Below are 115,343 nucleotides of genomic sequence, written 5' to 3'. Positions count from 1 at the left end.
GTTTCTCGCCTGTCTTGCTTATTGTCAGCGGCGTGGGAAATTGAAACAGTTCCAGTATTTTAAAGAGGGCTACCTGGCTCCCATTGATGGAACACAAACCTTTACGTCAAAGTCCATCAGCTGTAAAAACTGTTGCACAAAAAACGCTGACAACCCTAAAAAAACAACCATTTACTATCATCAGTTATCAACAATCTGTCTTGTAAAGCCAGGATTGAAAACGGTTATTCCATTAATGCCTGAACCGATTACCCAACAAAAAGATGCTTCCAAAAATGACTGCGAAGTGCGTGCCCTTGAACGCATCCTGGAAGACCTTGCCAGGGAACACTATCACCTTAAACTGGTGCTGGGTTTAGATGGTCTCTATTCCAAGGGACCAACCCTTAAACTCATCCGGTCTTATGGTCACCATTTTATCGCTGTTGCCAAGGACACGGATCATAAGGCATTGCTGGAAAGCATTGATGATCTGGACCGGAAAGGCCAAGTTCGGCGATTCACTTATACGGACAAACGGGGGCATCGGCACTCGTTTCGCTACGTAAATGGTGCTCCACTAAATAAGTCACACCCTGACTTTATAGTCAATTACGTGGACTATGTGGAAACGGATCCGGATGGGAAAGTAAAATACTTCAATAGCTGGGTAACCAATCTGCCAATTCACAACCATATGTGTTGCATGAAAATCATGCGAGGAGGACGCGCAAGGTGGTTAATTGAAAATGAAACGTTTAATACACTGAAGAATTTGGGTTACAGTCTGGAACACAACTTTGGTCATGGTGAAGATAATCTGTCAAGCAATCTTGCCTGTCTGATGTTTCTTGCCTTTCTGATTGATCAAATTGTCGAACTTTCCTGCCCCTTGTTTAATGAAGCGCTGACGGCTAACAAACGGAAAAAGACGCTTTGGGAGAAACAGAGAAATTTCTTTGAGATTTTCGTGGTTAGTTCTTGGGCGTTATTCATGAAGGGGCTGATATTGCAGGGAGCACCTGAACCAAAAGCAAAAGGCAAGCAAGTTAAACCTGGTGAACAGCCAAAACGAAAAATGATAAGCATCCGGAGTTTATTCCCTGATACGGCATAATTACCAATAAAAAACCATTTTCTTCAGTGTATTTAAATTAACCTATTGATCAGTTTTTTTCTGATGGTTCTGGTTGTGTCTAAAAAATCAATAAAACAATTAAGGGAAAATCTTCATTTTTCTATTTTTTGCGGGAATTGCTGGGATTTTTCCTTACAAGGCGCAGTCGATATCAACCAAATTTTCAGAGCGAACCAAGGCGCTGGGATTCCCGGAGTTGCGGTTTCACTCTTTCCGCCATGAGGGCATTTCCCGCTTCTTTGAACAGAAAATGAGTATTCCGGAGGTGGCCATTCGTAGTGGTCATAAGACCTGGGATAACCTGCGCCGTTATACCCACCTGATCCATCGGAATCCACCGGATTACTGGGCTGTTTGTAAGGCAATGGAAGAGAATTATTGGGCCAGAAATGAGTGTCTGAATTCTCGCTGGCAGCAGGGAATTGTAAAAGGGGCTGAGCACAGCGCAGATATTATTGTGCTGTATCGCTAATAGCCCTATCGTTATGGACAATAATACTCCTCCCGCTTTTCGCAAGATCAGCGCACCGGTTACTCATACGTTTTAAATGGCCAATCTTGCGACAAAGCAAGCGTTAATGCCGGGTTCAGCCTATACCAGCCTGAGTTCCAATCGTTTTCCCATCACTTCGGCCGCGTGGGACAATGTTCTGAGATTCAGACTTGTATTGTCTGGATCAAGCAGCCGATCCAGTTGTGAGCGACTGGTTCCAAGCAGTTTGGCAAAAGCGGATTTGTTCACACCTTCTTTCTTCAGGTACTCATCAATCTGCCAGGCAATAACCCGTTTCATGGCTTCAGCCTGACATTCGGCCAATAGGCCATCTTCTGCCAGGAAGTCATCAAAGTTGCTTCCGATGTGAGGATTGCTCATTGTTGCCTCCTTTTATTTTCTCAATACGTCGTTGCGCCGTAACTTCGCCAACTCAAGATCACTGGCCGGGGTCTTTTGGCTTTTCTTAATGAAGGCGTGCAGTAACACCATTTCACCGTCAGCGACAGTAAACAGTACACGGGCAATTCTGCCGCCTGTCAGGTCACTGCGCACTTCCCAAAGCCCCTTATCCAGCTTTCGAACTACCGGCATGCCAATAGGCCAGCCGATTTCAACAGTCTTGATATCTTGCCCCACAGTCCGGCGATCTTCGCGGGTTAGAGCCTTTAGCCAGTCAAGCACTGGTTCATGGCCCGATTGTGTGGCGTAGAATCGAACAGAAATCACTTTCATTGGTTTGTACTATTTTAGGTACATTCTAGCTGAAAAAAACTTCAGGTCAAATTTATATAGGAAGGATCATAAATATAGCCGGGTTTTGCCGGTAAGATGATCTACCGGCAGTAATGTTGCATGTCATGAACCTGTTCCCACCTTTCGCTTTCATTCCTGAGACATCTGGCCAATGGTCACATTTGTGCTAATCTGGTGTAATATTGCACCACAATGGATAGGCAGGAGATGACCCATGGCCAGGCAAAGTATTACCCTCACCTCACCCAATGACCAATGGTTGCAGGCTCAGGTTGAGAGCGACGAGTATGGCAGTAAAAGTGAAGTGGTGAATGACTTGATTCGTCAGGCCAGGCGGCGTCAGGAGGCGACAGAATCGCTTCGGAGTGCGCTTATTGCCGGTGAAAACAGCGGGATCAGCAACGATACAGTAGATGATATCCGGGATCGTGTATTAGCCCGGAGAGTCAAGCATGACTAGGTACCATCTATCGGTGGAGGCCGGACAGGATATTGAGCGAATATTTGAGTTTGGTCTTGATTGCTTCGGGTATGAGCAAGCCAGTCGTTATCTGGATGGCCTGGAAACGCATCTGAACTCACTCGCGCGTCACCCAAATCATTATCCTGCTATCCGTCATATTCGTGAAGGTTATCGGCGTAGTGTGTATGGAGTGCATGCTGTCTATTACTCTGAGCTTGACGATGGGGTTTTGATTGTTCGTATTTTGGGAAGGCAGGATTTTGTCGAAGCTTTGAATGTATAGAGCTTGGCAGCTAAAGAGAGCAAGGGCTGGTTTTGTTCAAGGATTGAGCGATGCCGGGAAAATAATATTGAGGTGGTTGTGATTCCAGAGCGGGAAAAGTAATGCCGGTATTACTGACCGGCAACACCCTTAAATAACACCTTGGACCTTTTCCCACGTCTTCCGGTATCGCTCATGCCGGGCGTCAATATAAACTGCCAGGTCTGAAATTTTCACCATCCACGGCGATTTCTGGCTGTTCATGGTACGCACCACCGGAACCGGCAGCTTTTGAGAGGCTGCAGCCAGCTTCGCCCGTTTTTCACACATGCCAAAGAACTCCTGGCAAACGTCTTCCAGTGGCACGTAGGGCTTTTCATACTTGGCGAAGAGCATCAGTTCGGTATTCATGGTTTTCTCCTGTTTAAAAATTGATATCCGTATCAAAAACGTCAATGCCAGCAGGCATGGTTTGAGTTGGTTTTGGTCTTTCTGCAGGGTTATGATTCCAGGCGCTGGGTGTATCGGGTTTTACGGTGAAATCGAAGCTTTTTATGCGATGCCACCGGCCCTCCTTAAGCACCTCAATACGACAGGGCTCTTTCATATCATTCTGTTCAGTCAGGTGCTGGTAAGCATCTACCGTCAGCTCTGGCACCGGAGCCTGCTCAACCCGCTTTACCCACCACATGACCGCTTTCTGCCGGGCGTAACCACCATGCTGGAAACAGACCCATTCCCGAATAGTCTCAAAACCGCAGCGATATGTGACTTGCAGAGAAGGGGGCTTGCCAAACTTTTCATGGATGCTGTAAAAAACCTCGTCCACCTTCAGCCATTCCGGTTCAATCTGGTTGGCCAACAGTGCGGCGCTGGAAGCTTCTGCTTCATGCTTCTCCCGTTCCGGAAATTCATAGTGGCAGGCAGGGCAAATCCGCAGGCCTGCAAGGATCAGTTCAAAACATTCCGGGCATTCCTTAACCGGCGGTTCTCCGGAGCCTTTGCCTGCTTTTATATGGTCAACGGTGATCCGGTCGATAGGGCCATGGCGTTCTACATTGCCGCCATAATCCAGTACCAGGCAGTCAGTCTTACCAGTGTCTGGGCTGATACGAAGGCCGCGGCCTAATATCTGCACGTAAAGTCCGGGTGATTTGGTGGCGCGGAGTAGGGCAATCATATCGGTTAAAGGTGCGTCAAATCCGGTGGTCAGGACGCCTTGACTGGTGAGTACTTTTATCTTTCCTGCTTTATAGTCCGCCAGTATCCGAGCCCGGTCATCTTTTGGGGTTTCTCCGGTGATACATTCGGCACCGATGCCTTCAGCTGTCAGAAGTTCCTTAACCTGTTCAGCATGGGCGACACTGACGCAGAAGATCAGCCACGCTTTCCGCTCCTGACCGTACTGGATGATTTCTGCCACGGCCTTTTCGGTGACATCGTTTTTGTTGACTGCTTCCTCCATATCGCTCGCCAGATAGTCACCCTGTCTAGTTCTGACGCCAGCAAGATCAATTTTCTCTTTTCCTGCTTTGGAACGCAGAGGCGATAGAAAACCATCGTCAATTAATCGCTGAATGTCGGTCTCGTAGACAATCTCATCAAACAGTGGGTTTTTGCCTTCTGTGAGCAAGCCCTGTTTCATCCGGTAAGGAGTGGCTGTAAAACCAATAATTTTCAGTGCAGGATTAATGTCCCGAAGACCAGCAATCAGTCGAGAGTACATCGTTTCTGAGCTTTCACTATTGAGCAGATGGCATTCATCAATAATGAGTAAATCACAATGGCCTAACTGCTCTGCTCGTTTATGAACACTCTGGATGCTGGCAAACAGTATCTGAGCATCAGTATTGCGGGAATTCATAGAGGCCGAGTAAATGCCCGTCGGGGCTTCTGGCCACTGGGCAATAATCTTTTCATGGTTCTGCTCAATGATCTCTTTCACATGGGAGAGAATCAGGAAGCGCTGGTCTGGCCAGTGCTGTAAAACCCCATGGATAAAGTCAGCGATGATCACTGACTTGCCGCCGCCGGTACTGACGCAGACCAAGGGGTTACCCTGAGAAGCACTGAAATATTGATAGATCGCATCAATGGCCTCCTGCTGGTACCAGCGGAGTTCAAAAGCCATTGTCGAAGCCCTTCATCTGGTTGATGATCTTATTGGCCACTCGTTCTGTTGCTTTACGGTCGACGGATGTTGGTTTTCTGTCGTCAGCTTCCCTGGCCATCAGCATTTTGTCCGCAATGGTGTAAGCAAAATTCACCGCCGGTTCAATGGCGCTGCCACGGTTACAGGTAAACTCAGCCATCAGGGCGGCAATGGCGAACAAGTCCCGGAGTTGGATGGTTTGGTTCTGAAACTGTTCTAACTGTTTTTCCAGGTCGTTGATGGTTTCATCGCAAGCGGCTTGAGCATATTGCTCAAACGGTGCTGTATCTTCGATCAGGTAGTGGGTAACCCGGGGGTAGAAATTACCTTGCTGATAATCCGTGATACAGAGTCCACTTTCTGAATTGAGGCCGATCAGGTCAATTTGATCTGCCGCAGGCGGTGTGCTGGCTGGTATGAAGCGATAGCGTTTTGAATGATCCATAGCTCATTTTCCTTCTCATTGATTATTTTCAATCGTTCCATCGAACTGGGTTTTCAGTCCTGCCAGCTTTTCATCCGTCAGCAGGCGCTTGTCTTCTACTGCCTGAATTTCCTGAGAGGAGAGCTGGCCTTTATCTGTGCCAGTTATGAATTCCTCTCTCGTTGATTTCAGGCGATAACGTATCCAAAACTCATCGCTATCAATGGGCTCAGCAAATTGCTCTAAGAGGTAAGGGTTATAGAGGTGGAGTTCACAACCTGACATCTGAACCGATTCCGGGATTTCCATATCATGACGGGCGCAGTGCCACTGGCCATCTTCAACGGGTGTGCTGTGCAGGCAGGTACGACAATTAACCGCAGGGGCTTTTTGTCCGTGGCAGATGGCCTGATGGTCGCAAAATTTGCAGAGGTACCAGCTGGGGTCTTCACTGATTTTGCTCAGAGGACGGTCGCTGGCAATAATGCATTCCGCTTTCTCAATGGCTGCTTTGCCAATAACAGGATCAAGCCGAACCCGCTCACCATACAGCTCATCCGTATTTTTGTTCACGGCGATATAGAAGGCTCGGGTCAGCTGAGGGTTTGCCAGGTACATATACACCTGCATCTGTATAAAGTGTTCTGGCTTGGCTTCCTCTACACCTTTTTTAACCAGGTTATTGAAGGACTTCTCATTGTGGGTTTTCATCTCAATCAGGTGCCAGGTCCTGGGGGCTTCGATAAAGCCCTGGCCCACACCATCAAATGAACCACCAAAATGCCCGTTGCAGGCCGAGATTCTGAACTGTTTACCAGTGGCTGGATCGGTTTCAAAGACTTTGATGCCCACATTACGCAGATCAGCAACAAACCGTTCTTCTGCCAGATGACCCGTTTGGAACAGTCGCAGCAGTTGGCCTCCATGCTTCACATCAGTACACCAGCGAAAGGTATACCAGAGCGCCCGGTCACAGGGGCGACCAATAATTGAACCGCCCAGATGCGCCCGGAATGCACCACCCTGGTTGTCCTCATAATGCCGGATAATCGCTTTGATGGTCGTTTTGTTGGGTTCGGGGATTTTCACAATGCTTCACCTTCCCTGGCTCTGAGCCTATTTCTGCTTTTTGTTTAACCGTCGGGCCATTCGCTGGGCTTTGCGTTTTCGCTTTCTCTCTGTTTTGGAAGGTCGTCGTTTGGTAAATCTTGCTCTATCGAGCTTCCGGGCGGAGGTGCCCGTAGAATTAAAAAACATAAATTTCATTCCCTGAATGAAGGGGGCAAGCCCCCTTGGTACTAATGACGAGTTACTTCTGCCCCCAGGGCGGTGCTGCGTACTGAGTTGCCGGATGGGGTGGTTGTTGGGCAGACGCCGGATTGTGGACAGGTGTCTGTTGCTGAGGTGCAGGTGCGCTCTGCATGGGTTGACCACCGGCACTGATCCACTTCTTGACTTCATTCTTTGGACCAAAGCCCGGGTCTTGTTTCAGCACAACGACGATTCGGATCACCTGCTGTAACAGCTGTTCAGTGTCGTTTATTCGGGGCTGGCCAACCGCATGGGCAATACGGCTGATCTCTTTCCTGCCAATCTCTTCCGCTTTCGGACTGCTGTTGACGATGTTGTGCTGAGACCAGAGTTTACGGCCTTCAAACTGGCCTTCCATCACCGTGTAGGTGAGCTTCACCATCTGGCCACCGGACTTGGTATTATCCAGGGAGGCCTCAGTGATCATGGTCAGGTATTCACCGGGCGGCAGGGGCTCAAACTCATCCGTTGGATCGTAGTCGTCTGCATTAAAACCTAACTGTGCCATTTCAATCTCCTTATTCAGTGGCTTGAGGTCATAGCGTCGCTGAAAGCCTGCCAGTCCAGGGGGAGTTCTGCTGGCAGTCCATAGCGATTCTTGGCGATAAAGCCGGGTTTGGCTTCGGTATAGAGGTAGCGCTGGCCGGTGCTTATGCCCCGGGTTTTGGTTTTATTGAAACCGGCTTCTTCTTTTTCGATGACGGTCTTGTAATCAGCGAACAAGATGCAATCCACGGATTCCTGCACCAGTTCGGAAGCCCGTTTGTGCAGCTTGATCTGGTACCGGTCATAACTGTCGGTGGTCGGGCTCTCAAACCGTTTGATCTCGGAATGGGCGATCAGAATAAAGGCCATACCTTTTCGTTACGCAGGGCTTCCAGTCCATCCAGCAGTTGGCGCCAGAGATTCAGCGCCTCCAGAAAGCCTCGTCCATAACCAAAGTCTTCAATGGCCTGGTACCGTTCGCCCTTTGAGCCAACATACGTATCGCACAGGTGCTGCCAGATCATCGGTTCCAGATGATCCAGACTGTCGATCACCAGCGTCTGATAGTGATGGTCGGATGAGTAAAGAACCGTGATGGCATCCAGAACATCCTGGAATGACTGCATCATGGGGAAGGCGTCGACTTCCAGTTTGCCCAAACCATCTTCGGTACAGATAAAGATCGGGTTCGGTGCACCGGCGGCCAGGGTGGTTTTACCAAGCCCTGGGCCACCATGAACCACAATCCGGGGAGCCTTGATGCCGGTAGAGCGGCTGATGGATTCAAGTGAAATAGCCATTACTGAACCTCCAGCCGTTCAAACTTGACGCTGACTTTCTTTGGTTTGGTGGTAATGGCCTGGGAGACCAGTTGGTAATGGGCGAGATTCAGTTGTTGCAGGCTTTTCAGTTGCCGGGTGTTGACTTCCAGTTTGCTGCGGATCACCGACTGGGCGATATCCGCAGGCAGTTGTTGTCGAACGGCCGCCCATTTTTCTGAATCCACTACACGACTCATTCCGGCGACGGTGGTCACCTTGTAGTAATCGCCTTTGACCGAAAAACTGCCTTCTTCTTTTGTGCCGACCAGCTTGCAGAGCTGCTGCTCAATAGCCATGCGTTGTTCTCTGGCCTGGTTTTCTGCCTGTTTGGCAACTTCCAGTTCATGAGCCAGTTGGTCCAGTGGATGGGGCGAGGCAGTGGAGGGGGTTTCTTTCATAGAGTGTCATCCTTTTTGTTATTGGCTTTCTTCAGGGCGAACGAACCCGGCAGGCATCAGTGGCCTGTTTTTCAGTGTCAGGGTGAGTTCGTCTGTTTGAATCGATGGCGTACATCCGTTCAGCCATCTGCTATAAAATATGTTCCTTAAGTGATCTGCATGTCAATACCAAAAAGATACATATTATAAAAATAATGAAAATGCGAAATAAGATCAGTGAGTTGGGAAAGGTATTTTTTGATACAAAACCCCCTTCTGGCTAAGAGGGGGGGGGAAGATAAATTGAGAAATGTATCAACTGAGCTTGGTATTGATGCTGACCACGACACCGCAAATATGACCGTCTTCCGGGAATGGCATGGTCGTGTATTGCGGGTTCAGTGGTTTGAGGAACAGTTGGCCATTATCCCGCACCAATTGTTTTAAGGTGACATCATCGGTTCCCGGCAGGCGAACGACCACGTACTGCCCGGGTTGTGGTTCCAGGGCGGGATCAATCACCACCCGGCTGCCCGGAAGAAAACTCATTTGCCCAGGATATGGGCTGACCATCGAGTCACCCTGAACAATCAAAGCATAGGCACCATTGCTGATCCGGCCGTGATAGGCGGTGTATTCGGTGGTGTCATCCACTGGGGCGTACAGTCTGCCATTGTCGTTAAAGTCACCCGCCTGTACCCAGGAAATGACCGGAATGCTCCGGGTGCCTTCAATGTCATAGCCCGAGACTAGCAGGTTGCCATGGGTTTTCAGTTGGCGGGAGTCGTTGGCGGTCTCGTGGTAGATATCCAGCCAGCCGTGGGGCTTATTGAAGCCGTATTCAATTTCCCGGGCAATTTTGGAGCCGATGCTGCGTGTCGGGTTCTTGCCCATAAACCGGCTGACCTGAGTGGCGGGGCGTCCGATCACTTCCGCAAAGTTGGCCAGTGTTTTTCCTTTCTCGGCCAGCAAGCGGGCGTTGTGGCGTCTTATTTCTTGTATGTCCATGACTCTATTAAACCGTACAACACCAAAAAGATACACCATCAAAATAATACAATTGTACTTGTTATTAAAGTATCATGGTGGTACATATTTAGGGCGTTATTCGTCTGAATCGCAGGAGGCGACCATGAAACGACGATAATGGACTACCCGCCGCAACGCTCTACCCATTTTAAAAAACTAACCCGATCACGGGCAGGGACGCTTTTGTCTCTGAAAAATGGACATCGCCACAAGGACAATAATATGGATGTGACTCTTCCCAATACCACCACAGAAGCTTGGAAACTCAATGAAGCCGGTCTCTCTATTGTGCCACTCGGTTCCCCATTTGAAGAACCGCCTGCATGGTTTGTAGACGGTCGCTGTTCAGGAGATAAAGAGAAAGCAAACGTCGAATGGCCAAAAGCTCCCCGGTTTCGCTGGAAGCAGTATCAGGATAAAGCACCGGACGACAGCACCATTGAGAACTGGACCAACCTCTACCCACATACCAATTGGGCCATCATTACCGGATACGGTGTGGTGGTCGTGGATGCGGACAGTAAAGAAGCGGTGCAGTTTATTGAAGAAGGTGCCATTACCCGGACGCCATTGCGAGCAACCACCAGTAAAGGCAAGCACTACTACTTTCGGGTCAACCCGGACTATCCCGTTCATAACTCAGTCAGAAAAAACAAGATCGATCTGCGCGGCATTGGTGGTTATGTAGTAGCGCCCGGCAGTACCCATGCAGACGGTACACTCTATCAATGGGAAACGGACGGGTATATGGATATCAGTGATCTGCACGATCTGCCCATGCTGATGCCTGAGGATATTGCCACCATCAATGGCTTCAATGGGCAGGCTGCAGAAGATAAGCCAACGGGTGACCTGGGGTTCTCCACAGATCAATACCCATTGCCACATGACGGAAGTAATCTGGCAGAAGGGCAGGGGAGAAATAACGCTGCAGCGAGTATGGCAGGTCAGTTGCTCCGGCAGAATTCTTCACTCAGAGAAGTCAAAGCCATTCTGGATCAATGGAACCAGTCCAATAATCCACCATTGTCTGATGCTGAGCTGAATACCACCATTGCCAGCATTTCCCGCACCCATAACAACAATAACCCTGGTTCCTCCATTTTTATTGAGCCATTGCCCAGCAGTAAGCCAGAGTTCGCCTTCAGTCATATAGAGGAACTGGTTAAAGGCGTGAAACCAATTAACTGGCTGATCAAGGGCTTTCTGGAAATGGACAGCCTTTCCCTGATGTTTGGAGAGCCAGGTTGTGGGAAATCCTTCTCAGCCATTGATCTTGCTTGCTGTGTGGCGACAGGCAAGGACTGGCATGGCAAACCTGTCAAGCAATCGGGGCCTGTCTTTTACATTGCCGGGGAAGGCTTCAATGGCCTCTCCCGTCGCTTTATGGCCTGGCAGAGCTTTTATGGCTACAACCTGCGCAATGTGCCGCTGTATATCAGTCAGTGTTCCGCTGCGTTGACCAGTCTGGCCAGTGCCCGGGCGGTCAGTGACAGCATTGAAAAAATAGTCAGTGATACTGGAGGTGTTACGCCTTCCATGATTGTCATTGATACCCTGGCAAGAAACTTCGGGCCTGCGGATGAAAATTCAACTCGGGAAATGAGCACCTTTATTGGTCACATTGATGAGTATCTGCGTTCAAAATATCGCTGCAATGTACTGATCGTCCATCATACCGGCGTGGGCTCGAAAGATCGCGCCCGGGGTAACAGTGCGCTCAAAGGTGCGCTGTATGCCGAGTATGCGGTGGTTAAAGCAGACGATGAAATCAAGATTACCCCCAAAAAAATGAAGGACGCTGATGAGCCGGATGAAATGAACTTTCAGTTTGGCTCTGTGCGTCTGCCCTTCAATGACGAAGAAGGCGAGCCGCAATACAGCTGTGTTCTGCAATACCTGGATAAAGCCAATGCACTGAAGATCAAGCAGCAAGAGAACCGCGAACATATTCGAGAGCAAGGCCGGTTACAGGCAGAAATTCGGATCGGGGAAAAGCAAAAGCGGGTCATCCAAACACTGGAAAGATTGATTGGTGAAGCAAAAGCGACACTGGTTAGAGCCGACAGAAGTCCCGGCCTTGCCAGGATCGAAACAAGGAATTTGCGTGATGCCTGTTTTCGGGAGGGTTTCATATCCAGCAAGAACTGGTCTCGCACATTTGATGCCTTGGTAGAGTGTGAGTTTTTGATGATGGATGCGCCGTTTATCTCTATTTCTGAAAAAGGTCAGTCTGTGATTTCAGAGAAAAAATAAAGGGCTCGGGTGAGGTAATGTACTGTTTAAAAAACAGTCAATTGCCTCCTTTCTTAATAACTTATGAGGATTCTTTATATTGAGGCTCCTCTCTTTTCCTCAAAACTTCTTATTTTTCAGGTGATTAACCGTAGCGGATGCCTTTAGCCGCCACCTCACCTTCCCCACACTGGATATATATATATCCAGTGGGAGAATGAGGCAGGGAAGCATGAAGGTCAGACACAGTAATACGGAAAGATTCTCCGGGAGAAAAAGATTAAAAGACAGAGAAAGCAAAGTAATGAAAATAATAATAGGAATAGATCCGGGGCTGACGGGAGGTATTGCGGTTCTGGATTGCAAAAACAAGGAATTAATCAGACTGGAAGATATGCCCACCTCTCCGGAAGGAAGCAAGCGGAAAGTCAACGGCTTTGGCCTAATGAAAATATTTGGTGGCTATTCACGGCATCAGGTAGAGATGGTTTATCTGGAAAAGGTAGGAGCAAGGCCAGGGCAGGGAGTAGTCTCCATGTTTAACTTTGGCCGTTCGTATGGTGCTGTAGAAGCCGCTGTCAGTTTAATGGGTTTTCCCCTGACGTATGTGACTCCCCAACGCTGGAAACGCTCTGCTGGACTTATGGGAGCTCACAAGGATGCATCCCGGGGAAAAGTGTTAGACCTCTATCCAGAGGCTGACGTTCATCGAAAAAAAGACAATGGTCGTGCTGATGCTGTGCTCATTGCCCGATATGGAGAATCGGTATGAAATTCTACTCAGCACGACAGGCTATTCATGACGCCTATGCAATTCATCTGACCAGCAGGGGTTTTGAAGTTAATCCCTTAGCATTTCGAGCAGGTAGTCAATCGAGCAAACTCGACAACAACCTGTTGATCTGCAATGCCGTGGAAGCTGGCAAGGTGATAGCCGCAGTGGAAAAGCTTGATGAGCCATTTCGCTCCTGGGCAAAGTGGGCTTATGCACCCAGAACTGAGCATTTCATGCCTGAACAGGGTAGGTTCTTTCAGTGGTTAGAGCAGGACGTTACCGAGCAGTTGGCGAAAAGTGGGCGAGATTACCGCGAGGCTACCAAACAAAGGATCAGGGATGTGGTGGCCTATACCGTTCTGGATTATCGCAGTTATGTGACTAATGGCCAGCACCTCTATCCAACAAGCCTGATCATCAAAAAATGCCGGATTCACAGGCAGAATTGGAAGCGAGATTTTCAGCAGTGGCAGGCCGGTTATTGGCGGATTTGTGACGAATACTTGGATAGAAATTCACTTATTTCTATCTTGGTGAAGAGTGGACACAACGAGTAATTACTCTGTCGTTTAGTGGAGAGTTGACAAAATCTATGGCACTATTTTGATGGATACTGAGAATAAGAATTTATCATAGGGAATAAGAATGAGAAGCTGGAAAGTACTTATTTTCGCTGCATTAAGTGTTTCAATATCAGGGTGTTTAAGCAACCCAACTAAGCAGTCCGTTGCTAAAGAACAGTCTACCGAGAAACTGGATGTTTATGGCTCGTTTTCCTACAAGGACGGTAAGTATCAGTTATCACCATTCTTTTATAGTTCGAGATATGCATTGTCCTATGAATTAACGGAAGGTGTTTGGCAGTTCAAAATTCCGAGTTTGGAGCCTGCTTTTGATAGCAAAAGATTTTCGTGTCAGAAAACATTGACAAAAAGCAAGTGTGATAGTTGGGAGAATAAAAATGAACTTTTTCTGCATGTAAATTTCCTCCAAAGTGATTACGGTGATACTCCTAAAGAGGTTAAAGCAGCACAGAAAAAAGAAGCGGAGAAGAAACCGATAACCGCAAAGGATGTGGCAAATACTGCTATTGCGGCCCCCTTTGGAGTGGCTGCTGGTGCGTTTGTTGGGTATAGTTTCCTATTTGCAGGTGCTGTCGCTGCTCCTTTTATTGCTGCAGATGCAATCATAAATCCTGATGATGCATTAGAAAGAAATAATTGGGTAGAATTTAATCATGAAAAGTTCAACAACGTGTTAGTTGGGCTTATAAACTCTGAATATGGAAGTCTTGATAACTTTCATCAAAAAGCCCGTGAAACACATGAGTATGTGCAAGTAATGCATCGCAAAGCAGCTTCTTATGAAGCTGAAATCAAAAAAAAGACCAAGCAGAACATAGGGTTTTTAGCTCAATATACGGATGTTCAATCGATTCCAGAGTTTAAGTTTTCATCTGCAGAGGCGACTTTGGGCTTTGGTATACCCAACTCAGATTTGGAAGCATTTCAAATCAGACAGCTTGATCGTCTCAAAAAGGAATACGAAGGCATTTTGAAAGATCAGAAGTCTTTCTATGAACAGCATGAGGACAGGATTGTATCTGCGTATAAAAAACAGCAAAGAAAAGAGTACGACCTCGCATCCACCTCTGTTCAGATCGATAGATTCATCAAGAAATATCAGACGTTGGATGAGTTGGACCTTGTACCAAAAGCCAGGTTAAGGCTGAAAAATACATTAGCAGCTGAAGAAAAACAGCGGCAAATTGCTGCTGAAAAACGGCGATTACAACAGCAAAAAGAGCAGAAGCAACTAGCTCTCTGGAGGTCAAATATCCAAATTGGTGATGAAACCTTCTGCGGGCCTGTTATCGACATAAATCAGTCAATGGTCAAGATCGCGGTCCGAGCTCAACTTCAAGGATACAGCAATGAAGCGTGGCTCAGAAGGACAGAGCTGTTCCCATCCTCTTTGGGCTGCCTGAACAGGAATGGAACACTGACCCCAAGAGGCTGATTCTAGATTGCTTGCCAATGATTACTGAATCAGGCACAATTTTCCAAGATGTAAAACCTCACCCCGCTCTTCATAAATAGCGGCGTGGGGTTTTTTATTGCCCTAATTTTCTCCCTGTGCAGGACGCACCATGACTGACCTCTCCGACCGTCTGGATCGCATTGATGTGAAGCTGGACAAACTGAGCGAGGCAGTATCCCAACTCGCCAGAATTGAAGAACGCATCTCACACCAGAACGACAACATGAATCAGCTGGATTCCAGGCTGAGTGAGATGGAAGCCCGGATCAGGGCCTTGGAGCTTCAGGGTAGTTCTCGTGGTGTTCTGCTGGCCGGTATTGAACGACTTGGCTGGTTGGTCGTGTCTGCACTGATTGGCCTGGTTGCCTTCTTCTTCAGGAAATGAAGCGATGATTCCAAGGACGGAAACCAATTACATCGTGATCCATTGTTCAGCTACCCGGGCAGATCAGGAAGTCACTGCAGACGATATCCGACGCTGGCATCTGGAAGACAATGGTTGGTCAGATATCGGGTATCACTGGATTATTGAGCGAAGTGGCAAGATTCAGCATGGCAGAGATGCTCAGGTTCAGGGGGCTCATGTTCGAGGTCATAACCATGAGTCCATTGGTATCTGTCTGGTCGGAGGTATTGATCGACAGGGAAAACCAGAAGATAACTTCACTTCTCAACAATGGCTGATGCTGGAAATGCTGGTTGAATCCCTGCAGCTGCGTTATCCAAAGGCTCAAGTGGTTGGTCATTACTATTTCACTCCCTACAAAACCTGCCCAAACTTTGTGGTTGAGCACTGGTTGGAGACCATCGAATGAGCTGGACTGCTGCAATTCCTCTACTGGGTAAGGTGATTGAGCGCATCATTCCTGACCCTGAAAAAGCTGCCCAGGCGAAAAACCAACTGGTGGATATGGCGGTCAAAGGTGAGCTGGATGAACTGGCTCAACGTGCCGGTGTTATCAAGGCAGAAGCTCAGGGTGATGGTTGGTTACAGCGGTCATGGCGTCCCATTGTAATGCTGGTATTTACTGCCCTGATTGTTGCTCGCTGGCTTGGCTGGTCAGCACCGGATTTATCAGAAGCGGTGGAGCTTAAACTCTTCTCCATCGTTCAGATTGGCCTTGGTGGTTACATTACCAGCCGGGGCATTGAGAAGGTGGCAGACAAGATAAGGCGCTAAGGATGGCAGCAAAGAAATACAAAATGGTGGATCGTAAAGTCAGCGACCTGATCCCTTATGTGAACAATTCCAGGGTTCACGATGAAGAGCAGATTATCCAGATTTGTTCGTCTATCAAAGAGTTTGGCTTTACCAATCCTGTGTTGATTGACGAAGAAAACGGGATTATTGCTGGCCATGGACGTTTGATGGCAGCAAAGAAATTGAACCTGAAAACCGTTCCCTGCATTGTCTTGGCCGGACTGTCGGAAGCCCAGAAGAAGGCCTACGTCATAGCGGATAATTCCATAGCCCTGAATAGCTCATGGGATATGGACGTACTATCCCGGGAAGTGGAAGCCCTGCAAGCTGAAGACTTTGATCTGAATCTGCTCGGCTTCAAAGACGATTTCATGGTAACGCTCTTTGATGATCTTGCCCCTGAACCCGAACAGAAACCCAATGGCGAGGAATACACCGAAATTTTCAATATCCTGGTGGAGTGTGACAACGAAGCCCATCAGCAGGAAATCTACGACGAACTGACACAAAAGGGACTGAAATGCCGCGTTCAAAGTTTGTAGTGGAGTCCGCTATCAAGCCTTCCTTTCGCACTGAGAAGGTCAAGGGGATGTTTGATATTGATATGCAGTCGGTGAAGAAAGAGTTCGACGTAGATATTCCCATTGAGGACAAGCCCTGGAATATTGGCCTGATTGTTGGTGCCAGTGGTTCTGGCAAGACGACCATTGCCAGAGAAGTATTCAAGGACTTTGAACTATTCTCCGGTTACCAGTGGTCAGACCGCTCCGTAGTGGACGATTTCAGCGAAGACCTGAGTGCCAAGCAGATTACGGAATCATTGAGCAAGGTAGGGTTTTCTTCTCCGCCTGACTGGTTGAAGCCGTTTTCTGTGCTCTCCAATGGCCAGAAGATGCGGGCAGAACTTGCCAGGCTGATCCTGGAATCCGATAAGCCGGTAATCTACGACGAATTTACCTCTGTCGTGGATCGGCAGGTGGCCAAGATCGGCAGTGCCGCTATCCAGAAGTTTATCCGCAAGGAGGATAAGCAGTTTATTGCGGTCAGCTGCCATTACGATATTGTCGAATGGCTACAACCGGATTGGGTTTACGACTGCAACAAGCATACCTTCAAACGGAGGCGTCTTCGACGACCGGAAATCCGTATCGATGTCCGCAGAGCCGACCAGTCAGAGTGGCCGCTATTTAGGCCATTTCACTATCTGAGCAGTGTTCACAACCGATCAGCCCATAAGTACATTGCCGAGATCAATGGGGAACCGGTGGGTTGGTGCAGCGTCTTGCACTTCCCTCATCCGAGTAATAAGAAGCTGAAACGACTGCACAGAACGGTGGTATTGCCCGATTATCAGGGGCTGGGGATTGGCTTTCAGTTGCGCTGCTATATCTGCGAGTTGTACCGGAAACAGGGCTACAAGGTGAATACCGTTACCACGTCGCCTGCCTTGATTCATGCCATGAATAAATCGGATGAATGGATCATGACCCGCAAACCTGGACGGGTCGGCATGCCTGCTCAGTCGATCCTGAGTAAGCATTCATTTGATCGGTTGACCTGTTCATTCCAATATGTGGGTACGGATTGAGCATCATACAGGATCGGTTCTACGTCGATCTGGCGGGTCATTTGATCATTGCAATAGGTTACAGATCAATATTGGAAACGTCGCATGGTGACGATTTACCGGTGCCTGGTGATGTTCCGATAGTGCATGAATAATCATCAAACTCAAAAAAAGCAGGCATCGTTGCCTGCTTTGTGAGGGGTTGAATCCGGGATTAAATGCGGAATGTCTCCTCTTCCTTTTTGCCTCCGTTTTTAAAGCATTCGGACAGGTCATCAACAGCGGATTTCAATGCGCTGATAATGGCAGTTGATTGAGCATCGGTGTACTCATATTTGTCATCGTTGGCCAATGATGAGATGGACTTCAATACCCGCAGGGCTTTGGGTACACGGATGTTTGCCAGTTCAGCAAATTTTTCAGAATCGGACTTTTTGCTTTTCTTGTCAGTGTTTTTATTAGCCATGGTTTTATCTCCTTTTGCATTGTTTTTAGCTGTGGTTTTTGCAGTGTTTTTATTAGTAGTCATGATGTATCTCCTTTGCGTTGTTTATTGATGTCACACTTTAACTATGGGTGAACTGCCGTATATCTCAACTGTTTTTCTGGTTTAATACTCCTTTATAGTTGATTGATTTAATGATGATTTTTCCAGTAGGTAATGGCTTTCAAACTGTCAAATTACAAACAACGTGGGTCCCTGCAATGTTTAGTTTTTTGCGGGTGCGAGGGGGCGCGGATTTGCGTTAGTGACAGGTCTGAAAACGAGGTATACCCTTGGTATACTTTTTGGCATTAACCAGCTGAAAACTAATAAGAAAATTCAGTTTCAAAAATGGTGCAGCAGGTATACTTTTTATTCAAACCAGTGCCGTCCTTGGCGGTTGAGTTATTGTCGCTTTTCAAGCCATTGCTGAATCGTTAATTCTCTGGGAAAGCGCTGCTGAAGCCAGTCATCAATCAGCTGCTCTACCAGTTTTCTGAACTGTTTTTCATCCGGGAAATCCCAGGGCTCAAATTCCGGGTTCTGCTCACACAAGGCAATCCAGAGTTGAGCCGCCAGCGTTTCAGAGATTTCATAATCAAATACTCCGGGAAAGCCTTCCTCATCATTTTTGAAATGTTCGATCTCGCTGATGATCTGGCTATAACGGCAAAGGTTATGAATCAGCTCCAGTTCTCCATCACCAAATAATTCTGCTGGTGTGCGGGTTTGGTCGCTTAATCGGTCAATAACGCCAGTACAGAAATAGTAATGAGTGATCAATTGCGTTTCATTATTCATGGTTGTTTTTCTCCGTTATTAATAATCGATGGCCAGCATAATGGTCAGAACCCGGATGGTTTTGGTTAAATCCGAGGCATCTTCCGAACCGTGTTCCATATCCGGGGCGTAATAATCAAACATGGCAATGATCCATTCATCTTCAAACTTGAAGCGGAAACAGTCGTGTTCACCATACGGATCATTCTGCTCATTGAAGTGGTTAAACTCGGCAACGGCTTTCAACAAACCGACTTTGTTCTCAATGGTGTTTTGCAGGTTGGCGGTCATCACTATTTCAAACCGGCAGTTGATGAGGGAAAGACTGTTCTTCACTTCCAGATTCACCAGTGACTTTCGCACCGCATCATTTAACGTGGCAATTTCATTCATAACTACATCCTTTATTGATTCATTTTTTGTTGTCGCAGTAGCTCTATAGGGGATGGCCACGATAATTCGAGAAAATTTAAGACAAATGTCCATATTGAATGAGATGGCTGTAGGTATGACTTCCCATGGCGCTGATTTCACAAGCGGAATTTGCCAGACAGCAGGGCTTTACCAAGAGCTATGTCACCAAACTGATCAAAAAGGGCATTGTGAAACTGAAAAATGGCAAGGTGGATTTGGTGCAGGCTGAGCAGGCCATGAAAGCCAATAGTGACCCGGTGACGTTGATCCGTTCCGATCAATCCACCGATCTTGCACCGACACAACCGGGAGCCGTTGACTTTGTCACTGCCTGCACTATGCGGGAGGCGTTCAAAGCAAAGATGGCCAAGCTGGAGTATGAGGAAAAAAGCGGCACCCTGACCGATGCCGCCAAGGTAAAGCAGGATGCGTTCAAAGCGGGGCGGATTGTTCGGGATGAACTGCTGGCTATTCCTGATCGAATGGCGGATGTGCTGGCGGCGGAGGATGACACAAGAAAAGTGGGGGAGCTACTTCAAGAGGAGTTGGAAGCGATACTTAATGCTATGGCTTTACCGTAGTCGTTTTTGAGCGGCTTTATAGGCTTCGCTTCGCTCTCGTTTACCGACACTGATCACAAATACTACAACAACGTCGTCCAAGACCTGATAAACCAACCGATAGCCCGAATTTCGCAGTTTGATTTTGTAGCAGTCTTTCTGGCCGGACAGTTTATCTTTGGAAACTTTAGGGTTCTCCAAGCGTTTACGCAACTTGGCCTTGAACTGCTCTCTGACCGTGGAGTTAAGCTTCTGCCATTCTTTCCACGCCAGTGCAGAAAAATCCAACTTATAGGTCATCGATATTTACCCGAATCCGCTCATCATTTTTGCGTTCTTCGACGATGGCTGCGAGTTCCAGGTCATCCAGAGCATCGAGCATAGCTTCATAAACATGGGCTGGCACTGCATAAAACACGGGCTGATTGCGATTCAGGATGGCCACGGTTTCACCATTGGCTTCTTTCAGAACGGCCATCGGGTTTTTTTTGAGTTCGGATATCCCGGCACTGACATCAGCGAGAATAGGATGGACTGAGGCCATAACTAGCTCCTTTTACGGTTGATTAATAGATCAAATAATAGACCTATTATTAGGTTTCTTCAAAGGTTGCTTAAATGGTTGATAGCGTGTCAGTCAAAAGCCCATATTTTGAAGGCTTCTTCAAAGGGCTGAGGCCGGACACCCGCCTGACCGTTTCCGAGTGGGCTGACCAGAAGCGGATTCTTCCGGCAAAAGCCACCAAAGAAGCTGGCCGTTGGCGAACTTCCCGCACACCGTATCTGAAAGAGATCATGGATTGTCTGTCACCATCGTCGCCTGTCGAGCAAGTGGTGTTTATGAAAGGTGCCCAGGTGGGCGGCACCGAATGCGGCAATAACTGGCTTGGTTATGTGATTGACCATACGCCGGGTCCGATGATGTATGTGCTGCCCACGCTGGATATGGCCAAGCGAACCTCCAAGCAACGGATCGCTCCGATGATCGATGAAATGCCGGATCTGCGGGAGAAAGTAAAAGATCCAAGAAGTCGGGATAGCGGAAATACCCTGCTGACCAAGGAGTTTCCCAATGGTGTGCTGATCTTCACCGGAGCCAATTCAGCAGCAGGCCTGCGCTCGATGCCTGCCCGATTTTTATTTATGGATGAAGTGGATGCCTACGACGATGATGTGGATGGCGAAGGCAGCCCGATCAATCTGGCCATTAAACGAACAGCCACTTTTAGCCGTAACCGCAAAATCCTGATGGTCAGCACACCCAATATTGCAGAAACCAGCAAGATTGAAGCGGCTTATGAGAGCAGTGATAAACGACGCTATCTGGTCCCCTGCAATAGCTGTGGACACTACCAACCAATCGTCTGGGCTCAGATCATTTTTGATAACCATGACCCAGCAACCACCCGGTTTGAGTGTGTGCAGTGTGGTCATAAGCATTATGAAAAAGACAAACCGAAACTGCTCACTAATGGCCATTGGCAGGCTGAAACTGAAAAGAGTAATAAGGTCGCTGGATTCCACCTGAGTTCGCTTTATAGCCCTAATGGCTGGTACAGCTGGCAAAATGCAGTGGAGGACTTTCTCGCCGCCAAAAGTAACCCGGTACAGTTCAAGGACTGGACCAATACCGTTCTTGGCGAGACTTGGACGGAACAAGGTGAGACTGTTGAACATAGTTTGCTTTACCATCGGCGGGAACATTACCCGGCAGAGGTGCCTTGGTGGGTAGAGATACTGACCGTTGGCTGTGATGTCCAGGATGATCGCTTTGAGTTTGAAGTAACCGGCTGGGGTTCTGGTGAGGAAAGCTGGTCAATTGATTATGTCCGTTTATACGGTGACTTATCCCGACAAGGTATCTGGGATGCTCTGGCCGATATGCTCCATAAAACCTACACCCGTCAGGATGGCACCAAAATAAATGTGGCTCAGGTCTGCATAGACTCTGGTGGCCACTACACCGATGAAGTGTATGCCTTCTGTCGTAAGCAAGGAGCCGATTGGGCGATTCCGGTTAAGGGTTCCTCTCAGGCTGGCAAACCTATCGCCACCTTCCCCAAAACCAAAAACAAGAAAGGGATCTATTTGACGCTGGTTGGCACCGATACCGCCAAGGAGTTGGTCTATCAACGCTACCGGGTATTGGAGCCTGGACAAGGCTACTGCCACTGGCCGATCAAGGACTGCTTTGATGAAGATTATTTCAAGCAGGCCACCGCAGAAGAAAAGATCAAGAAATACCGGCTCGGTGTCCCTTACTTTACCTGGGATGCCAAGAACCGCCGGAACGAAGCACTGGATTGCCGGGTATACTCACTGGCCGCGATCCGTATTCTTCAGCAGCACCGGGGCATTAATCTGGAGCTACTCGCCAAAGGCCGACCAGCACCAGAAGATACGCCTGATCCTGAATTAGAAGAAACCAGCAACAAGCCAAAAACACTCCGTCGTTCATCCCGCAGTTCTTACCTTCAGAGATAACTTCCATGATTACCGAGACAGAATACCAGGTTCTGAAACGGGCAGTGCTGCTGCGTGAGACCCGTACTGTGGAATTTGAAGGCCGCCGGGTGGAATACAGCAGCTTTGCTGAGATGGAAAGGCGGCTGCAGGCCATTGAGCGGGAACTGGTCAAGCAGCAAAAACGTCCGAAGCAGTATGGTATTTATTCATCGAAGGGAGTTTGAGCATGGGATTGCTCACCAACCTGTTTCGTCGTTTCAAAAACTCAGCCTATACCGCTGCCGGTATAGGGCGACGAACCAAAAGCTGGTATGCACCAGGGCTTTCCCCAAATACCGCGCTCACTGCTGATCTGTCCAAACTGATTAACCGCTCCCGGGCAGCCATCCGCAATGATCCCTGGGCCAGCAGTGGTTTGGAAAAGCTGGTGAGCAATGTGATTGGCCGTGGCATTACGCCCAAGTCACTGGTGGACGACGATGGTTTACGGGAGCAGCTACAAAACCTGTTTCTGCAATGGTCGGATGAATCGGATACTGATGGTCTGCTGAGTTTCACCGGTCAACAATCGCTGATTACCCGCGCCATGTTTGAAGGTGGCGAGTGCTTTGTCAGGCTTCGTCCCCGCAGGCCGGAAGATGGTTTATCCGTTCCCCTGCAACTGCAGGTGCTGGAATCTGAGTTTGTCCCCATCAGCTATAACGAAACACTGGATAATGGCCATGTGATTAAGGCCGGGATTGAGTTTAACAAGCTGGGTAAGCGAGTTGCCTATTACTTTCACCGGGAGCATCCCGCCGAGTTTGCTTTTGACAGCACCAGACTGGTGCGGGTGAAGGCCGAGAATGTTCTGCATATATTTGAATCCCTGCGTCCGGGACAACTGAGAGGCCAGCCATTACTGACTCAGGTATTAGTCAGACTCTATCATCTGGATAAATTTGATGATGCCACTCTATTACGGCAGGAGATCGCTAACCTGTTTACCGGCTTTATCAAGAAGCCCTCTCCCGAACAAGACCCTATTGATCCTTTGACCGGCAAGCCGCTGGTGTTTGGCGACAGTGGTTTACCGATGGTGGCCATGGAACCAGGAACCATGCAAGAACTGGCACCGGGTGAAGAGGTCGAGTTCAATAATCCACCGGGTACTACCGCAGACTATCCCAATTTTATGAAACAGCAGCTGATGGCCATTGCTGCCGGGATTGGCCTGCCTTATGAACTACTGTCGGGTGATATGGCGGGAGTCAGTGACCGGGCACTGCGCCTGATCATCAATGAGTTCCGTCGTCGCATTCAACAAATTCAGCACAACCAGATCATCTTTCAGTTCTGTCGGCCGGTCTGGAACCGCTGGCTGGATATGGCGGTGCTCAATGGTTCGGTAGCCATCCCTGACTACGCCAATAACCCAAGAGCCTATCGCCGGGTGAAGTGGATCGCCCACGGCTGGCCCTATATGCATCCGGTTCAGGATATGCAGGCGCAGAAAATGGCCGTGCGCTCAGGCTTCAAGTCCCGCTCAGAGGTGGTCAGCGAATTGGGTTATGACAGCGAGCAGATGGATGGTGAAATCGCCGCCGATAATCGCCGGGCAGATAGCCACTCACTGAGGTACGACAGCGATGGCCGTGATCCGGAAAACAGCAAATCTACCAATCAACCAGAAAAGGATGACAGGGATGAGTCATAACCGACAGTGGTACACCTTTAAAAATGAAGCCAACCAGACACCAGAGCTGTTTATCTTTGATGATATTGATGACTGGTACGGCGTTTCGGCACAAAGTGTAGTGGATCAAATTCGTAATCTGGATGCCTCAGAGATCAATGTCCGCCTGAACAGCCGGGGTGGCATGGTGTTTGAAGGCATTGCCATCTATAACGCCCTGCGTCTGCATAAAGCCAATATCCACGTCACCATCGAAGGGCTGGCGGCCAGCATTGCCAGTGTCATTGCCATGGCTGGCGATACGGTCACCATCGCTGAAAATGCCATGATGATGATCCATAACCCCTATGGCTGGGCACAGGGCGATGCCGAAGCCATGCGCAAAACCGCCGATATTATGGATAAGATCGCGGACAGTATTGCTGTGTCGTACACGGGCAGAACCGGCAAGAGCCTTGAGGATATGAAGGCTCTGATGGAGTCTGAATCCTGGTTCACCGCCAAAGAAGCGCTGGACATGGGCCTGGTGGATCAAATTGATGAACCGGTGAAGGCCGCTGCCCGCTTTGATCTCTCCATGTTCCGTAATACACCAGATGGCTATGGACGTATCAAGCAAGCTAAAAAACCGGCAGAGCCAACTCCGCCACAGAATCAGACGATGGAGCCGCAACCTCAAATTGATTCTGTGGCTATTGCTGATCTTTGTCGTCAGGCTGGTTATGCGGAAAAAACCGCTGCAATTCTTAAAGCGGCACTGTCGGAAGATGAGGTCAAGGCTCGGCTCGCCAGCTATGGCCAGATTAAGAACCTCTGCCACCCACCACTTCTGCCATAGATACGCAGGCAATTTACAGTCGGCGTAATCGCGCTTAACCCCTGTCTAATAATATCCCCCAACCAAAAGGACTTTACCCATGAGTGTAAAAACGGAATCGGTCTTACCGGTGAATTTCTGGTGTCTGAAGGCAATAACAGCATCAGCCGTGAGCAGGTGCCATTCGCTGCGAACCTGACGATGGAGCCTGGTACTGTGGTCGCCAGAGCTTCTGATAATGGTATCTACAGCCCTCTTGACCCTGCCGCCGCAGATGGCACTGAAACCGCAGCAGGCATTCTCTACGCAGGCAAGGTGACCGATGCCTCTGGTGGTGACGGTGTGATTATCGCCCGTCTGGCAGAAGTGGTGAACAGTTTGCTGATCTGGCCTGCCGGGATCACCGATGAGCAAAAGGCGACTGCTGTAGATCAACTGGCCGGGCTGGATATTATCCTGCGCAGTGAATAACCCTTCCTGATTTTTACCTCTGTAACTCACTCTTAACAAACTTCCGTTATCAAGGAGCGATAACATGCTGGATATTTTTAATGACGATGCGTTCAGCCTTACCAGTCTGACCGCCACCATCAATGAGATGGACTACAAGCCTGGTCGTCTTGGGCAACTGGGACTCTTTCAGGAGAGCGGCATCAATACAACAACCGTCGTGGTAGAGAGCATTAACGGAGAACTTCGCTTGCTGCCCTCTACCGAGCGTGGCGCACCCGCCACTCAGGCCATTGGCGATAAACGTCAGTTGCTCAGCTTTGTGGTGCCCCATATTCCCCATGACAGCACCATTCTGGCGGCAGAAGTGCAGAATGTCCGTCAGTTTGGCAGTGAGGATGCCATGCAAGGAGTGCAGGCCGTAGTGAACCAGCGGTTGCAAAAGATGAATGCTAACCATGAGGTGACGCTGGAATTTCTGCGCATGGGTGCCCTCAAGGGTGAAATTCTGGATGGCGATGGCAGCACCATACTCTACAACCTGTTTGATGAGTTCGGTGTCACCCAGCAAACCCATGACTTCAAGTTCAGCAGCACGACCACTGACGTTCGTGCCCAGGGCGTCAAAGCCCGTCGCCTGGTGGATGATGCGTTGGGAGCACTGCCCTACAGTGGCCTCCATGCGTTTTGTGGCTCCGACTTCTTTGATGGGCTGGTTGGCCACAAGTCAGTAAAAGAAGCCTACCAGCGTTGGCAGGACGGTGAAGCCTTGCGTACCGATCCCAAGGGCCGGTTCCGTTTTGCGGATATTGATTGGGAAGAGTACCGGGGCTCAGTGGGGGGCAATGACTTTGTTGCCGCCAATGAAGCTTATCTCTACCCAACCGGTGCGGATATCTTCAGGACCTGGTTTGCACCGGCAGATTTTGTGGAAACGGTGAACACCATCGGCCTGCCACGCTATGCCAAGCAGAAGGTGATGGATTTTGAGAAGGGTGTGATTGTTCACACCCAGTCGAATCCACTGCCAATCAACTTACGACCACGGGCAGTGATCAAACTGACCATGAGCTAACCCACAAGCAAGGAGACTGCTCAAATGGATGAAGCTTTCAAAGTGATGGATCACACCATACTTTCAACCTTTGGGCAGTCGGTTTTACTGACGTTTTCGGATCATTCATCGCTGGAAACCCGGGGAATCATCAATAAAGAACTGGTGGAACTTGGCAAATATGAGGCTGTTCAGGGTGAAGTCACCGTTCTCTCTGTGGATAGTGCCATCCTGCTGAAGCGTGGCGATACCGTGTTGGCCAATGGTCAGGTTTATGAGGTCGACCGAAAACTGAAAGACGATGGCTATTTAGCCAAATGGAATATCCATGCTCATTGAACAGGAAGTCAGCGGCGATATTGAAGAACTCACCGCCCTGTTCAAACAGTCCCCGGAAAAAACAGAACAAGCCATTCAAAGAACCCTGTCCAAACTGAGCCGCTGGGCTGAACGACAAGTGCTGCGTGATATGTCCCGACGCATAAAAGTATCACAAAAACGGCTGAAGGAGCTGAACCGGATCAAGGTAAGGCTCAATAAAAGCTACGGCAAAAAAGAGCGTTACCTGACCATCTGGATTGGCATTAATGAAGTAGGTGCCCATCGCCTGGGTAACCCAAAACAAACCCGGCGAGGTGTCCGGGTAGGCAGTCACAGTTTTTGGGAAAACAGTTTTTTGATGCAGCCGGTCAATGCTTCCCGGGAACTGATCTTTGAGCGAAAGGATAACTGGCAACACCGTTACCAACAGTCCAAACGCTCAGGCCGGTGGATGTGGATGGGTTTGCCGCTGGAAAAGAAAACCGTCCGGATCGATAGGGAAGCTGAAACCTCACTGGCAAAAATCAGCCCTCTACTGGTAAACCGGTTTACTGAACTGCTCCATCAAGAACTCAACTATGCTTTCAAGATCGCCTTCAACATCGAACCCTGAACGACAGATTATTGAGAGCCTGCTGGAACAGCTGAAACAGGTTTCTGAACATACTCTGCTGGGTTATTCAGCCACCGGCCAGGAACAGGATTTAGACCTTCCGGCCATCCTGGTGCAGCTGGAATCCATTAATGAAGAACAGCGTCAGGGACAACGGGCAAAATACCGGATGGCGTTCAATATCAGTGCCGTGGCCAAAACCAACAAAGACACTACATACACGCTGCTGGATTTAACCCGTTCCATTCGTGAGCTATTCACTACCGGCCAACGCTTCACTCCAGAAGCCCGAAATATCCAATTCAGTGAAACCCAGTTTGATATTGCGCCAAGCAATGCCCATCTGTCGTTTGCAGACCTGCAAGTGAGCATCGAGGTCGTACTTTAAGGCTCATCAGCAGCCAACTGTTTTAGCGTTGCCAGCTCAACGATTTCCAGTGCCGCCCTATTGGTTGCATTCAGATAAACGGGCGGGGCGACACCTGCCTCATGAGCCTCTGCCCAACGGGCTGCACACAGGCACCAGCGATCACCGGCTTTCAGACCAGGAAAGCCAAGCTCCGGATTAGGTGTAATGAGATCATTGCCTTTGGACAGGGAAAATTGCAGGAACTCATCGGTCATTCGGGCGCAGACCGTATGACTGCCGGAATCTTCCAGACAGGTATGGCAAAACCCATCCCGAAAGAAGCCCGTCACCGGACTCTGGCAGCAGGCTTCTAACTCAGTACCGAGCACATTGGGCTGTTCAAACACCAGTTCTACCATGTGAAACCCTCCCATGATTAACCCATGACCTACAGGATAGGAGAAAAGCCATGTCTACGATGGACCGTAGCTTTATCGGTGCCGGAAGCATCTACATCAAACCTGCTGATGATTCCGCTCCCCTGCTGCCGGTTGGCAATGTCAGCCAGTTTCAATTCAGTTTCGAGGAAGATAAAAAAGAGCTGAAAAACTATCTCGGCGGCGGTGGTAACCGCAATACCATCAGTCGGATATCCTCTATCTCGGCCAGCCTGATCGCACACGACTTTACCGCTGCCAACCTGTCAATGGCCTTGCGTGGTTCTGTGGCTGCCGGTTCAACGACGGTGGTCACAGATGAACTTCATACCAGCTTTGGCGTTGCTGACGAGCTTATCCCGTTTGACAAGCTTCCCGATCTGTCGCAGTCGGTTACGGTTAAAGACAGTCTGGATACCGTCCTGACTGGCGGGGATGATTATGAATTGACCAAATCCGGTATCAAGGTCATTGGCGGTGGTGGCATTGATAACCTGGGGGTGAAAGTGAGCTATACCCCACTGGCCACCAATATGGTTCAGGCCCTGATTGAATCGGGCAAAGAGTTTGTCCTGTTTATGGAAGGCCTCAACGATGCACAGGATGGCAAGCCGTTTAATATCCGGGTGCACCGGGTGAAGTTCTCGCCAGTCCAGAACCTTGATTTTATTTCAGACGATTTTGCCGCTATCGCACTTGAAGTGGATGTACTGGCAGACAGTACCATTGAGGGCTCCGGTCTGAGTACCTTTATGCAGATTGATCTGGCGCAGTAACCCACCGTTTGCTTCCTTCCATTCAGCCCCTGACTCCTAAAAAGAGCAGGGGCTTTTTTTGATAAAAGACTATGGCCAATATCAAACAATCCGCTATTCGCTTAATCCTGAAAGCCAAGGATTTGCTATCCAAGGACGTGAATAAATCCTCGGCTTCCCTGGATGCCTTCCGGCAAGAGGCGAATAAGCTAAAAGGCCAATTAGAGGAACTGGAAAACCAGAATAAGCTTCTTTCGTCTTTTAAAAAGCAGGCCAAGACTACCCACGATGCCAGTCGTGCATTCCGTGAGGCTGAAGATAAGGTCGCCAGGCTTGGCCGGGAAATGGGCAAGATCGACAAGCCCACCAAGGCCATGCAAACGGCCATGGCAAAAGCCCGCAAAGACGTTAAGAAGGCCAATACCGAATACAACCGCCAACGGGAGGCGCTGGCCAAGCTTCGGGGCTCAATGTCCTCTGCTGGGTTATCGACCAAAAACCTGAAGCAGCAGCAGGCCAAGCTCGAACAGCAGCTGAACGAGACCCGGACAGCATTTAAGCGGGCGGATGAAAGTGCCCGGCAGACAGCGAGAACGCTACGCAATAGCAACCTGAAAAGAACGGCCAAGGATGCCGAATCGGCCAGCACATCCGTCGGCAAGCTTACCCGGCGTTTTCTTGGGCTGGCAGCGGCGACTACCGGGCTTTATGCGTTAAAGCGAAGTATTGAGGGTGTGCTAAAGGCAGGTGACCAATTTGAGCGGCTGAGCGTTCAGATGGAAGCGATTACTGGATCTGCAGAAGGTGCTCAGGAAGCGACCCAGTGGATTAAGGATTTTACCCGGAACACACCTTATCAGCTGAATGAAGTATCGGAGGCCTTCGTTCGGCTGAAAGCCTTCGGCCTTGATCCTATGGATGGCACCATGCAGGCGCTGGTGGATCAGGCATCCAAACTTGGCGGCGGCATGGATCGCTTAAACGGCATCTCCTTAGCAGTCGGTCAGGCATGGGCGAAGCAAAAGCTGCAGGGCGAAGAGATCCTGCAGATGGTTGAGCGGGGCATCCCGGTGTGGGATTTGCTCCAGAAGGTAACCGGAAAAAACGTTCAGGAACTGCAAAAACTATCCTCGGCAGGCCAGATTGGCCGGGATGTTATGCGGGAGCTGATTCTCGAAATCGGACGATCTTCCGAGGGCGCTGCGGCCAAGAACATGAGTCTGCTGTCGGGTTATGTCAGTAACCTGAAGGACAGCTGGCAGCAGTTTGCGGTGGAGGTAGCCAAGAGCGGGGCACTGGATTACGCCAAGGATACCTTGGCTGGTATCGCTGCCGAAATTGAGCGGATGAATGGCAATGGTCAGCTGACTGAGCTGGCCAAACGGATCAGTGATGCCTTCGTTGCCATGGGGGAAACCATCAAGCATGCCTTTGCTGGTGCCTCCATCGATGGCTTTGTTACCAGTATTAAATCTGGCTTTGCCACCATTACGGAAGCGATGGCGGCGCTGCGGACTGCTTTCGATTTCACCAGCTCTACGGTAAAGGGCTTTTTCAATGCCTTCACTGCAACTGTTAAGGGCTTTACCACAGTCTATACCGGGTTAATGTACGGCATTGTCAGGGTATGGCAGGAAGTAGCGGATGCCTTGGGCTTTGATGGCATTGCTGAAAAGCTGAAGGGCACCACAGACTTTCTCGGCGGCTTGACCAAGGAGTTTGCCAAGCAGACGGTTGAGGATGCCAAGGATGTCCGGGATGCGCTGAGCGGCGTATACAACGGCTTTGCCGATGAAAGTAAAGCGGCGGCAAAGGCTGCGGAGGATTCGGCCAAGACCATGACCAAGAGCCAGAAATTGCTCTGGCAAAATTTTGCAGATGAATTGCTCCAAGGTCAGAAGAAAGTTAAGCAAGCCACAGCCGAAACAGCCCAAACCGTCAAAAGCCATTTTGAGAATGCAGCGGTTGCTCTCAGCCAGGTAAACGCAGCCGAAACTCGGACAGAACTCGCCAGTCTAGGGGTAGCGTTGGCCGAAGCTTTTTCATTGGGTACGTTGTCTGCACAGGAATATTACGAGGCCACCGAGGCCAGCCGGAAAAAACTTCAGCAGTTTAACAAAGAGGCAAATAAAACCAGGGAGTCCCTGAAAGATGTTGGCGACGAAGCAGAGGAAGCCGGGGATAAGCAAGAACAATCTTTTGAAAACGCCCAGTCTATTTCCGCTGCTTTAGCCGGTCACTATAACGCCATAACCGCCGAATTGATGAGCATGAGCAGTGCCGCTCACGACGCTTTTGTAGCCATACAACAAGGCGGCTCTGTAGATACCACCGCAGCCAAAGGAAGCATTGAAGACCTGAAAAATGAGCTAAAGGCAACCTCCGCAGAAATTAGCCGGTTGCAAAACAATCAGTATCAATTTGATGTAACTGGTATTAGTCGCTGGCTCAATCAAACATCAACCGCTGCCGCTTATGTGAAAAAACAATTTTTAGAGCAAAGAATTGCCCTTGAACAGCTGTTTGAAAGCTATGAACAGGGCGTGATCAATGCCAGAAGTTTTGTTCGTGAGGCTGAAGATGCCGCACAAACTATGAACCTGCTCAATCAAACGGATTTAGACCGGCTCAATAACGCCATTGTTTCAGCCAAACAAAACATGGCCAGCTTAGGCGACAGTTCTCGCAATACCCTCAACAGGCTGCAAGATGAACTGGATGAATTGCAGGGCAGGCAATCCGATATTGAGCAGCGCCGTTATCAAAATCAGCGTGACGATCTGAAGGCACAGCACGCGGAGGCCATCGCAAATGGGGATCAGGAGGCGATCAGGAATATTACCTCAGCCCTGCGGATCAGCGAGCAGATTTACAATGAGCGCAGGCGGCAAGCTAATAATGAGAGAACGAAAGCTCTTAAAGAGCGCCAGGGGAGCGCAGACTTATCTACCCCACGCACCATTTCACAAACCCCGCAGCGTATTATCCGGCTCGAATATCCGGGGGGCGATGTGCATGTTGGGGTAACACCGGGGGATGAAACCAAACTGCTGGAAGCCCTGAAAAATGCTGGCATGAGGACGGTCTGATGCAACTGGATACTATTACCCTCCCGGATGATCTTCTTTGGATCAATGAGTTTGAATGGAACCCTGTGGAGCAAAGCACAGAGCGCAGTTTAACAGGAGCATTATTAGTTCAAGAGCAAGCAAAATTACAGGGCCGCCCCATTGAACTGACCGGTGGGCAGCAGGCCGGTTGGGTCTCCCGCAAAACAGTTTTAGAGCTTCAGGATTTAACCGCAGCTCCGGACAAGGTAATGATCCTGACTCTACCTGACATGCGACAGCTTAATGTTATTTTCGACCGTAGTTCTGGCAGCCCGGTTTCAGCCTCCCCGGTACTCGAAGAGGCGTACCCTGCCGATAACAGTTATTACCATCTTTCATTAAGGCTCATAACCGTGCCATGATCAATCGGTTCATGGGTCAGGGAGAGTAATAACGATGACCGTTCAATTATCAGACCATCTAACCCTTGATGGTGTTTTGTATACAGTGACTGGCGCAGAACCTTATCCGATATTTCATCCAGATATGTTGGGAATTGAAGTATCCCCTATGGGTACCTGGTGTTGGGCTGGTTTTCTCGTTGAGTATGAATACAAAGAGGGTCAGCTTTTCGCCAGATCAATGAACTTAGGGGTCTTTGATGATGAGCCGTTGGTCAATGGCAGGAAGCCTGACCCGCGTCCAAAGCATGCTGGCTCGGCTCTTGACTTGACGCCTAACTTAATGCCTGGCCTCAGATACACCGACGTATGGTTGCCTCTCGAATATAGTGGTGAGGTGACTTTTGGAAGAGACTGGTGGGATTATCCGAGGCGTCGGTATTACGGCAGTGCTCGATCTGTTGATTTCAACGAGATCAAACAGGTTTTGTTCTTAGAAGGGAAGATTCAGAAAGTAACGAACATCTCGGAACGGTTCATTGAGGAACGGAACACACTGATTGAACAGGAAGAAGAAAAAAGAGCAAAAGAGTGGAGTATTAAGGAGCGTAGGCTACGGAGAGTCCGCTTTAAACGAAAGATTATGGAGTTTATTACCAGAAAGAAGCAGCCCATGGCTACCCATCTTTTTGACTAATTGGGCATAACTGAAATCAGAAATTACCGCCTGACTGGCGGTTTTTTTTCGCCTGAAAAAAAGGAAAACCGATGGCAATTAGCAACAGCGATGTAAAACTCTTCGAAAGTCAGCGCCTTAGCGATGAGGAAGACGGTGGCGGTCGGATCACTGGTAATGAGGTCATTGATGGCAACGTCAATAACCTGTTTCAGGATATTTCCAGAATCGACCGAACCATTGGTGATGTGGCTCTGCGAAAGGCGTTTATCGGGATCAGCACTGATAACAATGATATTTATCTCGGCAGTCATCTTATCTTGACTGAGCCTCCCAAAGACAAGAATGTCTCGGTTCTGCTGTTCAATACCGACAGCCAAACTGACGAGCGCCTCGATGCCAGAGACCGGATCGAGAGCTATGTGGTTCCGGGCATTAAGGCATCATGGGAGCTGGTGGGCGATCAGCTGGAAGGGCAGCGATCCGTTGTCGGCTATCAGCGGGAGGAATGGGCAGTGCCTGAAATTGGCGAGGTCTATAAGCTGACAACGCCAGATGAGACAGTCAGCCAGTTCATCCGTATTACTGCCGTTGATTATTCCAATGAGATTTTTACCTATTTCACTGGAGCGGAGTATATCGATTTTACCCGGCGAAAGGTGGAGATGCAGATTAGCGCACCTTTGGTGACGAAATTTATCGGGGCATCGCCCGTTCCCGGCGAGCCGGAGGAGGCAACCAGCCGCATTCAGGAAACGCAGATAGCCGATACCAGCCGTTACTATGGCATCCAGTCTATGAGTGCCAACATTACCGCAGGTGACCTTACGGTAAAGGCTGAGAGCGTTTATGCGCCTCTGGTGCCGAGTGCCAAGGTGGAAAGCCCATTACTGGATCAATATGGCGGCTATACCGGCAAGACCATGGTGGCGACTTCGGCCAGTAACCGATCAGTCAGCTGTCGCTTTGTTCATATCACTGGCACCCAGAGCCGCACCTATCTGCAACGGGGCGTTTTGCCCGGAACCCTGACCCTTTCGGTGGATGGCGGCACCTTTGAAGATAACGGCACAGGCAATCTGATCCATAAAAGCGGCACCAATAATTACAGCAAGCTGACCGTGGATTATGACCTTGGGGAAGTAAACGTCTGGCGAGTAAGCGGAGTTCTTTCGGCCTCCGGTAATGCGACTTATCAGCCAGCGGTGGGAATTACGGGCTCTGCGATCAGTGGTGCTATCCCAATCACAAACCAGAACCGGGGCTTCAACTACACCCTGAACATGGCCGAGGCCAAGCCAAGGCCGGGGACGCTGGTGGTCAGCTATATCGCCCTCGGCAAATGGCAGGACATCCGGGATTCTGGTAATGGCCAGATGATTGGTTCTGGAACTGGCACCATCCTCTTTGCAACCGGCTCGGCGGCAATTACCCTCGATGCTTTGCCCGATCCAGACAGTGCCATTGTTCTCAGCTATGTGGCACAAAATGATGATGAGGTGACGATCAGAACCGGCTCGGTGCCGGTGGATGATATGACCTTCCGGCATACCGTTCAGAAGCCCGGTATCAAGCCCGGTTCCATGACTGTGACGTATATTTCATCCGGGGGGAACAAAACCCTGACCGATCAGGGCAATGGCCTGCTGACGGGCGATGGCAGCGGCGCTATTCATTACGCTCCCGGCGAGCTGAGTTTTAAGCTGGACAACCTGCCTGATAGCGGAACCGAAATACAGCTGACTTATGAAGAAGGCACCAGTGCTGGTGGCGAGGTTATTGTTACGGTGGATGATCTGGGCGTAATGAGCGGCACCATACCCGGAGCGCCTTTATTGCCCGGTTCTATCCAGCTGCAATTTCTGGTTAAGCAGCTGTCCAATGTACCCAACGGTGCAAGACTTGAAGATGATTGGACAACCTATCAGTCCACCAGAAACGTTGCCAAACAGATCAGCGATGATACATCGGGTGGCTGGCGGGGAGTAACCGGCAGCATTAATTACCAGACCGGGGCGTTTACCATTCTGGCATTGGAGAATTACAACTATCCAGAATGGCGGGTAAGAACTTATGGTGGCAATGGTCGTATCAGGGAGGTTGAGGTCACCAATGTACCCAAAGTTCAAACCTTTACTGGCAATACCATTACGGCCATTGCACAGGCCAGCGGCTTAAGTCATGCGCCTTATAATGAGAATATTACCTCGCCAGAGTTGACCATTGATCTGCTGCCCTTGATGGACAATACCGTTTTGCTCCCCGGCAGCGTGGTTTTTCAATGGAATGGTGAAACCTACTTTGACCGGGATGGCTCTCTCTATAAAAACCTGAGCACAGAAACCAATGCCGGTGTTCAGGTTGGCAGGGTCGATTACAGCGGCGGGCTGGCGACACTGGCCAGCTACCCATCCGGCACCGTCAATACGGCCACCATTCAGGCAGCGGCCACCATCGGGGTCGGCTTTGGCATAAATGCCGTGGCCTTCCGTACTCCCGGTGCTCCTGTTCGACAGGGCAGCTTGCAGCTAACGGCAGTGCGGGTGGATAACGGGGATGTGATTACTGCGACAGCTGACTTTAATGGCGACTTCAGCACTTCAGAGGTGGCAGGAAACATCGATGTGACGACTGGCTGGTGTGAGATTGAGTTTACCGATGGAACTGATCCGATTTACGTGATCCCGCAAAGCGTCCGTTACAACTGCGTGGTGGAAACCAGCCTGCCGCTCGATGCTGAACTGATCGGCCTTGTCCCGGTACGTCTGCCTCCCGATGGCAAGGTTCCCATCTATCGAGCCGGGGATATTGTGGTTATAAGTCATACGGCAACCACCGATGCCGGTACTCCAACGGCAGGACAGGTGATTAACCTGGCTCGTGATCATCAGGCAGAAATTACCATTATTGATGCCAATGGTAACTATTTGTCTCCTGACCAGTATACCAGTGACCGGGAGACAGGAACTGTTACCTTTGCCGATCCGTTGAGCCTGATTGATGCTGACAGTAGCCAGCTATCGGCACCCTATAGCATCAAGGATCGGGTGGAGCACATGAGCGTATTGAGCGATGTGCAGATCAATGGCGACCTGTCCATTATCTCCCCGGTGCCTTGGGATTTGCCCGCAGGCGAAACCTCGGTCAGCAGTGCGGTGGTCTATGGCGATCTTCAGGCGAGAGTGAAAAACTTTTTCAGCCAGAAGGTATGGGATAGCGGCGATCCAAACTGGACGGATGACCGGGTTAGAGACCAGACAACTGCCCAATACAACACCATCAACTACCCGGTGGAAGCGACCAACAAGGGGGCTATTTATGGAAAGTGGGCAGTCATATTTACCAGCAGCACAGCTTTCCAGATTGTTGAGGAAAAGCTGGGGATAATAGCCACCGGCAGCACAGCAACCGATACCGCACCCATTAACCCGGAAACAGGAGTGCCTTATTTCACGATGAAAGCCGATGGTTGGGGCAGTGGCTGGTCAACAGGCAACGCTATCCGTTTCAATACCGATGGGTGCCTTGCGCCAGTTTGGATTTGTCGGACGGTGCTTTCAGGTCAGGGTACGGAAACAAACGACGATTTCACGCTACAGATTCGGGGGGATGCTGACTGATGGCAGTAAAAAACTTTAAGCAATATGTCTTGGATCATACTCATCCTGCCTGCCTGTATACTTTTGAGCCTCCTGAGCAAAGTGTATTAGATTTAGACTTTGGTATGTTTGAGCAGGATTTTTCAGGCAATGAGCATCATTTATATACAACTAATACTTATAATCCTGAATTAGCCCGTTTCTCAAGTGGGAATCCGGTCTTTGGCTTGGATCATTACCTGCAATCAACGGCGGTGCTGAATGCAAACACTGGTCTTTATTGTAAAAATCCGGGCTTACTTTACGAGTTCACAGTTTACGGATGGTTTAAGCCACCAACTAACACCGGCAATGAACATATTATTTTTGGGCAGCGAAGTGGTAGCCGTGCTCCCAATTGGATTATGTATTCAGTCAATGACCAATATATAAGGGCAAGGTACAGCGGGACTTCATACAATCTTACTGAGCATTCACTAATTCAAGGCTGGAACTCCCTTCTTGTCAGGAAGCGATACTCTTATCCAGATGACAAAAATTATATGGAAGTATTTTTAAATAATGTATTAATCAAAACCATCGGTGTTAACGATTATATAACTAACCCAGACCGGACGTTTAAGCTTTTCTCACAAAAAGGTCAGACATCTGAATATGGTTATTCGACACCGGGCAACGATCTTGCATTAGGCTGTGTGGCTGTTTGGAGCAGAGCGATAACGGATGATGAAATCAACAATTTGCATCAGGCAAGCACTACCGGGATAGACATGCCTGATGCTGGCGGTGGTGGAAGCATCCAGATTCCGGGGAATGGTAATACAACAACTGTTACTCGACTCTCAAGTTTTTAATGCACGAGTGTTTGATATTCCGGCAAACGGTACTTGAGTGAGGCAGTTGGCATCATTCTCCCCAGCTCCCTGCCTGCCATATGCTTGCTGGATATTCTCAACGGGCGATAGTCTTCGAGAGACTCCGTCAGTTTCTTGAGCTTCTCTTGAGGATTTTCTGACTCCACAACTATCTTGATGATATCCAGCAACGCATCGATTCTGAGTTTCTCGACCAGGCAGCCAACGGTAAGCGCTGGCTGTTTGTGTTCCAGGCGGGCAGATTGTTCAGGATGAAGGAGCAACATATGGTCACACAGCACGCTCAGGATCACGCCACGCTCAGACCCTTCAATGCCTTGCTGCAAGGCTCTGTTGCACCAGCCCTCATGAAGTTTCCAGTCCTCAAAGAACACCTCGATCAACCACCTCAGCGTGTGAAGCCGGGCAATATCATCATGACGCCAGGAAACATCCGTGGCGGCCAGATAGCGATAGTCGTCCTCTCCCTCATATTTCAAGGCAACAATAAATCGCTTCTGCCCATGGGCTTTGACCTTGAGCCGGGCAGACAGCACCGTCACCTTTTGCTCTTTTCCACCTCGTATAACCAGCGTTTTTTTGACACCAGGCCCAAGGTAACTGTCAAAATAGGCCTTCAGCTTCACTTCTTTGTTTTTGTAGATCACCAACTGGTTCCAGCGTAACTGGCTAACCACCTGTATTCCCGAGAAGACCGAAGAAGCTCTATCCATAAAATTGGCATCCCCATAAAGAGCATCCGCCAGAATGCCAGTGACGTTTATATTGGGAAAGTGTCGCTGGTAAGCCTGGATCATATCCAGTGCCAGCAGCTGTTTTGTTGGGTACTCACTGTTGGGCTTTGGCTTGGGGGGCCGATCCTTTGGAGGAATCCCCTGTTTTTTTAACAAGTCTCTTGTTTTCCGCCATTCGGTCATCTCCGGGTCGGGCATGTAGAACCTGAAGTCAACAGGAACGGTTACCAGCGGAGTCTGTAAAACCAGAAAGACCAGCTCCTGACCGTTGATATACCCATTGGTCTTTTTCTCCTTGATCTTGTGGGTTTTGCCAATCTTTTTGGTCCGCTTGGATCGTGAGCGCCCAGTGTCGTCAATAAGAAGATTTCCCTCTGATAAGCCATAACGATCAATGATGACCAGAACACTGATGCGTAGCAGTAGATGCCAGACAATTTCGGATCGATAAAACATCCACCATAAGGCGGCTGATGTGTATTGGCCAAGACTTCGACGTTCCATGGTTGCCCAGCAGAGCTTCTGAGTCAGAATCATTGCTGAAATGACAAATGCTAAAAAATAGCGTTGCTTCATAGTCAGTCGCTGAGCATGCGAAGCCTGACGTAAAGCCTGGTCAAGATGATCAATAAATTGGGTAGCGCAGGGAAGAACACGTATAAGCATGGTCATATAAAAGTTGCCAATACATTACTTTGCAACCAAGCTTGGTACAGCAGGCCTCCTGTTGCCACGATGAAGGCTTTGCGCAGCCGTGAAGCCCGAGTAGCAGCAGTGAGACCTGCTCAAATTTAACTTAATGGTCAGGCAAAAACTTTAGAGTCGAGTGTTAGCGGGAATATCAAAGAGAATGATCTACCCGTCAGTCGTCGGGTGTTTGCTGTCAGCCAAGAAGCTCTGCCCATCGGAGGATCAAATGATACCAGTCAAGCCGTATTGGGATCAGCAATCAGTGATCCTGATAGCGGAAATTACAGTATTGATACATCCCCTTATGAGGGAGCAGTGCTTGTCGTTGCTGAGGACAACTTTGGTAGCGAATGGCAACCTGATACCAATTATCAGGTCAACGATGTTATCAGGCCGCTCAATTTCCAAGGCTACGTTTACTATTGCACTGTTGCTGGAGCGAGCAATAGCACTGAGCCGGTGTGGTGGATTGATACCGATAACGTCCAAAGTGTAGGCACTGCAAAGTTCAAGGCGAAGCCATTCAGTCGACCACTAGCCCATGGCCCAGTTAATCCTACAATTATCCCAAATCAATAATTTATGGCTTATGTAATTACAGCTCCGGTTGATTTCGCTTTCGGTCTTGATGCATATAAGCCGGGTGCTGACTTTGGCTTTTATCCGACAGCCAGATATGCCTTTGTTCCGCCACCTTCCGTTATCCGGTTTTATCAGGGTAATTGGAAAAAAGCCGTTGGCCGACAGCAGCAAAGAGTGGCGGTTTATTCCACCAGTCGGCCTATCAGCTCTTCCCGGACGCAAAGTAGTCGGCAGGCAAGGTCTGTAGAAGCTTCACCTTTTGGGCTATTTTGGGGGGCAGTGGCTAAAAAGGAAACTCAGGTCAGTTTTAGTTATAGCGACAGCCTGAAAAAAGAGGCGACAGCTGACGGGCGTTGGCAGCAGGCTGTTAGCATAGACGGTCATAAGTCGCAGCGATGGGATCAGTCCATTCAGGCAAAGGATGAGAAAGATCGTATTCTCTGGAACCGACCTGCTGTAAGAGACAGCAACCAGATCAGCAGCTTCCGGCGAGTGGATGAGTTCAGTCCTACTCACCAGATAGAGAAGCTGGGCTATCTGATACCGAGCCTTATTAATTTCCGCTTTGCTGGCATTCCCTATTCGCCCGAAGCTACACCTGCTGTTTATTTCCGAATGGGACGAGTAGCTGATGCCAAGGTTATTCAGCCAAGGGATAGCAAGCGGCGCTTTGCTTTCCAGAAAAACAGAGCCGAGGATCAGCCGGTTATTATACCGTGGGGCTTTGGCCAGAAAGCCAAGGATGAGAGCGTTACCGGCAACTATGGCGGCGAGACAGACCCGGTCGTTGTGGAAAAGCCGGAGCCGGAACAGCCAGAGATCAGGGAGAGTTATCTGCTTATGAACATCATCACCACCGTCGTATTGCCTGCCCGGACACCGCTTGAACTGCCCTCAATGGAAATTAGCCTGGATATTGATAGCTTCTCATGGAGCTTTACCGGGCAGCTGTGGGGCGCTTCCAATATCGCACTGGTGGAACCGGACGAGAACGGTCCGAAGCAGATCGAGGTGGATATAAACGGCTGGAAATGGGTATTTATCATCGAGCGTTACAGTACAGATAGACGCTTCGGTGACGAGCGTTACACCCTCTATGGCAGCAGCCGAACCCAGCTGCTCGCAGCACCTTATGCGCCACAACGAAGCAAGAGCAACAGCGCAAACCTCAACGCCAAACAGGCCATTACCGAAGAACTGGCAAATACCGGCTTTGTAGCTGCTTATCCTGATCTGAACGACTACAGCACACCGGATTGGATTATGCCCGGAGGCTCATTCAGCTATCAAAACCAGACCGCTATGCAGGTGGTGGCCAAGATAGCCACAACGGCAGGATCAGTGATTATTCCAAGCCGTGCTATTGACCAGGTGAGCATTCAACCCCGATACCCGGCCAGCCCATGGCACTGGAATACGGCCACGATGGATAAGATCATTCCGGCCAGTATGGTTATTAGTTTGAGCGCCAACTGGCGACCGGAGCAGGCTTACAATGCAGTCTATGTTTCCGGGACCAATGCAGGCGTAGCGGTCAACGTCAAACGAACCGGCTCCAATGGCGATAACCCGGCTCCCGATATTCTGGAAGACTGGCTCACGGAAACGCAGGTCAATACTGAGCGAGGCCGGAATGAGCTGGCTAAGGGTGGTAACCAGAGCATTACCACCATCGAGCTGCCATTGACCGACACCAACACAGCACCCGGGTTAATTGAGCCGGGTATGCTGGTCGAGGTTCAGGATATAACGGGGGACTGGCAAGCCCTTTGTCTGGCGACCAGTATCAGTGCCAGTGGCGTGGGAACCGTTATTCAAAGCATTGAATTGGAGAGGCACTACTAATGGCAACCACAAATATCTGGCAGCAGTTCAAAGCGCTCATTCCTGAAGGGATGCGGATCGTGGCTACCATTACCGCCAATAACGGCAATGGCACCAGTCAGGCAGAGCTTAGAGATGGCTCGGTTATAGCGGTTAAAGGGGAGTCTGTAAGTGTTGGGGAAAAAGTATTTATTGAAAAAGGTGAGATCAAAGGTACTGCGCCGAGTTTGGCGCAGTACGAAGTGGAGGTTTAAGTTAAAGCCCAAGATCCCTTAAAGATTGCTGATGATCATTGACCCAGGAAGTCGGACCATTAGTACTTCGCCCCCTAAGCGTGCAGGCAGCTGCACTGGGGCTACTGAACTCATAATCTTCGGTGAAGACATAACAATTATCACTTTCCGCGAGTATGCCTTTTTCAATTAGCCTGGTTCTACTGGCCCGCAAGCGTTCAGGGCAAGAATTAACGGGGTGTTCAACCGCCTGTGAGCCTTTAAAAACGGTAAAGCCACCCTCAGAGCGCTTACCAGTTGCCATAAGCGAGCCTTTGACCTTGCAATAAAATAACGATGCACTCTCTGATGCAAAAGCGGAAGTGGTACTGCCAGACTTGGTCGTTGGCAAAGAATATACCAAGTGGTGAATCCCCAACACAGGCAGTAACTGCAACATGCGCTCAATATAAACATCCATTTCTGCACGATCCGCTTCAGGCAATGAAGAGCCGCTTGCAGCATTATTCATGATAATGGTTCGCTTATTAGTTTGAGCCAACTGAATCAGTTTTCCCTCTATGTAGCGTATATGGGCTTTCGTCAGGTTATCGTCTTTGCTGACAAAGGCAGAGGTATGAATCCAGTAGTCTTTTTCCTCATTTTTGGCATGCTGTTTCAGCCGCTTGGAAACGTCCTCTGCTTCGCCTATGTAAAAAACCGGATCTCCAGACTCAGAATCAGTGCCCGTTAGCAGATAAACCCCTGGGCTGCTCAACTCTGGCCGAGTCAGAAAATCATCAAGATCACTTCGAGGTCCGGCAATGGCCTTGCCTGTCCAATTGGAAATTTCGGCGGTACGCAGTCCGGTTGGGCTGCCTTTGACAAGGAACAGTTTGATAGTGGCTGGCTGCATATACGAGAATCACGTTCAATAAATATACAAGCCATATCGACCCCATCAACTTGATCATTATTGATTGGCAAGGGTTTTGGAGAATCTGTCAACTACATAAATATCCTGCAGCAGTTCAAGGCATTGATACCTGGAGGAGTGGAAGTTTTGGCTGGCCTCACCGCAATAACGGTAATGGCACCAGTCGGGCAGAGCTTCGGGATGGTTCGATTATTACCGTGAAAGGGGAGTCAGTGGGAGTTGGTCTAAAGACTTTTGTTCAGTGAGGAGAGATAAAGGGGGCTGCGCCTGATATAGCGCAGCATGAGGTGGAGGTTTAGTTTAGAAATTAAAATTTGAAGTGAACTATAGTGCTACTTGTTAATGAAAACCACCTAATATTTTAACTGTTTTTTCTGATCCAGTATTCTCTGGGTATCCATAGAGATTTTGAGGGTGCTGGAAATTCTTTGTTTATCTTGATAGTTGACTGGGAACATATAGATGTGCTGGATAATAATTTCTCTTAAAATTCGAGCACATGTTGGATTTGATGAAAATTTATCATTCAATAACTCAATGTTTCTGAAGTCAAGGTTTTTATGAAAATGAAGGTCTATGGCTTGATTTATCAAATTGATTGAGTTTGTGTTAAAATCTTTTTCAATTTCTTTATAAATCGCTTCTGCTTCAGATGATCCCATGGATGTAGAGATTTTTCGTATAACTCCAAAAATAACACCGTAGGTTAAAAATAGAAAAGCACTTTTAGCTTCTTTTTCAATTTGTTGATTTGTTAAGGCTGGGTTTTCTTGTAAAATGTTTTCAATAATCTTAATTACTTCATGTTTTGATTTGTTAGCTATTCCCAGAAAGTAGTCTAAAAATCTTAGTCCTGTATTCATTCCTTCATGGACAAGAGAATATAAGTCAGGTCTTTTCAGTGAAGCATGACGGTTTCTGACAATTTGTCCAGCAATTTCAATACCCCTGAAGGTTTTATTAATCTGTGCTAATGTGTCAGATGGCTGAAGGTCATCAATATAATCTTCTCGTATTTGCTTGTGTTCTTCAATTTCATCCATTCGTTTATCATGGGATTCTCGCTCATCCTTTATTTTTCTTTTCTCAATAATAAGAGTAGGTATTTCTTTTATGAATTCATTCATAAACTCCAATGTTGCAGAGTCTAAGCTAGATGGCTTCTGCTCTTGGAAAAGTTCCATTAAAGTTAACTGTATTTCATCAAGAACCCATTGATCTTTAGTATGATGAGTAAGAAATATTATGATATTTGAACAATCTTCATTATGAAGATTGTTTAGTAGTTCTGAAACTGCGGTCTTTGTTTCATTGTTAGATCTAAAGTTTTCAGCCATTCTTTTTGCAGTAAAGAAATAATATATATATTTATACTTAAAATGTATCAGTTCATTCACTTTAAAGAGTATGTGTGTTTTTATAAGAGTTTTTATTATTTCTTCACGGTTGACGGGAAGGAAATTTTTTTCATAATCTGCAAAGAAATTATTTAGATCTAATTCAGTTAGCTTTGGCTTTTGGCTTGAAAACATAAACCATGCAAGCTCGGTCATTACGTTCAGGTATTTATCAATGTCATCACCTTTTATTTTTGCTTTATCGAATGACTGATACACTAGGTATTGATAGCAATGACCATGTGAAGTTAAGTCGTATTTTTGTGGTGTATACGTCTCAAACATTTGTAGTAGCGTTAAAATATATATAGGCTTTGGAGGGATAATGTGCTTCCTTACCATTGGATTTATTTTTAGTTTTATTTGATCAGTTAGTTTATATAGTTCATCATCTTCTATTATTTCCTCTCTACCAAGGGAGACCCATTTCTCAATGATTTCTGTCCTTTTTATATTGCCAAAAGGAACGATTTCATAGCACGAAAAGTCTTCAAGTTCATCAATGTCATGAGCGACAAATTGGAATGTATTTGATGATATAAGTATGCATGTATCAAATTCTGACTTACATTGGGAAATCAGTTTTTCAAGATTTTTAGTGTTGAGCTTTATCTCGGAAAAGTCATCTATGATAACAGCTAATTTTCTATCACCTAAGGCTTCACGATTTGGTTTGTATTGATTTCTTAATTCTGAATCAATTATGCTGTTAAGATTTGAACTTTTTATATTAATTCCGTTCAGAACAATGGGTAGATAATCTGAATTAAGCAGTGAAGCAAATAGTTTTTTTGAAAGGTGCATATTCTGGTAAACGTGAACGCTAATTCTGGTAAGCGTGAACACCTCCGCTTACCCAAGCACTGCCCTCCTTTATTTGTAGCCTGAGTGTTCACGACCCTCCAGTTTTGGTCTGATTTTTTCTCATGGACTTTCCCTTGAGTTCCAACCGGTGGGCGTTATGAATCAGCCGGTCCAGAATGGCATCAGCCAGCGTCGCGTCACCGATGCTGTCATGCCACTTCGATACCGGTAGCTGGCTAGTGACGATGGTAGAACTCTGGTTATGCCTGTCATCCATAATCTCCAACAGGTCATTGCGCTGGCTCTGGGTCAGGGGCTCAAGCCCCCAGTCGTCCAGTATCAGCAAATTGACTTTCGCCAGTTGCTGCAGGAGCTTGCTGTAGCTGCCATCACCGTGAGCAATGGTCATGGCTTCCAGCAACCGGGAGGTCCGGTAGTAGCGCACACTGTAACCGCGCAGGCAGGCACTGTGGCCAAAGGCGCAACTAAGCCAGCTTTTGCCAGTTCCACAGGGTCCGGTGATCAGCAGGTTCTGGTTTTTGCTCAGCCACTCACCCGGTATCAGTGAGGCCATCTGGGAACGGGTAATCCCCCGGGGCTGCTCATAATCAATATCCTCCAGGGTGGCTGCCAGTTTGAAACGAGCTGCTTTCAGTAACCGGGCCAGTCGTTTGTTGCTGCGGTCCGCGTCCTCCTGGTCAATAAGCAGGGCCAGCCGCTCTTCGAAGCTGAGCCCTTCATAGGTGCCGGGTTGCTCACTCTGCAGGTTCAGGGCATCCGCCATGCCTCCCAGGCGCAGGCTGCGAAGGCGAGTCAGGTTTTGATTGATCATGGTCTCGCTCCTCACTGGTAAAAGCTGGCGCCGCGAATGTTTTCATGGCTTCTGGTCACACGATCATCGTCGCTGGTTTCTGCCTTGTTCAGCGGGATTTTGTCTAATCCGGACTGGAGGATCGAACGGACATTAGCAACTCGCCGACCACCGGTGTTTCTGGCCCGGTGGCAGGCCGCATTCAATCGGTCAGCGCCGTATTCACGCTCCATGTTGAGCAGTCCAAGACAGGCACGGTAAGCCTGTTCCGGATGCTCTTTGCTATCGAGCAGTTGCTGAGTAAACCACAGGACGTCGGGGCCCAGCTTTTTCGCCCAGTTCAGGAGTCGTCCCGGTGTCCACTGCTGCTGTTTCTGGTGGCGCTCTGGCATATGCTCTGTGCGGGTGGTGAAGCCGGTTCCCCATTTGCGGGGATGGCTGGCTACCGGCTTCCCCTTGTAGAAGATCTGCACCAGTTGCTGTCCTGCCCGGATTTCCACCTGCTCACGCACCAGCTGATGGGGCACTGAGTAGGAGTGGTTTCCATACTGCACGTGGTAGTCAATATTGACCCGGGCATACTTGAATTCGATGTATTCAAATGCCTCCCGGGGTAAGGGCCTGAGCGCCGGTTGATCCAGCTGCTCATACAGCGTACGACGGCAACCGGGTTGCTGCTTGAAAGGTCGGTTGTTGAGGTCTTCCAGCAGGCGTCGTATTTCCTGGTTCAGCTCCGCCAGCGAGAAGAACGTAGTATGGCGCAGGCGCATTAATATCCAGCGCTCAACGACCTGCACGGCGACCTCTACCTTTGCCTTATCTTTCGGCTTGTAAGGCCTGGCAGGCATGATGGAGGTGCCAAAGTGTTCGGCCAGGTGCTGGTAACTCCGGTTGATCTGTGGCTCGTAGCGGCAGGCTTTGGATACTGCGCTGCGCAGGTTATCCGGAACCAGCAACTGGGTCACGCCGCCAAAGAACTGAAACGCCCGGGCCTGGGAGCAGAGAAAGTCCTGCAGGCCCTGGGTCCAGCTGGCTTCAGCATAGGTGTAGCTGGATGCCCCCAGCACGGCAACAAAGATCTGTGCTGGCGCGGTTTCGCCGGTTTCACGGCTGACAATGGGGACGGTCAGACCCGCATAGTCGATAAACAGTTTTTCGCCGCCCCGGTGCTCCTGGCGCATGGAGCGTTTCTGCTTTTTGCGCCACTCATTGTAGCGATGGCAGAACTGGGCATAGCTGTAATGGCTGTGGGGGTAAACGTCACAGTATTCCTCCCAGAGCACCTGTTTGGTCATTCCCTTTTGCTTGAGGGAACGGTGAATATCGATCCAGTCAGGATCAATCAGCCCTTGATATCGGCGGTTAATGGCTTCAGGAGTGAGCTGGTTGATCAGTGACGTATCGTCCATCTCATTCGGCAGTGGCCAGCTCAGCCCGGATTCACTGAACAGGTTCAGGTATTTGGTGATGACACCCGTGCTGATTCTGAGGCTGACAGAGATCTGTCGGATGGTTAACCGGCACTCGAACCGGAGTCGCAAGATGTCCCTGATTTTACGCATTGGTAACCTCGTTTCCATTGGCATGGCCGCTGCTCCTTTTGATTGAGAGTTAAGGGGAGCGGCACAAGTTGAACGAAATCAATGCTTAAGAAAGGGAAATAGTTACGTTACCGTTACGATTCTGGTGTCGTGAACATGAATTCTGGAGTCGTGAACGCGATTCTGGAAATCGGGCAAAAATGTTCACGATCAGCCAGAATCCATGTTCACGCCTGGCCAGAATTCGTGTTCACGCTTTGCCAGAATGAGGGTTCACGATTAGCCAGAATATGCAAAAGGGAGGTTTTTCCTGATTGGTCGTCTCCAAGTATTAAATAATTACCTTTATTAATTAAAGAGTTAATGGTTGTTGTTTCTGATATTTTATCTAAATTTCCCCTTAATATTTTTAAGTCTGGAGCTACGTAAATATCGGGTAAAATTATTTTAGTCTTGTTTCTGTGATTAAATTCAACTTCCGTGTCATTTATCCAAGCTTCATGCGCTTCTGTAATTAATGAACTGTTCGATGCACAACTTTCTACTTTTACTAAAGTCTCATCTTTTTTTTTAGGTCTTCTATGCTGGCTTTAATTCCTTCTATTACATTAACCCAAGCTGCATCTATGTTATCCCATGTTGAAATTGGCTTCACATCCTTGGGCAATGCTTGCAGCTTTGCGAAGGGGGTGTCTCCCCAATGACAGTCTCTTAGAATGATAGGAATGACCACTGCAGACCCACTATTGTGTCTTTCTACAGCCCTAGTCATTTCCTTCTCATAACAAAAGTCAGAGGCTATAAAATCAGGGCTTACCATTAATAAAATAAGGTCTGCTGATTCCAGTTTTGCAAATATTTCTGACTTCCACTCTTGCCCTGGTATTAGTTGCCTGTCATCCCATGAAGAAATTACATTGTTTCTTTTGAGAGATGAAGCGTGTTTATTGAAAGTATCTTTATAGTGTTCATCTTCGTGGCAGTAGCTTAAAAAAACTTTAATGGTCATAAGCGTTTCCATACTAGAGATAATTGTGTGATCTATATTTAGCTATAGCTAGATATAGGTTTCAGGGGATTAACAATGTATATAAAAAGAAAAGAGATAGCAGAACAAAGCAGTGATTAACTTTGGACGTTTCAGAAAATTGAATAGCTAGGTCATTCAAGCTATCTGATCAACAAACGACTCAAAGTTATTAGCTTTAGCAAAACTGACATCCTGCCCAAGCGCCTTAAAGTGCTCCCGGCCGCAGTCCATTTTAGCTTTTTCTGTAGGCCTCAGGGCATCACTGAACAGTGAGCCTTTGGTTTCCACCACAAAATAGAGATTCTGGCTGCCATTGTTCTCCACCAGTACCGCCCAGTCCGGGTTATAGGTTCCCAGCGGGGTATCAATTTTGAACCAGTCTGGCAATTTAGCGTAAACATTCACCTCTTCGCTCTTCTCAAAGGCTTCGGCAAAGTCGTGCTCTACATCGGAGTCGTAAATGACATGGTCATACACCGATTTCCCCGATTCAAGCATATTCTTACCCAGATAGCCTTTCAGCTCCTTATCCTGGAACAGCTCCTGACAGTAAAAATGGTCATCACCAATCTTTTGGTATTTGATGCCATCCACAATAAACCGGCGCATCACCCGTTGGATGATGTTAGTGGCTTCATCAATAAACTTCTGTGGGTTATTACGAAAGGCATCAAGTCGGTTGCACCGGGTAAGGATGCTGACGATTGAGCGACGGGTCAGGTTAGTGGCGTTTTGCAGATAACTGACGATGTCCGGCAACTTATAGTCTTTGGCATCATAGGTATAGGTTTGAGTTTTGCTCTCCGTTACCTCTAGTCCACTGCGCTTGGTGGCGACGGTGCCTTTGGCGTATTCAAACTTGGTTTTACCGGCCACCAGATCTTTCTCAATGGTTTTGGCACACTCTTCTACCAGGGCATGGTGATCAAAATCCACCCGGTACGTGGTCTGGTATTTAATGCGTTCCCACAACGACTTGAACTCTTCACCGAGGAAAACCGCCTTATTCAGTTTTACCGTTTCCCGCTTGCTGCTGTCTTTGATGTTAAGGCCGCCCGCTACCTTTTTCAGGGCTGCCTGAATCTGCTCTGATTGGGCCATCACGTCATAAGGCAGGTCAAGGTTGCCCTCCTTCAGGGCCGTTTTAAGATCATCCTGAACCTTGCCTTTCTTGTCGATATAGCCAGCATCGAGGAGATGCTGCCAGATCTGTTCTGACTTCTCAGCACCAAGAAATTCAGGCTTTTCCCCCTGGTGTCTGATCACGATATTGGCAAACAGGTGGTCGTCCACCACGCCAAAGCGAATGCCTTCTTCTTCCTCGATCTCTTTTTGCAGGCTGGCGACAAAATCCTCATAGGACTCATTGGCCATCACTGTCAGCGTGTTCACCTCAAAACCATGCACCCGTTCGCCCTGCTGGTTAACGGCAATGCGAAGACCACGACCAATCTCCTGTCGTTTTTTAATCACCGAGGCGGTTTCGTTCAGGGTGCAAATCTGGAACACATTGGGGTTATCCCAGCCTTCTTTCAGCGCAGAGTGGGAGAACAGAAACTTCAGTTTGCAGTCCAGGCTCAGCAACCGTTCCTTCTCTTTCATGATCAGGTTGTAGGCGCTTTCATCCGCCGCCGTTTTCCCGCCTTCGCCCTTGGCAGAGAGTTTGGAGTCTTTAAACTGTGCTTCACCAGCGCTGTCTTTCTTTTTATCAATGGCGAAGTAACCATTATGAAGCTGGCTCACTAACGCCTCTGGCGAGGTCTCTTCAAACAGGCTGCGATATTTCCCTTTGCGGGCAATGTTGACATATTCTTCTTCAAAGATTTTGGCGTACTTGCCTGGCTGGGCAACGCCATCCTGGTAAAAGCGATAATTGGCGACTTTATCGATAAAGAACAGGCTGAGGACCTTAATGCCCATGGGAATCAGCAACAGCTCTTTTTCCAGATGTTCTTCAATGGTCTTGCGGATTTGCAGACGCTTAAACTCATCGTCATCGACACCGCCAATCAGCTCACCTTTGCGGATCTCATCGGGCTTGCTGGTAAAGTCGATGTATTCATCGCCGGTTTTGCAGTAAATATCGTTGATGACATAGCCTTCATAGACATCACGACCGCCAGACAACTCATACAGGTCATCGTTGGCTTTGACGGTTTTAACCACCCGCTTGACCTTGCCGGACTGCATGACATCCATTTCGATCTTTGCCGAGATGCCACTGTTATTGCTTCTGGTGTCGAGCAGTTTGATGTAGGCCTTGTTGTGCCCATCGCGCACATCGATATGGGCCACTTCAATCTGTTTCACCAGCTTCTGCTCGTAAGCATCAATGGAATCCAGCTTGTACAGCAGGTTGTGCTTGTCTTTATGGGTCGCAGAATAGCGGAAGGTACACAGCGGGTTCAGAGAAGCAATAGCTTCTTTGGACTTGGCGGTGGTGTCCACACTCTGAGGTTCATCAATAATCACCACCGGATGGGTCGAACGGATAAACTCGATGGGCTTCATACCACTGAGTTTGTCGTGGGTTCGGTGGATCAGGTTGGCTTTGGTCTCTTTATCCGGATCGGTAAAGCTTTTGCGAAAGGCGTCAATATTGATCACCATGATCTGAATATAATCATTGGTGGCAAAGCTGCGAACCTGGTCCGGCTTTTGAGAATCGTAAACAAAGTAATCGTACTGAACGTTGTTATACTGCTCTTTAAAGTGCTGCTCGGTAATTTGCAGCGACTTGAACACCCCCTCCTTAATGGCCACCGATGGCACCACAATAATAAACTTGGTGAAGCCGTAGCGCTGGTTCAGCTCAAAGGCTGAGCGCAGGTAAACGTAGGTTTTGCCGGTGCCGGTCTCCATCTCCACGGTAAAGTCCATGGAGTTCAGCTTTTTGGATTGTTTGAGGCCCTGGTTCAGCTGCACTTGTCGTACGTTATCCAGCAGCTCATCGGGCAGCAGCTCCAATCGGTTACCCACACCCAGATCATCGTATTCCGATCCCTGATAGAGATCAGCCTGATGGGCAGCAGGGGCACTGTAAGCCGGTACGGAAAAGTTAGTCTGGCAGGTTTCCTGGCCTTCAAAGACACTGACCACCGAATCGATGGCCACTTTTTGATAATCCAGATCGGGATCAAATTGAATCTTCATTGTCTATCCCGTCCTTAGATACTTTTCACATCATCAATGCCAAACTGCTTGAGCACCTGAATGGCATTGGTTTTAACGACTGGGTCAGCAAAGCCAGCGTCTTTGAACACCACGCGCATGACTTCCGGTTGCAGTTCTTTCTTGAGGCCTCCAATGGCATTGACGACATCGAGAGTGATTTCATCATCCAGGCAGATCATCAGAGCGCCGTTGCCAATGTTGTGCACGGTTTTACCGGCCAGAATGTGTTCTTCGATGGGCAGGGTGAGGTCGAGGCCGTATTTCAGCAGGATTTCGTAGAGTACATCGTCGGCGGAGCGGTCTTTTTTCAGGCTATCATCCGCTGCGGCAATCATATCTTCCACGTTGTCGAAATCGGCATCCCAGGGTTTTATATTGCTGGAATCGAGTTTGAAGACTTTGAAGCCGATATCGAGATTTTCTATACCCTCTTTCTCCTGGTTTTTATGAACTATTTTATCTCCAGCATTTCGAATACGTGACTTTCCTAAGTCTGCAATAGTTTTGACTTTTTCCTCTTCGATTTTGAGCGGCTCTGGTATTTGAACCAGAATAAATTTTCTTTTACCTCCATCTTCAGCATTTTGTGCAATCACTGCATGAGCAAGTGGTGCGCTGCCAGAAAAGAAGTCGAGAATAATGTCTTCTTGGTCTGCTGTGCTGCCAATCTTTAGGGCATGACGAAGCAGACGCGTGGGCTTAACTGAATTCAAGACGTTTATAGTATTTTCAAATTCTACGAACTCAATAAGCTCTTTTTTAGCTTCTTGTGTGTGCCCGACATCTTGGTATTTCCATAGAGTCTGTGGGACTACGCCACCCTTTACTTCAGATAAGAATCGTTTCATCCGTGGCATATTGTTGCCATCTTCCCCCCACCAGAGACGATTTTCATCGTCCATTTTGTCAAAGTTCTGCTTAGATACTCGCCAATATGAACCTTGCGGGGGTGAAGGAATAACTCGTCCAGAAGGGCAGGTTACTGAATATGTACCTTCGCCATAGAAATTTCTAGCACATAGATCTGATGATGCCCAGACGCCCCGTGGATCATTATCTGGGTTACTATAACGACCGATCATTTCTTGACTTCGGGGAAGTAATGTTGGTCTCCAGATATCGGCTACTTTTGAGTATATGAGAATGTAGTCATGGTCTTCAGATAAGTATTTTGCTGAGTTTTTCGGGCTGAAAACCTTCTGCCAGATAACTGAAGCAATGAAATTCTCTTCACCAAACACTTCATCACACAGACGACGCAAATTAGTTACTTCATGGTCATCTATGGAAATAAAAATAACGCCTTCATCATTAAGAAGGTTTCGTGCCAACCTTAGTCTTGGCAACATCATATTCAGCCAGTTTGAGTGATACCGGCCAGAAGTTTCAGGATTTGCTGATAGTTTTTGCCCTTCTTTGCCAATTTGACCAGTTAACTCAAGGTAGTTTTTGATATTGTCTGAAAAGTTGTCAGGATAAATGAATTCACGACCTGTGTTATAAGGCGGATCAATATAAATCATCTTCACCTTTTTGTGATAGCTCTTTTGCAGCAGCTTCAGCACTTCCAGGTTATCGCCTTCAATAAACAGATTTTGCGTGGTGTCCCAGTTTTTTGACTCTTCTTTGCAGGGGCGAAGGGTGCCGGTAGAGGGTGTTTGCGCCAGACGACGGGCGGCGGCTTTACCATGCCAGGTGAAGTTATAGCGTTCCTTATCGCCATCAATCACCTGATAGCCCACCAGTTCTTTCAGCACATCCACATCAATTTTTGCACCGCTGGCGTCTTCCGTGATCAATTCCGGAAACAATTGCTTCAGTTTACTGATGTTGTCCTGAACCATATCCAGGCTCAGGCTGCCATGATGGCCCTGGGTGATTTTTTCCATGGAGGGAATCTCTATCCGTTAATGAATTACAGCTGGGTTTTCAGCGTCTGAATCTGTTGATCCAGCCGTTTAATCTGCATATTCAGTTCAACCTTGTGGTTAAACCGGGTTTCCTGTTTCAGTTCGGCTCGCAATAGCGACACCTGTTGCTGGTGGCTGCGTAACTGATCCAGTCGGGTTTGCCGTTCGCTTTCTGTGTCTTTGGTCAGTGTGTAGTGACCGGTCAAATCGGCGCAGTTCAGTGCCACCACCCGGCGTACCAGATCCTGATAGCACTGGTAGAAATTGATAAAGCTGCATCGCGGTAGCGCAAAATCCGCAAGAAACGCCTGCTGATTAAGGGTGAGCTGCGATAAATCCAGCCAGCCGGTATCGAAACTGCGCTCAAGCGTGAGTTTGCTGCTGTCGGCCAGGTTGATCCGTTTGTGGGCAAGGGAGATGGCGATCTGACTTTCCCGGACAAACACAACAATGGTGGGGTAGGGAATCGCCTTCTGGATCAGCTCTGCCAGTTTGGCCGTTTGTTTATCGGTGTTGGTTAGCTTTTTCAGGGTGATTTGCAGCAGCGCTATTTCCAGATATTCCCGCTGTGGGTCTTCGTATCTGGAAATATTGATGGTCTCCGGACTCAGGCTGTAGCGAAGCGCCAGCGTGTCGATCTGCTCATTGATCCGTTTTTGGTCGCTCTTGCTGAAGGCGACGTTACTAAACAGCTGTTTTTTGTAGATGCGCCGTTGCAGTCGGCAGCTATCGGGTATGGCCAGTTGCTGGTAAAAGTCGTTCAGGGTCATGGGGCTGCAGCCTGAGCCGGTTCCCGTATGATCAGAAAACTGACCACTTCAAAATCGTCTATGCCCTGGAAGCGCCCCTGATTCAGTCGCGTACCGCCACGGCTGAACAGGCTGTCGATGCCTTTTTCTTGATGGGTGCCAATAATGCTGCTGATCGCCGTTTCCAGCAGTTGCCGGTAATGCTCCATGTCTTTGCCATATCGGGTTATGGCGTTGAATGAGTCAATGGCTTCCTGGCTGGGCAGGTGATGACCGAGCCCCTGTTTTTTCAGGATATCCAGCATCTTTTTGGTTTGGCTGAACGGGTACTTCACCTCATTGTCGTCGGTGACATAGACCAGATAGTGCGGTGCCAGCGCATAGCCATCGGACGACGATGGTTCTTGAGCAGTGAGTTGCCTTAAGCAGAAGAGCGCACCCGGCTCAATGGCGTGATCACCGGTCTGGCGAATAAACGCAGGGTCAATGGCGCTGGCGGCAAATAACCCGGTGTAAGCGGATTCCAGATCGCCCAGATGCTCTTTCATAAAGCCCGACAGATCCATTCGGAAGTCATTCAGTGTCAGGTCAGTAATGGAAACACTGCCGGAAATATCTTCCAGGTCTACAACATTGTCTTGTAATTCCTGCAACTGTTTGCGGCGGTACTCCAGATCGTTCATCTGTTTACCGCTGTCCTGCTCAATGACGTTTTCTTCACCAGTGGCGGATATATCCAGCAGCACCATACGACCACTGACCCGGGCTTCCAGGTTGATGTATTCGTCCAGCTCCATATTGGGCCAGAAGTTGACCAGCTGAATAACGCTGTTCTTTGAGCCGAGGCGGTCTACCCGGCCAAATCGCTGAATAATACGGACCGGGTTCCAGTGAATGTCATAATTGATCAGGAAGTCGCAGTCTTGCAGGTTCTGACCTTCGGAGATGCAGTCGGTGGCGATGAGAATATCAATCTCATCACCGGGGCTGTCATTCACCTTGCTTCGCTCTTTGGAGACGGGCGAGAAGGCCGTTAACAGGTTGTTCAGGTCACTGCTGACGCCAGCGAGCGTGCTTTTATTGCTGCCTGCTCCGGTGACCAGTGCCGTATGCAGCCCGAGCTGCTGGCTGACCCACGGCGCAATGTGCTGATACAGGTATTGGGCGGTATCCGCAAAGGCGGTGAAGATAATCACCTTTTTATTGCCCGGGTTCAGAGGCTGCTGACATTTCCGCTCAATGATGGCTTGCAGGCGATGCAACTTGGCATCCCGCTTTGCATCGATGGCCTGAGCTTCCGTTAATAGTTGTTGCAGACGGGTGCGGTCTTCTTCCAGGTCCTGGCGCCAGAGGATGTGATCGATATCCTTGATCAGGATTTTGACCTTTTTACCAATGAGGTAAGCGTCAAACTCCGGGGAGTCTACCTCGATATCGTTAATGCTGAGTTCTTCAACCTCATCGCTGGCATGGTTGTCCAGTTTGCTCAGCAGCATGTCCACGGCCCCGAGCAGTTTTTTCAGGGTCAGTGCGAAGGAGTGGATCGAGCTTTCCATTCGCTTCAGCAGGTTTACCCTCATCAGGTGAATCAGGCTCTGCTCACGATCCACCATTTTGAACACTGAACCTTCATTGACCTGAACATCGTATTTGCGGTTATATTCTGCCCGTTTTTCCATCCGGACATACTTCAGTGGCGCGTAAGCACTGAGGTTTAAGCGCCGAATGATGCGGTTGATCTCTTTAAGCGGGGGAAACTGGCCGTTTGAGTCGATGTCTTCCTTGATATTGAGTGGCTTCAGGCGTTCCGGGAAGGCTCCGATTTCTGCGATGTCATAGTACTTTTCAATATGCTTGCGGGAGCGGGCAATGGTGAGAAGATCGAGTAGCTTGAAGTAGTCGAAATTCATGCCTTCCAAAAGCGATTCGGTGCTGCGCTGTGCTTCGTCGAGCTTTAGCCATTGATTAAACTGGGTCTGGGCTTTTTTCAGGGTGATTTCTATGCTGCTGATGCCTTGTGCTTCAAAGGCGGTGTCTTGCCCTTCGGTGATGAAGGCGACCTGGTTTTTCAGGTCGTTCATCCGGTTATTGACCGGTGTTGCCGAGAGCATCAGTACTTTGGTTTTTACCCCGGAGCGGATGATGTCATCCATCAGCCGGGAGTAGCGGGTATGACCTTCTTTAGCGGAGCTGCTGTTACGGAAGTTATGGGATTCATCAACCACGATCAGGTCATAGTTGCCCCAGTTGATGGTTTCCAGATTGATCTCACCGGATATGCCGGTGGTGCGGGTCAGGTCCGTGTGGTTGAGTACATCGTAGTTGAACCGGTCTGCCGCCAATAAATTGCGCTTGTCGTTCACTGTGTAAACGGTCCAGTTTTCCCGCAGCTTTTTGGGGGCAAGAACCAGGACCCGGTCGTTACGCAGTTCGTAGTATTTGATAACTGCCAAGGCAGAGAAGGTTTTACCCAGGCCCACACTGTCGGCAATGATGCAGCCGTTATAGCGTTCCAGTTTGTCGATGGCACCAAGCACACCGTCTTTCTGGAATTTGTAGAGTTTGTTCCAGACCAGGGTATCTTTAAAACCGGTTTTGCTTTTGATGATGCTGTCTTCGTCGATCTCTTCCAGGAAATCTTTGAACAGATGATAAAGGGTCAGAAAGTAGATGAACTGGGGCGATTGATCTTGAGTCAGTTGGTTAAGCTGGTCCAATAGAAGTTGTTTGGCGTCGCCAGCAGATGGGCTGTCCCAGATGGCATTAAACCACTCCAGCATACCCTGGGTGGCAGTGCTGTCTGTCAGGCACATGTTCATATCAAACTGATCAGACTCACTGTAACCAAGCCCTGTGCTGGTAAAGTTTGAGCTACCCTGAATGGCGGTATCGTTGTTATCTGCCTGGCTGAGATGGAAGATATTCTGATTGGCCATACAGGTGGAGCGTACTTCTACTTTGCGCTCAATCCATCGGGCACATTCTTTGGCGATTTGCATCTGGTTGAGCTGATTTCTGAGACGGTGTTCACAGCGGTCACCGATTAGCTCAGCAAAGGGGGTATTGTGAGCTGTTTCTGGTTGCAATGATTTGGATAGCAACAGACGTATTTCTTCTACAGAAGATAATTCTTTCTTTAGCGAGTCAAAACCATAGATGGAGAATAGGCCTGAGAGTACAGACAGCTTTGTTCCTTTGGTCAGGTGCCGGCGTAGCTCTTCGCCCACCTTACCATTCTGTTTGTTGTCCAGAAGCACGGCTACAGTTCCATTTTGTTTTAACTGGGTACGCTACCGCCCGTGGTTTTTACCATTGTCTTTTATTGACGCCGGGGAGCATGGGACCAGATAGCTCAGAGGTAAATTTTGGGAAGATAGTCATTGTACGCATGTAAGGTGTTTGGCGGTAGTCGTGCATTTGCGAAGGGAAAGGGAAAAGCTGTCCACTTTGGGAATGAGCAGGTTCTGAGCTAATTTCGCGACCAACGGTTTATTTAATCAAGAAAGGGCAGTTCTTCAACAGGAAGCTCCACCTTCATTGTCCGGGCTTGTCCAGGTACCCTACTAATCAGGCCAAGCTGGTGCAGTTTCACTACCATCTGGTGAACGGTGGGAGGAGTAACCTGAAAATACCGCTGCAAATCCTTTTCCGCTGGTGGCATGCCGTTGATCTTCGTGTAGTAGTAAATAAACGACAGATACTGGCCTTGCAGTGGCGTATAGGTCGGTTTCTTTGAACTCATAGTTAGTGCTTGAACTTCACGACATGGCAAATGGTGGCGTTTGAGTAACAAGGGACTGAACCCGATCCATTCTTTTGCTGATATGGGCTAATAGCAGTGCAGTAAGAATTGTTGCTTCCCTTTCGCCGTATTCAGTATCGCTAGCCACCAGATCAACTATGGCTTTATAGGTGCGCAGTTTGACCGGCTCGTCGCTCTGGCTGAACATGGCGGCGTGGGTGGCGTGCATAATCGCTTTTTCAAATTCTATGCCCAGAATTTTGGTGTAGTTCCTGGCGTGTTTCTCGCATTTCTTGCCTTTCATGGTGCTGATGGCCTGGGCCAGTTTGAGGTCTGGAAGTTTGAGCAGATCGCGGGTTTTCATGGTTTGAAAGCACTTCTTATGCAGTGGTTGAGGCGGGAGTTTATTCGATGGTTGTGGGAAAACCAAGGTGTACCAGATAGATACAAAAAAACGGTACCATTTTCCCCGAATACCATTCACCACAAAACGCAGCAAAGGTACGGTTTGGTACCGTTTTTGAGGCTCAGGTTACAATCAAATTGCAACCTAAAAAAATTTCAATCAGTCTAACTCATTGACTTCATTATCAAAATTGTCCGAATGAAATTCGTACCACATCACATTAATAATCCCAAAGGCGCAAGCCAGCAGTACACCCAGGATCCATGCAAAATACCACATTGTTCGGCTGCCTCTTTAGTAAAGTGAATGACTTTCTTTTTCAATGCGCTCGGCGGTCATGCGACCCCAGAGTTTGTAGAAACACCAGATGGTGTAGCCAAGGATGATGGGAACAAACACCACGGCAACGCCGGTCATGATGGCCAGGGTCATAAAGCTGGAGGTTGCGTCCCAGAGGGTCAGGCTGAAGGATGGGTCGGTACTTGAGGTCAGTACAAACGGGAACAGACTGAAACCTGCGGTCATGATAATGCCGGCCTGTGCCAGGGATGAGCAGGTAAAGTTAAGCCCATCCTGTCTGGTGCCGGAGAAGATCATGACGCCGAGGGTACCCAGGAAGCCAAGTACCGGGGCAATGATCATGATGGGGTATTGGCTGTAGTTATTCAGCCAGGCACCTTGAGCAAGCGTGACGGTTTTTTCCAGCGGGTTGGATGGCGCATTGGTATCCAGAATACTGGTGACCTGGTAACCGTTGATATGGGCAACCCAGAAACCTGCCGCGGCAAATGCCACCATGGTCAGCAGGGCAGAGTAGCGGGCGACCGTTGCTGCACGGTGACGGATGGGTTCGCCAGAACGCATTTTCTGCCAGACAGCGCCCTGCATGGTCAGCATGGCGGCACTGACCACACCGCACAACAGTGAGAATGGGTTGAGCAGGTCGAAGAATGAGCCAGAGAAGCTGGAACGCATAAAGTCGTCCAGCGCAAAGCCAAAGCCGACAAAGATGTTGCCAAAGGCAACACCAAATACCAGGGATGGGACAATACCGCTGACAAACAGTCCCCAGTCCCAGGCGTTGCGCCAGCGTGGGTCAGGCAGTTTTGAGCGGTAGTCGAAAGCCATCGGGCGAATCAACAGGGCAAATAGCACCAGAACCATTGCCCAGTAAAAGCCGGAGAAAGCAGTCGCATAGACGGTTGGCCAGGCGGCAAATAGCGCACCACCGGCCGTGATGAGCCAAACCTGGTTGCCGTCCCAGTGGGGCGCAACGGCATTGATCATGATACGACGTTCAGTGTCGTTTTTGCTCATGAATGGCAGAAGGTTGGCTGTGCCAAGATCGTAGCCGTCCATAATGGCAAAACCGATAAACAGGACGCCGATCAGTACCCACCAGATAAATCGGAGAATTTCATAATCCATCGTCATCGCTCCTTATGCTTTTCCGTGGAGGGGACTGTCAGAAACCACAGCATCGGTCAGGGCCTGCTGTTGTTCGAAGTGGTAACGGCCGGTGTGCAGGCTGCTTGGACCCAGTCTGGCGTACTTCACCAGCAGCCAGACTTCAATGACGGCAAAGATGCCGTAGAAAAGCGTGAAGCCGGCGATGCTCAGGTAGAGGTCGGTGACTGTCCGGGTGGATGCCGACAGATAGGTGGGCAGAATGCCTGAGATCGACCATGGCTGACGGCCGAATTCTGCCACAAACCAGCCCATTTCACTGGCAATCCAGGGAAGGGGCAGCGACCAGAGGCAGAGTTTCAGGAAGAAGCGACTTTTGTATTCATTGCGACGGGCGGTTTTGACAAATGCCGTCACCAGGAGCAGCAGCATCAGGACGCCACAGCCAACCATGATGCGGAAGGCAAAGAACAGAGGCCATACGGTTGGAATAGCATCTTCTGCCGCTTGACGGATCATGGCATCGGTGGCCGCAGGAATGTTGTCGGTGTAGCGGGTCAGCAACAGGCCGTAGCCGAGGTCATCCACCACTTCCAGGAAGGCTGCCCGGTTTTCCGGTGTATCCTGGCCGCTTTTCAGTTTTTGCAGCAGGTCGTAGGCCTCCATGCCACTCTGGATACGGACTATCTTGTTTTCAATCAGGTCTTTGATGCCCGTGACTTCTTCATCCAGTGAGCGGGTGGCAATAATGCCCATCAGGTAAGGAATTCTGATGGCGTAATCGGTTTGCATGGTTTCCTGGTCAGGAATACCGATCACGGTGAAGCTGGCCGGTGCCGGGTGGGTGTCCCATTCTGCTTCAATGGCAGCCAGTTTTACTTCCTGAACATCGCCCAGCTCATAGCCGGATTCGTCACCCAGAAGAATAACGGACAGAATAGCCGCCAGACCAAATCCTGAAGCCACGGCGAAAGAGCGGCGGGCAAAGCCGATATCACGATGGTTCAGCAGGTAGTAGGCAGAAATGGACAGGACGAAAATAGCGCCAGTGGTATAACCCGCCGCTACCGTATGGATAAACTTCACCTGTGCCACCGGGTTGAATACCAGGTCGGCAAAGCTGGTCATCTCCATGCGCATGGTTTCAAAGTTGAACTCGGCACCCACCGGGTTCTGCATCCAGGCGTTGGCAATCAGAATCCAGAGTGCCGACAGGTTGGTGCCTATGGCCATCAACCAGGTACAGGCCAGGTGCTGCACTTTACTCAGGCGATCCCAACCGAAGAAGAACATGCCTACGAAAGTGGATTCCAGGAAGAAGGCCATCAGGGCTTCAATGGCGAGTGGTGCGCCGAAAATATCGCCAACATAGTGGGAATAGTAGGACCAGTTAGTACCAAACTGGAACTCCATGGTCAGGCCGGTGGCGACGCCCACGGCAAAGTTGATACCAAAGAGTTTGCCCCAGAATCTGGTCATATCCTTGTAGATCTGTTTACCCGTCATCACATAGACGGATTCCATAATGGCAAGGATAAAGGTCATGCCAATAGTCAGTGGAACAAACAAAAAATGATATAGCGCAGTAATGGCAAATTGAAAGCGCGAGAGATCTATGACTTCTTCCAGAATCATACGACTCCTCCATAGATAAAATTGGAGTAACGCCCAGCTACCTGCATCATAGAACGTAAATGTGGCTTCAGCCAGCGGCTCCCAACAGGGTAACAGGAATCGGAGGGCGTTCCGGATCCGGCGGCCTTGTATGAAAAGACACGGTCGGTGAAATCATTTAGCCTTTGATAGCGGGTCTGGGCAATAAGTAATCAACGAGAGATAGTATCTTATGTAAGAAAATAGGTGTATTTCGGTATGCCGCATACTGTTTGACTTATTGTCCTGTTCAGGTAGCTACGGTCGGCTGGTAGCTTTGGATCACCGTTTATGCCATGCCTTTCAGGCCCAGGCGGGTGATGGTCTTTTTGGCATTGTACAGATCAATTTGCCAGGTATTCTAATCAGCCTCAACCGTAAATCCCTATATGTAAATCTACGATAGTGGCAGGTGCCTGTTCCTGAAAAAACGTTGGGCTGTGTCTGTTTAAATGGATCAGATGTCAGGGAAGGGTATTCGTTACTTTAATGAGCAAAGGGCTTTGCCGTGAGTTGAACTTTTGGGCATACACTTTGTCAGAGATTTTCAGAATGCTGTTGCAAGTTTAAAGTAGGGAACTTATGGAACCCAATGCCCTGTTACCGGCAAAAATGGCTGGAAGTCGTCCCCCTGATCCGGATGATGAGCAATGTGGATCCACCAGTGGCGAGCAAAGTCAGGGCGTGGCCTTTGCCCGTGATGTTGTTGCTGTCCGCAGTGATGAGCCGAGTCTCAGCCACTCAGGTTCTGATAGCGATGCTGCAATCTCTTCCGGAAATATATTTAAATCAAAGATAACTCCATTAACTGACGATTCAACCACCGCATCTGTAGCTTCGAGAGTGGCAACATCAGAAGATGTCTCTACCCCTGCCAACCGCGCCGGGCATGACAGTGATGATGCAACAGCCCTGGAGCAGCTGGCAGAAGATATACGTGCACTGCCAGACACCAGCATATTCAGTCGGGGAATAAAAGAAACAATGCTTCTGTCGCTACAGAACAAACCTTCACGCCATTCAGCACACCAGGCCTTCGCCACTGGCAGCAATAGGCCGGGGATGGCCAATAGAGCGTTGGGGAGCCGGGCTATTTCAGACTCTGAACTTCCTCCCGGGCATACTTACCAGCCTTACTTGTGGATGTCTCGCTTGGCTAGCAGTCAGTTGCTGCCGGACTTTCAATTGAATCAAGCTTTGCAACCCCGCCTGGTTAACCAGTTGATAATGTCTGAGCAAGAGGCCCGGCAAGACTTTCAGGCGCGATTTGAATACCGTTTTGTTGATTATGGCTTTAACTGCTCTGATGCTTCGGGTGCAGAGCCAGAAAAAAATTACGGGGTATTTGCCCGCGCACCCGTTAAGGGGGGGGAGTTGATCGGGGTCTATTCCGGTATGGGCTATGTGCTCAACAAAAGGGAGTGGGCCAGGCATAACCACAATTGGAAACCTGAGCATGTGCATCAGAAAGTGACGACTGAAATGCCGGATTTCATGAGTTACTACCGGACCCTGATGGCAGGTCTCAGAGGTAAGGATCAAACACAGCGAACGCTCTCGAAATACACAATGGCAGGATTTTCTTCAGATTCTACGAACACAGTTGTCTTTTTGCCGGATAACCAGCGTTATACACCGATGCATTTCCTGAATGCGGCCAACAGGGCCAAAGATAACAATGTCAGTATGTCGTTTGTTTCAGTGAATACCCGTTCTGGTAATCTTACCCTCCCAATCTATTTTGCCTTAAGAGATATCGCTGTCGGGGAGGAGTTATTGGTTAATTGCCGTTCACTTCCGCCGGACGAATGGGAACAATCAGGCTTGATGATGACAGCCGCCCGGGAAAGAGCAAAATACGAGAAAAATCTGCAGAGCCAGCTTGGCTTTATCAAGACACTTAATAATGAGGTACCGGGTAAGCAGGCAATATCGCCGTTTGTTGCCGCACCCGCTTATTATGCCTCGGAAGCACTTCGCAAAAGCTACAGGCAGACAAATAAACAGCAACACTAGTACATGGTTTCAATGAGTTTGACGTGTACGATCTCCGTTCACCCTGAGCGTCCTTCGGCTCCGCTCAGGATGCACGGACGAAGGGTGCTTGGCACGATCTATCAGAGCCCGGAGTTTCCGCCTTTAGGCCCTATGGGTCCTTCGATGCTTCGTCAAGCTCAGCACTCAGGGCGAACGGAGTGCGGAGGCACGACAACCCGTCAAACTCATTGAAACCATGTACCAGGGCTTTTAGATACGTTGAGGTGGTAACCTTGTTCTCTCTTTTTGAGTGGCTTATGTGGCTGGCAAACGAACATCGTTCAGGCTTGCGCTGATTGATGTCCGGTTTTTACCTGTCTGTTTTGCCTGGTACATTGCCGTATCCGCCTCCTCAAGCAGTCTGTCCAGGGAGTTCACATCTTTGGACAGGGCAGCAATACCGATGCTCACGGTTGTGGGCTGAATGTTCTCCCATTGATTGTTTTTTGCATGTTCACTGGCAATGGCTCTTCGCATTCGTTCAGCCACATGAAATGCCTGCCAGGGCTCTGTATCGGGCAATAATGCCACAAACTCTTCTCCGCCGTAACGCCCCAGTAAGTCTTGATGCCGGAGAGACTTGCGGCATATAACAGCTGTCGTTTTAAGTATCCGGTCTCCGGCATTGTGGCCCAGCAGATCATTCAGTTGTTTAAAGTTATCAATGTCCATAAACAGGGCACAGCAGGGGCGGATGGGGTCAGAATCAAGAGTAGCCTGAATGATATTCTCTGTTTCCTGGCAGAAGGCACGCCGGTTCAGCAAGCCGGTCATTGGGTCAAGGTTGGCCTGCTGCTGCCAGAAGAGTGACTGTCGATTTGCTTGAAAGAGGGTACACGCATGGTTGCTGATATCGCTGGCGGTTTGCCAGGTGGTGGCATTTCGATGATATCTGGAGGGTGCCAGTACCATAAGTACTTTATTACCGGCATCTATATTCAGGGGGAATAGCCAGTAGATGGTGCCAAACCGGTCTTTAAAGTTGATTTTTGTTTCGATGCCCGAAGCGATGACGCTGAGCAAGTCCTCTTCGATGTCTGGCAGCTGCCTGGCTAAATTTTCAGCGGCTTTTGAGTAATCAGTGGTTTCCCCGGGGTTGAAGTGCCATTCATCCTGCTGGTGGCGAAACACCATGGCAGGAACGCCGGGTAATACGTCGTCGAAGGTGGCCAATACTTTCTGGATCAGCTCATTGTCGGAAAGTGGTGAGTCCGGGGTTTGCAGGTGCTCACGCAGTGCTGACTCAAAGATACGCCGTTTGCTGCTGGCAGGGGCGATGGCATTAATCGACATGGCGTGGTTCAGGTTCTGCTGGTGCCCGTACCAGTAAAACAGAGGCAGGAGGGCTGCATGAACACAGAGAAGTAGAAGTTCAGGGTAGGGCGTCAAGCTTCCTGATTCTGCGTTGGGATACCATAACCATGAGAGTAAAATGAGCATGGTCAGTGCTGAAGGAAAGGCCACTTTTGCCGGACGAATGCCATTATAGAGACAGTAAGCGGTAGCCAGCACCACCAGGGTAAAACTGGCCAGAAGTGAATAGGCGGCAAGTTTCAGGGTTGCCTCTGATGCATTGCTGGCAGAGGTGATTCCATAAACCACGAGCGCCATGGCAACGATGTTCAGTGCACCAATCAATCGATTCGTTTTGGGGGTGTAGACCGGCAGCAGTGCCAGGGTTCGATAGCTGGCAATACCGGTGACCAGCACCACCGCAGTTACCAGAATAAGCCAGTGGCCCGGCTCCCCCGGCCATGAAACAACACGAAAAATGTCGCCTTCCCACATCAGAATCATCAGGTTGGTAGCAAGCAGATGGCTGATCAGTAGATACAAGGCCGGGGTTCGATTCCTGAGGGTCAGGGTAAAGATGAAAATCAAGGCGACGATCAGCAGCGTCTGAATCGAGCTGATGACGGTTTGTTGCTCACTCAGCAGTTCATAGTAGTTCAGAGATGGCCATAACTCAGGATTGAGCTGATTGAGTGCTACCGGATCATGACGCAGATACCAGGTTTTGGTTTCCCCGGGCTTGAGTGTCAGCTTCATGGTGTTGGGTGCCATGCCTGAGGGTGAACCATCGATGCCCATTTTTGTCAGTTGATACCCGTTGTTGACCGGGATAAAAACATCCAGCTTTTTATGGGGAACCTGGTGGAACACCATCAGCCAGTCATGGGGGGAGTAGGGCGACAGTTCAATATCCAGGCGATACCAGTTCAGGGGGCTGTCTGGGAGTGAGCTTTGAAAAATGTCAGATGGTGGATTAACCGGCACGAGTGGCAGGTTGGTTATGGCATCGTCACCGCTGAGGTAAATGGGTTGGGCGACTAATGAACCGGAAAACGAAAGCCATAACAGTAAAAAAAGCAGGCGAAGATCCCTGGCAGGTTGACAATTGACCTGGCACTTAGGATTTTTTCCGGGTATGAGTAAATGTTGCAGTAATAACAACAATGTCGTCTTCCCTAACGAGGAAACCAGTTCCAAATCGATGGCCTGTTCATTTATTAATGTTGCAATTGAGCTTTCTCCGTCCCGGAGAAATATTTCAAGATATTCTTACACAGTCGTGGGAGTTCTGTGAAGTGTTCAGGTTGGCTTCATGGTGGCTTTCCTGCAAAAGTAGCTAAGGAATTGTCTTTTAATAAGTTCCCGATTACCGTTCACCCTGAGCTTGTCGAAGGGTCGTGCCACCGAACTTCGACAAGCTCAGTCCGAACGGGATCAGGCAATGAAAATAGGGAAGTTATTGCCAGACAACTCCTAACCCCTGAAATCATATACTTCTGGCTCCTTGTGCCGACACTCGCCTTCGTTACAACTCCGGTCGCTACGGCTATGCTCCCTCCGTTGTGCCTCGCACAGTACCAGCACAAGAAGCCAGAAATATTCGATTCCATCTGACCAGCTACTCCAGCTCAGTTAGTCTGTACCGAACTCATTTCATGGGCTGGTTCCTGCGCAGGAACACTCTGCCTGTTCATTCGTTCTCTGATTCCCTGAATACCCTGTGATACTGAGTTGACCGCAGCGCTTGCCAGTTCTTTACCACGGGTAAGTGGTTTCATCGCCAGCTCCTGACCACGCAACCCCTCCTGGTAACCGGTAATCCATTGATAGGTTGAATAGCCGGCAATCCCCAATCCGCCCGCTGCCAGAAGGGAACCTGTGGTAATTCCCATCGCAGCGGCTGTTGACGCTGTAGCGGCATTACTGCCGTCCAACGCAGGGGTGTCGGCAACCCCTCCTCCATCACCAACACTCCTCCGCCCGACGCGGTGGGGTGCATCCCAACCCTTGCTTTCGAACCTGCTGTTCACCACCGTGGTGTTGGCAACCGTTCCTCCATCGTAAACCACTCCCGCCCCGATGCCGGCGTGTGCATAGTTACCCGAGGTTTCGACCGTGCTGTCCACCGCAGTGGTGTTGGCAACCGTTCCTCCATCGTAAACCACTCCCCCCCCGATGCCGGCGTGTGCAAATTTACCCGAGGTTTTGACCGTGCTGTCCACCGCCGTGGTGTTGGCAACCGTTCCTCCATCTAAAACCACTCCCCCCCCGATGCCGACGTATGCAAGTTTACCCGAGGTTTCCACCGTGCTGTTCATCGCCGTGGTGTTGGCAACCGTTCCTCCATCGTAAACCACTCCCCCCCCAATGGCAGCTTTGGCATGGTCTTCCGAGGTTACGACCGTGCTGTTCACCGCCTTGGTGTTGGCAACCGTTGCTCCATGGTTAACCACCCCGCCCCCGATGCCGGCGTGTGCATTCATACGCGAGGTTTCGACCCTGCTGTTCAACGCTGTGGTGTCGGTAACCGTTCCTCCAACGCCAGCCCACCTCCTGATGTCGTCGTTAGTATTGACACCCGAGGATCTGGCAAGCTTTTTCCCGGCGCCAACCCACCCACCCCCGATGCCGGCGTGTGAATTTATACCCCTGGTTTTGACCGTGCTGTCCATCGCCGTGGTGTTGGTAACCGTTCCTCCATCTAAAACCACCCCCCCTCCGATGCCGGCGTAGGCAAGTTTATGCTTGGTTTCGACCGTGCTGTCCACCGCCGTGGTGTTGGCAACCGATCCTCCAGTGCCAACCCACCCACCCCCGATGCCAGCGTTTGCATAGTGATGCGAGGTTTTGACCCTGCTGTTAACTACCGTGGTGTTGGCAACCGTTGCTCCATCGTTAACCACCCCTCCCCCGATGCCGGCGTGTGCAGCATAACCCCTGGTTTTGACCGTGCTGTTCACCGCCGTGGTGTTGGCAACCATTGCTCCATCTTTAACCCACCCACCCCCGATGCCGGCGTATGAACTGCCACCAAAGGATTGGACTTTGCTGTTCACCGCCGTGGTGTTGGCAACCGTTCCTCCAGCGCCAACGATCCCCCCCCCGATGCCGGCGTCTGCATAATTACTCAAGGTGGCAATTTGAACATCTTCGGCCCGGATATTACGGACTTGGCCATTCACAGTACAAGCCACCACACCTGCCGGCTCATAGGAATTTATACGGGCACCGGTAAAGCGAAGGTTACTGATGCTGCCTTCCAGAGTGTCAACAAAACAGCCAGACAGGCCGCTGATGGTATGATCCTTCCCATCGTACTGCCCGGTGAAGTGATCCCATTCATCACCAATGGATTGATGGAATTGAGAGGCATCAATATCCGCCGTCTGTTGATAGGTACCGTTCAGTGGATAGGCGGGATGTCGGCCAATCTTGCCCAGGGTTTCTGTATCATTAATCTTTATGGGTGTTGATGCTGTAGCGGCTGTTGACGCTGTGGCGGCTGCTGCCGCAGCTGTTGACGCTGTAGTGGGTGTTGATGCTGTAGCGTCTGTTGACACTGTGGCGGCTGCCACCGCAGCTGTTGACTCTTTAGCGGCAGTTGACACTGTAGCTGCAACCGTAGCGGCTGTTGATGCTGAAACGGCTGTTGATGCTGTAGTGGGTGTTGACTCTTTAGCGGCTGTTGACGCTGTAGTGGCTGTTGATGCTATAACGCCTGTTGACACTGTGGCGGCCGCCGTCCCAGCTGTTGACTCTTGAGCGGCAGTTGACACTGTAGCGGCATTTACCGGGCAAGCATTACTGTTCGAAAAATCCAGCGCATCCAGAAATTCAGTTTTCGGAGAGCAATTGGCTGTTAACACACGTAGGTCTGCTTTTTGGCAAAGAAGCTGATCATTGGAGATAGATCCAAAATTCTCTTTATTGCCATTGACATAGCTGTTCACCGCCTTGGTGTTGGTATCCATTTCTTCCATAACCCAGCCACCCTCGATGCCGGCGTATTCATTACTACCCGTGGTTGTGACATGGCTGTTCACCGCCGTGATGTTGGCAACCGTTCCTCCAGGGTAAACCACCCCCACCCCGATGCCGGCGTATGCATTACTATCCGTGGTTTTGACATGGCTGTTCACCGCCGTGGTGTTGGCAACCATTCCTGCAACCCCCCCCCCCGATGCCGGCGAGTCCCCATTCACCCGCGGTTGTGACATGGCTGTTCACCGCCGTGGTGTTGGCAACCGTTCCTTCACGGTAAACCGACCCTCCCCCGATGCCGGCGTATGCATTACTATCCGTGGTTTTGACATGGCTGTTCACCGCCGTGGTGTTGGCAACCGTTCCTCCATCTAAAACCGCCCCCCCCCCGATGCCGGCGTATGAACCATAACCCGAGGTTGTGACATTGCTGTTTACCGCCGCGGTGTTGGCAACCGTTCCGGCACCGAAAACCCTCCCCCCCCCGATGCCGGCGTTTGCACGCCAACCCACGGTTTCGACCGTGCTGTTCACCGCCGTGGTTTTGTCAACCGTTCCGTAAACCCTCCCCCCCCGATGCCGGCGTATGCTGATTCACCCTTGGTTTTGACCGTGCTGTTCACAGCCATGGTTTTGTCAACCGTTCCGTAAACCCGCCCCCCCCCGATGCCGGCGTCTGCATAGTCACCCGAGTTGACAATATGAACATCTTTCGCCCGGATATTACTGACTGTGCCAGTATCATCAACAACACAGGCTGCTAACCCGGTCGGCTTCGCGGAATTTTTTATATTGGCACGAGTAAACTGAAGGTCACTGATGTTGCCTTGCAGAGTGTCAACAAAACAGTCAGACAGGCCGCTGATAGTATGGCACTGCCCATCGTACTCCCCGGTGAATGTGCCAATGGGTTTATGGTCTTTACTGACAACAATATCCGCTGTCTGTTGATATTTGCCGTTTGGTGGAAATTCGGGATGTCGACCAATCTTGCCCAGGTCTTCTGCATTATTAATCTGTTTCGAATTCGCATACTGAAAAGAGCTGGCCAGCGTGCCAAGGGCAAGTAGCCCTTTGGTTCCCTGACTCCCTTGATAGCGGGCCGTGGATGGCTGTTGAAAGGTTACGTCTTTCGAGCCGGGTTCTTTTTCCTGAGCCTCTTCCCGGGTTTCTTTTGATGTCTGTGGTAATTCCGGTTTTGTATCCGGCCCGGGCGAACCGCTCCCGGACCAGGCACTGGCCATATCTTTCGCTATGAAAAGGATGGAACTCGACGGCAGGATAGTTGCTGTGGCCAGTCGCAGAAGATCTTCCACTGCTTTGCGGGAGTTGAAACCGAGGCAAGGATCTTCTGTTGGAATCAATGATTTCGCAAATGCTTTAGAAATAGCAACGCCATGGCCGAGCCAGGAATATTCGGCGCCATTCCCTGAACATTGGGAAGACGTGTCACATAATGGTTGCTGAATGGATTGCTGAATGGGTTGCTGAATCATAAACAGGACTCCTGATGTTGTCGTACATGGTTTCAATGAGTTTGACGGGTTGTCGTTATCGTAAGCCTCAGCACTCCGTTCGTCCTGAGTGCTGAGCTTGTCGAAGCATCGAAGGGCGCAAACTCCGGGCCATGATAGATCGTGCCAGCACCCTTCGACTCCGCTCAGGATGAACGGAGTTGGTACACGTCAATCTCATTGAAATGATGTAGTAGTGCATAACAGTACATTAGAAAGTGCACAAAAAATGACGGCGCACTCCCTTGTTCGTTTATGCAGTGACGTAAAAGTTCCCGGGTTATGTTTTTTTTAGTGGGCGCGATGCCTACGTTAAAAGTGTCGTGTTATCTTTATACTTGAATGGTGGTAAAACTAATTAAAATTAGCGAAAAATGTAGCGTTTTAATCCTTCTACCTTATTGATGGCCGTTTATTCAGATGTAATTATGTATTCCTGTTCGTCTATGCAGTGACGTAAAATTTTCGAGTTATTTTTTTTATTTTAGGGTTTAAAAAGTCACACCATCGTTTATCCATTAGCCAATTTCTTTTTTTGCACCATCGAAAACCAGCCCGTCAACCGCCCAAAAAAGAAGCATCCCTGATCAGCAGGGCAGTCTATTCTCGGCCAACTGCTTAGGAATTGTCCCGAAATAATTTCCACATTTTGGGCTCGATCTCCGTTCATCCTGAGTGCTGAACTTGTCGAAGCATCGAAGGGTGATTGGCACAATACATGAGGCCGGAGTTCACGCCCTTCGACAGGCTCAGGACGAACGTAGTACATGGTTTCAATGAGTTTGACGTGTACGATCTCCGTTCACCCTGAGCGGAGTCGAAGGGTGCTTGGCACGATCTATCAGAGTCCGGAGTTTCCGCCTTTAGGCCCTATGGGTCCTTCGATGCTTCGACAAGCTCAGCACTCAGGACGAACGGAGTGCGGAGGCACGACAACCCGTCAAACTCATTGAAACCATGTAGTAGTTTTGAAACTCAGAAATGTCGAAGTTATTTCAGGACAGCTCATCAGCCATTGGGGAATCAGCGCTCTGGTGCAGTGGTCAGGCCAAAATGCTGCTGTGAAAAAGCAACCCGTTCTTCAATAGGCAGGTCATGTTTTCGAAGGGATTCAATCATTTTCAGCCTGGGCTCGATCCCCTGGCCATTGGCAATCTGAATCGCCAGCCCCGGTCGGGCGTTGAGCTCCAGAATCAGAGGGCCAAGATGTTTATCCAGCACCAGATCGACACCCAGGTAGCCCAGGTTGGTCATCTCATAGCAGGCAGCAGACAGGCATAATATCTTATGCCAGTGGGGCACATTGAGGGTTGAGAAATTGTGGCCCGTATCCGGATGAAGGCTGACCGGCAAATCATGCTGCACACTTCTCAGGCTGTTGCCGGTTGCCATGTCCAGGCCGACGCCGACTGCCCCCTGGTGCAGGTTGGCCTTGCCATCGGATTTCCGGGTGGCCAGGCGCATCATCGCCATAACCGGAAAGCCCCGGAACACAATGACCCGGATATCCGGTACACCTTCAAAGCTGTAGTCATTAAAAATGGGGTCAGCGACGATCAGGTTTTCGATAACGGCGAAGTCTGATTTGCCGCCCAGACTGTAGAGACCGCCGAGAATATTGGACACATCACGGCTAATGGCGTCAAAGGATAGACTTTCGCCGCTGGCCTTGACGTATCGATCACCATCACGACCGGTAATCACCAGAATGCCTTTGCCGCCACTGCCCTTGGCCGGTTTGATAACAAACTTATCCAGTGGTTCCAGAATGCCCTTTAACTTGCGGATATCGGACTGGTATTCAATCACGCCAATCAGTTTTGGTACATCAACACCGGCTTTCTCGGCCATGCGTTTGGTGGTCAGTTTGTCGTCCACCAGGGGCAGGAGGCGTCTGGGGTTATATCGGGAGATATAATTCAGGTTGCGGCTGTTCATGCTGAGTATCCCGGACTCTCTGAGCCGGGAGGGTGTGGTAATTGAGTTTTTTGCCAGCGTGTTGTGCACAAAGCTTGTTAACCATCCCATGGAAACCGACCTCTACTTATCCGAATGAACCAGTGGATAGAACCGCTTGAGTTCAAGCATTCGATAGCCAGTGTACTGACCAAGCAGCAGAACAATGCCCAACAAGGTGAGCATCAGTTCAGGGAAGTTGAAGGTGAGCTGTTCAACAATGGGATTGGACATCAACAGGTAACTCAGGGTGGCTACCAGAAGACTGCCGCCGCCTTCTTTCACGACATCGCCGGGGCCTTCTTCTTCCCAGAGGATGGACATCCGCTCAATGGTCCATGCCAGAATGATCATCGGGAAGAAAGTGACCGTCAGTGCCTGGGTGATGCCCAGCTTCCAGCTGAAGATACTCATGGCGGCCATGATCAGAATGACTACAATGATGACAGCCCCCAGCCGTGCAACTAGCAGCATGTTTTGCTGACTGAGGAAAGACCGTATCCATAAACCAATGGATACCAGGGAGGTGAATATCACCAGCCCGGGTATTAATTGAGTTTGCAGGAAAGCCATGGCAATAAGCACCGGCATAAAGGTACCGGAGGTGCGTAGGCCAACGATGATGCGCATAAATAGCACAACCAATACCCCGATCGGTATCAACAGAATGATCTTAAAAGCATTCTGGACTTCCAATGGCAGGGAGTAGATGGAAAAGTCTATTAAGGCAGCACCATCCTGGTTTGCCTGGGTGAGTGCCAGCTCCCGGGTCGGGGCATTCTGGGAAATAATAGAGAACCTGACGTCAGAGTTAACCCCGCCCATCACATCCAGCAGTGATTTGGCCCCGCGCTGCCAGAGAAAGAAGGCGTCCGGGTTGCCTGCTTTACCGGTTTTGGGATCAAAGAGCTGCCATTCGGTGCCGTCATACACCTCTATCATGTCGATAATGGGTTGTCTGCGTCGGCCATCTTCCAGGTGCAGGCCCCGGACAATGCGAGCGGGGATATTACCCATATGGAGTAGATTGACCAGCAAGTCCGGAAGCTTAACCCCTTCTTCCACCATGCCGAGCAGCATATTGGTGTTCTGGCCGGGTTCTTTGGCATTAAACTGGCTGATCATGGTGTCGGCAAAACTGACCGTGTCTGCTGAGTGTTCAGTCACCTGTTTTAACAGGCTTTTGGCGGCGGTTTGATAGGGCTCGGGCAGCACGGGCGCAATGAACGCTTCGGGCTGGTCATGCACGTTGGGGTTGATGCCGGGCTCCAGCCGGATCTTAACCTTATAAAACAGATCCTGGCGACCATCCGCTTTACGGATACTCCAGACGGCACGGCGTTGACCGCCATCGTTGGTCTGGTTAATGCCATAGCCGGGTGAGGCAAAGGATTCATCGAGAATTCTTACATCGGACTGCTGATCCGGAAGGGTCAAGCTTGCCTGGGCAGCCTGTCCCCGGGCTTTGAAGCTCACCCAGGCTTCAATACTCCAGACAGTAGAGACATCCTTGCCCAATAGCGGAAAACCCAGTGCAAAGTGTTTGTACAGGGTTAATCCAAGGCCGGCAACAATCAGTCCGGCAATCATAAGGCCAAGCTGAAAACGACCTTTCATTCTTTTCCTCGCTTTTAACTGTCTATCTTGGGTTCAGTTGATATAAGGGAGCCTGGCTAAACTGTGCCCGGCTAGTACATGGTTTTAATGTCCAGGCTGGGTTTCCTCTATCAATGACGCCCAAACTCCATTCGTTCTGAGCCTGTCGAAGGACCCATAGGGCCTAAAGGCGGAAACTCCGGACTCTGATAGATCGTGCCAAGCACCCTTCGACTCCGCTCAGGGTGAACGGAGATGGTACACGCACTCATTGAAATGGTGTACCAGGCTGTAAGCCGTACAGGGCTTTTTTTCCGCTCAGGGCTGTTTTTCCGCTCAGGGCTGTTTTTCCGCTCAGGGCTGTTTGGTATCCGATGTGTATTCTCTGGATACATCCACAAGCGCTCGTTTTTCAAGGAAACGGGCACCGATCAATGCCGGGAATTCATAGTTTTCCCGGCTGCGCAAAGTGAATTGTGTCGGTACAAGGATGTCACCAATGCTGGCGTTCAACGTGATCACCGGGCGTCGTTCAGGCTCTTCTCCATGACGTTTGATCCGAACAAACCGGGTGACCGGCTCCTGCATGGATATAAGGTCACCAGTGGAGTTTGCCAATCGGAAGCGAACCCAGTCTTGGCCATCTTTTTCGAAAAACTCCATATCCCGTGCATCTATGGATGAGGTCAGGGCACCGGTATCAATTCGGGCTTTGAGGACCGTATCGGCATCAGGCAGCGTCATATGTTCAACAGCGCCCACGGTGACCAGACCTTTAATGCTGACCGGTTTGATGATCGCCCTGGTGTAGGATTTCTGGGTAACGGGAACCAGGGCTTTACGGTTATTGGAGCTGATCACCGTTTTAGTGGCAATATGCTTCTGATTGACGTCGATAACGGCCAGATCCTGCATAAAGCTGCGCCCTATTAGCAGCGGTGACTCATAGTTGCTGCGATCTGTCAGTGAAACAGGCACTGACTGGGTAATGTCACCGATGGTTATGGTCATCATGACAATCGGGCGCTCCACCGATGGGAGCCCCGGACGTTTGATCCGGGTGACACTTTTCAGCGGTAACTCCATCAGCTCAGTCCCTTTGGACGTACGATGCAGCTCAAACCTGACCCACTTTTTGCCATCACGCTCAAAAAACTGGATCTCTCTGGCATCCACGGAACTGTTTTCTGCGCCGGTATCCAGCTTTGCCTCCATTTTGAGGTTCAGGTTTGGCAGGGTAGCGGTTTCGTTGATGCCAAGAACGAGCAGGCCATCCTGGTGAGCCGGTGTCTGGATGGTCTGCTCACGAATGGTAATCGTATGGGTATCGGCAGGAGGTTTTGTTTGTGCCTCGGGCTTTGCTGGCACCATAGGGTGTTCCGACGTCTCCGGAACCGGAACGGGTTGGGTAGTACGAGAATCGTCCTTGGCAGGACGCTCTTTATAAAAAGCTGTCTGGCATCCGGTTAAAATCATGGTTAAAACAAATAAAGCAGGCAGAGCCAAGTTGCGGAACATGTGACAAGCACTACGTTTTTTGGGGACTATTTAAGGCGCACACATTTTGTGTGTGCAGCCATGGCGGTTGCCTGTCATCAACAAAACCGTAGTGCCTAAAGGAGTCCGGTGATAGTGGCTGAAGTATTGGCAACTAAAAGCGCAGAAGCTTACTTGATCTGCCTTCGCTTGCCAATTGTTAATCTTGACTAAATTCTGAGATATCTCTGCAGCCGCTCTATAAGCCAGCCCGGATAGCCAGGCTACCCGGGTAACAAACAATGGTTGTGATTTATTATGGCGTTTGACAGTTCGAAGCAGGTCTGATGATCAAGCCAATTAGAACGGTAATGATTAATACAGCCAGAGACGGAAGTAGCCAGACCAGGTGTGCTTCATAGCCGGGCATCATGCTGAAAGGCTGTAAAAAAGGCTGTAGCACTGAAAAATCTTTTATGCGAAGTGCATCAATGATGCTGAAGGTGAAAATGACCGCCAGTGTGGCCCGGTAAGTCAGGACGGGCCTGGGCAGCCAGTCACGAATAAGCCCCAGGAAAATCAATGTTATGGAGATTGGGTAGAGAATCAGAAGTACCGGAATAAAAAGGTCAATAATCTCGTTTAACTCCATATTGGCAAAAAAGACACAGACAATGCTGATGACGGTGACAATGGTTCGATAGCTGACCCTATCGAACATTTCATCAAAGTACTCACTGGCGGCGGTGATACAGCCAATGGCCGTAGTCAGACAGGCCAGGGTGACCACAGCCGCGAGCAGTGCTATCCCGGTGGTTCCGAACAGTGTCTCGGCATAAAGGGTCAGGATTTGCCCGCCGTTGTCCGGATCGGGGGCTATCTCCCGGCTGGTGGCTCCCAGGTAGAAAAGAGAGAGGTACACCAGGGCAAGCCCGGCCGCTGCGATGATGCCGGTAATGATACTGTAATGAAACAGGCTGGACTTATCTTCAATACCATGGGACTTGAGATTGGTGATGATGACAATGCCGAACATCAGTGCTGCGAGGGCATCCATGGTCATATAACCCTCAAGGAATCCCTTGATAACCGGCGATTCGGTATAAGTACCCATGGCCTGCCCGGGAATACCGAGTGGTGAAAAAATGGGGGAGAGGCCGAGAATGACCAGCAGGGCAATCAGCGCCGGAGTGATCAGTTCGCCTACCGACTCCAGCAGTTTTCCGGGCCGGATAGACAGATACCAGGAGATACTGAAAAAGATCAGGCTGAATATCAGCTGGCTGAGCTTGCCGGGTTCCGCCAGAAACGGTGTGATTCCCACTTCAAAAGAGACCAGGGCGGTCCTTGGAACGGCATACAGGGGGCCAATAATCAGGTAAATGCAGGAGCCAAGGGCGATAATCAGGGCTCTGGGCATTTCGCCACTGATTTCGTTGAATCCGCCACCCACTCTGGCGATGGCAACAATGCCCAATAGTGGCAGGCCGACGCCGGTAAGCAGGAAGCCTGCAGCGGCATACCACATATCCTGACCTGCCAGTTGTCCCACCATGGGGGGGAAAATCAGGTTTCCTGCCCCGAGAAACATGGCAAATACCATAAACCCCATACCGACAATATTCTGTAAACTCAGTTTTTGTTTCATGTTTTCAGCTTCCAGAATTCCCGATTATTGAAGTTTTACCGGGATCTGCTCCTTTTTTACATTAATTAAATAGTCTTTCTGATGACAGATAACCAGCTGCCTGCTATCAGTATGGACGCTATCTGTGAAAGTGGTAGCAGGGCAATCGACGAGCCTGAAAAGCATGACGGCAATCATTTAATGATTGCCCGGTGGTGCTGAACAAAGGTCATCATGGGGCTGATCATTGCTGATTTGCTGCAAGCTTTCCTGCAACAGGCAGATCAGGGTTTCATGATCACCGGCTTCCAGGAAAACATCCGGGCTTTGGCTCAGCCGGTTGTCCCAGAGCACTGCCATATTGTAGGGCTCACCAAAGGGTGGAATGGCTCCGGGCTCGCAGTCTTTGAACCTGGAGTTAAGTTCGTGTTCTGTGGCGAACTGCAGTTTTGAGTTGGTGATTTGGCTCACCTGGTGAATATTGACCCGGTTGGCCGCAGGTAAAATGGCCATCAGGTAGTGATCAAGACTATCTTTCAGGACCACTGCCTTGGCCAGCTGGTGCAATGGAATCCGGGCGGCGATGGCGCTCTGCACGGAACTTTTGCTGGGTTGATGTCGGATGGTTTGATAGGGAATATGCTGCCTGGCAAGGTAATCGTAAACTGTGTTGGCAATGCTCATGATGAAATCACCCCAGTAAATTCTGGCTTGAGGTGAAAAGAGTATAGCCGCTGATGGTTGTATTTCAGGGGCTATCGGTATTACAACCAGCCTTTACGTTTAAAAAACAGAAAGGTGGCTAACGCGCTCAACAACATCAGTCCGAGTGCAATTGGGTAGCCGAACTCAATCGAGAGCTCTGGCATGATTTTGAAATTCATCCCGTAAATACTGGCAATCAGTGTCGGCGGGAGGAACATAACGGCGGCCACTGAGAAAATCTTGATTATGTTGTTCTGCTCAAGATTGATGTAGCCCATGGTGGACTCCATCAGAAAGTTGATTTTCTCGAACAGGAAGCCGGTGTGTGGTGTCAGGGATTCAATATCCCGAAGCATATCCCTGATATTGTCCTTCTGTTCATCATTGAGCATGTGGCTGCATGCGCGCATCAGGTAACGAAGTGAGCGCTGGGTATCCAGCAGATTCAACCTGACTTTGCCATTCAGGTCCTCCTGAAGTGTGATAGTGCGCAGCTGCTCATCAACATCTTTATACTGCTCTGACAGCGCATTCTGGCTGACTTCTTCCAGGTCCTCGTAAACCTCTTCCAGAGTATCAGCAAGGTATTCAACCTTGGCATCAAACAGCGCAATGATCACCTCCAGAGGCGTTGCTGCCTTGATATGCTGGGTTTTAAGGTGTTTGCGCATCAGCCTGAATAAACCGGTGGGCTCATCCTGAAGGGTGATCAGTTTATCGGGTCTGAGGTTGAATGCGACGTTAATATTTCTCAGCTCGTGGCCGGACCTGTGGGGAAACAGGGAGCGAATATGTATACCGCTTTCGGTTTCAAAGTAGCGGGAGGAAATTTCAATCTCTCCCAGATCTTCTTCTTCGGGCAGGCAGCCCGGGAAGTGGGTTGTTAACCATTGGTGCTCAGCACTGTCCGGCTCTGTTGCTTCCAGCCATATAGTGCCCTTGGCCGACGGGAAATCTGGCGACACCCGGTCAATGGAAAACTGGTTATCCTGAGCACTATAGGCAAAGATCATAGTTACTGCCTTATTGATAACGAAATAGATTGGCTGACTCGAAGTTATAGTGCCAGCCACCAAACTATCTATCTGAACGACCAGACCCTGAATATTTCAAAAAACAACGGAGGATATTGTCATTTCAGATTTCAGAGGGTTGCACCGTTTGGTCACAAAAAAGGAGAGGGATTGTACGATAATTGACTTCTATTAGGATAGTGGGAATGTGCTAGTACATGGTTTCAATGAGTTTGGCGGGTTGTCGTGCCTCCGCACTCCGTTCGTCCTGAGTGCTGAGCTTGTCGAAGCATCGAAGGACCCATAGGGCCTAAAGGCGGAAACTCCGGACTCTGATAGATCGTGCCAAGCACCCTTCGACTCCGCTCAGGGTGAACGGAGATTGTACACGTCAAACTCATTGAAACCATGTACCAGGTGCTACTAAACTGGCAGGGTAGTATAAGGAAAGAGACTGGGCTGAACGCTCTGATGACGGGGAGGCGCTACACCCGCAAAACGGTCTCAATGCAGGTCGGATCGCGAGCCGACTCGTGCCCCAACCGCATGCATCATGAAACTCAGTTATCAAGGTGTAATGGCATCATGGCTTGACGCTTCACGCAGTACATGGATTAATGCACTGCATATTTCGTTACAGCTCGCAGCCTCCCGAATGGCCTTACCATTATGGTCAGCTATGATAAAACTGTCTTCGACCTTTTCCCCAAAGGTGGCAATTTTGGCACCGTGTACCTGCAGATCCAGTCTGGCGAAGGTTTTGCCGATCAGGGTAAGCAGTCCGGGGCGGTCTGTTGCGGTAATATCCAGCACTGTTTGCCTGGGTTCAATCTGGTTGCTGATCAGCACCGCAGGCTCCCGGTTAAAATAGCGCAGTTGCCGTGGTGTGCGACGGCGGATAAGGTCCGGGAATGTGTCCGGCGCAGACAGGGTATTCTGCAGGTGCGTTTTGATGTCCAGTATCCGTTCGGCATTGGGTCCGATGGCAGAGCCATCTTCTTCAAGCACGGTATAGGTATCAAGGCTGTAGTTACTTCTGGAGGTAATGATACGGGCATCCTGAATGGCCAGTCCCAGCTGATGAAACGCTGCTACTGTGGCAGCAAACAGATTGGACTGGTCATGGGTATAGACAAACACGCTTGACCCCTGGTGCTCATAACCATCGGCAATTTCCGGAATCAGGATCAGCGGCTTTTCTGAGTCATGCTGGAGAATACCTTTGGTCTGCCAGCTGATTTCATCACTTTGGTGACGGAGAAAATACTCATCATTAAACTGATCCCAGAGGTAGGATATGTCTTCCTCTTTCAAGCCTTGTTCGATTAACAGAGCCATTGCCCGTTGTTTGGTGTTGGCTATCTGCTCATTCATTTCCGGCAGATTATCTACGCCCCGTTTCAAAAGCTGGTGGGTTTGCGAGAAAAGCTGTTGCAACAGAGAGGCTCTCCAGCCATTCCAAAGCCCGGGGTTGGTGGCATTAATATCCGCTACTGTCAGGAGGTAAAGGTACTTCAGTCGTTCCCGGGTACCGACACGCCGTGCGAAGTCCTGAATCACTTTCGGGTCGGACAGATCTTTTTTCTGAGCGGTGACGGACATGGTCAGGTGTTCCTGGACCAGCCAGACAATCAGCGCAGTATCTTCTTTATTCAGGCCATGAACACGACAGAATTGCTGTGCATCCTCGGCACCGAGCTGGGAGTGATCGCCTCCACGGCCTTTACCGATATCGTGGTAAAGGCCTGCCAGATAAAGTAATTCCGGTTTGGGAATTCTATGGATGATTCTTGAGGCAATAGGAAACTGCTGGTGGCTCTTTTGGTAGGAAAAACTTCGCAGGTACTTTATCAATAACAGGGTGTGGGCATCCACCGTGAGTGTGTGGAAAAGATCGTACTGCATCTGCCCTATGATTCGACCAAACTCCGGAAGGTAGCGACCCAGTATGCCGTAGCGGGCCAGCCTTCTTAACGACGCTGTTAAAGCATAGGGGGCACGCATGAGTTCCAGAAACAGCCTTGTACATCTTGGGTCTTTGCGAAAAGTACCGTCTACCAGGTGGCGGTAATCTCTCAGCAGTCGTATGGTTTCAGCGGTGGGACCGTGGATTTTCTGATCCCGGGTGAGCAGCACAAACATCTCCAGAATCGCGGGCGGGTGTTCGGCAAAGACTCTATCGTGCACGGTTTCAATGTAGTTATTGCATACCTGGAAACGTTCATTAATGGCATGAACTTTATGAACGATGCCAGCGCTGAGGATATCGTCGTCAAAATGTTGCAGCAGCAGGTCTTTTAGCTGGCTGACAATCATGACCGTGCGAAAGTAGCTCTGCATAAACTGCTCTACCGCCAAAGCGCCTGTGTGGTCGTGATAACCGAACTGGCTGGCCAGCGTTCGCTGGTGGTCAAACAGCAGGCGATCTTCTCCCCGCCCGGTCAGGGAGTGAAGTGCCCAGCGGATTTTCCAGAGAAATGCCCGGCACCTCTGCAGCTGCTGATATTCAACATTGCTCAGGAATCCAAGCTCCATAAGCTCAGCGGGATCATGAGTCCCGTAGTGGCGACGGGCCACCCATCCCAGCATATGCAGATCCCGAAGGCCGCCCGGTGAACCCTTGATATTTGGCTCCAGATCATATTCGGTATCATTATATTTACGGTGCCGTTTACGTTGTTCATCGAATTTTGCCTGAAGATACCGTTGACTGGGCCACATATTTTCAGTGTCAATCAGGTCCAACAGGTGTTCGTGCAGAAATGCCGGACCGGATATCACCCGGGACTCTATCAGGTTGGTGATGATGGTCAGATCGTCAGCGGCCTGGCTGGCACACTCATCAAGGGAGCGGACACTGGAGCCGACTTTTAATCCGATATCCCAGAGTAAGGTCAGGAAATGTTCGATCGCATCCTGGTGTTCATCGTAATGGTCTTTTTCCAGCAGTATCAGAATGTCAATGTCGGATCCGGGGTGCAGCTCCCCTCTGCCGTAACCGCCAACGGCCAGTAGGGCAATGGGGCAGCTGTCACTCCAGTTCAGATGTTCCCAGGCCAGGCGCAGAATCTGATCCATCAACCAAGCCCTGGCAAATACCAGCTGCTCTATATTCATACCATCCAGAAACCATTGATCCATTTTGGATGTGGCTTCCTTGAGGCATTTCTTATAGGCCGGAATCGGGGTTTTGGAAATTGTTAAGTCCGCCCGGAACTGACTCTTGTTGAAAAGATGATCCTGAACAGAGGTTGGGATTTTCTGAAACGGATTGCTCATTATTAGAAGTTTTCTTCTTTTCGTTTGGTGAGCACTTCATAGCCTGTAGCGGTTACAGCAATGGTGTGTTCCCACTGGGCAGAAGGGCGTCGATCTCTGGTTACCGCAGTCCAGCCATCGCCCAGAAGTTTGGTTCCTTTCTTGCCAGCATTGATCATTGGTTCGATAGTAAATGTCATGCCCTCTTGCAGGACACAGTCATTTCTGTCGTTATAACCCTCATAGTGGATGACCTGTGGGTCTTCATGGAACACACTGCCAATGCCATGGCCGCAGTACTCTTCCACAACTGAGAAATGATTGCCGTGGGCATGTCTGGCAATTACACGACCGATATCGCTTAGACGGTTGCCTGGTTTCACTTGCTCAATGCCCAGATAGAGGCACTCCTGAGTCACCTGTACCAGCCTCTGGTTAAACGGTTGAACGTCACCAACCAGGAACATTTTGCTGGTATCGCCATGGTAGCCATCTTTGATCACAGTGATATCAATATTAACAACGTCGCCGCTTTTCAGAAATTTTTTGTCACTGGGAATGCCGTGACAAACGACCTGGTTGATGGAAATGCAGGTAGACTTGGGGAAGCCGGGTCTGCCCGGGGCTGCGCCGTAGTTCAATGGGGCAGGAATTGCCTTCTGCACATTGACAATATAATCATGGCAGAGGCTATCCAGTTCGCCGGTTGAGACGCCGGGCAGCACATGGGGTTCGATCATTTCCAGCACTTCAGCGGCCAGACGGCCAGCGATGCGCATCTTTTCAATTTCTTCAGGGGTTTTGATGGTTACATTCATTGTCAGGTCAGGCCACTTAAAGATGCGAAAGTCAAATGATAATTCTTATTATCTTACCAGAATCCCCAAGCGAAGTATTAACAATATTATATTCGTCAGCTGTTGCTCAAAACGAGGGGTGACTTCTGCGTTTAAGTCCGGCAAGCCTCCTAAAGCAGGTAAGATGCCGATAAAGCCACAGCCCCCAACGGTACTGCAATTTGGGCATATCTGACAAAGTGCCAGAAGGAAGATAGCCAGGTTCTCTGGTCTACTTTTGGGTTTGATCTGAACCTGACATCAAGGCTTTTCTTTGAAAAATAATTATCTTCATAGCGCTTGGAACTGAAGAGCCCCCATAAGGTATACCACTGGCAATCCCAGGCGTCAGGATCGGATTCGCAGGACTGATGGTAGAAAGGCAGGTTTTTCTGATAAACCGTTAACTTCAGTGTGTATATTGTGTTCGGAGCCAGCTGGTCATCGTAGCTGAGGGCCTCGTTGGACAGGAAAATTTTTCCGGGGTAGTAGAACAGTGTGGGCACATAACTCCGGTAAATATTTTTGTCAGGGTTATCACCATTTTTCAGTTTGAACTCCCAAAGCGTCGACCGTCGAATTTTCTGGTCGTTGGAAATGGCGTTCAATGTTTGCTGAATACCTTTTGCTTCATCGATATAGATAGTGGACTTCAGTCTGTCGCCAAATATGGAGGGTTCGTAGAGTTGTACTCGGACGATGATATTTTTCAGCTTTTCAGTGACATCTTCTGATACCTCGTTGAGTGCTGCGGCAGAGAAGTCCTGGGCCCTCATGATGAATGGGTAGCCTTTCTCTTGCCTTGAGCCATCCAGACCAGGGGCAGACTGCCATACCAGTGGGTCAATTTTCTCGTTGTCAAAAGTTTTGGGAAGCGAAAAAGCGTTGGGAGAGTCTGAAGCAATTCTTTTTCGTGTGGTTACGGTAAAGCTGACTTCGTCTTCACCCTTGAAGCGACAGGAAAGGCTATCCGGTTGCGGGTTGTGGATATGCTCGTTGAAGATGTACTCGTTTTTAGGGTCTTCAATAAACAGGGTTGGCGCTAATCTGGCAGATTGTGAGGTACGCGCGATGTTTTTCAGATTGCTTACAGTGACCACTTCCTCTTCACCCGGTAGCAGATCATAGCCATTGGCAAGACGGTCAATAAAGCCGGGGGAATCAGGGCTCCAGCGGGCTTTATCTTTTTTCAGAAACTCCACGTCAAAGACCATTTTTCCCTCACCATCCTGACAGTACCGGCTTTCGTGCATGGTGATATCGGCGTAACAGGTTTTTGCCTTCCAATGGCAATGTTCGACTTGTTTCATGCCACCATCCGAGGTGGGCAGGTATGTCTTTTCACATACATGGTAAGAACCACAGTGATGTGCATCGGTGACGAGCTGGCACTCCTGCCAATTCCAGTGAAGGTATGTGCGGTAGTTAATAACACCTTTCCAGGCTGGTGACGGCTGTTGCCGCAAAATATCTGCCGCATCGTGGCGGCTGATATTTTTTAAGTCCTGCCATGCTTCTTCGTCAAAGGATTCCGGTAAGCGAACATGGGTATAGTGGTTGGCCGAACATCTTAACTCTTCAGAGTGGAGGTTGCGGGTTTGATGGGCAGGGATAACGTGTCCGGGACATGACTGGCTTGCAGTTATCCTCGGAGCAGACACTTGCAGGCAATGGTTATTAATAAGAAAAGGCACGGCATAAGAGGTGTATGGCTTTGAAAATAAAAGTATGAGCAGCAAAGCCACATACACAAGTTGCTTTTTGATAGCCATCACATCAACCTGCGAAAACGTTTAATGAATTTGTTGTGAAAATGAGTATCCCGTCACAGATACTCATTGTTTTGTATTGATGTTTTAACCCGGATATTTCATAAACGTGCTCCCGCTCTCGCTTGTCCTTTGCCGCTCTAAGGGAGTTTTGTTCAGTCGACCGTACTCCCCGGTACGGCGCTCCCTCACAAAATCCCTTAGAGCGACAAAGTCCTGCGCGAGATTCGGGGCAGTTTATGAAATATCCGGGTTAAAAGAGCTGTCGTCTTTTTCTGCGATCCGAAAAGACGTTGTCCCTGGTCAGCATATCAACCACGCTTTGCAGCTTTCTGGCTTCATCAAGACGGTTTTCCTGGTTTTCCAGAGCGTTGATGCACATGGCAACAGCTCCTTTGAGTGTGCCAGCCTCAACCATCATGACGTCGCTCTCAATATCATCGTCATCTTCTGATGAGCTGAAAACCTGCTTTGCTTTTGCCTGGTAGAGGGCTCTTGCCATGTCTGAACTGAGGTAGTGCTGACGATATCCGTCACGAACTTTTCTCAGGCCGCCTGAGCGGCTGATGGCCAGTTCTTCATCAATATCTTTTTTAATCAGGGCGATAATGAAATATTTGGTGTCCATCTCATTGGATTTACCGCCCAACCAGGTAACCCATGAACTGACAGATAACCACTTTTTGCTGGCGGAATTTTCAATGGTTAACATTGCTTCCTGAGCGAGATTGGCGTAACGCATGAGCTTATTCTGATCATAAATGGGTGCAGCACCAACGGTCATATCGTTCAGGTAATAATCCAGATTGAAAATACGCTTGTCATATTCAACCGGGATGCACCCAATTTGAATTCCATAGGTGGCACGAATGTAAGATCTAGCCCAGAATGCATCGATCAACATCTCTTTGGCTCTTTTGCTGCCTTCCCGGTCGGAAATGGTTCTGTATCTCTCTGACGTACCGAAGGTATCTATAAAGGTTTCAATGGCATCTTTGGTAAAACGGTTGATCCCTTCATCAATGACTCGCTTATCCTGGGTTCGCATGGCCCGTAGCTGCAACGCATTACGTTTCATATCAGCGATCTGTTCTGCAGTATACAGTGACATCGACTTGAGCTGGTCGCTACTGATGCCGAGCTGCTGATGAAGGACGCCATTGGGCAGGACGATATTGAAATGAAGTTCGCTCATTTGGGTATCAAGCCTGCGCAAGGTTGACTGGTAATGATGAACCAGCGGGAGCATATCAACCTCACTGTCGGGATCTGCAGTTATGTCTGGCCTTAGGGTGGGGAAATGTTCCAGGTTATTAACGTCTTGAAGGAACAGGTTTGATTCCTGTGTGAAGGTTCTCACATGGTCAAGAAATTCCCTGACGGGTATTGGTTGAAGGATGCTCTCGTCAGAAATTTTCTGGAGCTCTGAGGCAACGGTGGTTAAGTCTCTCAGGCTGCGGCCAAGATCGTTAATGGTTTTCAGCAGGATGTCACCATCACGCTCACCTCTCAAATAAAAGGCCTGTATATACTGCTTCTCGATTTCTGTTTTGTTGGCAAGGTTGATAGTCAATTGGTCACTGTTTTCCGGAGTGACACTGATAACTGGTGGGAATACTGCATCAGCGTCAGATCCTGGAGTCTGTTCGTAATAGTGACCGGGAGATACCTGTTGCCCATGGTATTGCTCAAACCGGGTCGGGTCACTCCGTAAGGAGCTGCTTGCCGAAACAGTGTCGAAAGTCGTAAAAGCAAAAAATATTACACAGCATATTATGCTGCCAGTAGCTCTGTTCATTTTAAAAGCTCTGAAAAGTTAAAAAAATTATTCAACTGGTATATTGACCATGGTGAAAGAATATAGTTCCGTTTTTTTGGCTGTGATCTTTTTTTGTTAAAGAGTTATTCAGGTGTTGTCCAAATTTTGATGGTGCGATTTTATTGCTTGCTCATGATTATTGATGAACTTATTCAATTGCCCAAAGTCCAAAAGTTTAATCAATAGTATATTGATCTTTTTTAATATTAAAAACTTATAATTATTGGAGAGTTCATTATGATCAATACTGGAACCGGTCAAATTATTACACGTGACCCTCAAGCTGTTATTACTGTCAGTCCAGAGGGGGAAAACGATGTAAGTGGCTCTGGCAATGAAAGCCTTGCTACTGCCTTTTTCAAAACCATAGCAACAAAGCCCCTCTGGCGGGGACTGTTCATTGTTTCCGTGAATACAGCATTGTATGCATGCGGTGAGGCACTGAGTTACTTCGCAGATGAACGGGATGGGCATTTGCCATTGTACCCGTTCAATATATCGCAGCCATTCCTGGGTGGAGCAGTCGTGGGTTTTGCTCAAGGGGCTTACCAGGCCTGTTTAACCGAGGCGTATGTTGCAATTCATACTTGTATTGAGAACAGATCGATCAGCATGGTACCAGGTCAGCCAAATGTCATCACTGCCAAGGATGAAATCCCTGGTGATCTGCGTCCCGTTGAGTCTGGAAGTAAACACTGACGGTCCGCCTGCTGTAGCTCGTTAATTACTGCGCCGGTTTATCAGGGGCTTTACCTCCATTGGGGTTAACCCGGATATTTCATAAACGTGCTCCCGCTCTCGCTTGACCTTTGCCGCTCTAAGGGAGTTTTGTTCAGTCGACCACACTCCCCGGTACGGCGCCCCCTCACAAAATCCCATAGAGCGACAAGGTCCTTCGCGAGATTCGGGGCAGTTTATGAAACATCCGGGTCAAGCCATCTGCAGCTTCACGGATAACCGGATGATGCGGCTATTGAAATTAACATCCGTACCAGCTTTTCTGCAGGCAGTGATGCTATTGACGTTCAGTTAGTACGATTTTACCGCTCCCTTGAGTTCATTAGTGAACTTTTTCAATTATCCAAAGTCAAAATGTGTGATCAATAATAAAAAAATTTCTTTTAATACTATAAATTTCTAATTTTTGAGAGTTCATTATGAACCCCGTAACCCATATTTCCGGCACCGGCAGTGCACAAATTGATATTTCTGGCACATCAGAGGGAGTAAGCAATGCAAGTGGTTCTGGCAATGAACGCCAGACTGCTACTCCCTGGTACCGAACAGAGAAGGCAAAAACTGTCTGGCGGGGGCTAACCATTATCTCCGCTGGTGTAGCCCTGGGGATAGGTGGTGAGTCACTGATTAATTATCTTTGGAAACGGGATGGGGTTATACCAACGTACACGGATGATACTCCGCAGCCAATCATGGGGGCCAGCCTAGGCTTTTTAGCAGGGAGTATTATTTTCTTACTCGATGAGCGTCGCCGCACAATACAGGAAAATTCTCTGGCAAGCAGATCAATCAGTGTGTCATCGAGTCAATCAGAGGTCTTCAACACCCGGGTTCAAATTTCGGATCTGGACTCCACTGATAGGGCAAGTAGAGTCTGATATCCTTAGCCCGGATATTTCATAAACGTGCTCCCGATCTCGCTTGTCCTTTGCCGCTCTAAGGGAGTTTTGCTCAGTCGACCGTACTCCCCGGTACGGCGCTCCCTCACAAAATCCCTTAGAGCGACAAAGTCTGGCGCGAGATTCGGGGCAGTTTATGAAATATCCGGGCTAGCTTATTAACTACTGGTTTATCAGGGGCTTTGGCCTCTACTGAAGTTGAGCCATATGCTGCGTTACCAGGAAACTGATGTGCCCGGGCGTGCCGGGCGCGATGACCAGATAACGCGCTCACTGTGCCGAACGATCCATGAGATCACCGGGTGCCTGAAACCAGCCATAGGGTTTGATAGGGCTTTAACTGTTCAGAGGTAAAGGTCTTGCCGCTAAGCAGGTCAAGACGGCCTTGGTATTTTTTTGCATTTATGTCCAAATGAGTTGCCGTCAGATTATGAATGGCAACCAGGCTTCTGTCCGTTTTGGGCTCAGTCCTGGAAAAGGCCAGAATGCCCGGTGCGATATCAATGATTTGCTGAGGGCAGTCCGGGTGAAAACAGCGCTCTTTTCGGCGAATTCCAATAATGGTTTTCAGGGTTTTAAAGACCATGCTCTGCATTGAGACGGGGTTTTCCAGTTCTGTGCGCAGCTCTTCAATATCCCATTTACGGCGATTGATGGATCGGGTGCGGCCAGATCGTTCAACGCCGACAATATCGTTCGGAGTCGCCAGCAGGCTATGAATATAGATGGCCGGAATACCTTTCATGCCGAGCATAATGATTTGTGAGCAGAGAAAGCGTTGTGCCTGCCAGTGATCCTCGCCACGGCGTGTGCCTTTCATGGCGTCAAATAGAGAGATATTGATCTCATAAGGTTTTTCGCTTTGATCCTGTAGTGTGCGCATGCTGACGAACCCGCCAAAACGGTGCATGCTGTCCACCAGTTCGGCGACTTCACTGTCGGGGACGAGCCCTTCAAGCGGTCGCAGCCCAATGCCATCATGGGAGGCGGTGAAATTCAGTGTTGTGCAACCCTCAGGGTATTCCGGTAATGCCCTTGCCCAGTGCGCCAGGTATTTTTCTGTGCCCCGGTTTAGTGCATGGAGTATTAGTGGCGGCAGTGCAAACTGGTACACCAAATGCGCCTCATCGCCCCGGGCGAAATAGCTGAAGTTTTCCGGGTCAGGTACATTGGTTTCGGTTATCAGTAATGCACCGGGGCGAACCTGTTCAATAATCAGCCGCATTACTTTGACCATGGCGTGGGTTTCCGGCAGATGTACGCAGGCTGTATTGAGCTTCTTCCATAGGAAAGCTATGGCATCAAGACGCACTACGCTGGTACCCCGGGCAAGATAGAAAAGCACAATATCGACCATTTTTATCAGTACATCCGGGTTTTTGAAGTTAAGGTCGATCTGGTCCTCACTGAAGGTGGCCCAGACGTGGCGGGTTCCCCGGCGTGTCTGGGTGGGAACCAGCAGGGGGGAGTTTCTGGGGCGGGTGACCATGGTGAGATCTGTGGATGGATCTTCCTCAATAAAGTAGTCCCGCCCAGGCTGGATGCCGCTGACAAAATCCGCAAACCACAGGCTTTCCCGGGATACGTGGTTGATAACCAGGTCGGTCATTAACCGATAGCGCTCAGCGATGGCCCTGACGTTATTCCAGTCACCAAGAGCAGGGTTAACCTGCAGATAATCAATGATGGAGAATCCATCATCAGAACTGTAGGGGAAATAAGGCAGTATATGCACGGTGGAGATCAGCTGCCGGATGTGCCTGCCAAGGAATTCACTGAGTACTTTCAGTGGTGGTTTCCCATGCTCTGTGAGGCTGTCGCCATAAGTGATCAGATAGATATCCTGCTCTGACCAGGCGTCAAAACTTTTCGGTTCATGGTTGTGCAGAAAGTACTCAACCCGGCGGACGATGATACTGGCGAGGTCATCCGATTGATCACCATAAGGGATGTGAAGAAGCCTGGATAGCGATTGATGAAATGACGCAAAGATAGGGGGATAGCTTTGCAAAATGCCTCTCCTGTAATAGCAGCGTTATGGTGTTCTGATTCACGTTCTTAATATCAGGAGCATGAGTTGTGCCATGTAACATTGGCATATTATTCGACCATATTTACGGGTGTATGATAGTGATATAACCAGTTATCTAAAAAATTTTCGCGATATATCACTTTAAGGTATTGAACTATTTTTTGTCATAATGGTCAAAAATTACACATGGCAATTTTTGCAATATGCGTCATTTAATAATCATGATGGCAGCCCTTAACTTTTGTGTATTGTGCATCCCGATAACAGGAAGAAAAAATGAATGTCCCACCAGCAGGTTCATTACAACTTGATACTGCCCTTAAACCCGGCCCTCCAGCTGATGCTCAAGCCGTTCTCAGAAAGTCAGGCCTGGTAAGTCTGGTCATGGAAAAACTGAGTTTTATCAAACTTCACCATGGTGACCAAGCAGAGAAGCAGAGTGTTAAAGCATTGTATGAGCGTCTGATATCCGAATACCCTGGAGCCGCCACCATTGAAGAGCCGCCCTGTATTACACGAGCACCGGGCGAAAGTGATAAGCACTTTCTTAAAAGATTTATCTTGGAGGTTATCACTCAATACCCGCTGTTGAAATTTCAGGAGGTCAATAGCCGAGATGAGGCAGAGCAATCAAGCCATAATCTAACTCATTTCTATGACACAGTTAATCATGTAGATATCAAAATCTGTAAAATATCTGAAGTCATCGAAAGTGTGAAAATACTGGCCAGTATGTACAAATATCCCTGGATCGATCATTTAAGAAAAGATCAACACAAATGGGGCGAATATTCCGGTCTGCTTAACGGTGATTTATTCATTTCAGCCGGATCAGCTGACGTGGTGGATTTATCGCATAAGAGGGTGATGAAACGACTGAAAAAGGCAAATGCCCGTACCAGCTACTCTCCGCTGTTCTTTTTTCGCAATGAAGACAGCCTCCAGAAAGGTATGTTGATAATCTGTAGATCTACTGACCCTAACCCCAAAAGGGAAATGGGTATATTCATTCGATCTATCAAGCAGAAGTCATAGATAAGAGCAGGTTTCACCCAACGATTGGGTCGACTATAAAGAAAGCTTCGGAAGATGCAAACCGGAACCTGCTATTGCAAAATGCCTCTCCTGAAATAGCAGCGTTATGGATTTTGATTCACGTTCTTAATATCAGGAGCATGAGTTGTGCCATGTAACATTGGCATATTATTCGCCCCGCCTTTACGGAATGATGATAGTGACATCCCCCCGCTATCTCCAACTTTTTTGCGATATATCACTTTAAGGTTTTGAACTATTTTTTGTCAGAATGGTCAGAAATCACGCTTGGCAATTTTTGTAATATGCGCCAGGCAATAGCCATAATTGCAGCCCTTAACTTTTGTGTATTGCGACCCCGATAACAGGAAGAAAAAATGAACGTCACACCAACTGGTTCACCAAATGTTGATCCTGCTGATAAATCCCCTCCTCCAGATTATGATCAAGCCGTTCCCAGCAGGTTAGGCCTGGTTAGGCTGGTCACAAGACAGCTGAGTCATATCAAACTTCACCAAGGTGACATAGAAGAGAAGTTGAGTGTTCAAGAATTGCTTGAGCGTCTGATATCCGAATACCCGGGAGTCGCTACCATTGGAAAGCCTCTCTATATTACACAGGCACAGGACGAAAGTCATAAAGACTTTCTTAAAAGATTTATCCATCAGGTTATCTATCAATACCCGCGGTTGAAATTTCAGGAGGTCAATAGCCGAGACGAAGCAGAGCAATCAGGCCATGATTTAACTCATTTCTATGACAAAGATAATCGTGTAGATATCAAAATCTGTAAAATAGCTGAAGTTATCGAAAGTGTGAAACAACTGGTTAGCATGCAGCATTATCCCTGGATCAGTAAAGTAATGGGTGAATCTAATAACGATCCACAAAGTTGGGGCAAACATTCCGGTCTGCTTGAGAAAGATTTTTTCATTGCAGCTGGATTAGTTGTCATGGGAAATTTACAGCATGAAAGTGTGATACAACACCTGAGAGAGGCAAATGCCATAACCGGCTACAATCCGCTCGTCTTTTTTCGCAATGAAGACGACCTCCAAAAAGGTATGTTGATAATCTGTACATCTACTGACCCTGACCACAAAAGGCGAATGGGTATAAGTATTACATCTGATTAGATAAGAGCAGGTTCCGCCCAACGATTGGGTCGACTATAAAGAAAGCCTCGGAAGAAGCAAACCGGAACCTGCTATTGCAAAATGCCTCTCCTGAAATAGCAATAAAGCTCTGATTCACACTCTTTACCTTCTTGACATGAGTTGTGCCTTGTAACATTGGCATGGGAACTGCATCGTATTAACGCATTCAAGATCAAGTGATAAACGGAGTTATTGAATGATTACAAAATGCCTCTTTCCTGTTGCCGGTTATGGCACACGTTTTTTGCCAGCCACCAAATCCATGCCCAAGGAAATGCTTCCCATTGTTGATAAGCCGCTGATTCAATACGGGGTAGAGGAGGCAATGGAGGCAGGATTAACGGATCTCGGTTTTGTTAATGGCAGGAATAAGCGGGCGATACCGGATCACTTTGATATTAACTATGAACTGGAGGCGGAGATTGCCGGTAGTGGCAAGGAGGAGAAACTGTCGTCGATCCGGGATGTGATGTCTGCCTGTACCTTCTCGTATACCCGGCAGAATCAGATGCTGGGGCTGGGGCATGCCATTGCCTGTGGTCAGACATTAATAGGTGATCAGCCCTTCGGTGTCATTCTGGCGGATGACCTTTGTGTCAATGATAAGGGGCCATCGGTGATGGCTCAGCTGGTCAATCTCTATAAGCAGTTCCGATGTACGATTCTTGCGGTACAGGAAGTGGCCGCGGCAGAAACCGAAAAGTATGGAGTAATTGCCGGGGAGGCCCTGGATGAGCATTTGATCCGGGTGACGGATATGGTGGAAAAACCTGCGCCTTCAGAGGCTCCCAGTAATCTTGCGGTTATTGGCCGTTACGTTCTGACCCCCGATATCTTTGACATTATTGCCAACACCGAGGCGGGAAAAAACGGTGAGGTACAACTGACAGATGCCATTTTGTCTCAGGCCAGAAGTGGTTGTGTGATTGCCTGTAAATTTCAGGGCAGGCGATTTGACTGTGGCAGTATGGGTGGTTTTGTCGAGGCCACCAATGCCATTTATCAAAAACGTTTTGGTTGAGTGGATGGTTTATTGATGGCAGCAACAGCGCCGAGGATACTGGTTTTTACCGATCTTGATGGCTCCCTTATGGATCATAATGATTATGGCTGGGCAGCCGCTCAGCCTGCCCTGGAATTGCTGGTTGAGCGTGAAATACCGGTCATTTTTAACACCAGTAAAACGCTGGAAGAGGTGCTTGTTATTCAGCGACAGATGGGGAATGATCAGCCATTTATCAGTGAAAATGGCATGGTGACGACGATCCCGGCGGATTATTTCCGGGATTCCTGTGGGCTTACCCACTTTTTTCATGGTCAGCCTTATCGCAGCATACGGCGAATTTTATCCAATATCCGGCTTAAACATGGTTTCAGGTTTACCGGCTTTGGTGACCTGACCGGGGATCAGGTGGCAGAAGTTACCGGGTTATCAATCGATGAGGCGGGTAAAGCCATGACCCGAAAGGCCAGTGAGCCGGTGATCTGGCGTGATGGTGATGCAGAATTGCGGGAGTTTGTCAGGTTGCTTGAGTCGCAAGGGCTTCATCTGACGAGAGGAGGGCGCTTTTATCATGTTTCCGGGAAAGGGGATAAAGGGCTGGCTTTGCGGGCATTACTGCAAAGGTATCAGCAGGAATATCCGGAAGAGACCTGGCAAACCTGTGCGCTTGGGGATGGGATGAACGACTTGCCGATGCTGGAGGCGGCCGATTATCCGGTGCTTATCCGATCGGAGCATGGCCAGGCACCGGATGTGAGTCATCTGGTGAATGTTGTTAAAACCCGCAGTGTCGGTCCTGAGGGTTGGAATCAGGCCATACTTGATATGTTTGGCAAGCCATAAAATCACTTTCAATAGTGGAGGAAAGGTGGGTTATGGGTGACTTTTATCAGAATGGCATAATTACCAATTTTCACAATCTGAGAGTTCGGTCAACCGACGATATGGAGCGTGACCTGCTGGCATTTTCCCGCCAGCGTCCCATGTCACTGGTCCTGCCTTCATTGTTTTCAGAATTGGAAGGGCCTGCCCTGGGGCATATTGTCGAAGAGCTGAGCCAGGTGCGCTATCTCTCTGAAATAGTGATTGGCCTTGATCGCGCTGATCAGGAGCAGTTTGCCTATGCCAGGGATTTTTTTGGACGGCTGGATCAGCATCACCGTATTCTCTGGCAGGATGGGCCAAAGTTGCAGGCAGTTGATGCCCTGCTGGCTGAAAAGGGCCTGGCCCCGAAAGAGCCAGGGAAAGGAAGGAATGTCTGGTATTGCTACGGTTATGTGCTGGCATCGGCAAAGTCAGAAGCTGTGGCGCTCCATGACTGCGATATTGTTACCTATCAGCGGGATCTGCTGGCCAGGCTGCTCTATCCGGTTGCTAATCCCGCCTTCAGCTATGACTTCTGCAAAGGCTATTATGCGCGAATCGCTGACAATAAGTTAAATGGCCGGGTCAGCCGTCTGCTGGTTACGCCCCTTTTGCGGGCGCTGAAAAAGATTCTCGGGCCGATGGAGTATCTCGAATATCTGGACAGCTTTCGTTATCCCCTGGCGGGTGAATTCTCCATGAGAACCAGTGTCTTTAACGATATCCGGATTCCCAGTGACTGGGGGCTGGAGATTGGGGTGTTGTCGGAGGTTAAGCGCAATTACTCCAGTAAGCGGCTCTGTCAGGTGGATATTGCGGATATTTATGATCATAAGCATCAGCCGCTGTCTGAAGGGGATGTCAGTCGCGGGCTGTCGAAAATGAGTCATGACATCATCAAGGCGATTTTCCGCAAACTGGCCACCAATGGTGTTCAGTTTAATACCGAGACTTTCAGGACCATCAAGGCGACCTACTACCGGGTGGCCCTGGACTTTATTGAATCCTACTATGATGATGCCATGATCAATGGTTTGCATGTGGATCGTGACAGTGAAGAGCGGGCCGTTGAGTTGTTTGCCAGGAATATCATGGAAGCCGGTCAGCATTTTCTGGAAAACCCCATGGAGCGTCCCTTTATTCCCAGTTGGAACCGGGTTATGTCTGCTGTTCCGGATATATTGGAGCGACTTTATGATGCGGTGGAAGAAGATAACCAGCGTTTTGGCTGATGGCAGAAAAAGTTTCGAAAATTGTCCGGGTATGGTATAAAGCGCCACTTGATTTCGAGATGCGATTTCAAGATGGGGTACATGGCGGTTAGTCTCACGACTGAGCAGCATGGACTTCATTAAACTTAACGTTGATAAAAGATCTCACATTCACCGACACATGGTTCCGGGTGCCAGTTTTAATCCGTTAAACGGATGATGATCTGGTCGAACACATGGGGTGTTTGGAGGCATAACCCTGAATCAGGAGATTCCCATGACTCAAGTCACTATGCGTGACATGCTCAAGGCCGGCGTGCATTTCGGTCACCAGACCCGTTACTGGAACCCGAAGATGAACAAGTTCATCTTTGGTGCACGCAACCGAATTCATATCATTAACCTTGAGCACACCCTGCCTGCCTTTAATGGCGCTCTGCAGTTCATCGGCAAGCTGGCTGAAGGCAAGAACAAGGTCATGTTTGTTGGTACCAAGCGCGCTGCTGGCAAGATCATTCGTGAAGAGGCTGCTCGCTGTGGCATGCCTTACGTTGATCACCGCTGGTTGGGTGGTATGCTGACCAACTACAAGACCATTCGCCAGTCCATCAAGCGTCTGCGTGATCTTGAAAGCCAGCGTGACGACGGTACTTTTGAAAAACTGACCAAGAAAGAAGCGCTGATGCGCAGCCGTGATCTGGAAAAACTGGATCGCAGCCTGGGCGGTATCAAGGACATGGGCAGTCTGCCAGACGCTCTGTTCGTTATCGACGTTGAGCATGAGCGCATCGCTATCCAGGAAGCCAACAAGCTGGGTATTCCGGTTATTGGTATCGTCGATACCAACTCCAGCCCTGAAGGTGTGGACTATATCATTCCAGGTAACGATGATGCGATCCGTGCTATCCAGCTGTACCTGAAGGCTGCTGCTGATGTGATTCTGGAAGGTCGTGCCCGTGCGAGCACTGGTGCTGAAGACGAGTTCGTAGAAATCGAAGAAGCGCCAAAGGCTGAGGAAGCTCCCAAGTCTGAAGAAGCGCAGGGTTCTGAAGAAGCCTGAGGCTTCGAAGACCTGGTGCCAGGCAGTATCTGATTAACCTGGTCTTATGACAGGGTGCAGGCTTTACGATTGCACTGCATAAATAACAGATGCTGCTTGCCGATTTTGGAAAAGAGTAAGGGGGCTTTGCCCCCTTTTTTCCGATGTACAGATAACTATTCTTTTATGCCGCTGTTATTGCTGGTGGCATAAAAAGACTGTCAATTTGCGAGGAATCAACCATGGCAGCTATTAGTGCAGCACTGGTAAAAGAACTGCGTGAGCGTACTGGCCTGGGCATGATGGAGTGCAAAAAAGCACTGGTTGAAGCACAGGGTGACATTGAAGTTGCAATCGAAGAAATGCGTAAGTCCGGTCAGGCAAAAGCTGCCAAGAAAGCCGGTCGTATCGCAGCAGAAGGTATTGTAGCCGTTAAAGTGGCTGACGATGCCAGCTTTGGTGTGCTGGTTGAAGTCAACAGTGAAACTGACTTCGTAGCCCGTGATGATAACTTCCTGAACTTCGTTCAGCAGGTGGTTGGCGCTGCTTTTGCCCGTAAAGAAGCTGACGTTAACGCGCTGATGGAAGGCGAGCTGGAAGAAGCCCGTCAGGCGCTGGTTCAGAAGATCGGTGAAAACATCGGCGTTCGTCGTATCGCTATCGTTGAAGGCGGCGTGATTGGCTCATACGTTCACGGTAACAACCGTATCGCTGTTCTGACCAGACTGGAAGGTGGTGATACTGAACTGGCTCGTGATATCGCCATGCACGTTGCGGCTGTTAACCCACAGGTGGTTAACAAGGAAGATATGCCGGCTGAACTGGTAGAGAAAGAGAAAGAGATCTTCCAGGCTCAGGCAGAGCAGTCTGGCAAGCCAGCCAATATCATCGAGAAGATGATTGAAGGTCGTATCAGCAAGTTCCTGGCAGAAAGCAGCCTGGTTGAACAGCCTTTCGTTAAAGATCCTGATACCACTGTTGGTGCACTGGCCAAAAAAGCTGGCGCTACTGTAGCCAGCTTCGTACGTTTCGAAGTGGGTGAAGGTATCGAGAAAGAAGAAGTGGACTTCGCTGCTGAAGTCCGCGCTCAGGCAGGACTGTAATAACCAGAAGCCTGTCGGACAGCCTCCCGGGGCAACGCAGGAGCAGTTGCCGCGCAGGACAGTCTTGATTCCGACAGGCTCCTGGGTCAGCCCATTGGGTTGGCCTTTTCATGTCTATCCATAGCTGATGGTTGATTTTCAGGTTTTCTTCATGGGAAAGTTTCATGGACAAGAATGTCAACTGTCAGAACACATCAACTCGCTGGCTGATTGGTCAGAACAGATCATTTTCGGCCAGACGGTTCATCGAATGCCGCTTTCATGGCTGGTCTCCCGATGGCAGCGCATTTGCGGGATGTGTGTAATTTAGCCAACCAGACTCGGAAACTGAACATGCCGGCAAGTGATAGTCAACCGAAATACAAACGTATACTGCTGAAGCTCAGCGGTGAAGCTCTGCAGGGCGAAGGTGAGTTTGGTATTGATCCCAGGGTCCTGGATCGAATGGCCCTGGAAATCGGTCAGTTAGTAGGGATTGGTGTACAGGTTGGTATCGTTATCGGCGGTGGAAACCTCTTCCGTGGCGCTGCGCTGAGTGCCGCAGGCCTGGACCGGGTCACCGGTGATCACATGGGGATGCTGGCAACCGTGATGAATGCCCTTGCCCTGCGTGATGCCCTGGAACGTTCCAATATCAATACCCGGGTGATGTCTGCCATTCCCATGAGTGGTGTTGTGGAGCATTATGATCATCGTCGTGCCGTGCGGTATCTCAACTCTGGCGATGTGGTGATTTTTTCTGCTGGTACCGGAAATCCATTTTTTACCACTGACTCTGCGGCCTGTCTGAGAGGCATTGAAGTGGGCGTTGATATCGTTCTCAAGGCCACCAAGGTTGACGGTGTCTATGATAAAGATCCGGTAAAGCATTCTGATGCGGTTAAATTTGATCAGCTGACCTATGATGATGTCCTGGCTCGCAAGCTGGGCGTTATGGATTTAACGGCAATTTGCCTGGTGCGCGACCAGCAGATGCCTGTTCGGGTGTTTAATATGAACAAGTCCGGCGCTCTGTTAAATCTTGTGGTTGGCGGTAATGAAGGAACACTGGTAAACGGGGGTTAATGATGATCAATGAGATTAAAGATGATGCCAAAGAGCGTATGGGCAAAACCATTGAATCGTTGACGGTTGCCTTCAACAAGATTCGTACCGGTCGCGCCCATCCAAGTCTTCTGGATGGCATTAAGGTGTCTTACTACGGCTCAGAAACACCGCTGAGTCAGATGGCTAACATTTCTGTTGAAGACGGTCGTACGCTGGCTGTTCGTGTCTGGGAAAGACAGATTGTGCCTGATGTTGAAAAGGCAATTCTGAAGTCTGACCTGGGGCTGAACCCATCGACTGCCGGTGAAGTTATTCGTATTCCTCTGCCACCGCTGACCGAAGAGACCCGCAAGGGCTATATTCGTCAGGCGCGTCAGGATGCGGAGAATGCCCGCATTGCTATCCGCAATATCCGCCGTGATGCACTGGCTGATATTAAAGAGCTGGAAAAGGAAAAAGAGATCAGTGAAGACGACGAGCGTCGTGGTCAGGATGATGTGCAGAAGCTGACTGATCAGTTTATTGCTGAAGTTGATAAAAATCTTTCTGTTAAGGAAGAAGATTTAATGGCGATCTAATGGCTGACTGTACTGAATTGCGGTTATTGCCTTTGTCTGGCTGGCGTCAGACAGAATCCTGCTGGTAATGACTGCAATAATTCAGGCGTCAGTTGTCTTTTGATGCTTTGGGGGCGCTTGCTTTTTACGGCGGGCTCCTGCAAGGTTCTACTGTTACACTTTTTTTTACCTGCCAATTTTCAGATCGTCTTAATCCATGGCCAATACATTGTTACAGGGAAAAAGCGGCATTCAGGGAGTTCCGCCAGAGAGGCTGCCGCGCCATGTGGCTATTATTCTTGATGGGAACAACCGCTGGGCCAAACGGAAACACCTGCCCGGACTCGCCGGACACCGCGCGGGTGTTAACCGGGTTCGTGAAGTGGTTGAAGCCTGCGATGAACAGGGTGTTGAAGTGCTCACGCTGTTTGCGTTCAGCAGCGAGAACTGGAATCGGCCGGTCATTGAAGTCAATGGCCTGATGCGCCTGTTCCTGGGGGTTCTCAAGCGAGAGGCTCGTCGGATGAAGAAAAATCGCATCCGGCTGAAGGTCATTGGCGACATTACCCGATTCAGTCCTGAAATTCAGAAATATATTCAAGAGGTAGAAACGCTCACTGCCAATGATTATTCAGTGACCCTGGTCATTGCTGCCAACTATGGCGGCAGGTGGGATATCGCTTCTGCTGCGAGGCTACTGGCTGAAAAAGTGGCGCGTGGTGAGCTTGATGCTAAAAATATTGATGAGTTTGCCATTGAACAGCATCTCAGTACGTCGGGTTTGCCTGCCCCTGATCTATTGATTCGTACCAGTGGTGAACAGCGAATCAGTAACTTTCTATTGTGGCAATGTGCTTACAGTGAGTTTTATTTTACCGACACCCTGTGGCCAGATTTTGGCCGTAATGAATTACAGCAGGCCCTGCTGAGCTACGCCCGTCGCCAGCGACGGTTTGGCAAAACCAGCGAGCAAGTGGAGGCTGAAACACTGTGCTGAAAGAAAGAATCATAACTGCTGTCATATTAGCGCCAGTGGCGCTGGCAGGCGTTTTTTTATTGCCATTAACCGGTTTTGGCTTCTTTATTGCCGCGATTATTATGTTAGCGGCTTGGGAGTGGGCGAACCTTTCCGGTTTTGAACAGCGATCTGTACGTCTGTTCTATGCGCTGGCTATTGGTGTTTTTTGTGCTCTGACACTTTTTTTACCGTCCTCGTTGGTTCTTGGTCTGGCTGCTGTCTGGTGGCTGGTCGCCTTTATCCTTGTCAGGCAATATCCCAAGAGCGCGCGCTGGCTTGAGAACCAGTCCCTTAGATTATTGGTGGGGGTGCTGACTCTGGTGCCTCCATGGCTTGGTCTTTATGAGCTCAAACAAATGCCAGACTCTGCCTGGTTGATTGTTATCCTTCTGGTGATGGTTTGGGGGGCAGACTGTGGTGCTTATTTTGCTGGCAAGCGTTTTGGCAGAACAAAACTTATTGAGCGGGTCAGCCCGAAAAAGACCATGGAGGGACTGGTCGGAGGCTTACTGGTCTCAATGCTGATTTCAAGTCTTGTGACGTTGTTCTTCAGTGTCAGCTTTTTACAGGGGGTGTTGTTGTTGATTCTGAGCATACTGACTGTTCTGGTTTCCGTTCTGGGCGACCTCTGGGAAAGTGTTTTGAAACGTTGCCGCGGGGTCAAGGACAGCGGAAACCTGCTGCCAGGTCATGGTGGTGTGCTTGATCGAATTGATAGCCTGACGGCTGCCGTTCCGATATTTACTCTTTTTGTCATGATAACCAGGGGTGTATTTTAGGTCATGACTGCATCATGCTCTCAATCCGGCAGACAGCGGGTTTGTGTGTTGGGTTCCACCGGGTCCATTGGCAAAAGTACTTTGGATGTGATAGCGCGGAATCCGGATCAATACACCGTGCATTCTTTAGTAGCCGGCAGAAACGCGGACGTTATGCTGGAGCAGGCCCGTCAGTTTCGTCCGCAATATATCGTTATGGCGGATGAACAGGCGGCCAATAAACTCAGGGCGGACCTTCAGTCTGAAGGTTTGCGCATCTCTGTTGAATCCGGCCTGGATGCCATGAACCAGGTGGCGGCGGATGGTGATGTTGACGTGGTTATGGCGGCCATTGTTGGTGCTGCGGGGCTACCGCCCACCATGGCTGCGGTTCGTGCCGGAAAAAAAATACTGCTGGCGAACAAGGAAACGCTGGTGATGACCGGTGCCTTGTTCATGGATGCGGTTAAGGCATCTGGTTCTGTTCTCCTTCCTATCGATAGTGAGCATAACGCCATTTTTCAGTGCTTGCCTGCCAATCACCACGGGGGGCTTGAGCGGGTGGGGGTCAGGCGAATATTGCTGACCGCTTCCGGTGGTCCATTCCGACAGTCTCCGGTAGAAAGTTTTGCCGCTGTGACACCTGAACAGGCCTGTGCCCATCCAAACTGGAGTATGGGGCGTAAAATTTCCGTAGACTCTGCCACGATGATGAATAAAGGGCTTGAGTTTATTGAAGCCTGCTGGTTGTTTGATGCCCGTCCTGAGCAGGTGGAGGTGGTGATTCATCCGCAAAGCATCATCCACTCAATGGTGGATTATGAGGATGGCTCGGTACTTGCCCAGATGGGGAATCCGGACATGAGAACACCCATTGCCCATGCCCTGGCATGGCCGGGAAGGATACCATCCGGTGTTGCTCCCCTGTCTCTGACCGAGATTGCCAGACTGGACTTCTATGCGCCGGACATGATGCGTTACCGCTGTCTGAAGCTGGCCCAGGACGTGGCGCGCAGCGGTGGTACCGCGGCTGCTATGCTCAATGCTGCCAATGAAATTGCCGTTGATGCATTTCTGGAACGCAAACTGCGTTTTGATCGCATACCTGAAGTCATTAATGCCACATTGCAGACCTTGCCGGTCATGAATGTCGGCGACATAGATCAAGTGCTGGAAGCTGACAGGGAAGCCCGCTATCTGGCCCGGAAACAGGTTTCACAAATGCAGGGTGTTGCATGATTTTTGAATCGCTCTTGTCGGAGATAGCTGACTCAGCACAGACCATTTTTGCTTTTGTAGTAACCCTTGGAATACTGGTGAGTATTCACGAGTATGGTCACTTCTGGGTGGCCCGCCGTTGCGGTGTTAAAGTACTTCGTTTCTCCGTGGGTTTTGGCAAGTCATTATGGCGCTGGACTGATCGTCATGGTACTGAATTCAGTATTGCTGCGGTACCGTTGGGTGGCTATGTCAAGATGCTGGATGAGAGGGAAGGGCCGGTGCCCGATAATGAGCAGCACCTTTCTTTTAATAATAAGCCCGTCCTTGCCCGGATTGCCATTGTTGCTGCCGGGCCTGTTGCCAACTTTCTGCTGGCCATTTTTGCCCTCTGGCTCATGTACATGGTGGGTGTTCGTACCCTGATGCCTCAGGTTGGCGAAGTGATTCCCGATTCTCCGTCTGCCGTTGCAGGTATTCACCCCGGTGATGAAATTGTTGCTGTGAACGGTGTGGAAACACCGGGCTGGCAGGCCGTGAACATGGAACTTTTGTCCTTCATTGGTGAGAGCCGAAATCTTGATGTCTCTATCCGGGCAGGTGAGCCCGGAGATGCCTCAGAGGGGGCTGTGCGGGATAAAAATATCACGATAGTTGACTGGCTGGTTAATGAGGAACAGCCGAATCCTGTGCGTTCCCTGGGTATTGTGCCTTACTCTCCTGTTATCCCCGCAGTCATTGGTCAGCTATCGGACGATGGGGCGGCAGCAAGAGATGGTCTGGAGTCGGGTGATAAAATCCTGCAGGTTAATGGCGAAACCGTCATTGACTGGATGCACTTTGTTGAACTGATCCGTGACAATGCCGGTCTAACGTTGCAATTGCTGGTTGAGCGGGATGGCGTCAGTCAGGAAATGCCGTTGACCCCGGGCAGTCGATCCACTGATGGGGTGACAACCGGTTTTATCGGTGCAGGTGTCCAGCAGGTTTCCTGGCCAGAAACCATGATTCGTCATTTACAGTTTGGGCCGATTGATTCGCTGGTAAAAGGTGCCCAGGCGACCTGGTCACTGACCAGCATGACCCTGGAATCCCTCTGGAAGATGGTTGTCGGGCTTGTTTCCGTGAAAAACTTGAGCGGTCCGATAACCATTGCTAAAGTGGCTGGCGCGTCGCTTGAGTCTGGGCTGGAAAATTTTCTCTATTTTCTGGCCATGTTGAGCGTCAGCCTGGGGGTGTTGAACCTGCTCCCCATACCCGTGCTGGATGGCGGTCATCTGCTTTTCTACCTCGTTGAAATGGTCAGGGGCAAGCCACTTTCCGAGAAAACCCAGACACTGGGTTTGAAAATCGGGGTAACGTTTGTTGTCGGAGTGATGATGCTGGCCATGTATAACGACCTGAGCCGACTCTTCCAATGAAAGAAAAGCACTTTGCGCTCTGCGCGTCATGAATAGCGATGTGGAAATTGAAGAGCATGTTTTTCACGTTAATGCGAAATGAACACGGATAAGAACGGATTCCATGAAGCGATCACTGTTGTCTCTGCTGATTGGCTCTTTAGCCATCGCGCCTGCTGCCCAGGCCTTCGTCGTCTCAGATATCCGGATTGATGGCCTTCAACGGGTTTCAGCCGGGACAGTTTTTAATGCCCTGCCGGTTGAGGTGGGCGATGATATTGAATCACCGGATATCGCCGGGGCCGCCCGGGCGCTCTATCAAACCGGGTATTTCAATGATATTCGTATGGCCCGTGAAGGTGATGTTCTGGTGGTTGCGGTGGTTGAGCGACCCTCCATCAGCGCAATTGAGATTAAGGGCAATAAGGCGATCAAGACGGAAGATCTGATAACCGGCCTGGAGCGTTCCGGTCTGGCAGAAGGGGAGATTTTCCAGCAGGCCACCCTGGAAGCGATCCGTCTTGAGCTTGAGCGTCAATACGTTGCCCAGGGGCGATACGGTGCCAGGATCACCGCCGATGTTGAAGCGCAGCCCCGTAACCGGGTGAAGTTGCGCATCAATGTCAAGGAAGGCAAGGTGGCGACCATACAGCATGTTAATGTTGTGGGTAATACGGCCTTCCCCAGGGATGAACTGATTGACCTGTTTGAGCTGCAGAAAACCGAGTGGTATCAATTCTTCAGTTCTGCGGATAAATACTCCCGGGAGAAACTGTCCGGTGACCTGGAGCGTTTGCGGTCATGGTACCTGGACCGGGGTTATATCAACTTCAATATTACCTCCACCCAGGTTTCTATCAGCCCTGACAAGCAGAGTGTGTATATCACGGTCAACGTGGCTGAGGGCGATAAGTACACAGTCAGTGACGTTAAGCTGGCCGGTGATCTGGTGATTCCTGAAGACGAGGCAAGAAAGCTGCTGCTGGCCCAGCCGGAGCAGGTGTTCTCCCGCAGACTGATTACTACCACGGAAGAGATTCTGAGCCGTCGCCTTGGCAACGAAGGGTATACCTTTGCCAATGTGACCGGAATTCCCAAACCGGACCATGGCAACAAAACCGTTGAGTTGACCTTCTTTGTTGATCCGGGCCGCAGAGCCTATGTCCGACGGATTAATTTCTCCGGGAATACCAAGACCGATGATGAGGTACTGCGTCGGGAAATGCGCCAGATGGAGGGGGCTTCTGCCAATACCCAGAAGATTGAGCAGTCTAAGGTGCGGCTAGAGCGTCTGGGGTATTTCAAGGAGGTCAATGTTGAAACGCCGCCGGTGCCGGGAACCAGCGATCAGATTGATGTTAATTACACCGTAGAAGAGCAGCCTTCCGGCAGTGTTACGGCCAGTATCGGTTTCTCCCAGTCTGATGGTCTGTTACTCGGTGGTTCTGTCAGCCAGAATAACTTTCTGGGAACCGGCAACAAGGTCACCGTTGGTCTGAACAAAAGTGATGTCAGCCAGCTCTATAATTTCAGTTTTATGGATCCCTATTACACCATTGACGGTGTATCCCGTGGTTATGATATTTACTATCGAACCTACGATTACAGTGATTCGGACATCTCCAGTTATGCGGCTGACACCTTTGGTGGTAACGTTCGTTTCGGGTATCCATTGTCTGAAACAGAGTCCATTAATTTCAGTCTTGGGGTTGATGGTACGGAAATAACCACCGGTTCCGGTACTCCCAGGGTTATTCTGAATTATCTTGATACAGAAGGGCGCAAGTTTACCAATATCAAGACGTCGCTGGGCTGGTCGCAGTCAGAGTTGAACCGTGGGCTACTGCCAACGGCCGGTTATTCCCAGAGCTTATCGCTGTCTGCCGCGATTCCGGGCTCAACCACCACATTTTATAAGCTGGTGTATCGAGGTCAGTACTTTCAGCCCATTACCCGCAGTCTGACGGCGCGTTTTGCCACTCGCCTGGGTTATGGCGGTGCCTATGGCAGTACTTCTGAAATGCCGTTCTTTGAGAACTTCTATGCCGGTGGTTTTGGTTCTGTAAGGGGTTACAATGATAACTCCCTTGGACCCAAGGCTGCGCAACGGGATAACGGCGATGACTTCAACAGCATGGGTGGTGATGTGCTGCTTGAGGGTACGGTTGAAGTGCTATTCCCTTTACCCTTTGTCAAGGATCAGCGTTCATTAAGGACCAGCGTGTTCTTTGACTACGGTAATGTGTTTGATACAACCTGTGCCAGCCCCGATCATGTGACTGATTGTTACAAGCCTGACCTGGGTGAGCTACGCTACAGTGCTGGTGTGGGCCTGACCTGGATTACCCCCCTTGGCCCGCTGACTTTCAGTCTGGCTAAGGCACTGAATGCCAAAGGCAAGGATGAAACTCAGACCTTCCAGTTCTCTCTGGGGACTCCATTCTAAGGAGCCTGTCGGGCTTAAGCGTCCGTAGCGAGGATTGCGAGAAATTGAGGATAAAAATTTCTGCTTCTGAGGAGAATAGCGGGGCTATTTGACGAAGAAGCAGGAATTTTTAGACCAATTTTTCGCAACCGCAGTAGGACAGTCTTAAGTCCGACAGGCTCCTAAGCAAATCCCTCATTTAAGAGGGTATTTTACGTAATTAAAAGGTGCTATCAGGCACCTTTTCTTTATAATGCCTTTTTTTACTGTTTTCAGGAGATTTATTTTGAAATCAATCAGACTGGCATTCCTGGCCCTGATTATGCTGGCCCCTCTGGTCAATGCAGCCACTACTGGCAGTAAAGTGGGTGTGCTTGATACGGCGATGGTGTTAAGTGAATCCAATGCCGGCAAACAATACGCCAAAAAGTCTGAAGCCAAGTTCAAGCCTCAGTTAGTCGCTCTGCAGAAGCTTGAGGGTGACGTTCGTAATATGCAGGAAAAACTGCAAAAAGATGGCCCGACTTTGAGCGCCGAGCAGTTGAAAGTTCGCCAGCTGGAGTTGCAGCGCAAGTATGAAGACTTGCAACTGAAAGGACGCCAGTATCAGACTGATAAAGCAGAAGCGGATAATGCTGAGCGTGAAAAGCTGCGGCCAAAACTGCAGACTGCCATCGATAAAGTTATCAGTGAGTTAAAGCTGGATCTGGTCATTGATCGTCAGATGGCCATCTATGGCAGTCCGGGTATTGATATCACTCGCAAGGTCATTGAAAGCCTCAACCAGATGAAGTAATGAATCATGACTGATGTTTATACTTTGTCCCAACTGGCAGAACAGTGTGGTGCCCGGCTGCAGGGAGATGGGGATAAGCAGGTCTCAGGTCTGAATACCCTTCAGGATGCCGGGGGGCATGAGTTAAGCTTTCTGGCCAATCCGGCCTATGCCCGATATCTGGAAACCACTAAGGCCGGTGCGGTTATTCTCTGCCCGGATTCCGCCAGTGGCTTTACCGGAAATGCCCTGGTTCTTGATAACCCATACCTGGGTTATGCCCGGCTCTCCTCCCTGTTCGATACTGACCGTGGTGGCAATGCAGGTATCCACCCCAGTGCCGTGGTTGATGAGACCGCTGTTGTGGATGCGACCGCTGCCATTGGTGCCAACGTTGTGATTGAGGCAGGCGTTCAGATTGCTGCCGGTGTTCGCATTGATGCCGGTACCGTGGTGGGGCACGACTCCGTGCTTGGTGCCGATGTTCACCTCCATCGCAATGTTACGGTCTGCCATGGTGTCACCATCGGTGATCGGACCATCATTCACTCCGGAGCGGTGATTGGTGGTGATGGTTTTGGTAATGCACACGCGGATGGCCGCTGGTACAAAATCAGCCAGATCGGTGGTGTGGTGATCGGCAGTGATGTTGAAATTGGCAACAACACCTGTATTGACCGTGGTGCCCTGGGTAATACGGAAATACACAGTGGTGTCCGTCTCGATAACCTGATTCAGATTGCTCACAATGTGGTGATTGGCGAGAACACGGCTATTGCCGCTGGTGTCGGTATTTCCGGAAGTACAAAGATTGGTAAAAACTGTACTATTGCCGGAGCCGCCGGTTTTGCCGGTCATCTGACCATTGCTGATGGGACGTTTATCAGTGGCATGGCCATGATTACGCGCTCAATTACCAGGGCTGGTTCCTACTCTTCCGGTACTGGTTTTATGGAGAGTCGTGAGTGGCGGAAAAACGTGGTTCGTTTCCGGCAACTGGATGATCTGGCCAGGCGGGTTAAACAGCTGGAGAAACAGTGCGACTGATATAAGTACACTGAAACCCAGGAGGCTGACCGAGAATAGACTGCCCTACCGGCAACTGCTCCTGCGTTGCTCTAGCTCCTGCATCCATGCAGTCGTGCGGTGGCAGAAAATTGGTCTAAAAATCCGCTTTTGTTCGGCAAATAGCCCCGCTATTCACCTCACAAAACCGAATTTTTATCCTCAATTTTCTGCCATCCTCGCTACGGGGTCGCCTAGACGGGCGCTATTCTCGGTCAGCCTCCTGGGGTAAGAATGTTTACGGTAAAGGAAAGGCTGGTTGTCCAGCCTTTTTCTGTTATAGAGTTTAAGGTGAATGAGACGAATTGAGGTAATTAAGGAGATCCTGCCCCATCGATATCCTTTTCTGCTGGTGGATCGGGTTCTTCATGTGGATACAGAAAATGGCACCATCGAATGTCTTAAAAATGTATCCAGTAATGAGCCGCATTTTAATGGCCATTTCCCACAGCATCCGGTGATGCCGGGGGTATTGATTATTGAAGCGATGGCTCAGTCAGCAGGGGTCCTCGGTTACCACATTCGCAAGACGGATGGCGACACAATCTATTTTTTTGCCGGAGCGGATAAAGTGCGCTTTCGCAAACCGGTGGTTCCCGGTGATCAGCTGATTCTCAGGGCAACACTGTTGGCACTGAAACGGGATATCTGGAAATTTGCCTGTGAGGCGGTGGTTGATGGTAATATTGTTTGCTCTGCAGAAGTTACGTGTGCAAGAAAGGAAATAAAATCTTGAGCGACACACTCTCCGTTACTGATTCTGAAGCTGCCGGGGCGGTTGAAGCCATTAGCCCGTTGCAAGCCGATATTCATCCAACCGCCAAAGTTCATCCGTCGGCCATTGTCGAACCGGGTTCCCGTATTGGTGAAGATGTTGAAGTTGGGCCATGGACTTATATTGGGTCGGGTGTTGAAGTGGGTATGGGTAGCCGTATTCACTCTCATGTAGTGATCAAGGGCCCGACGGTGATCGGGAAAAATAACCGTATTTTTCAGTTTTCCAGTGTTGGTGAAGAGTGTCAGGATAAAAAATACGCTGGTGAACCCACTCGCCTGGTGATTGGCGATAACAATACTATCCGTGAAGGCTGTACCATCCATCGTGGCACCATTCAGGATCAATGGCTGACTGCTATTGGCAATAACAATTTGCTGATGGCCTATGTGCATGTGGCCCATGACTGCGTTATAGGCGACAACTGTATTATTGCTAACAATGTGGCACTTGCCGGTCATGTGATGGTTGGTGATAACGCCATCCTGGGCGGTTACACGACGGTGCATCAGTTCTGCAAGATTGGTGCCTTCAGTATGAGTGCTGCCCATACGGCACTGTTTAAAGATGTGCCGGCATTTATCATGTCCAGTGGTAATCCTGCTGAAGCCCATGGTATGAACTTTGAAGGCATGCGTCGCCGGGGATATACGCCTGAACTGATCAGCAAACTGCGACAGTGCTACAAGATCATTTACCGTCAGGGGTTGAGAACGGCTGAAGCGATTGATCGTCTCGAGAGTATGGAGCCGTTACCGGAAATTCAACTGCTGATTGACTCTCTGAAATCATCAAGCCGTGGTATTACCCGGTGATGCAGTCGGCTGTTTCTTCCCCGGGATTATCATTACGTGTTGCATTGGTTGCAGGAGAAGCCTCAGGGGATATTCTCGGGGCCGGGCTGATCCGGGAAATCAAACGACATTACCCGGATGCTTACTGCTATGGCATTGGCGGTTCCCTGATGCAGTCAGAGGGCTTTGACAGCGTGTTCCCCATGGAGCGGTTATCGGTGATGGGGCTGGTTGAGGTTCTCGGGCGTTTGCGAGAACTGCTGGGTATTCGCAAACAGTTGCGGGAGCGACTGATTGCCGATCAGCCTGATGTGTTTATTGGTATTGATGCCCCTGATTTTAATCTGGCGCTTGAACGCAGGCTGAAAGCGGCTGGTATTCCAACCGTGCATTATGTCAGCCCCCAGGTATGGGCCTGGCGTGAAGGTCGTCTGAAAAAAATCCGGCACTCCGTAGACCACATGCTGGCACTGCTCCCATTTGAAGCGGACTATTACAGGGATCATGGTGTACCTGTGACCTTCGTTGGCCACCCCCTGGCTGACCAGATTTCCATGAATCCGGATCAAGACGCAGCCAGACATACCCTGGGTGTCAGTCATGGTGGTGGGCCGGTGATCGGGCTCTTGCCAGGCAGCCGAAAACCAGAGATAGCTAAACTTGGTCAACTATTTCTTGAGACCGCCCGCCTGCTCCGGAAAGATTTCCCGGATGCCCGCTTTTTAATTCCCTGTGCCAATGAGCGTCGAAAAAAGCAACTTCTACCCATTGTCAGTGAGTTTCCGGATCTGGACGTAACGGTCTATGATGGTCAGGCACAATCGGTTATGGCCGCCTCGGATGCGATTCTGATCGCTTCGGGAACCGCTGTTCTTGAGGCTGCACTGCATAAAAAGCCGCTGGTTGTCAGTTATAAAATGGCACCGCTCAGTTTTGCCATTATCAGCCGGATGGTGAAGGTCAAATATGTCGCACTGCCCAATCTTCTGGCCGACAAAGAGCTGGTACCTGAAGTGTTACAGAACGATGCTACTCCTGAAAATCTTCGGGTTTTAATCAAGAAGGCCATTGAAGATCAGGCGTACAGAGATACTCTGAAACACTCTTTTATGGAGATTCACCATCAACTGAAGCAGGATGCCAGCAGGCTGGCCTTTGAAGCGGTGATGTCAGTTATTCAGCGGGCCAGGCAGCGGGTAGAGAGTCAATGAAGCAAAATCAATTTGACTGGTGTGACGCCAGTGACACAGGAATTATTGTTGCCGGTGTTGATGAAGTGGGCAGAGGTCCACTGTGTGGCCCGGTGATTGCTGCTGCTGTCATCCTGGATCCTGCCCGCCCGATTGAAGGTTTGAATGATTCCAAGAAACTGTCGGAGAAAAAGCGAGAGGCGCTTTTTGACGTTATTTGTCATAACGCCCTGGCCTGGTCACTGGGCAGGGCTGAAGTAGCAGAAATTGATGAACTGAATATTCTCCATGCCACCATGCTGGCAATGCAGCGTGCCGTTGAGGGATTATCGGTCAGGCCCGAACTGGCTTATATCGATGGTAACCGCTGTCCAGCGCTTTCCTGTCGTGCTGAAGCCATTGTAAAAGGCGATAGTCGTGTTCCTGAGATTGCTGCCGCTTCCATTATTGCCAAGGTGACCCGTGACCGGGAAATGTTGATTATGGACAGGGAGTGGCCGGGTTATGGCATCGCAGGGCATAAAGGTTATCCTACAAAAGTCCACCTTGAAGCGTTAAGAAAGTTGGGGCCTGCTCCCGTCCATCGTCGTTCCTTCAAGCCGGTTCGGGAGCTCCTGGCTGATGTGGTCAGTTGACATAAAAAGCAACGGACTCAACAAGTCTAGTACATGGTTTCAATGAGTTTGACGGGTTGTCGTGCCTCCGCACTCCGTTCGTCCTGAAGCTTGTCGAAGGACCCATAGGGCCTAAAGGCGGAAACTCCGGACTTTGATAGATCGTGCCAAGCACCCTTCGACTCCGCTCAGGGTGAACGGAGATAGTACACGTCAAACTCATTGAAACCATGTACTAGGCTTGGTCTGTGCAGGTCTTTGGGTCGCAATAATACAGTCATTTCAATGTGGGCGTTGTCAGGTCCGATTTACAGTGTCGGTGAGGAGCTGTTACTGGTACTTTAGCACTAGTGACATTGCGTAGCGCAGGAGGGAGAGTTAACTGCCATGTCTGCTGTGGCCAAATGGTGATAATTCTGAAGGAACTTTTTTTAAATAACTTACTCTAATAAAACACTCACAAACACTGAGTATTTTAAGCATTTCTGAAAACAAGAACCAAGAACCAAGAACCAAGAACCAAGAACCAAGAACCAAGAACCAAGAACCAAGAACCAAGAACCAATAATATGGTCCAGAAAAGCGTTAATACCCGTTCCTCCTGAGCTTGTCGAAGGATGGTGCCACCGTACTTCGACAAGCTCAGTACGAATGGTATGGGTATCAACGTTTAGCTGCACTGGAGCTTTGTTGTTTCAGAAATAAACAATCTTGATTTATAAGAATGAATATGATTATGACTGGTATTACTCAATTTAAGCCTTTTCCGTCTGTGACCAAACAGCCACAACCACCCGTGACCAAACAGCCACAACCAGAGGTACATCCAATTTCAGACTATACCCTTAATTGTGACTCCAGAGTTAAAAAAGATGCTGTCACGACTGTAGGCCTTATCGCGGGGAGTACCAGTTTAGCCACTGTTATTAGCGGTGCTCTTTCCGGCTGGAAACTTGCTGCAGTTATCGCTAGCGCCCTGCCTGTTTGTGTTGCCACCACTGGCGCTGCTGCCTGCGTCTGTGTCTGCATAGATGACTGCCCGTGCTGTAAGCCGCTTCCGGAGCGACAGGTCGAGCACGCCAACCCGGGTTACCTGACCGATGAGGAGCAGTACATAACTCCTGGTGCAGAAAAGCGTTAATATCCGTATACCCCGCTTCAGTACAAATGGTATGGATATCAACGCAACCCGCGACTGCATGGATGCAGGAGCTAAAGCAACGCAGGAGCAGTTGCCGTGCAGGACAGTCTTAAGTAGTTAACCAAATGAAATCATATATTTCTGACTAAGTTGTCAGTCACTCTGCGGCGTTGCAACTCCGGTCACATAGCTACGGCTATGCTCCCTACGTTGCGCCTTGCATAGCAACTGCCCACTTAGCCAGAAATATACGATTCCATTTGGCCAACTACTTAAGTCCAGCAGCCTACTGGCATTGAGAACACGTTAATCGTGTGATTGAAATGTTCCCAGTCGTAAGCTTCCCCTTCAGGTTCCGATCGTGAACTACCTTTTAAATCGAATATCGATCCACTGGGCTTTATCAACACATAGCCTGAACTAAACCGTGGTCAGCTATTTGTGTTCTAAACTACCTGACAATTTTCAGTTCTAACGCAGTATTTCTTGAAAGGTGTCATTTCTGATACCGGGTGTTTTTTTCTGTAAAGAATAGTTCAGCAGTCTGTAATCCAAAAAGAACCTGAAGGTTAATGGAGTGGCGGGATCTATGAACATTCAAAATAGTGGAAACAATGTACAATTGGGATCAGAGCGTAACTTGTCGGCCAAAAAGGCAAAATTGAAGCAACCGTTAAAGCCAGTGGATATGTGCGTTGAAGTACAATCCAGGCTGCATTTAACGTCACCCCGGATTCCGCTGTCTGACAATGCGAGAACTGTATGCTTACAGGTTTCACCAAACCTGAGGTTTTCACATTCCTTTGATTTTCGTTTTGTCGTTAATAATAATCAGGTTCGACATCTTTTATTTGCGCAAACCCATGATGAGCAGCAAGACGTAGTCATTCTTTCTCACCCCGATGATCTCTCGCAGGGGAACCTGCTCAGCCGCTTGAGTATTTCCGGGACCGGTCATCACTCGCTGAAACCGGGCAAGCTATTTGAAAATAACGAGCCTTTGACCCTGGTTATCGATATCCGAATGCTCACCAGTGACGAGCTGCCAAAACTTAATGATTTGCTGGATCCGGATAATCCTTGTCTGTTTGACCAGGTCACTCAGAAAAAACGTGCTCTGGGTGGACATGTTTCGCTGCTGGTATTGGCCAGTCATGAGCAGTTGGCGATGGTGGGGAAAAGTGACGAAGCACCGGGTGCGGATTTCTGGCGACGAATTAATCGACCGGGCAATACCTGGCAGTTTGACGCAGACAATAGCAATCACCAGACAATGGACATCGGTGATGTGTCACCGGTATTGGCTGAACTTCCCCCGGACAGTGCGATGGATGATGGCAATACCGTTATTATCCACTGTTATTTGCACAGTAATTGGCGACAGCTGTTTTTTGGTGGACCCGGGGTGGATAAGCAGGGGCGTATCCGGCACCTGCCAGGCAAATTTGAGCAATTGAAAACCGGGCAGCGGGTGATTCTTAAAGGAGCCGACTGGAGTAATCTGGCATTTGAACAGACCATTCGCCAACTGCTGGCGCAAAAGCGTTATGAGAGCAACGGTGCTGTCTGTACTCTGCCAGAAGATATTCAGTTTTACCGGATGCCAGTGGGAGATGGCGAGCTGCTATCGCTGTTGCAAATCATGGCTAACTCTGGGGATGCAAGACTTGCCAGTAACGAGCCACAAAACCCATTGATTATTAACCATGGCAATATTTTGGAATGGTTGGGGCCAATCAGTATCGGGCAGGAGGGTTTTGCGGTTCCTAACACCAGCTTGCTGGACCAGGTGAAGGCCGGTGACGTGGTGACAGTCACTTCACCTCTCAGTGAAGCGCTCTGGTTTCTGTTGCTGGGTGCACTGCAGAATATCCACCAGACCACAGGGGTAAAACCGAAGCTTCAGGTCGCTCATTCGCAGCGGCAACCGCAATCACTTGGGCTGACAGAAAAAGCCGGGCAACCCGAACTGGCCAGCAGTATTGGCGGTAAAGATAATAACGGGGATTACGCCCCCGTTAACACAGTGACTTATCAGCACAGTGCCCAGGCAAATCACTGGATTAATGGCCATCAGGAAATTCCCCTGGTGATACAGATCAATAGCCAGACCGGCTTCAGCCAGTTGTTTGACAATATCTTTATCACTTCGGAGCAAAAGGCGTATTTTGGCCGCTGTCAGAGCGGCTTGCAGGCAGCTTTGACCACGGGCAAGCCTGTGGTATTCCGGGGGCTGGAGAGTAATCCAAAGCTTCAGCAGCTGCTTGAGCCTCTGGTATCTGGCCAACCCCTGCTGGTTAACGGCATATTACAGGCTTACCCGAAAGCCTGTATCACAGTACTCTGGCCTGAGCTTGCCCAAAGCCCATCCCCGGTATGGAGCGCAATGATCGCCGCTGCAGAGTTGTGTCCACCGGTAGATATCTGGAATATCACCGCGGAACATCATGGTATGTCCCGGACTGAACTCCCGGAACAGGCGCTCGGGCAACTCTGCGAAGCTTTTAAAACCGTACCTGCCACCCTTTGTCATCCATTGCCTGAAATCACAGAAGGGTTGTTGAATAATCTGATATTGGCTGCCCGGCGGGCACAGCAGGTTGACCATGCACCGCAGCTGCAACCCTGCCATTGGCGCAAAGCCATCGATAGCGTATTCAGCCATGGCACCCGGCAGAATCGGTCAGTTCGTGATTTTATGAAGGTGGCTTGCAGACAGCTATTGCCGGATACAGCGCACACTGCCTGGGTGGATCCTGATCGTTTGAATGCTGTCATTAACAGTGCCCAGCCGTTGGACAGGAGTTTTGTCCGCCTCAATGTGTGGCAACTGGCCAGGGCTTTTGGCCCGACTGTATTTGCCAATACTGTATTTGAACAACTGAACCTGTCCTATGAATATCCATTTCAAGCTTGCATGTCCAACGAATGTATGGATTGCCTCTGTGCCTTGATTGTCGCGCAAACGCCCCGGATGCAGCGAAGTTCGGTGGCTTTTCAGCTGCAGGTTGACCCACTGCAGGCAGAGCAGTACCAACAGTTAGCAATCAGGCCAGAAAATCAGATCAGGCGGTTGGAAGATGCGCTGGCTTCTGGCTGGCAGTTACGTCCACATTCAGCACAGACTCGATCTGATGTCATTCATACTCTGGCGATGGATTGTTATCGTGTTAGCCAGGAGAGCGTATCCAGAAATAGTGACCCAGAGCGTATTTCACGCCTGGAGCACCTATTGGTGCAATCACTTGAATGGCAAGGTTGCGCTCAGGCTCCACTTCAGGCGCTGGCCCATGATCTTTTTTACAGTTCGGTTAACCAGAAGGATCGGGAACTTCGTCGTTTATCCAGGCTCCATGACCGGCTTGAGGATTCCCCCGTCATTTTCCTGCAGGGAGAAACCGGGACTGGTAAAAGTTATTTTGCCGCCAAAACTGCCGAGGCGTCCGGATTGGCTTCGCTGATGTCTCTGGGCCCCTGCGACAGCGAACAGACCCTGATGAAACGCTGGCAATGGCGGGAACATACCGGCACCGGGGCTGGTGGTGACCGTTATATGGCATTACAAGACCGGGCGTTACTGGAATGGGCCAATACTCAACCCGCCGCTGCAGGTCATTATATTACAGTGGTTCTGGATGAGGCCAATCTGGCCAACACCGGATTGCAGGCTTCACTGAATGGTTTATGGGAACCGGCACCGTGCATCTATGTTAACGG

104 protein-coding genes (2 of these 104 only partly in view) are annotated in these 115,343 nt (G+C 49.5%); 57 read left to right on the top strand and 47 right to left on the bottom strand.

Annotated elements, in window-relative coordinates; translation table 11 throughout:
- Positions 1-1,096, top strand: the 3' portion of a protein-coding gene (locus ACO6UX_RS05275) for a hypothetical protein (protein WP_422445517.1). It extends 308 nt beyond the left edge of the window; only the last 1,096 of its 1,404 coding nucleotides appear in the window; the start codon falls outside the window, past its left edge; its stop codon occupies positions 1,094-1,096.
- A gap of 109 nt (positions 1,097-1,205) precedes the next feature.
- Positions 1,206-1,589: a tyrosine-type recombinase/integrase gene (locus ACO6UX_RS05270; RefSeq protein WP_422446149.1), complete on the top strand. Its 384-nt coding sequence runs from the start codon at positions 1,206-1,208 to the stop codon at positions 1,587-1,589.
- A gap of 120 nt (positions 1,590-1,709) precedes the next feature.
- On the opposite strand, the gene ACO6UX_RS05265 is transcribed toward ACO6UX_RS05270, so the two are convergent.
- Positions 1,710-1,991 carry a Fis family transcriptional regulator gene (locus ACO6UX_RS05265; RefSeq protein ID WP_422445515.1) on the bottom strand — a complete coding sequence of 94 codons (282 nt, stop codon included), beginning with the start codon at positions 1,989-1,991 and terminating at the stop codon, positions 1,710-1,712.
- A gap of 12 nt (positions 1,992-2,003) precedes the next feature.
- The gene (locus tag ACO6UX_RS05260) at positions 2,004-2,345 is read right to left on the bottom strand and encodes a type II toxin-antitoxin system RelE/ParE family toxin (RefSeq protein ID WP_422445513.1); all 342 of its coding nucleotides are present in this window, start codon (positions 2,343-2,345) and stop codon (positions 2,004-2,006) included.
- 235 nt (positions 2,346-2,580) lie between these two features.
- Between ACO6UX_RS05260 and ACO6UX_RS05255 the strand changes: the two genes are divergently transcribed.
- Both ACO6UX_RS05255 and ACO6UX_RS05250 read left to right on the top strand, forming a co-directional pair.
- Complete coding sequence (locus ACO6UX_RS05255) at positions 2,581-2,826, top strand: type II toxin-antitoxin system ParD family antitoxin (protein WP_422445511.1); 246 nt, start codon at positions 2,581-2,583, stop codon at positions 2,824-2,826.
- Entirely contained in the window at positions 2,819-3,112 is a 294-nt protein-coding gene (locus ACO6UX_RS05250) for a type II toxin-antitoxin system RelE/ParE family toxin (RefSeq protein WP_422445509.1), read from the top strand. Before ACO6UX_RS05255 ends, ACO6UX_RS05250 begins: the two co-directional genes overlap by 8 nt.
- A 129-nt stretch (positions 3,113-3,241) precedes the next feature.
- On the opposite strand, the gene ACO6UX_RS05245 is transcribed toward ACO6UX_RS05250, so the two are convergent.
- The 9 genes from ACO6UX_RS05245 to ACO6UX_RS05205 form a co-directional block, all read right to left on the bottom strand.
- On the bottom strand, positions 3,242-3,502 hold the full coding sequence (locus ACO6UX_RS05245) for a pyocin activator PrtN family protein (RefSeq protein WP_422445507.1): 261 nt from the start codon (positions 3,500-3,502) through the stop codon (positions 3,242-3,244).
- A gap of 13 nt (positions 3,503-3,515) precedes the next feature.
- On the bottom strand, positions 3,516-5,222 hold the full coding sequence (locus tag ACO6UX_RS05240; RefSeq protein WP_422445505.1) for a DEAD/DEAH box helicase: 1,707 nt from the start codon (positions 5,220-5,222) through the stop codon (positions 3,516-3,518).
- The gene (locus tag ACO6UX_RS05235; RefSeq protein ID WP_422445503.1) at positions 5,212-5,688 is read right to left on the bottom strand and encodes a hypothetical protein; all 477 of its coding nucleotides are present in this window, start codon (positions 5,686-5,688) and stop codon (positions 5,212-5,214) included. The genes ACO6UX_RS05240 and ACO6UX_RS05235 overlap by 11 nt, the downstream gene beginning before the upstream one ends.
- Positions 5,689-5,703: 15 nt before the next feature.
- Positions 5,704-6,756, bottom strand: coding sequence for a hypothetical protein (locus tag ACO6UX_RS05230; protein WP_422445501.1), 1,053 nt, complete (start codon positions 6,754-6,756; stop codon positions 5,704-5,706).
- Positions 6,757-6,976: 220 nt separating this feature from the next.
- A complete protein-coding gene (locus ACO6UX_RS05225) occupies positions 6,977-7,486 on the bottom strand; it encodes a DUF669 domain-containing protein (RefSeq protein WP_422445499.1) in 510 nt (169 codons plus the stop codon).
- Positions 7,487-7,500: 14 nt separating this feature from the next.
- Complete coding sequence (locus ACO6UX_RS05220) at positions 7,501-7,833, bottom strand: AAA family ATPase (RefSeq protein ID WP_422445497.1); 333 nt, start codon at positions 7,831-7,833, stop codon at positions 7,501-7,503.
- A complete protein-coding gene (locus tag ACO6UX_RS05215; RefSeq protein WP_422445495.1) occupies positions 7,818-8,264 on the bottom strand; it encodes an ATP-binding protein in 447 nt (148 codons plus the stop codon). Before ACO6UX_RS05215 ends, ACO6UX_RS05220 begins: the two co-directional genes overlap by 16 nt.
- On the bottom strand, positions 8,264-8,683 hold the full coding sequence (locus ACO6UX_RS05210) for a DUF7173 family protein (protein ID WP_422445493.1): 420 nt from the start codon (positions 8,681-8,683) through the stop codon (positions 8,264-8,266). Before ACO6UX_RS05210 ends, ACO6UX_RS05215 begins: the two co-directional genes overlap by 1 nt.
- Before the next feature lie 294 nt (positions 8,684-8,977).
- Positions 8,978-9,670, bottom strand: coding sequence for a LexA family protein (locus ACO6UX_RS05205; protein ID WP_422445491.1), 693 nt, complete (start codon positions 9,668-9,670; stop codon positions 8,978-8,980).
- Between the two features lie 138 nt (positions 9,671-9,808).
- Between ACO6UX_RS05205 and ACO6UX_RS05200 the strand changes: the two genes are divergently transcribed.
- The 9 genes from ACO6UX_RS05200 (at position 9,809) to ACO6UX_RS05160 (ending at position 17,530) form a co-directional block, all read left to right on the top strand.
- Positions 9,809-11,947, top strand: coding sequence for an AAA family ATPase (locus ACO6UX_RS05200; protein WP_422445489.1), 2,139 nt, complete (start codon positions 9,809-9,811; stop codon positions 11,945-11,947).
- 283 nt (positions 11,948-12,230) lie between these two features.
- Positions 12,231-12,698 (top strand): hypothetical protein, encoded by a 468-nt coding sequence (locus ACO6UX_RS05195; RefSeq protein ID WP_422445487.1) that lies wholly within the window; start codon positions 12,231-12,233, stop codon positions 12,696-12,698.
- Entirely contained in the window at positions 12,695-13,258 is a 564-nt protein-coding gene (locus ACO6UX_RS05190; protein WP_422445485.1) for a bacteriophage antitermination protein Q, read from the top strand. Before ACO6UX_RS05195 ends, ACO6UX_RS05190 begins: the two co-directional genes overlap by 4 nt.
- Before the next feature lie 88 nt (positions 13,259-13,346).
- Positions 13,347-14,720: a hypothetical protein gene (locus ACO6UX_RS05185; protein ID WP_422445483.1), complete on the top strand. Its 1,374-nt coding sequence runs from the start codon at positions 13,347-13,349 to the stop codon at positions 14,718-14,720.
- 130 nt (positions 14,721-14,850) lie between these two features.
- A complete protein-coding gene (locus ACO6UX_RS05180; protein ID WP_101746105.1) occupies positions 14,851-15,126 on the top strand; it encodes a hypothetical protein in 276 nt (91 codons plus the stop codon).
- Positions 15,127-15,130: 4 nt separating this feature from the next.
- Positions 15,131-15,556 (top strand): N-acetylmuramoyl-L-alanine amidase, encoded by a 426-nt coding sequence (locus tag ACO6UX_RS05175; protein WP_422445481.1) that lies wholly within the window; start codon positions 15,131-15,133, stop codon positions 15,554-15,556.
- Complete coding sequence (locus tag ACO6UX_RS05170; protein WP_422445479.1) at positions 15,553-15,921, top strand: 3TM-type holin; 369 nt, start codon at positions 15,553-15,555, stop codon at positions 15,919-15,921. The genes ACO6UX_RS05175 and ACO6UX_RS05170 overlap by 4 nt, the downstream gene beginning before the upstream one ends.
- 2 nt (positions 15,922-15,923) lie before the next feature.
- The gene (locus tag ACO6UX_RS05165; RefSeq protein WP_422445477.1) at positions 15,924-16,484 is read left to right on the top strand and encodes a ParB/Srx family N-terminal domain-containing protein; all 561 of its coding nucleotides are present in this window, start codon (positions 15,924-15,926) and stop codon (positions 16,482-16,484) included.
- Positions 16,463-17,530: a GNAT family N-acetyltransferase gene (locus tag ACO6UX_RS05160; protein WP_422445475.1), complete on the top strand. Its 1,068-nt coding sequence runs from the start codon at positions 16,463-16,465 to the stop codon at positions 17,528-17,530. The genes ACO6UX_RS05165 and ACO6UX_RS05160 overlap by 22 nt, the downstream gene beginning before the upstream one ends.
- 193 nt (positions 17,531-17,723) lie before the next feature.
- Here ACO6UX_RS05160 and ACO6UX_RS05155 read toward each other — a convergent pair whose 3' ends face one another.
- The 3 genes from ACO6UX_RS05155 to ACO6UX_RS05145 all read right to left on the bottom strand — a co-directional run bounded on the left by ACO6UX_RS05155 (position 17,724) and on the right by ACO6UX_RS05145 (position 19,166).
- The gene (locus tag ACO6UX_RS05155; protein ID WP_422445473.1) at positions 17,724-18,038 is read right to left on the bottom strand and encodes a hypothetical protein; all 315 of its coding nucleotides are present in this window, start codon (positions 18,036-18,038) and stop codon (positions 17,724-17,726) included.
- A 360-nt stretch (positions 18,039-18,398) separates the two neighbouring features.
- Entirely contained in the window at positions 18,399-18,794 is a 396-nt protein-coding gene (locus ACO6UX_RS05150) for a hypothetical protein (protein ID WP_422445471.1), read from the bottom strand.
- Positions 18,795-18,812: 18 nt separating this feature from the next.
- On the bottom strand, positions 18,813-19,166 hold the full coding sequence (locus tag ACO6UX_RS05145; protein ID WP_422445469.1) for a DUF3768 domain-containing protein: 354 nt from the start codon (positions 19,164-19,166) through the stop codon (positions 18,813-18,815).
- A gap of 125 nt (positions 19,167-19,291) precedes the next feature.
- Between ACO6UX_RS05145 and ACO6UX_RS05140 the strand changes: the two genes are divergently transcribed.
- Positions 19,292-19,768: a hypothetical protein gene (locus tag ACO6UX_RS05140; protein WP_422445467.1), complete on the top strand. Its 477-nt coding sequence runs from the start codon at positions 19,292-19,294 to the stop codon at positions 19,766-19,768.
- Here the strand turns inward: ACO6UX_RS05140 and ACO6UX_RS05135 are convergent.
- Together ACO6UX_RS05135 and ACO6UX_RS05130 are read right to left on the bottom strand one after the other, a co-directional pair.
- Complete coding sequence (locus tag ACO6UX_RS05135) at positions 19,760-20,047, bottom strand: type II toxin-antitoxin system RelE family toxin (protein WP_422445465.1); 288 nt, start codon at positions 20,045-20,047, stop codon at positions 19,760-19,762. The two genes, ACO6UX_RS05140 and ACO6UX_RS05135, sit on opposite strands and share 9 nt — an antisense overlap.
- A complete protein-coding gene (locus ACO6UX_RS05130) occupies positions 20,037-20,291 on the bottom strand; it encodes a type II toxin-antitoxin system Phd/YefM family antitoxin (RefSeq protein WP_163373296.1) in 255 nt (84 codons plus the stop codon). The genes ACO6UX_RS05135 and ACO6UX_RS05130 overlap by 11 nt, the downstream gene beginning before the upstream one ends.
- Positions 20,292-20,365: 74 nt before the next feature.
- Between ACO6UX_RS05130 and ACO6UX_RS05125 the strand changes: the two genes are divergently transcribed.
- The 9 genes from ACO6UX_RS05125 (at position 20,366) to ACO6UX_RS05085 (ending at position 27,531) form a co-directional block, all read left to right on the top strand.
- Positions 20,366-22,231: a phage terminase large subunit family protein gene (locus ACO6UX_RS05125; protein WP_422445462.1), complete on the top strand. Its 1,866-nt coding sequence runs from the start codon at positions 20,366-20,368 to the stop codon at positions 22,229-22,231.
- 5 nt (positions 22,232-22,236) lie between these two features.
- Positions 22,237-22,437 carry a phage head-tail joining protein gene (locus ACO6UX_RS05120; protein ID WP_422445460.1) on the top strand — a complete coding sequence of 67 codons (201 nt, stop codon included), beginning with the start codon at positions 22,237-22,239 and terminating at the stop codon, positions 22,435-22,437.
- A gap of 2 nt (positions 22,438-22,439) precedes the next feature.
- Complete coding sequence (locus ACO6UX_RS05115) at positions 22,440-23,909, top strand: phage portal protein (RefSeq protein WP_422445458.1); 1,470 nt, start codon at positions 22,440-22,442, stop codon at positions 23,907-23,909.
- Entirely contained in the window at positions 23,899-24,726 is an 828-nt protein-coding gene (locus ACO6UX_RS05110) for a head maturation protease, ClpP-related (protein ID WP_422445456.1), read from the top strand. Before ACO6UX_RS05115 ends, ACO6UX_RS05110 begins: the two co-directional genes overlap by 11 nt.
- Positions 24,727-25,176 (top strand): head decoration protein, encoded by a 450-nt coding sequence (locus ACO6UX_RS05105; RefSeq protein ID WP_422446147.1) that lies wholly within the window; start codon positions 24,727-24,729, stop codon positions 25,174-25,176.
- A 64-nt stretch (positions 25,177-25,240) separates the two neighbouring features.
- Positions 25,241-26,230: a major capsid protein gene (locus tag ACO6UX_RS05100; RefSeq protein ID WP_422445454.1), complete on the top strand. Its 990-nt coding sequence runs from the start codon at positions 25,241-25,243 to the stop codon at positions 26,228-26,230.
- Between the two features lie 24 nt (positions 26,231-26,254).
- The gene (locus ACO6UX_RS05095; RefSeq protein WP_422445452.1) at positions 26,255-26,548 is read left to right on the top strand and encodes a head-tail joining protein; all 294 of its coding nucleotides are present in this window, start codon (positions 26,255-26,257) and stop codon (positions 26,546-26,548) included.
- Complete coding sequence (locus tag ACO6UX_RS05090) at positions 26,538-27,143, top strand: hypothetical protein (RefSeq protein WP_422445450.1); 606 nt, start codon at positions 26,538-26,540, stop codon at positions 27,141-27,143. Before ACO6UX_RS05095 ends, ACO6UX_RS05090 begins: the two co-directional genes overlap by 11 nt.
- On the top strand, positions 27,109-27,531 hold the full coding sequence (locus ACO6UX_RS05085) for a phage tail terminator family protein (protein WP_269674013.1): 423 nt from the start codon (positions 27,109-27,111) through the stop codon (positions 27,529-27,531). Before ACO6UX_RS05090 ends, ACO6UX_RS05085 begins: the two co-directional genes overlap by 35 nt.
- Here ACO6UX_RS05085 and ACO6UX_RS05080 read toward each other — a convergent pair.
- Positions 27,528-27,926, bottom strand: a complete 399-nt coding sequence (locus ACO6UX_RS05080) for a DUF2237 family protein (protein WP_241693514.1) — start codon at positions 27,924-27,926, stop codon at positions 27,528-27,530. The genes ACO6UX_RS05085 and ACO6UX_RS05080 overlap by 4 nt on opposite strands.
- A 35-nt stretch (positions 27,927-27,961) precedes the next feature.
- Between ACO6UX_RS05080 and ACO6UX_RS05075 the strand changes: the two genes are divergently transcribed.
- From ACO6UX_RS05075 to ACO6UX_RS05050, 6 genes are all read left to right on the top strand, one after another.
- Positions 27,962-28,705: a hypothetical protein gene (locus tag ACO6UX_RS05075; RefSeq protein WP_422445448.1), complete on the top strand. Its 744-nt coding sequence runs from the start codon at positions 27,962-27,964 to the stop codon at positions 28,703-28,705.
- Between the two features lie 71 nt (positions 28,706-28,776).
- Positions 28,777-31,773, top strand: coding sequence for a tape measure protein (locus ACO6UX_RS05070; protein WP_422445446.1), 2,997 nt, complete (start codon positions 28,777-28,779; stop codon positions 31,771-31,773).
- Positions 31,773-32,156 (top strand): hypothetical protein, encoded by a 384-nt coding sequence (locus ACO6UX_RS05065; RefSeq protein ID WP_101746124.1) that lies wholly within the window; start codon positions 31,773-31,775, stop codon positions 32,154-32,156. The genes ACO6UX_RS05070 and ACO6UX_RS05065 overlap by 1 nt, the downstream gene beginning before the upstream one ends.
- A 34-nt stretch (positions 32,157-32,190) precedes the next feature.
- Positions 32,191-32,832 (top strand): hypothetical protein, encoded by a 642-nt coding sequence (locus tag ACO6UX_RS05060; RefSeq protein WP_422445444.1) that lies wholly within the window; start codon positions 32,191-32,193, stop codon positions 32,830-32,832.
- Between the two features lie 71 nt (positions 32,833-32,903).
- Positions 32,904-36,431 (top strand): hypothetical protein, encoded by a 3,528-nt coding sequence (locus tag ACO6UX_RS05055; protein WP_422445442.1) that lies wholly within the window; start codon positions 32,904-32,906, stop codon positions 36,429-36,431.
- Positions 36,431-37,264 (top strand): LamG-like jellyroll fold domain-containing protein, encoded by an 834-nt coding sequence (locus tag ACO6UX_RS05050; RefSeq protein WP_422445440.1) that lies wholly within the window; start codon positions 36,431-36,433, stop codon positions 37,262-37,264. Before ACO6UX_RS05055 ends, ACO6UX_RS05050 begins: the two co-directional genes overlap by 1 nt.
- Here the strand turns inward: ACO6UX_RS05050 and ACO6UX_RS05045 are convergent.
- Positions 37,261-38,691, bottom strand: a complete 1,431-nt coding sequence (locus tag ACO6UX_RS05045) for a transposase (RefSeq protein WP_422445438.1) — start codon at positions 38,689-38,691, stop codon at positions 37,261-37,263. The genes ACO6UX_RS05050 and ACO6UX_RS05045 overlap by 4 nt on opposite strands.
- A 201-nt stretch (positions 38,692-38,892) precedes the next feature.
- Here ACO6UX_RS05045 and ACO6UX_RS05040 point away from each other — a divergent pair, with 201 nt between their 5' ends.
- The 3 genes from ACO6UX_RS05040 to ACO6UX_RS05030 are packed head-to-tail and all read left to right on the top strand — an operon-like array spanning position 38,893 to position 41,369.
- Positions 38,893-39,288 (top strand): hypothetical protein, encoded by a 396-nt coding sequence (locus ACO6UX_RS05040; protein ID WP_422445436.1) that lies wholly within the window; start codon positions 38,893-38,895, stop codon positions 39,286-39,288.
- 3 nt (positions 39,289-39,291) lie between these two features.
- Positions 39,292-41,136: a hypothetical protein gene (locus tag ACO6UX_RS05035; RefSeq protein ID WP_422445434.1), complete on the top strand. Its 1,845-nt coding sequence runs from the start codon at positions 39,292-39,294 to the stop codon at positions 41,134-41,136.
- Positions 41,136-41,369 (top strand): hypothetical protein, encoded by a 234-nt coding sequence (locus tag ACO6UX_RS05030; protein ID WP_422445432.1) that lies wholly within the window; start codon positions 41,136-41,138, stop codon positions 41,367-41,369. Before ACO6UX_RS05035 ends, ACO6UX_RS05030 begins: the two co-directional genes overlap by 1 nt.
- 1 nt (position 41,370) lies before the next feature.
- Here the strand turns inward: ACO6UX_RS05030 and ACO6UX_RS05025 are convergent, their stop codons facing one another.
- The 14 genes from ACO6UX_RS05025 to ACO6UX_RS04960 form a co-directional block, all read right to left on the bottom strand.
- Positions 41,371-42,243, bottom strand: a complete 873-nt coding sequence (locus ACO6UX_RS05025; RefSeq protein WP_422445430.1) for a GIY-YIG nuclease family protein — start codon at positions 42,241-42,243, stop codon at positions 41,371-41,373.
- A gap of 374 nt (positions 42,244-42,617) precedes the next feature.
- Positions 42,618-44,507: an NACHT domain-containing protein gene (locus ACO6UX_RS05020; protein WP_422445428.1), complete on the bottom strand. Its 1,890-nt coding sequence runs from the start codon at positions 44,505-44,507 to the stop codon at positions 42,618-42,620.
- A gap of 46 nt (positions 44,508-44,553) precedes the next feature.
- Positions 44,554-45,297, bottom strand: coding sequence for an IS21-like element helper ATPase IstB (gene istB, locus ACO6UX_RS05015; protein ID WP_422444680.1), 744 nt, complete (start codon positions 45,295-45,297; stop codon positions 44,554-44,556).
- An 11-nt stretch (positions 45,298-45,308) separates the two neighbouring features.
- Positions 45,309-46,838, bottom strand: a complete 1,530-nt coding sequence (gene istA / locus ACO6UX_RS05010) for an IS21 family transposase (protein WP_422444748.1) — start codon at positions 46,836-46,838, stop codon at positions 45,309-45,311.
- A gap of 529 nt (positions 46,839-47,367) precedes the next feature.
- The gene (locus tag ACO6UX_RS05005; protein ID WP_422445426.1) at positions 47,368-47,826 is read right to left on the bottom strand and encodes a toll/interleukin-1 receptor domain-containing protein; all 459 of its coding nucleotides are present in this window, start codon (positions 47,824-47,826) and stop codon (positions 47,368-47,370) included.
- 156 nt (positions 47,827-47,982) lie between these two features.
- On the bottom strand, positions 47,983-51,000 hold the full coding sequence (locus tag ACO6UX_RS05000) for a type III restriction-modification system endonuclease (protein ID WP_422445424.1): 3,018 nt from the start codon (positions 50,998-51,000) through the stop codon (positions 47,983-47,985).
- A 14-nt stretch (positions 51,001-51,014) separates the two neighbouring features.
- On the bottom strand, positions 51,015-52,910 hold the full coding sequence (locus ACO6UX_RS04995) for a site-specific DNA-methyltransferase (protein WP_422445422.1): 1,896 nt from the start codon (positions 52,908-52,910) through the stop codon (positions 51,015-51,017).
- Positions 52,911-52,936: 26 nt separating this feature from the next.
- Positions 52,937-53,701, bottom strand: coding sequence for a DUF4391 domain-containing protein (locus tag ACO6UX_RS04990; protein WP_422445420.1), 765 nt, complete (start codon positions 53,699-53,701; stop codon positions 52,937-52,939).
- Positions 53,698-56,937, bottom strand: a complete 3,240-nt coding sequence (locus tag ACO6UX_RS04985) for a helicase-related protein (RefSeq protein ID WP_422445418.1) — start codon at positions 56,935-56,937, stop codon at positions 53,698-53,700. Before ACO6UX_RS04985 ends, ACO6UX_RS04990 begins: the two co-directional genes overlap by 4 nt.
- Before the next feature lie 236 nt (positions 56,938-57,173).
- Entirely contained in the window at positions 57,174-57,422 is a 249-nt protein-coding gene (locus tag ACO6UX_RS04980; RefSeq protein ID WP_422445416.1) for a LexA family protein, read from the bottom strand.
- A 16-nt stretch (positions 57,423-57,438) separates the two neighbouring features.
- Complete coding sequence (locus tag ACO6UX_RS04975) at positions 57,439-57,786, bottom strand: hypothetical protein (RefSeq protein WP_422445414.1); 348 nt, start codon at positions 57,784-57,786, stop codon at positions 57,439-57,441.
- A gap of 201 nt (positions 57,787-57,987) precedes the next feature.
- Positions 57,988-58,107 (bottom strand): cytochrome bd-I oxidase subunit CydX, encoded by a 120-nt coding sequence (cydX, locus tag ACO6UX_RS04970; protein WP_422445412.1) that lies wholly within the window; start codon positions 58,105-58,107, stop codon positions 57,988-57,990.
- Between the two features lie 15 nt (positions 58,108-58,122).
- Entirely contained in the window at positions 58,123-59,256 is a 1,134-nt protein-coding gene (cydB, locus tag ACO6UX_RS04965) for a cytochrome d ubiquinol oxidase subunit II (protein ID WP_101748097.1), read from the bottom strand.
- Positions 59,257-59,268: 12 nt separating this feature from the next.
- A complete protein-coding gene (locus ACO6UX_RS04960; RefSeq protein ID WP_422445410.1) occupies positions 59,269-60,870 on the bottom strand; it encodes a cytochrome ubiquinol oxidase subunit I in 1,602 nt (533 codons plus the stop codon).
- A 600-nt stretch (positions 60,871-61,470) separates the two neighbouring features.
- Between ACO6UX_RS04960 and ACO6UX_RS04955 the strand changes: the two genes are divergently transcribed.
- Positions 61,471-62,904: an SET domain-containing protein-lysine N-methyltransferase gene (locus ACO6UX_RS04955; protein WP_422445408.1), complete on the top strand. Its 1,434-nt coding sequence runs from the start codon at positions 61,471-61,473 to the stop codon at positions 62,902-62,904.
- A gap of 276 nt (positions 62,905-63,180) precedes the next feature.
- On the opposite strand, the gene ACO6UX_RS04950 is transcribed toward ACO6UX_RS04955, so the two are convergent.
- The 14 genes from ACO6UX_RS04950 to ACO6UX_RS04885 all read right to left on the bottom strand — a co-directional run bounded on the left by ACO6UX_RS04950 (position 63,181) and on the right by ACO6UX_RS04885 (position 85,747).
- Positions 63,181-65,415 (bottom strand): diguanylate cyclase, encoded by a 2,235-nt coding sequence (locus ACO6UX_RS04950; RefSeq protein WP_422445406.1) that lies wholly within the window; start codon positions 65,413-65,415, stop codon positions 63,181-63,183.
- Positions 65,416-65,846: 431 nt separating this feature from the next.
- Complete coding sequence (locus ACO6UX_RS04945) at positions 65,847-68,378, bottom strand: hypothetical protein (RefSeq protein WP_422445404.1); 2,532 nt, start codon at positions 68,376-68,378, stop codon at positions 65,847-65,849.
- A complete protein-coding gene (locus ACO6UX_RS04940) occupies positions 68,329-68,733 on the bottom strand; it encodes a hypothetical protein (RefSeq protein WP_422445402.1) in 405 nt (134 codons plus the stop codon). The genes ACO6UX_RS04945 and ACO6UX_RS04940 overlap by 50 nt, the downstream gene beginning before the upstream one ends.
- Positions 68,730-69,695, bottom strand: a complete 966-nt coding sequence (locus tag ACO6UX_RS04935; RefSeq protein WP_422445400.1) for a hypothetical protein — start codon at positions 69,693-69,695, stop codon at positions 68,730-68,732. The genes ACO6UX_RS04940 and ACO6UX_RS04935 overlap by 4 nt, the downstream gene beginning before the upstream one ends.
- A gap of 1,041 nt (positions 69,696-70,736) precedes the next feature.
- A complete protein-coding gene (locus ACO6UX_RS04930) occupies positions 70,737-71,741 on the bottom strand; it encodes an alpha-L-glutamate ligase-like protein (RefSeq protein ID WP_422445399.1) in 1,005 nt (334 codons plus the stop codon).
- 12 nt (positions 71,742-71,753) lie between these two features.
- Positions 71,754-73,286: an inactive transglutaminase family protein gene (locus tag ACO6UX_RS04925; RefSeq protein WP_422445398.1), complete on the bottom strand. Its 1,533-nt coding sequence runs from the start codon at positions 73,284-73,286 to the stop codon at positions 71,754-71,756.
- 333 nt (positions 73,287-73,619) lie between these two features.
- Positions 73,620-74,741, bottom strand: coding sequence for an ATP-dependent zinc protease (locus ACO6UX_RS04920; protein ID WP_422445396.1), 1,122 nt, complete (start codon positions 74,739-74,741; stop codon positions 73,620-73,622).
- 316 nt (positions 74,742-75,057) lie between these two features.
- A complete protein-coding gene (gene brnQ, locus ACO6UX_RS04915) occupies positions 75,058-76,389 on the bottom strand; it encodes a branched-chain amino acid transport system II carrier protein (RefSeq protein WP_422445394.1) in 1,332 nt (443 codons plus the stop codon).
- Between the two features lie 177 nt (positions 76,390-76,566).
- Entirely contained in the window at positions 76,567-77,052 is a 486-nt protein-coding gene (locus ACO6UX_RS04910) for an aminoacyl-tRNA deacylase (protein WP_422445392.1), read from the bottom strand.
- An 80-nt stretch (positions 77,053-77,132) separates the two neighbouring features.
- Positions 77,133-78,086 carry a magnesium/cobalt transporter CorA gene (gene corA, locus ACO6UX_RS04905; RefSeq protein WP_422445390.1) on the bottom strand — a complete coding sequence of 318 codons (954 nt, stop codon included), beginning with the start codon at positions 78,084-78,086 and terminating at the stop codon, positions 77,133-77,135.
- A 567-nt stretch (positions 78,087-78,653) separates the two neighbouring features.
- Entirely contained in the window at positions 78,654-81,365 is a 2,712-nt protein-coding gene (gene glnD, locus ACO6UX_RS04900) for a [protein-PII] uridylyltransferase (protein WP_422445388.1), read from the bottom strand.
- Between the two features lie 2 nt (positions 81,366-81,367).
- Positions 81,368-82,162: a type I methionyl aminopeptidase gene (gene map / locus ACO6UX_RS04895; protein ID WP_422445386.1), complete on the bottom strand. Its 795-nt coding sequence runs from the start codon at positions 82,160-82,162 to the stop codon at positions 81,368-81,370.
- A gap of 149 nt (positions 82,163-82,311) precedes the next feature.
- Positions 82,312-83,952 carry a hypothetical protein gene (locus tag ACO6UX_RS04890; protein ID WP_422445384.1) on the bottom strand — a complete coding sequence of 547 codons (1,641 nt, stop codon included), beginning with the start codon at positions 83,950-83,952 and terminating at the stop codon, positions 82,312-82,314.
- A 250-nt stretch (positions 83,953-84,202) separates the two neighbouring features.
- Positions 84,203-85,747: a hypothetical protein gene (locus ACO6UX_RS04885; RefSeq protein ID WP_422445382.1), complete on the bottom strand. Its 1,545-nt coding sequence runs from the start codon at positions 85,745-85,747 to the stop codon at positions 84,203-84,205.
- Between the two features lie 258 nt (positions 85,748-86,005).
- Here ACO6UX_RS04885 and ACO6UX_RS04880 point away from each other — a divergent pair, with 258 nt between their 5' ends.
- Positions 86,006-86,467 carry a hypothetical protein gene (locus ACO6UX_RS04880; RefSeq protein ID WP_422445380.1) on the top strand — a complete coding sequence of 154 codons (462 nt, stop codon included), beginning with the start codon at positions 86,006-86,008 and terminating at the stop codon, positions 86,465-86,467.
- A gap of 458 nt (positions 86,468-86,925) precedes the next feature.
- A complete protein-coding gene (locus ACO6UX_RS04875; protein ID WP_422445378.1) occupies positions 86,926-87,384 on the top strand; it encodes a hypothetical protein in 459 nt (152 codons plus the stop codon).
- Between the two features lie 316 nt (positions 87,385-87,700).
- On the opposite strand, the gene ACO6UX_RS04870 is transcribed toward ACO6UX_RS04875, so the two are convergent.
- The gene (locus ACO6UX_RS04870; RefSeq protein WP_422445376.1) at positions 87,701-89,416 is read right to left on the bottom strand and encodes a sugar phosphorylase; all 1,716 of its coding nucleotides are present in this window, start codon (positions 89,414-89,416) and stop codon (positions 87,701-87,703) included.
- Positions 89,417-89,713: 297 nt separating this feature from the next.
- On the opposite strand from ACO6UX_RS04870, the gene ACO6UX_RS04865 reads away from it, so the two are divergent.
- From ACO6UX_RS04865 to ACO6UX_RS04760, 22 genes are all read left to right on the top strand, one after another.
- Positions 89,714-90,472, top strand: a complete 759-nt coding sequence (locus ACO6UX_RS04865; RefSeq protein WP_422445374.1) for a hypothetical protein — start codon at positions 89,714-89,716, stop codon at positions 90,470-90,472.
- A gap of 377 nt (positions 90,473-90,849) precedes the next feature.
- Positions 90,850-91,608, top strand: a complete 759-nt coding sequence (locus ACO6UX_RS04860; protein WP_422445372.1) for a hypothetical protein — start codon at positions 90,850-90,852, stop codon at positions 91,606-91,608.
- A 217-nt stretch (positions 91,609-91,825) separates the two neighbouring features.
- Positions 91,826-92,650 (top strand): UTP--glucose-1-phosphate uridylyltransferase GalU, encoded by an 825-nt coding sequence (gene galU / locus ACO6UX_RS04855; RefSeq protein ID WP_422445370.1) that lies wholly within the window; start codon positions 91,826-91,828, stop codon positions 92,648-92,650.
- 15 nt (positions 92,651-92,665) lie between these two features.
- On the top strand, positions 92,666-93,475 hold the full coding sequence (locus ACO6UX_RS04850; RefSeq protein WP_422445368.1) for an HAD-IIB family hydrolase: 810 nt from the start codon (positions 92,666-92,668) through the stop codon (positions 93,473-93,475).
- 32 nt (positions 93,476-93,507) lie between these two features.
- The gene (locus tag ACO6UX_RS04845; RefSeq protein ID WP_422445366.1) at positions 93,508-94,728 is read left to right on the top strand and encodes a glycosyl transferase; all 1,221 of its coding nucleotides are present in this window, start codon (positions 93,508-93,510) and stop codon (positions 94,726-94,728) included.
- A gap of 256 nt (positions 94,729-94,984) precedes the next feature.
- Positions 94,985-95,767, top strand: a complete 783-nt coding sequence (rpsB, locus tag ACO6UX_RS04840) for a 30S ribosomal protein S2 (RefSeq protein WP_422445364.1) — start codon at positions 94,985-94,987, stop codon at positions 95,765-95,767.
- Between the two features lie 221 nt (positions 95,768-95,988).
- A complete protein-coding gene (tsf, locus tag ACO6UX_RS04835) occupies positions 95,989-96,849 on the top strand; it encodes a translation elongation factor Ts (RefSeq protein WP_422445362.1) in 861 nt (286 codons plus the stop codon).
- A 333-nt stretch (positions 96,850-97,182) separates the two neighbouring features.
- Positions 97,183-97,914, top strand: a complete 732-nt coding sequence (gene pyrH, locus ACO6UX_RS04830; protein ID WP_209200162.1) for a UMP kinase — start codon at positions 97,183-97,185, stop codon at positions 97,912-97,914.
- 2 nt (positions 97,915-97,916) lie between these two features.
- Complete coding sequence (frr, locus tag ACO6UX_RS04825) at positions 97,917-98,474, top strand: ribosome recycling factor (RefSeq protein WP_209200164.1); 558 nt, start codon at positions 97,917-97,919, stop codon at positions 98,472-98,474.
- Positions 98,475-98,670: 196 nt separating this feature from the next.
- Positions 98,671-99,450: a polyprenyl diphosphate synthase gene (uppS, locus tag ACO6UX_RS04820; RefSeq protein WP_422445359.1), complete on the top strand. Its 780-nt coding sequence runs from the start codon at positions 98,671-98,673 to the stop codon at positions 99,448-99,450.
- Positions 99,444-100,250 carry a phosphatidate cytidylyltransferase gene (locus ACO6UX_RS04815; RefSeq protein ID WP_422445357.1) on the top strand — a complete coding sequence of 269 codons (807 nt, stop codon included), beginning with the start codon at positions 99,444-99,446 and terminating at the stop codon, positions 100,248-100,250. The genes uppS and ACO6UX_RS04815 overlap by 7 nt, the downstream gene beginning before the upstream one ends.
- Before the next feature lie 3 nt (positions 100,251-100,253).
- Positions 100,254-101,468, top strand: coding sequence for a 1-deoxy-D-xylulose-5-phosphate reductoisomerase (gene ispC, locus ACO6UX_RS04810; RefSeq protein WP_422445355.1), 1,215 nt, complete (start codon positions 100,254-100,256; stop codon positions 101,466-101,468).
- Entirely contained in the window at positions 101,465-102,868 is a 1,404-nt protein-coding gene (gene rseP / locus ACO6UX_RS04805) for a sigma E protease regulator RseP (RefSeq protein ID WP_422445353.1), read from the top strand. The genes ispC and rseP overlap by 4 nt, the downstream gene beginning before the upstream one ends.
- Before the next feature lie 103 nt (positions 102,869-102,971).
- Positions 102,972-105,293 (top strand): outer membrane protein assembly factor BamA, encoded by a 2,322-nt coding sequence (gene bamA, locus ACO6UX_RS04800; RefSeq protein WP_422445351.1) that lies wholly within the window; start codon positions 102,972-102,974, stop codon positions 105,291-105,293.
- A gap of 265 nt (positions 105,294-105,558) precedes the next feature.
- Complete coding sequence (locus ACO6UX_RS04795; protein WP_422445349.1) at positions 105,559-106,068, top strand: OmpH family outer membrane protein; 510 nt, start codon at positions 105,559-105,561, stop codon at positions 106,066-106,068.
- A 6-nt stretch (positions 106,069-106,074) separates the two neighbouring features.
- Positions 106,075-107,094 (top strand): UDP-3-O-(3-hydroxymyristoyl)glucosamine N-acyltransferase, encoded by a 1,020-nt coding sequence (gene lpxD / locus ACO6UX_RS04790; protein ID WP_422445347.1) that lies wholly within the window; start codon positions 106,075-106,077, stop codon positions 107,092-107,094.
- Positions 107,095-107,407: 313 nt separating this feature from the next.
- Positions 107,408-107,848: a 3-hydroxyacyl-ACP dehydratase FabZ gene (gene fabZ, locus ACO6UX_RS04785; protein ID WP_422445345.1), complete on the top strand. Its 441-nt coding sequence runs from the start codon at positions 107,408-107,410 to the stop codon at positions 107,846-107,848.
- A 71-nt stretch (positions 107,849-107,919) separates the two neighbouring features.
- Positions 107,920-108,702: an acyl-ACP--UDP-N-acetylglucosamine O-acyltransferase gene (gene lpxA, locus ACO6UX_RS04780; RefSeq protein WP_422446145.1), complete on the top strand. Its 783-nt coding sequence runs from the start codon at positions 107,920-107,922 to the stop codon at positions 108,700-108,702.
- Positions 108,702-109,892 (top strand): lipid-A-disaccharide synthase, encoded by a 1,191-nt coding sequence (lpxB, locus tag ACO6UX_RS04775; protein ID WP_422445343.1) that lies wholly within the window; start codon positions 108,702-108,704, stop codon positions 109,890-109,892. Before lpxA ends, lpxB begins: the two co-directional genes overlap by 1 nt.
- Entirely contained in the window at positions 109,889-110,506 is a 618-nt protein-coding gene (gene rnhB / locus ACO6UX_RS04770; protein WP_422445341.1) for a ribonuclease HII, read from the top strand. Before lpxB ends, rnhB begins: the two co-directional genes overlap by 4 nt.
- 715 nt (positions 110,507-111,221) lie before the next feature.
- A complete protein-coding gene (locus tag ACO6UX_RS04765) occupies positions 111,222-111,626 on the top strand; it encodes a hypothetical protein (protein WP_422445339.1) in 405 nt (134 codons plus the stop codon).
- Between the two features lie 589 nt (positions 111,627-112,215).
- Positions 112,216-115,343, top strand: the beginning of a protein-coding gene (locus ACO6UX_RS04760) for an AAA family ATPase (RefSeq protein WP_422445337.1). The gene runs 4,681 nt beyond the window's last position; 3,128 of the gene's 7,809 nt are visible here — the first part of the coding sequence; the start codon lies at positions 112,216-112,218; its stop codon lies off the right edge, out of view.

It is taken from the genome of Endozoicomonas sp. ALB091, from assembly GCF_049310265.1.
Taxonomy (GTDB): domain Bacteria; phylum Pseudomonadota; class Gammaproteobacteria; order Pseudomonadales; family Endozoicomonadaceae; genus Endozoicomonas.
The sequence above is the reverse complement of the archived record's forward strand: the minus strand, read 5'-3'. Positions and strand labels throughout refer to the sequence as shown.

Bases quoted from the DNA above. Each gene is read 5' to 3' on its own strand.
- ACO6UX_RS05265 (WP_422445515.1), bottom strand. From the start codon at position 1,991: ATGAGCAATCCTCACATCGGAAGCAACTTTGATGACTTCCTGGCAGAA.
- ACO6UX_RS05260 (WP_422445513.1), bottom strand. From the start codon at position 2,345: ATGAAAGTGATTTCTGTTCGATTCTACGCCACACAATCGGGCCATGAA.
- ACO6UX_RS05255 (WP_422445511.1), top strand. From the start codon at position 2,581: ATGGCCAGGCAAAGTATTACCCTCACCTCACCCAATGACCAATGGTTG.
- ACO6UX_RS05250 (WP_422445509.1), top strand. From the start codon at position 2,819: ATGACTAGGTACCATCTATCGGTGGAGGCCGGACAGGATATTGAGCGA.
- ACO6UX_RS05245 (WP_422445507.1), bottom strand. From the start codon at position 3,502: ATGAATACCGAACTGATGCTCTTCGCCAAGTATGAAAAGCCCTACGTG.
- ACO6UX_RS05240 (WP_422445505.1), bottom strand. From the start codon at position 5,222: ATGGCTTTTGAACTCCGCTGGTACCAGCAGGAGGCCATTGATGCGATC.
- ACO6UX_RS05235 (WP_422445503.1), bottom strand. From the start codon at position 5,688: ATGGATCATTCAAAACGCTATCGCTTCATACCAGCCAGCACACCGCCT.
- ACO6UX_RS05225 (WP_422445499.1), bottom strand. From the start codon at position 7,486: ATGGCACAGTTAGGTTTTAATGCAGACGACTACGATCCAACGGATGAG.
- ACO6UX_RS05220 (WP_422445497.1), bottom strand. From the start codon at position 7,833: ATGGCCTTTATTCTGATCGCCCATTCCGAGATCAAACGGTTTGAGAGC.
- ACO6UX_RS05215 (WP_422445495.1), bottom strand. From the start codon at position 8,264: ATGGCTATTTCACTTGAATCCATCAGCCGCTCTACCGGCATCAAGGCT.
- ACO6UX_RS05210 (WP_422445493.1), bottom strand. From the start codon at position 8,683: ATGAAAGAAACCCCCTCCACTGCCTCGCCCCATCCACTGGACCAACTG.
- ACO6UX_RS05205 (WP_422445491.1), bottom strand. From the start codon at position 9,670: ATGGACATACAAGAAATAAGACGCCACAACGCCCGCTTGCTGGCCGAG.
- ACO6UX_RS05200 (WP_422445489.1), top strand. From the start codon at position 9,809: ATGGACTACCCGCCGCAACGCTCTACCCATTTTAAAAAACTAACCCGA.
- ACO6UX_RS05195 (WP_422445487.1), top strand. From the start codon at position 12,231: ATGAAAATAATAATAGGAATAGATCCGGGGCTGACGGGAGGTATTGCG.
- ACO6UX_RS05190 (WP_422445485.1), top strand. From the start codon at position 12,695: ATGAAATTCTACTCAGCACGACAGGCTATTCATGACGCCTATGCAATT.
- ACO6UX_RS05185 (WP_422445483.1), top strand. From the start codon at position 13,347: ATGAGAAGCTGGAAAGTACTTATTTTCGCTGCATTAAGTGTTTCAATA.
- ACO6UX_RS05180 (WP_101746105.1), top strand. From the start codon at position 14,851: ATGACTGACCTCTCCGACCGTCTGGATCGCATTGATGTGAAGCTGGAC.
- ACO6UX_RS05175 (WP_422445481.1), top strand. From the start codon at position 15,131: ATGATTCCAAGGACGGAAACCAATTACATCGTGATCCATTGTTCAGCT.
- ACO6UX_RS05170 (WP_422445479.1), top strand. From the start codon at position 15,553: ATGAGCTGGACTGCTGCAATTCCTCTACTGGGTAAGGTGATTGAGCGC.
- ACO6UX_RS05165 (WP_422445477.1), top strand. From the start codon at position 15,924: ATGGCAGCAAAGAAATACAAAATGGTGGATCGTAAAGTCAGCGACCTG.
- ACO6UX_RS05160 (WP_422445475.1), top strand. From the start codon at position 16,463: ATGCCGCGTTCAAAGTTTGTAGTGGAGTCCGCTATCAAGCCTTCCTTT.
- ACO6UX_RS05155 (WP_422445473.1), bottom strand. From the start codon at position 18,038: ATGACTACTAATAAAAACACTGCAAAAACCACAGCTAAAAACAATGCA.
- ACO6UX_RS05150 (WP_422445471.1), bottom strand. From the start codon at position 18,794: ATGAATAATGAAACGCAATTGATCACTCATTACTATTTCTGTACTGGC.
- ACO6UX_RS05145 (WP_422445469.1), bottom strand. From the start codon at position 19,166: ATGAATGAAATTGCCACGTTAAATGATGCGGTGCGAAAGTCACTGGTG.
- ACO6UX_RS05140 (WP_422445467.1), top strand. From the start codon at position 19,292: ATGGCGCTGATTTCACAAGCGGAATTTGCCAGACAGCAGGGCTTTACC.
- ACO6UX_RS05135 (WP_422445465.1), bottom strand. From the start codon at position 20,047: ATGACCTATAAGTTGGATTTTTCTGCACTGGCGTGGAAAGAATGGCAG.
- ACO6UX_RS05130 (WP_163373296.1), bottom strand. From the start codon at position 20,291: ATGGCCTCAGTCCATCCTATTCTCGCTGATGTCAGTGCCGGGATATCC.
- ACO6UX_RS05125 (WP_422445462.1), top strand. From the start codon at position 20,366: ATGGTTGATAGCGTGTCAGTCAAAAGCCCATATTTTGAAGGCTTCTTC.
- ACO6UX_RS05120 (WP_422445460.1), top strand. From the start codon at position 22,237: ATGATTACCGAGACAGAATACCAGGTTCTGAAACGGGCAGTGCTGCTG.
- ACO6UX_RS05115 (WP_422445458.1), top strand. From the start codon at position 22,440: ATGGGATTGCTCACCAACCTGTTTCGTCGTTTCAAAAACTCAGCCTAT.
- ACO6UX_RS05110 (WP_422445456.1), top strand. From the start codon at position 23,899: ATGAGTCATAACCGACAGTGGTACACCTTTAAAAATGAAGCCAACCAG.
- ACO6UX_RS05100 (WP_422445454.1), top strand. From the start codon at position 25,241: ATGCTGGATATTTTTAATGACGATGCGTTCAGCCTTACCAGTCTGACC.
- ACO6UX_RS05095 (WP_422445452.1), top strand. From the start codon at position 26,255: ATGGATGAAGCTTTCAAAGTGATGGATCACACCATACTTTCAACCTTT.
- ACO6UX_RS05090 (WP_422445450.1), top strand. From the start codon at position 26,538: ATGCTCATTGAACAGGAAGTCAGCGGCGATATTGAAGAACTCACCGCC.
- ACO6UX_RS05085 (WP_269674013.1), top strand. From the start codon at position 27,109: ATGCTTTCAAGATCGCCTTCAACATCGAACCCTGAACGACAGATTATT.
- ACO6UX_RS05080 (WP_241693514.1), bottom strand. From the start codon at position 27,926: ATGGGAGGGTTTCACATGGTAGAACTGGTGTTTGAACAGCCCAATGTG.
- ACO6UX_RS05075 (WP_422445448.1), top strand. From the start codon at position 27,962: ATGTCTACGATGGACCGTAGCTTTATCGGTGCCGGAAGCATCTACATC.
- ACO6UX_RS05070 (WP_422445446.1), top strand. From the start codon at position 28,777: ATGGCCAATATCAAACAATCCGCTATTCGCTTAATCCTGAAAGCCAAG.
- ACO6UX_RS05065 (WP_101746124.1), top strand. From the start codon at position 31,773: ATGCAACTGGATACTATTACCCTCCCGGATGATCTTCTTTGGATCAAT.
- ACO6UX_RS05060 (WP_422445444.1), top strand. From the start codon at position 32,191: ATGACCGTTCAATTATCAGACCATCTAACCCTTGATGGTGTTTTGTAT.
- ACO6UX_RS05055 (WP_422445442.1), top strand. From the start codon at position 32,904: ATGGCAATTAGCAACAGCGATGTAAAACTCTTCGAAAGTCAGCGCCTT.
- ACO6UX_RS05050 (WP_422445440.1), top strand. From the start codon at position 36,431: ATGGCAGTAAAAAACTTTAAGCAATATGTCTTGGATCATACTCATCCT.
- ACO6UX_RS05045 (WP_422445438.1), bottom strand. From the start codon at position 38,691: ATGACCATGCTTATACGTGTTCTTCCCTGCGCTACCCAATTTATTGAT.
- ACO6UX_RS05035 (WP_422445434.1), top strand. From the start codon at position 39,292: ATGGCTTATGTAATTACAGCTCCGGTTGATTTCGCTTTCGGTCTTGAT.
- ACO6UX_RS05030 (WP_422445432.1), top strand. From the start codon at position 41,136: ATGGCAACCACAAATATCTGGCAGCAGTTCAAAGCGCTCATTCCTGAA.
- ACO6UX_RS05025 (WP_422445430.1), bottom strand. From the start codon at position 42,243: ATGCAGCCAGCCACTATCAAACTGTTCCTTGTCAAAGGCAGCCCAACC.
- istB (WP_422444680.1), bottom strand. From the start codon at position 45,297: ATGATCAATCAAAACCTGACTCGCCTTCGCAGCCTGCGCCTGGGAGGC.
- istA (WP_422444748.1), bottom strand. From the start codon at position 46,838: ATGCGTAAAATCAGGGACATCTTGCGACTCCGGTTCGAGTGCCGGTTA.
- ACO6UX_RS05005 (WP_422445426.1), bottom strand. From the start codon at position 47,826: ATGACCATTAAAGTTTTTTTAAGCTACTGCCACGAAGATGAACACTAT.
- ACO6UX_RS05000 (WP_422445424.1), bottom strand. From the start codon at position 51,000: ATGAAGATTCAATTTGATCCCGATCTGGATTATCAAAAAGTGGCCATC.
- ACO6UX_RS04995 (WP_422445422.1), bottom strand. From the start codon at position 52,910: ATGGAAAAAATCACCCAGGGCCATCATGGCAGCCTGAGCCTGGATATG.
- ACO6UX_RS04990 (WP_422445420.1), bottom strand. From the start codon at position 53,701: ATGACCCTGAACGACTTTTACCAGCAACTGGCCATACCCGATAGCTGC.
- ACO6UX_RS04980 (WP_422445416.1), bottom strand. From the start codon at position 57,422: ATGAGTTCAAAGAAACCGACCTATACGCCACTGCAAGGCCAGTATCTG.
- ACO6UX_RS04975 (WP_422445414.1), bottom strand. From the start codon at position 57,786: ATGAAAACCCGCGATCTGCTCAAACTTCCAGACCTCAAACTGGCCCAG.
- cydX (WP_422445412.1), bottom strand. From the start codon at position 58,107: ATGTGGTATTTTGCATGGATCCTGGGTGTACTGCTGGCTTGCGCCTTT.
- cydB (WP_101748097.1), bottom strand. From the start codon at position 59,256: ATGGATTATGAAATTCTCCGATTTATCTGGTGGGTACTGATCGGCGTC.
- ACO6UX_RS04960 (WP_422445410.1), bottom strand. From the start codon at position 60,870: ATGATTCTGGAAGAAGTCATAGATCTCTCGCGCTTTCAATTTGCCATT.
- ACO6UX_RS04955 (WP_422445408.1), top strand. From the start codon at position 61,471: ATGGAACCCAATGCCCTGTTACCGGCAAAAATGGCTGGAAGTCGTCCC.
- ACO6UX_RS04945 (WP_422445404.1), bottom strand. From the start codon at position 68,378: ATGGTTGCCAACACCACGGCGGTGAACAGCCATGTCAAAACCACGGAT.
- ACO6UX_RS04935 (WP_422445400.1), bottom strand. From the start codon at position 69,695: ATGATTCAGCAACCCATTCAGCAATCCATTCAGCAACCATTATGTGAC.
- ACO6UX_RS04930 (WP_422445399.1), bottom strand. From the start codon at position 71,741: ATGGGATGGTTAACAAGCTTTGTGCACAACACGCTGGCAAAAAACTCA.
- ACO6UX_RS04925 (WP_422445398.1), bottom strand. From the start codon at position 73,286: ATGAAAGGTCGTTTTCAGCTTGGCCTTATGATTGCCGGACTGATTGTT.
- ACO6UX_RS04920 (WP_422445396.1), bottom strand. From the start codon at position 74,741: ATGATTTTAACCGGATGCCAGACAGCTTTTTATAAAGAGCGTCCTGCC.
- brnQ (WP_422445394.1), bottom strand. From the start codon at position 76,389: ATGAAACAAAAACTGAGTTTACAGAATATTGTCGGTATGGGGTTTATG.
- ACO6UX_RS04910 (WP_422445392.1), bottom strand. From the start codon at position 77,052: ATGAGCATTGCCAACACAGTTTACGATTACCTTGCCAGGCAGCATATT.
- corA (WP_422445390.1), bottom strand. From the start codon at position 78,086: ATGATCTTTGCCTATAGTGCTCAGGATAACCAGTTTTCCATTGACCGG.
- glnD (WP_422445388.1), bottom strand. From the start codon at position 81,365: ATGAGCAATCCGTTTCAGAAAATCCCAACCTCTGTTCAGGATCATCTT.
- map (WP_422445386.1), bottom strand. From the start codon at position 82,162: ATGAATGTAACCATCAAAACCCCTGAAGAAATTGAAAAGATGCGCATC.
- ACO6UX_RS04890 (WP_422445384.1), bottom strand. From the start codon at position 83,952: ATGGCTATCAAAAAGCAACTTGTGTATGTGGCTTTGCTGCTCATACTT.
- ACO6UX_RS04885 (WP_422445382.1), bottom strand. From the start codon at position 85,747: ATGAACAGAGCTACTGGCAGCATAATATGCTGTGTAATATTTTTTGCT.
- ACO6UX_RS04880 (WP_422445380.1), top strand. From the start codon at position 86,006: ATGATCAATACTGGAACCGGTCAAATTATTACACGTGACCCTCAAGCT.
- ACO6UX_RS04875 (WP_422445378.1), top strand. From the start codon at position 86,926: ATGAACCCCGTAACCCATATTTCCGGCACCGGCAGTGCACAAATTGAT.
- ACO6UX_RS04865 (WP_422445374.1), top strand. From the start codon at position 89,714: ATGAATGTCCCACCAGCAGGTTCATTACAACTTGATACTGCCCTTAAA.
- ACO6UX_RS04860 (WP_422445372.1), top strand. From the start codon at position 90,850: ATGAACGTCACACCAACTGGTTCACCAAATGTTGATCCTGCTGATAAA.
- galU (WP_422445370.1), top strand. From the start codon at position 91,826: ATGATTACAAAATGCCTCTTTCCTGTTGCCGGTTATGGCACACGTTTT.
- ACO6UX_RS04850 (WP_422445368.1), top strand. From the start codon at position 92,666: ATGGCAGCAACAGCGCCGAGGATACTGGTTTTTACCGATCTTGATGGC.
- ACO6UX_RS04845 (WP_422445366.1), top strand. From the start codon at position 93,508: ATGGGTGACTTTTATCAGAATGGCATAATTACCAATTTTCACAATCTG.
- rpsB (WP_422445364.1), top strand. From the start codon at position 94,985: ATGACTCAAGTCACTATGCGTGACATGCTCAAGGCCGGCGTGCATTTC.
- tsf (WP_422445362.1), top strand. From the start codon at position 95,989: ATGGCAGCTATTAGTGCAGCACTGGTAAAAGAACTGCGTGAGCGTACT.
- pyrH (WP_209200162.1), top strand. From the start codon at position 97,183: ATGCCGGCAAGTGATAGTCAACCGAAATACAAACGTATACTGCTGAAG.
- frr (WP_209200164.1), top strand. From the start codon at position 97,917: ATGATCAATGAGATTAAAGATGATGCCAAAGAGCGTATGGGCAAAACC.
- uppS (WP_422445359.1), top strand. From the start codon at position 98,671: ATGGCCAATACATTGTTACAGGGAAAAAGCGGCATTCAGGGAGTTCCG.
- ispC (WP_422445355.1), top strand. From the start codon at position 100,254: ATGACTGCATCATGCTCTCAATCCGGCAGACAGCGGGTTTGTGTGTTG.
- rseP (WP_422445353.1), top strand. From the start codon at position 101,465: ATGATTTTTGAATCGCTCTTGTCGGAGATAGCTGACTCAGCACAGACC.
- bamA (WP_422445351.1), top strand. From the start codon at position 102,972: ATGAAGCGATCACTGTTGTCTCTGCTGATTGGCTCTTTAGCCATCGCG.
- lpxD (WP_422445347.1), top strand. From the start codon at position 106,075: ATGACTGATGTTTATACTTTGTCCCAACTGGCAGAACAGTGTGGTGCC.
- fabZ (WP_422445345.1), top strand. From the start codon at position 107,408: ATGAGACGAATTGAGGTAATTAAGGAGATCCTGCCCCATCGATATCCT.
- lpxB (WP_422445343.1), top strand. From the start codon at position 108,702: ATGCAGTCGGCTGTTTCTTCCCCGGGATTATCATTACGTGTTGCATTG.
- rnhB (WP_422445341.1), top strand. From the start codon at position 109,889: ATGAAGCAAAATCAATTTGACTGGTGTGACGCCAGTGACACAGGAATT.
- ACO6UX_RS04765 (WP_422445339.1), top strand. From the start codon at position 111,222: ATGACTGGTATTACTCAATTTAAGCCTTTTCCGTCTGTGACCAAACAG.